Annotated in this window: 106 protein-coding genes and 3 pseudogenes (1 of these 109 cut by a window edge); 45 read left to right on the top strand and 64 right to left on the bottom strand. The window is 71.1% G+C overall.

Annotated features, from left to right (window positions below; genetic code table 11):
• Positions 1–445 carry the 5' portion of a cysteine dioxygenase family protein gene (locus ABZV00_RS18890; protein ID WP_355607797.1) on the bottom strand. 11 nt of this gene lie to the left of the window's left edge, so 445 of the gene's 456 nt are visible here — the first part of the coding sequence; its start codon is at positions 443–445; its stop codon lies off the left edge, out of view.
• A 110-nt stretch (positions 446–555) separates the two neighbouring features.
• Positions 556–933 carry a signal peptidase I gene (locus ABZV00_RS18885; protein WP_355607794.1) on the bottom strand — a complete coding sequence of 126 codons (378 nt, stop codon included), beginning with the start codon at positions 931–933 and terminating at the stop codon, positions 556–558.
• A 62-nt stretch (positions 934–995) separates the two neighbouring features.
• On the opposite strand from ABZV00_RS18885, the gene ABZV00_RS18880 reads away from it, so the two are divergent.
• Together ABZV00_RS18880 and ABZV00_RS18875 are read left to right on the top strand one after the other, a co-directional pair.
• Positions 996–1,388 carry an ankyrin repeat domain-containing protein gene (locus ABZV00_RS18880; protein ID WP_355607791.1) on the top strand — a complete coding sequence of 131 codons (393 nt, stop codon included), beginning with the start codon at positions 996–998 and terminating at the stop codon, positions 1,386–1,388.
• A gap of 32 nt (positions 1,389–1,420) precedes the next feature.
• Positions 1,421–2,377, top strand: coding sequence for a DUF3500 domain-containing protein (locus ABZV00_RS18875; protein ID WP_328417026.1), 957 nt, complete (start codon positions 1,421–1,423; stop codon positions 2,375–2,377).
• Positions 2,378–2,398: 21 nt separating this feature from the next.
• On the opposite strand, the gene ABZV00_RS18870 is transcribed toward ABZV00_RS18875, so the two are convergent.
• The 7 genes from ABZV00_RS18870 to ABZV00_RS18840 form a co-directional block, all read right to left on the bottom strand.
• The gene (locus ABZV00_RS18870) at positions 2,399–3,157 is read right to left on the bottom strand and encodes a class I SAM-dependent methyltransferase (protein WP_355607788.1); all 759 of its coding nucleotides are present in this window, start codon (positions 3,155–3,157) and stop codon (positions 2,399–2,401) included.
• A gap of 127 nt (positions 3,158–3,284) precedes the next feature.
• On the bottom strand, positions 3,285–3,776 hold the full coding sequence (locus tag ABZV00_RS18865; RefSeq protein WP_355607786.1) for a DUF2231 domain-containing protein: 492 nt from the start codon (positions 3,774–3,776) through the stop codon (positions 3,285–3,287).
• A 120-nt stretch (positions 3,777–3,896) separates the two neighbouring features.
• Positions 3,897–4,637 carry a GAF and ANTAR domain-containing protein gene (locus tag ABZV00_RS18860; RefSeq protein ID WP_355607783.1) on the bottom strand — a complete coding sequence of 247 codons (741 nt, stop codon included), beginning with the start codon at positions 4,635–4,637 and terminating at the stop codon, positions 3,897–3,899.
• 189 nt (positions 4,638–4,826) lie between these two features.
• Positions 4,827–7,118, bottom strand: coding sequence for an accessory Sec system translocase SecA2 (secA2, locus tag ABZV00_RS18855; RefSeq protein ID WP_355607780.1), 2,292 nt, complete (start codon positions 7,116–7,118; stop codon positions 4,827–4,829).
• A gap of 86 nt (positions 7,119–7,204) precedes the next feature.
• Positions 7,205–8,956 (bottom strand): ABC transporter ATP-binding protein, encoded by a 1,752-nt coding sequence (locus ABZV00_RS18850; protein ID WP_355607777.1) that lies wholly within the window; start codon positions 8,954–8,956, stop codon positions 7,205–7,207.
• A 52-nt stretch (positions 8,957–9,008) separates the two neighbouring features.
• Positions 9,009–10,097, bottom strand: a complete 1,089-nt coding sequence (locus ABZV00_RS18845; protein ID WP_355607775.1) for a zinc-binding alcohol dehydrogenase — start codon at positions 10,095–10,097, stop codon at positions 9,009–9,011.
• On the bottom strand, positions 10,090–11,100 hold the full coding sequence (locus ABZV00_RS18840; protein WP_355607772.1) for a Gfo/Idh/MocA family oxidoreductase: 1,011 nt from the start codon (positions 11,098–11,100) through the stop codon (positions 10,090–10,092). Before ABZV00_RS18840 ends, ABZV00_RS18845 begins: the two co-directional genes overlap by 8 nt.
• Positions 11,101–11,323: 223 nt before the next feature.
• Here ABZV00_RS18840 and ABZV00_RS18835 point away from each other — a divergent pair, with 223 nt between their 5' ends.
• The 5 genes from ABZV00_RS18835 to ctaD all read left to right on the top strand — a co-directional run bounded on the left by ABZV00_RS18835 (position 11,324) and on the right by ctaD (position 17,018).
• Positions 11,324–12,307: a glucosyl-3-phosphoglycerate synthase gene (locus tag ABZV00_RS18835; RefSeq protein ID WP_328426655.1), complete on the top strand. Its 984-nt coding sequence runs from the start codon at positions 11,324–11,326 to the stop codon at positions 12,305–12,307.
• A 49-nt stretch (positions 12,308–12,356) separates the two neighbouring features.
• A complete protein-coding gene (locus ABZV00_RS18830; protein WP_355607769.1) occupies positions 12,357–13,514 on the top strand; it encodes a glycosyltransferase in 1,158 nt (385 codons plus the stop codon).
• Between the two features lie 99 nt (positions 13,515–13,613).
• On the top strand, positions 13,614–14,060 hold the full coding sequence (locus tag ABZV00_RS18825) for a DUF4383 domain-containing protein (RefSeq protein WP_355607911.1): 447 nt from the start codon (positions 13,614–13,616) through the stop codon (positions 14,058–14,060).
• Positions 14,061–14,194: 134 nt separating this feature from the next.
• Positions 14,195–14,899: an ATP-binding protein gene (locus ABZV00_RS18820; RefSeq protein ID WP_355607767.1), complete on the top strand. Its 705-nt coding sequence runs from the start codon at positions 14,195–14,197 to the stop codon at positions 14,897–14,899.
• 124 nt (positions 14,900–15,023) lie between these two features.
• Entirely contained in the window at positions 15,024–17,018 is a 1,995-nt protein-coding gene (gene ctaD, locus ABZV00_RS18815) for a cytochrome c oxidase subunit I (protein WP_355607765.1), read from the top strand.
• Between the two features lie 86 nt (positions 17,019–17,104).
• Here ctaD and ABZV00_RS18810 read toward each other — a convergent pair whose 3' ends face one another.
• Together ABZV00_RS18810 and ABZV00_RS18805 are read right to left on the bottom strand one after the other, a co-directional pair.
• Positions 17,105–18,247: a SigB/SigF/SigG family RNA polymerase sigma factor gene (locus ABZV00_RS18810; protein ID WP_328417048.1), complete on the bottom strand. Its 1,143-nt coding sequence runs from the start codon at positions 18,245–18,247 to the stop codon at positions 17,105–17,107.
• Between the two features lie 222 nt (positions 18,248–18,469).
• Complete coding sequence (locus tag ABZV00_RS18805; RefSeq protein WP_355607762.1) at positions 18,470–19,882, bottom strand: hypothetical protein; 1,413 nt, start codon at positions 19,880–19,882, stop codon at positions 18,470–18,472.
• Between the two features lie 245 nt (positions 19,883–20,127).
• Between ABZV00_RS18805 and ABZV00_RS18800 the strand changes: the two genes are divergently transcribed.
• Positions 20,128–20,358 (top strand): CDGSH iron-sulfur domain-containing protein, encoded by a 231-nt coding sequence (locus ABZV00_RS18800; protein ID WP_355607760.1) that lies wholly within the window; start codon positions 20,128–20,130, stop codon positions 20,356–20,358.
• Between the two features lie 5 nt (positions 20,359–20,363).
• Here ABZV00_RS18800 and ABZV00_RS18795 read toward each other — a convergent pair whose 3' ends face one another.
• The 3 genes from ABZV00_RS18795 to ABZV00_RS18785 are packed head-to-tail and all read right to left on the bottom strand — an operon-like array spanning position 20,364 to position 24,377.
• Positions 20,364–21,455, bottom strand: a complete 1,092-nt coding sequence (locus tag ABZV00_RS18795; RefSeq protein WP_355607757.1) for an iron-containing redox enzyme family protein — start codon at positions 21,453–21,455, stop codon at positions 20,364–20,366.
• A 50-nt stretch (positions 21,456–21,505) separates the two neighbouring features.
• On the bottom strand, positions 21,506–23,260 hold the full coding sequence (locus ABZV00_RS18790) for a thiamine pyrophosphate-binding protein (RefSeq protein ID WP_355607754.1): 1,755 nt from the start codon (positions 23,258–23,260) through the stop codon (positions 21,506–21,508).
• Positions 23,253–24,377: a Vms1/Ankzf1 family peptidyl-tRNA hydrolase gene (locus ABZV00_RS18785; RefSeq protein WP_355607752.1), complete on the bottom strand. Its 1,125-nt coding sequence runs from the start codon at positions 24,375–24,377 to the stop codon at positions 23,253–23,255. The genes ABZV00_RS18790 and ABZV00_RS18785 overlap by 8 nt, the downstream gene beginning before the upstream one ends.
• 142 nt (positions 24,378–24,519) lie before the next feature.
• Between ABZV00_RS18785 and ABZV00_RS18780 the strand changes: the two genes are divergently transcribed.
• The 3 genes and pseudogenes from ABZV00_RS18780 (at position 24,520) to ABZV00_RS18770 (ending at position 25,976) form a co-directional block, all read left to right on the top strand.
• Positions 24,520–25,068, top strand: coding sequence for a hypothetical protein (locus ABZV00_RS18780; RefSeq protein WP_355607909.1), 549 nt, complete (start codon positions 24,520–24,522; stop codon positions 25,066–25,068).
• A gap of 48 nt (positions 25,069–25,116) precedes the next feature.
• Positions 25,117–25,365: pseudogene (locus ABZV00_RS18775) on the top strand (alpha/beta fold hydrolase); the annotation flags it as partial.
• A gap of 80 nt (positions 25,366–25,445) precedes the next feature.
• Positions 25,446–25,976: an alpha/beta hydrolase gene (locus ABZV00_RS18770; protein WP_355607749.1), complete on the top strand. Its 531-nt coding sequence runs from the start codon at positions 25,446–25,448 to the stop codon at positions 25,974–25,976.
• Between the two features lie 24 nt (positions 25,977–26,000).
• On the opposite strand, the gene ABZV00_RS18765 is transcribed toward ABZV00_RS18770, so the two are convergent.
• On the bottom strand, positions 26,001–26,339 hold the full coding sequence (locus ABZV00_RS18765; protein ID WP_328426663.1) for a DUF3817 domain-containing protein: 339 nt from the start codon (positions 26,337–26,339) through the stop codon (positions 26,001–26,003).
• Between the two features lie 182 nt (positions 26,340–26,521).
• Between ABZV00_RS18765 and ABZV00_RS18760 the strand changes: the two genes are divergently transcribed.
• Positions 26,522–28,000: a glutamate--cysteine ligase gene (locus tag ABZV00_RS18760; RefSeq protein ID WP_355607748.1), complete on the top strand. Its 1,479-nt coding sequence runs from the start codon at positions 26,522–26,524 to the stop codon at positions 27,998–28,000.
• Between the two features lie 24 nt (positions 28,001–28,024).
• Here the strand turns inward: ABZV00_RS18760 and ABZV00_RS18755 are convergent, their stop codons facing one another.
• Positions 28,025–28,597: a GNAT family protein gene (locus ABZV00_RS18755; protein WP_355607746.1), complete on the bottom strand. Its 573-nt coding sequence runs from the start codon at positions 28,595–28,597 to the stop codon at positions 28,025–28,027.
• Between the two features lie 139 nt (positions 28,598–28,736).
• Here ABZV00_RS18755 and ABZV00_RS18750 point away from each other — a divergent pair, with 139 nt between their 5' ends.
• A complete protein-coding gene (locus ABZV00_RS18750; protein ID WP_355607744.1) occupies positions 28,737–29,825 on the top strand; it encodes an LD-carboxypeptidase in 1,089 nt (362 codons plus the stop codon).
• Between the two features lie 26 nt (positions 29,826–29,851).
• Here the strand turns inward: ABZV00_RS18750 and ABZV00_RS18745 are convergent, their stop codons facing one another.
• Positions 29,852–30,355 carry a DUF6584 family protein gene (locus ABZV00_RS18745; protein ID WP_355607741.1) on the bottom strand — a complete coding sequence of 168 codons (504 nt, stop codon included), beginning with the start codon at positions 30,353–30,355 and terminating at the stop codon, positions 29,852–29,854.
• A 95-nt stretch (positions 30,356–30,450) separates the two neighbouring features.
• Here ABZV00_RS18745 and ABZV00_RS18740 point away from each other — a divergent pair, with 95 nt between their 5' ends.
• Entirely contained in the window at positions 30,451–32,262 is a 1,812-nt protein-coding gene (locus ABZV00_RS18740; protein WP_355607739.1) for a hypothetical protein, read from the top strand.
• Between the two features lie 64 nt (positions 32,263–32,326).
• Here ABZV00_RS18740 and ABZV00_RS18735 read toward each other — a convergent pair whose 3' ends face one another.
• From ABZV00_RS18735 to ABZV00_RS18720, 4 genes are all read right to left on the bottom strand, one after another.
• A complete protein-coding gene (locus tag ABZV00_RS18735) occupies positions 32,327–32,713 on the bottom strand; it encodes a DUF2267 domain-containing protein (protein ID WP_328417067.1) in 387 nt (128 codons plus the stop codon).
• A 130-nt stretch (positions 32,714–32,843) separates the two neighbouring features.
• The gene (locus tag ABZV00_RS18730) at positions 32,844–34,154 is read right to left on the bottom strand and encodes an alpha/beta fold hydrolase (RefSeq protein ID WP_355607737.1); all 1,311 of its coding nucleotides are present in this window, start codon (positions 34,152–34,154) and stop codon (positions 32,844–32,846) included.
• A 90-nt stretch (positions 34,155–34,244) separates the two neighbouring features.
• Positions 34,245–37,061 carry a M48 family metalloprotease gene (locus ABZV00_RS18725; RefSeq protein ID WP_355607734.1) on the bottom strand — a complete coding sequence of 939 codons (2,817 nt, stop codon included), beginning with the start codon at positions 37,059–37,061 and terminating at the stop codon, positions 34,245–34,247.
• 45 nt (positions 37,062–37,106) lie between these two features.
• A complete protein-coding gene (locus tag ABZV00_RS18720) occupies positions 37,107–37,574 on the bottom strand; it encodes a hypothetical protein (protein ID WP_355607731.1) in 468 nt (155 codons plus the stop codon).
• A gap of 332 nt (positions 37,575–37,906) precedes the next feature.
• Here ABZV00_RS18720 and ABZV00_RS18715 point away from each other — a divergent pair, with 332 nt between their 5' ends.
• From ABZV00_RS18715 to ABZV00_RS18680, 8 genes are all read left to right on the top strand, one after another.
• Positions 37,907–38,233 carry a trypco2 family protein gene (locus tag ABZV00_RS18715; RefSeq protein ID WP_355607728.1) on the top strand — a complete coding sequence of 109 codons (327 nt, stop codon included), beginning with the start codon at positions 37,907–37,909 and terminating at the stop codon, positions 38,231–38,233.
• A gap of 18 nt (positions 38,234–38,251) precedes the next feature.
• Positions 38,252–42,451, top strand: a complete 4,200-nt coding sequence (locus tag ABZV00_RS18710; RefSeq protein ID WP_355607725.1) for a serine protease — start codon at positions 38,252–38,254, stop codon at positions 42,449–42,451.
• Between the two features lie 144 nt (positions 42,452–42,595).
• On the top strand, positions 42,596–43,051 hold the full coding sequence (locus ABZV00_RS18705) for a hypothetical protein (RefSeq protein WP_355607722.1): 456 nt from the start codon (positions 42,596–42,598) through the stop codon (positions 43,049–43,051).
• Positions 43,052–43,055: 4 nt separating this feature from the next.
• Positions 43,056–43,403, top strand: a complete 348-nt coding sequence (locus ABZV00_RS18700; RefSeq protein ID WP_355607720.1) for a dihydrofolate reductase family protein — start codon at positions 43,056–43,058, stop codon at positions 43,401–43,403.
• A gap of 146 nt (positions 43,404–43,549) precedes the next feature.
• On the top strand, positions 43,550–43,990 hold the full coding sequence (locus ABZV00_RS18695; protein ID WP_355607717.1) for a GNAT family N-acetyltransferase: 441 nt from the start codon (positions 43,550–43,552) through the stop codon (positions 43,988–43,990).
• Between the two features lie 239 nt (positions 43,991–44,229).
• A complete protein-coding gene (locus ABZV00_RS18690; protein WP_355607715.1) occupies positions 44,230–45,303 on the top strand; it encodes a glycoside hydrolase family 43 protein in 1,074 nt (357 codons plus the stop codon).
• A 75-nt stretch (positions 45,304–45,378) separates the two neighbouring features.
• Entirely contained in the window at positions 45,379–45,876 is a 498-nt protein-coding gene (locus ABZV00_RS18685) for an N-acetyltransferase (RefSeq protein ID WP_355607713.1), read from the top strand.
• Between the two features lie 158 nt (positions 45,877–46,034).
• Complete coding sequence (locus ABZV00_RS18680; RefSeq protein ID WP_355607710.1) at positions 46,035–46,262, top strand: hypothetical protein; 228 nt, start codon at positions 46,035–46,037, stop codon at positions 46,260–46,262.
• A gap of 141 nt (positions 46,263–46,403) precedes the next feature.
• Here ABZV00_RS18680 and ABZV00_RS18675 read toward each other — a convergent pair whose 3' ends face one another.
• From ABZV00_RS18675 to ABZV00_RS18660, 4 genes are all read right to left on the bottom strand, one after another.
• Positions 46,404–47,342, bottom strand: coding sequence for a cyclase family protein (locus ABZV00_RS18675; RefSeq protein ID WP_355607709.1), 939 nt, complete (start codon positions 47,340–47,342; stop codon positions 46,404–46,406).
• Between the two features lie 150 nt (positions 47,343–47,492).
• Positions 47,493–47,765, bottom strand: a complete 273-nt coding sequence (locus ABZV00_RS18670; RefSeq protein ID WP_355607706.1) for a hypothetical protein — start codon at positions 47,763–47,765, stop codon at positions 47,493–47,495.
• Positions 47,766–47,843: 78 nt separating this feature from the next.
• The gene (locus ABZV00_RS18665; protein ID WP_355607907.1) at positions 47,844–48,047 is read right to left on the bottom strand and encodes a helix-hairpin-helix domain-containing protein; all 204 of its coding nucleotides are present in this window, start codon (positions 48,045–48,047) and stop codon (positions 47,844–47,846) included.
• A 141-nt stretch (positions 48,048–48,188) separates the two neighbouring features.
• Positions 48,189–48,614: a helix-turn-helix domain-containing protein gene (locus ABZV00_RS18660; RefSeq protein ID WP_328417088.1), complete on the bottom strand. Its 426-nt coding sequence runs from the start codon at positions 48,612–48,614 to the stop codon at positions 48,189–48,191.
• A 116-nt stretch (positions 48,615–48,730) separates the two neighbouring features.
• Here ABZV00_RS18660 and ABZV00_RS18655 point away from each other — a divergent pair, with 116 nt between their 5' ends.
• Together ABZV00_RS18655 and ABZV00_RS18650 are read left to right on the top strand one after the other, a co-directional pair.
• Entirely contained in the window at positions 48,731–49,450 is a 720-nt protein-coding gene (locus ABZV00_RS18655) for a DsbA family oxidoreductase (protein WP_355607703.1), read from the top strand.
• Positions 49,451–49,553: 103 nt separating this feature from the next.
• The gene (locus tag ABZV00_RS18650) at positions 49,554–50,159 is read left to right on the top strand and encodes an isochorismatase family protein (RefSeq protein WP_355607701.1); all 606 of its coding nucleotides are present in this window, start codon (positions 49,554–49,556) and stop codon (positions 50,157–50,159) included.
• Between the two features lie 58 nt (positions 50,160–50,217).
• Here ABZV00_RS18650 and ABZV00_RS18645 read toward each other — a convergent pair whose 3' ends face one another.
• Complete coding sequence (locus ABZV00_RS18645; protein ID WP_355607698.1) at positions 50,218–50,349, bottom strand: hypothetical protein; 132 nt, start codon at positions 50,347–50,349, stop codon at positions 50,218–50,220.
• Between the two features lie 367 nt (positions 50,350–50,716).
• Between ABZV00_RS18645 and ABZV00_RS18640 the strand changes: the two genes are divergently transcribed.
• Positions 50,717–52,969: a hypothetical protein gene (locus ABZV00_RS18640; RefSeq protein ID WP_355607696.1), complete on the top strand. Its 2,253-nt coding sequence runs from the start codon at positions 50,717–50,719 to the stop codon at positions 52,967–52,969.
• A gap of 81 nt (positions 52,970–53,050) precedes the next feature.
• On the opposite strand, the gene ABZV00_RS18635 is transcribed toward ABZV00_RS18640, so the two are convergent.
• From ABZV00_RS18635 to ABZV00_RS18620, 4 genes are all read right to left on the bottom strand, one after another.
• A complete protein-coding gene (locus tag ABZV00_RS18635; RefSeq protein ID WP_355607693.1) occupies positions 53,051–54,232 on the bottom strand; it encodes a TMEM175 family protein in 1,182 nt (393 codons plus the stop codon).
• A gap of 12 nt (positions 54,233–54,244) precedes the next feature.
• Positions 54,245–54,694, bottom strand: a complete 450-nt coding sequence (locus ABZV00_RS18630) for a transposase (protein WP_355607904.1) — start codon at positions 54,692–54,694, stop codon at positions 54,245–54,247.
• Between the two features lie 357 nt (positions 54,695–55,051).
• Entirely contained in the window at positions 55,052–55,879 is an 828-nt protein-coding gene (locus ABZV00_RS18625) for a DUF1963 domain-containing protein (RefSeq protein ID WP_355607691.1), read from the bottom strand.
• Positions 55,880–56,222: 343 nt separating this feature from the next.
• Complete coding sequence (locus ABZV00_RS18620) at positions 56,223–56,618, bottom strand: VOC family protein (RefSeq protein WP_355607689.1); 396 nt, start codon at positions 56,616–56,618, stop codon at positions 56,223–56,225.
• 524 nt (positions 56,619–57,142) lie between these two features.
• Between ABZV00_RS18620 and ABZV00_RS18615 the strand changes: the two genes are divergently transcribed.
• Positions 57,143–57,496, top strand: coding sequence for a nuclear transport factor 2 family protein (locus ABZV00_RS18615; RefSeq protein WP_355607686.1), 354 nt, complete (start codon positions 57,143–57,145; stop codon positions 57,494–57,496).
• An 8-nt stretch (positions 57,497–57,504) separates the two neighbouring features.
• On the opposite strand, the pseudogene ABZV00_RS18610 reads toward ABZV00_RS18615, so the two are convergent.
• Both ABZV00_RS18610 and ABZV00_RS18605 read right to left on the bottom strand, forming a co-directional pair.
• Positions 57,505–58,044 (bottom strand): annotated as a pseudogene (locus ABZV00_RS18610) (transposase family protein); the annotation flags it as partial.
• A gap of 44 nt (positions 58,045–58,088) precedes the next feature.
• Positions 58,089–58,976, bottom strand: coding sequence for a TetR/AcrR family transcriptional regulator C-terminal domain-containing protein (locus ABZV00_RS18605; RefSeq protein WP_355607683.1), 888 nt, complete (start codon positions 58,974–58,976; stop codon positions 58,089–58,091).
• A 130-nt stretch (positions 58,977–59,106) separates the two neighbouring features.
• Between ABZV00_RS18605 and ABZV00_RS18600 the strand changes: the two genes are divergently transcribed.
• Both ABZV00_RS18600 and ABZV00_RS18595 read left to right on the top strand, forming a co-directional pair.
• The gene (locus tag ABZV00_RS18600; protein ID WP_355607681.1) at positions 59,107–59,865 is read left to right on the top strand and encodes an ABC transporter ATP-binding protein; all 759 of its coding nucleotides are present in this window, start codon (positions 59,107–59,109) and stop codon (positions 59,863–59,865) included.
• Positions 59,862–61,178 (top strand): ABC transporter permease, encoded by a 1,317-nt coding sequence (locus tag ABZV00_RS18595; RefSeq protein WP_355607678.1) that lies wholly within the window; start codon positions 59,862–59,864, stop codon positions 61,176–61,178. The genes ABZV00_RS18600 and ABZV00_RS18595 overlap by 4 nt, the downstream gene beginning before the upstream one ends.
• A 369-nt stretch (positions 61,179–61,547) precedes the next feature.
• On the opposite strand, the gene treZ is transcribed toward ABZV00_RS18595, so the two are convergent.
• Genes treZ through glgX form a run of 3 tightly spaced genes read right to left on the bottom strand, consistent with a single transcriptional unit; the run spans position 61,548 to position 67,712 of the window.
• Positions 61,548–63,272 carry a malto-oligosyltrehalose trehalohydrolase gene (treZ, locus tag ABZV00_RS18590; RefSeq protein WP_355607675.1) on the bottom strand — a complete coding sequence of 575 codons (1,725 nt, stop codon included), beginning with the start codon at positions 63,270–63,272 and terminating at the stop codon, positions 61,548–61,550.
• Positions 63,272–65,593, bottom strand: a complete 2,322-nt coding sequence (treY, locus tag ABZV00_RS18585) for a malto-oligosyltrehalose synthase (protein WP_355607673.1) — start codon at positions 65,591–65,593, stop codon at positions 63,272–63,274. The genes treZ and treY overlap by 1 nt, the downstream gene beginning before the upstream one ends.
• A gap of 1 nt (position 65,594) precedes the next feature.
• Positions 65,595–67,712 (bottom strand): glycogen debranching protein GlgX, encoded by a 2,118-nt coding sequence (glgX, locus tag ABZV00_RS18580; RefSeq protein WP_355607670.1) that lies wholly within the window; start codon positions 67,710–67,712, stop codon positions 65,595–65,597.
• Positions 67,713–68,041: 329 nt separating this feature from the next.
• Here glgX and ABZV00_RS18575 point away from each other — a divergent pair, with 329 nt between their 5' ends.
• Positions 68,042–69,445, top strand: coding sequence for a glycosyltransferase family 4 protein (locus ABZV00_RS18575; protein WP_355607667.1), 1,404 nt, complete (start codon positions 68,042–68,044; stop codon positions 69,443–69,445).
• 211 nt (positions 69,446–69,656) lie between these two features.
• Positions 69,657–70,301 carry a maleylpyruvate isomerase N-terminal domain-containing protein gene (locus ABZV00_RS18570; RefSeq protein WP_355607665.1) on the top strand — a complete coding sequence of 215 codons (645 nt, stop codon included), beginning with the start codon at positions 69,657–69,659 and terminating at the stop codon, positions 70,299–70,301.
• A 635-nt stretch (positions 70,302–70,936) separates the two neighbouring features.
• Here ABZV00_RS18570 and ABZV00_RS18565 read toward each other — a convergent pair.
• From ABZV00_RS18565 to ABZV00_RS18525, 9 genes are all read right to left on the bottom strand, one after another.
• Complete coding sequence (locus ABZV00_RS18565) at positions 70,937–72,220, bottom strand: citrate synthase (RefSeq protein ID WP_328417136.1); 1,284 nt, start codon at positions 72,218–72,220, stop codon at positions 70,937–70,939.
• A 173-nt stretch (positions 72,221–72,393) separates the two neighbouring features.
• Entirely contained in the window at positions 72,394–74,454 is a 2,061-nt protein-coding gene (locus ABZV00_RS18560; protein ID WP_355607661.1) for a sulfatase-like hydrolase/transferase, read from the bottom strand.
• Positions 74,447–75,877, bottom strand: coding sequence for a methyltransferase domain-containing protein (locus ABZV00_RS18555; RefSeq protein ID WP_355607658.1), 1,431 nt, complete (start codon positions 75,875–75,877; stop codon positions 74,447–74,449). Before ABZV00_RS18555 ends, ABZV00_RS18560 begins: the two co-directional genes overlap by 8 nt.
• Before the next feature lie 17 nt (positions 75,878–75,894).
• A complete protein-coding gene (locus ABZV00_RS18550; protein ID WP_355607656.1) occupies positions 75,895–76,044 on the bottom strand; it encodes a hypothetical protein in 150 nt (49 codons plus the stop codon).
• Positions 76,045–76,310: 266 nt separating this feature from the next.
• Complete coding sequence (locus ABZV00_RS18545) at positions 76,311–77,540, bottom strand: bifunctional glycosyltransferase family 2/GtrA family protein (protein WP_355607654.1); 1,230 nt, start codon at positions 77,538–77,540, stop codon at positions 76,311–76,313.
• Positions 77,537–79,801, bottom strand: a complete 2,265-nt coding sequence (locus ABZV00_RS18540; protein ID WP_355607652.1) for a glycosyltransferase family 39 protein — start codon at positions 79,799–79,801, stop codon at positions 77,537–77,539. Before ABZV00_RS18540 ends, ABZV00_RS18545 begins: the two co-directional genes overlap by 4 nt.
• A 44-nt stretch (positions 79,802–79,845) precedes the next feature.
• Positions 79,846–81,297 (bottom strand): HAMP domain-containing sensor histidine kinase, encoded by a 1,452-nt coding sequence (locus tag ABZV00_RS18535; protein ID WP_355607901.1) that lies wholly within the window; start codon positions 81,295–81,297, stop codon positions 79,846–79,848.
• A 49-nt stretch (positions 81,298–81,346) separates the two neighbouring features.
• On the bottom strand, positions 81,347–82,093 hold the full coding sequence (locus ABZV00_RS18530) for a response regulator transcription factor (protein WP_328417148.1): 747 nt from the start codon (positions 82,091–82,093) through the stop codon (positions 81,347–81,349).
• 113 nt (positions 82,094–82,206) lie between these two features.
• Entirely contained in the window at positions 82,207–82,437 is a 231-nt protein-coding gene (locus ABZV00_RS18525; RefSeq protein ID WP_328417150.1) for a hypothetical protein, read from the bottom strand.
• A 199-nt stretch (positions 82,438–82,636) separates the two neighbouring features.
• Here ABZV00_RS18525 and ABZV00_RS18520 point away from each other — a divergent pair, with 199 nt between their 5' ends.
• The 3 genes from ABZV00_RS18520 to ABZV00_RS18510 all read left to right on the top strand — a co-directional run bounded on the left by ABZV00_RS18520 (position 82,637) and on the right by ABZV00_RS18510 (position 85,225).
• Positions 82,637–83,584: a serine/threonine-protein kinase gene (locus tag ABZV00_RS18520; protein ID WP_355607649.1), complete on the top strand. Its 948-nt coding sequence runs from the start codon at positions 82,637–82,639 to the stop codon at positions 83,582–83,584.
• 70 nt (positions 83,585–83,654) lie between these two features.
• A complete protein-coding gene (locus ABZV00_RS18515; RefSeq protein WP_328417154.1) occupies positions 83,655–84,080 on the top strand; it encodes an OsmC family protein in 426 nt (141 codons plus the stop codon).
• A 299-nt stretch (positions 84,081–84,379) separates the two neighbouring features.
• Positions 84,380–85,225 carry a hypothetical protein gene (locus ABZV00_RS18510; RefSeq protein ID WP_355607645.1) on the top strand — a complete coding sequence of 282 codons (846 nt, stop codon included), beginning with the start codon at positions 84,380–84,382 and terminating at the stop codon, positions 85,223–85,225.
• Positions 85,226–85,244: 19 nt separating this feature from the next.
• On the opposite strand, the gene ABZV00_RS18505 is transcribed toward ABZV00_RS18510, so the two are convergent.
• The 5 genes from ABZV00_RS18505 to ABZV00_RS18485 form a co-directional block, all read right to left on the bottom strand.
• Positions 85,245–85,784: an ATPase gene (locus ABZV00_RS18505; protein WP_355607642.1), complete on the bottom strand. Its 540-nt coding sequence runs from the start codon at positions 85,782–85,784 to the stop codon at positions 85,245–85,247.
• 112 nt (positions 85,785–85,896) lie between these two features.
• Positions 85,897–86,343, bottom strand: coding sequence for a response regulator (locus ABZV00_RS18500; RefSeq protein WP_328417160.1), 447 nt, complete (start codon positions 86,341–86,343; stop codon positions 85,897–85,899).
• A gap of 67 nt (positions 86,344–86,410) precedes the next feature.
• Positions 86,411–86,758 (bottom strand): STAS domain-containing protein, encoded by a 348-nt coding sequence (locus ABZV00_RS18495; protein WP_355607639.1) that lies wholly within the window; start codon positions 86,756–86,758, stop codon positions 86,411–86,413.
• Between the two features lie 117 nt (positions 86,759–86,875).
• Positions 86,876–87,916: a cobalamin-dependent protein gene (locus ABZV00_RS18490; RefSeq protein ID WP_355607637.1), complete on the bottom strand. Its 1,041-nt coding sequence runs from the start codon at positions 87,914–87,916 to the stop codon at positions 86,876–86,878.
• 14 nt (positions 87,917–87,930) lie between these two features.
• Positions 87,931–89,682 carry a PP2C family protein-serine/threonine phosphatase gene (locus tag ABZV00_RS18485; RefSeq protein ID WP_355607635.1) on the bottom strand — a complete coding sequence of 584 codons (1,752 nt, stop codon included), beginning with the start codon at positions 89,680–89,682 and terminating at the stop codon, positions 87,931–87,933.
• Positions 89,683–89,911: 229 nt separating this feature from the next.
• On the opposite strand from ABZV00_RS18485, the gene ABZV00_RS18480 reads away from it, so the two are divergent.
• Positions 89,912–90,250 (top strand): STAS domain-containing protein, encoded by a 339-nt coding sequence (locus ABZV00_RS18480; protein WP_355607632.1) that lies wholly within the window; start codon positions 89,912–89,914, stop codon positions 90,248–90,250.
• A gap of 76 nt (positions 90,251–90,326) precedes the next feature.
• On the opposite strand, the gene ABZV00_RS18475 is transcribed toward ABZV00_RS18480, so the two are convergent.
• Positions 90,327–90,641, bottom strand: coding sequence for a hypothetical protein (locus ABZV00_RS18475; RefSeq protein WP_328417170.1), 315 nt, complete (start codon positions 90,639–90,641; stop codon positions 90,327–90,329).
• A gap of 199 nt (positions 90,642–90,840) precedes the next feature.
• On the opposite strand from ABZV00_RS18475, the gene ABZV00_RS18470 reads away from it, so the two are divergent.
• The 3 genes from ABZV00_RS18470 (at position 90,841) to ABZV00_RS18460 (ending at position 93,999) form a co-directional block, all read left to right on the top strand.
• Positions 90,841–91,818, top strand: coding sequence for a DUF2267 domain-containing protein (locus tag ABZV00_RS18470; RefSeq protein WP_355607629.1), 978 nt, complete (start codon positions 90,841–90,843; stop codon positions 91,816–91,818).
• A 190-nt stretch (positions 91,819–92,008) separates the two neighbouring features.
• Entirely contained in the window at positions 92,009–92,803 is a 795-nt protein-coding gene (locus ABZV00_RS18465; RefSeq protein WP_355607626.1) for a fused MFS/spermidine synthase, read from the top strand.
• A gap of 95 nt (positions 92,804–92,898) precedes the next feature.
• Entirely contained in the window at positions 92,899–93,999 is a 1,101-nt protein-coding gene (locus tag ABZV00_RS18460; RefSeq protein WP_355607623.1) for an AI-2E family transporter, read from the top strand.
• Positions 94,000–94,019: 20 nt separating this feature from the next.
• Here ABZV00_RS18460 and ABZV00_RS18455 read toward each other — a convergent pair whose 3' ends face one another.
• A complete protein-coding gene (locus tag ABZV00_RS18455; protein ID WP_355607620.1) occupies positions 94,020–95,321 on the bottom strand; it encodes an NAD(P)/FAD-dependent oxidoreductase in 1,302 nt (433 codons plus the stop codon).
• Positions 95,322–95,415: 94 nt separating this feature from the next.
• Positions 95,416–97,572 carry a glycogen debranching N-terminal domain-containing protein gene (locus ABZV00_RS18450; RefSeq protein ID WP_355607617.1) on the bottom strand — a complete coding sequence of 719 codons (2,157 nt, stop codon included), beginning with the start codon at positions 97,570–97,572 and terminating at the stop codon, positions 95,416–95,418.
• 118 nt (positions 97,573–97,690) lie between these two features.
• Here ABZV00_RS18450 and ABZV00_RS18445 point away from each other — a divergent pair, with 118 nt between their 5' ends.
• Complete coding sequence (locus ABZV00_RS18445; protein WP_355607615.1) at positions 97,691–99,139, top strand: M20/M25/M40 family metallo-hydrolase; 1,449 nt, start codon at positions 97,691–97,693, stop codon at positions 99,137–99,139.
• A gap of 117 nt (positions 99,140–99,256) precedes the next feature.
• On the opposite strand, the gene ABZV00_RS18440 is transcribed toward ABZV00_RS18445, so the two are convergent.
• Together ABZV00_RS18440 and ABZV00_RS18435 are read right to left on the bottom strand one after the other, a co-directional pair.
• Positions 99,257–99,784 (bottom strand): GNAT family protein, encoded by a 528-nt coding sequence (locus ABZV00_RS18440; RefSeq protein WP_355607612.1) that lies wholly within the window; start codon positions 99,782–99,784, stop codon positions 99,257–99,259.
• 112 nt (positions 99,785–99,896) lie between these two features.
• Positions 99,897–100,619 carry a VOC family protein gene (locus tag ABZV00_RS18435; protein ID WP_355607609.1) on the bottom strand — a complete coding sequence of 241 codons (723 nt, stop codon included), beginning with the start codon at positions 100,617–100,619 and terminating at the stop codon, positions 99,897–99,899.
• A gap of 238 nt (positions 100,620–100,857) precedes the next feature.
• Here ABZV00_RS18435 and ABZV00_RS18430 point away from each other — a divergent pair, with 238 nt between their 5' ends.
• Genes ABZV00_RS18430 through ABZV00_RS18420 form a run of 3 tightly spaced genes read left to right on the top strand, consistent with a single transcriptional unit; the run spans position 100,858 to position 102,329 of the window.
• Positions 100,858–101,199, top strand: a complete 342-nt coding sequence (locus tag ABZV00_RS18430) for a metalloregulator ArsR/SmtB family transcription factor (protein ID WP_168509396.1) — start codon at positions 100,858–100,860, stop codon at positions 101,197–101,199.
• Positions 101,200–101,202: 3 nt separating this feature from the next.
• The gene (locus ABZV00_RS18425) at positions 101,203–101,709 is read left to right on the top strand and encodes an SRPBCC family protein (RefSeq protein ID WP_355607606.1); all 507 of its coding nucleotides are present in this window, start codon (positions 101,203–101,205) and stop codon (positions 101,707–101,709) included.
• Entirely contained in the window at positions 101,709–102,329 is a 621-nt protein-coding gene (locus tag ABZV00_RS18420; RefSeq protein ID WP_328417191.1) for a dihydrofolate reductase family protein, read from the top strand. The genes ABZV00_RS18425 and ABZV00_RS18420 overlap by 1 nt, the downstream gene beginning before the upstream one ends.
• 55 nt (positions 102,330–102,384) lie before the next feature.
• Here the strand turns inward: ABZV00_RS18420 and ABZV00_RS18415 are convergent, their stop codons facing one another.
• On the bottom strand, positions 102,385–102,576 hold the full coding sequence (locus ABZV00_RS18415; RefSeq protein WP_328417193.1) for a DUF1737 domain-containing protein: 192 nt from the start codon (positions 102,574–102,576) through the stop codon (positions 102,385–102,387).
• 60 nt (positions 102,577–102,636) lie between these two features.
• On the bottom strand, positions 102,637–103,014 hold the full coding sequence (locus ABZV00_RS18410; protein ID WP_355607603.1) for a VOC family protein: 378 nt from the start codon (positions 103,012–103,014) through the stop codon (positions 102,637–102,639).
• A gap of 162 nt (positions 103,015–103,176) precedes the next feature.
• Here ABZV00_RS18410 and ABZV00_RS18405 point away from each other — a divergent pair, with 162 nt between their 5' ends.
• The gene (locus ABZV00_RS18405; protein ID WP_355607600.1) at positions 103,177–103,767 is read left to right on the top strand and encodes a carboxymuconolactone decarboxylase family protein; all 591 of its coding nucleotides are present in this window, start codon (positions 103,177–103,179) and stop codon (positions 103,765–103,767) included.
• Positions 103,768–103,872: 105 nt separating this feature from the next.
• A complete protein-coding gene (locus tag ABZV00_RS18400; protein WP_355607598.1) occupies positions 103,873–104,517 on the top strand; it encodes a hypothetical protein in 645 nt (214 codons plus the stop codon).
• 32 nt (positions 104,518–104,549) lie between these two features.
• Here ABZV00_RS18400 and ABZV00_RS18395 read toward each other — a convergent pair whose 3' ends face one another.
• From ABZV00_RS18395 to ABZV00_RS18375, 5 genes are all read right to left on the bottom strand, one after another.
• Positions 104,550–104,843, bottom strand: coding sequence for a DUF6510 family protein (locus ABZV00_RS18395; RefSeq protein WP_328417201.1), 294 nt, complete (start codon positions 104,841–104,843; stop codon positions 104,550–104,552).
• A gap of 32 nt (positions 104,844–104,875) precedes the next feature.
• Positions 104,876–105,640 (bottom strand): ferredoxin reductase, encoded by a 765-nt coding sequence (locus tag ABZV00_RS18390; protein WP_355607898.1) that lies wholly within the window; start codon positions 105,638–105,640, stop codon positions 104,876–104,878.
• Between the two features lie 7 nt (positions 105,641–105,647).
• Positions 105,648–106,247 (bottom strand): sulfite oxidase-like oxidoreductase, encoded by a 600-nt coding sequence (locus ABZV00_RS18385; protein WP_328417203.1) that lies wholly within the window; start codon positions 106,245–106,247, stop codon positions 105,648–105,650.
• A 76-nt stretch (positions 106,248–106,323) separates the two neighbouring features.
• A complete protein-coding gene (locus ABZV00_RS18380; protein ID WP_355607594.1) occupies positions 106,324–107,346 on the bottom strand; it encodes a TerC/Alx family metal homeostasis membrane protein in 1,023 nt (340 codons plus the stop codon).
• A gap of 216 nt (positions 107,347–107,562) precedes the next feature.
• Positions 107,563–107,973: a DUF2267 domain-containing protein gene (locus ABZV00_RS18375; RefSeq protein WP_355607592.1), complete on the bottom strand. Its 411-nt coding sequence runs from the start codon at positions 107,971–107,973 to the stop codon at positions 107,563–107,565.
• 161 nt (positions 107,974–108,134) lie between these two features.
• On the opposite strand from ABZV00_RS18375, the gene ABZV00_RS18370 reads away from it, so the two are divergent.
• Positions 108,135–108,407, top strand: a complete 273-nt coding sequence (locus ABZV00_RS18370) for a DUF2795 domain-containing protein (protein ID WP_355607589.1) — start codon at positions 108,135–108,137, stop codon at positions 108,405–108,407.
• 42 nt (positions 108,408–108,449) lie between these two features.
• Positions 108,450–109,118, top strand: coding sequence for a DUF1345 domain-containing protein (locus ABZV00_RS18365; RefSeq protein WP_355607586.1), 669 nt, complete (start codon positions 108,450–108,452; stop codon positions 109,116–109,118).
• Positions 109,119–109,380: 262 nt separating this feature from the next.
• Here ABZV00_RS18365 and ABZV00_RS18360 read toward each other — a convergent pair whose 3' ends face one another.
• The 3 genes and pseudogenes from ABZV00_RS18360 to ABZV00_RS18350 form a co-directional block, all read right to left on the bottom strand.
• The gene (locus tag ABZV00_RS18360) at positions 109,381–110,052 is read right to left on the bottom strand and encodes a hypothetical protein (protein ID WP_355607583.1); all 672 of its coding nucleotides are present in this window, start codon (positions 110,050–110,052) and stop codon (positions 109,381–109,383) included.
• A gap of 102 nt (positions 110,053–110,154) precedes the next feature.
• Positions 110,155–111,126: a pirin family protein gene (locus tag ABZV00_RS18355; protein WP_355607580.1), complete on the bottom strand. Its 972-nt coding sequence runs from the start codon at positions 111,124–111,126 to the stop codon at positions 110,155–110,157.
• Positions 111,127–111,319: 193 nt separating this feature from the next.
• Positions 111,320–111,586, bottom strand: a pseudogene (locus ABZV00_RS18350) (hypothetical protein); the annotation flags it as partial.

Below are 111,586 nucleotides of genomic sequence, written 5' to 3'. Positions count from 1 at the left end.
GGCCGGCCTCGGCAACCTCGGCGACCCGCAGCCGCCCGTCGAGCAGGTGGTAGCGGGTCATCCGGACCAGCGCCGGCCGGTAGACGTGCACGCTGACCGCCGGCTCGGTGCCCCGGTTGGTCACCACGTGCACGTGCCGGGGGCCGAAGCGGCGACCGGTGCCGGCGGCCAGCAGGCGGGGATGCAACCGGCCACTGGCGACCGTCTCCTCGGTGAGCGCGCCAGCGACCACCCGGAACGCACCGGCGGAGCCGCCGTGATCGTGCAGGTCGGTGCCCTGCCCGGGCAGCCAGCTCAGCGCCCACACCTCGTGGTCGGCACCGCTGGCGAGCCGGGCGTACCACCGCTCGTCGGGGTCGAAGCACAGCGGCACCGGCCAGTAGGCCTGGTCGACCCAGCGGGCGGCGACGGTGAGCAGATCGGGCTCCGGGCGGTGGTGGCTCATGGTGGTCCTCGCGGGTCGTTCGGCGGGTGCCCCCGTACTCTAGCCGTCAAACCCTATAGGTTTAGTAGGTAATTCCGACTGGTGGGACGCCGGCCTCGACGCGGCGACGCTCAGCGCAGGACCGGCGGATCCACCCGGTAGCCGGGCAGCGACGGCCACCGCACGGTCAGCACCACCGAGGCCGACTCGGCGTACCAGGAGTGGTCCACCCCGCGGGCCCACACCACGTAGTCGCCCGGCGCGGCCAACCGCACCGTCCGGTCCGGCAACTCCACCCGGAACCGCCCGTCGATCAGCACGAGCAGGCTGGTCCGCCGCTCCCCCGTCGCCCACCGCGAGCGGGCCTCCCCGGGCGGGTGCACACCCCACTTCACCTCGACGTCGGTGCTGTGCCGGATCTCCCCCGGCAGCGCGAAGTGCCCGAGCAGCCAACCCGCGTTGCCGGCACCGTCGACACCGGCGTTGCCCACGTACACCGTCTCACCCAACGGACCTCCCCCAACGCGCCGGCCGAGCAACCTATCAGGGCCCGGGCGACTAACCTGGACCGGTGACCGACGACCTCGACGCCGAGACGCTGGCGTTCGCGCACCGGATGTTCGACCTGGCGCGGGCGGGCTCCACCGAGGAACTGGCGGCGCAGCTCGACGCCGGGTTGCCGGTCAACCTGACCAACGACAAGGGCGACACGCTGCTGATCCTCGCCGCGTACCACGCCCACCCGTCCACGGTGGCCGCCCTGCTGGCTCGCGGCGCGGACCACAGCCGGAGCAACGACCGGGGCCAGACCGCGCTGGCTGCTGCGGTCTTCCGCAGCAGCACCGAGGCGGTCAGCGCGCTGCTCGCCGCCGGCGCCGACCCGGCGCAGGGCAACCCGTCCGCCGCGGAGACCGCGCAGTTCTTCGACCTGCCGGAGATGACGGCGCTCCTGCGGGCCGGCTGACGCCAGCCCCGGCGGGCCGGTATACAGAGCCGATGGAAGATCCCCTGCCCGAGCAGATGCGCGCCGCCGCCACCGCGCTGCTGGCCGCGCTCGACCCGGCGGCCCGCGACCAGGCCGTGCGCCCGTTCGACGACGAGGCGGCCCGACGCTGGCTGGAGTACCGGCCCCGGCCCCGACCCGGCGCCTGCCTCGCCGAGCTGGACATCGCCGGGCGCAAGGCCGCGCACCGGCTGCTGGCCACCGCGCTCAGCCCATCGGCGTACGCGCAGGCGATGGCGATCGTCGCACTGGAGGAGGTGCTGGACCGGGCCGAGGGCTGGCATCGCGGGCGACACAGCGGCGACTACTGGATCGCCGTGTTCGGCGATCCCGCGCGCGACGACCGCTGGGCGTGGCGGCTGGAGGGGCACCACCTGTCGGTGAACATGACCGTGGTGGACGACCAGGTCTCCCCCGCGCCGATCTTCTTCGGCGCCAACCCGGCGGCGGTCCGGTACGCCGGCCGCCCCGTCTCCCGGCCGCTCGGCATCGAGGAGGACCTGGCCCGGGCCCTGCTCGACGCGCTGGGGCCGGCCGAGCGGGCCGCGGCGATCATCGCTGACGAGGCACCGGCGGACATCATCAGCGCCACCCGTGGCCGGGTCGACGCGCCGCTGGAGCCGCTCGGCGTGCCGGCAGGCCGGCTGGGGCCGACCGGCCGGGCGCTGCTCGACCAGGTGGTCGCGCTCTACCTGGACCGGTTGCCGCCGGAGCTGGCCATCCGGGAGGCGGGCCGACTCGACGGCGGCCAACTGCACTTCGCCTGGGCCGGCCCCACCCGCCCCGGGCAGCGGCACTACTACCGGGTCCAGGGCGACGACCTGCTGATCGAATACGACAACACCACCGAGGACGGCAACCACGCGCACACCGTGCTGCGTCGCCCCGCCAGCGACTTCGGCGCCGACGTCCTGGCCGCCCACCACCAGACCCACCCCCACCCGCACTGACGGGTGGAGCGCGGGCTGGCGTCAGGGACGGGTGGCCGCAATGAGGAAACGCTGGGCGTGGGCCACGAACGGGCCCTCGGTGGCGATCCGGTGGTGCAGGGCGAGCAACTGGGGGTGGTAGCGGTCCACAGTGAAGCCCGGCACCGTCCAGACGACCTTGCGCAGGAACCAGACCACCGCGCCGACGTCGTGGAAGACCGCCCGCAACGTGGCCCGGCGCAGGTCGACCACGCTCAGCCCGGCGGCCCGGGCGGCGGCCACGGCGTGCTCAGGGTGTCGCTGAGCCGGCGGCGGTAACGGGCCGAGGATCGCCTCGCTCAGCTCGCGCATGGTGCCCGCCCCGATCTGCTGGGACAGGAACGTCCCGCCCGGACGCAGCACCCGGGCGGTCTCCGCCCAGTCGGTGCGTACGGGGTGCCGGCTGACCACCAGATCGAAGGAGGCGTCGCGGAACGGCAGTGGCGCGTCCGGGGTGACCGCCACCACCGTCGCGCCGACCCGCCGCAGGGTGCCCCGGGCGACCTCGACGTTCGGCGGCCAGGCCTCGGTGGCCGTCAGCAGCCTCGGCGGCCGGGGGACCTCGGCGAGCACCTCGCCGCCGCCGGTGTCCACGTCCAGCGCCGCGTCGGCGTGCGCCATCCGGTCGGCTACCAGCCCGGCGTACCCCCAGGGCGGGCGTTCCTCGGTGGCCCGACCGGCCAGCCAGTCGAATCCCCAGCCGTCGACCGGCGCGGCGGCCGCCTCCGCGATCAGCTCGGCCACGTCACGCTCGTCGCTCATGGCGGACAGCCTGGCCGGCCGGTCACGCCGCCGGCAACCGGTTTGCCGGCAACGGCCGGCCGGAGTGCCGGCGACCGCACGGGGTGCCCGACTGGAGCCTCGGGCGGGTGACGCCGGGGCAGGTTGGTCAGGGGCGCGGGCGGGCGATCTCGACGGTGGAGCCGGCGAGCGTGTCCAGGCTGCCGGTCTCGGCCCGGCCGGCGTCGAACTGGCGCATCAGCCGGGCGCCGAGCCGTACGCCGACCCCGCCCACGGCCAGCGCGACCAGCTCGGTGACGAGGATCGCGACCGAGGCGCCACGCTGCGGGGCCTGTGCCCGGATCAGGCAGGTGACCAGGAACAGGCCGGCCATCGCCGCGTTCACCAGGTTGAAGGCGACGGCGGTGCGGCGGGTCCGGTCGACCGGCGCGTCCCACAGGTCGACCATGCCGGCCACCACGGTCAGCGCGGCGGCGAACAGCGCGGCGACACCGGTCCAGTAGCCGACCTCGCCGAGGAAGGCGGGCCCGCCGGCCACGTCGGTGAGATCGAAGACGGTCGCGCTGATGAAGAGCCCGAAGGGGAACGTCACCAGCATCGGTTGGATCGGGTGCCCCTGCACCCGCAGCCGGCTCTGCATCGGTCCTCCCCCTGGTCGGCACAGCTCACGTGACCAGGTTGCTACCCGAGCCCGGTCGCGACGAAACGACGCCGCCCGACTCGCCGCCCGCCGGAAGAACGGGCACCGTCACCGGCCCGGTCAGTTGTCGCGCTGGCGGGAGACCGTCCGGACCAGCCGCTCGGCCACCTCACGCAGCGGGATCGCCAACGAGGACGCGGCGGTGCGCAACACATCGAGGGCCTCGGCCGGCGTGCAGCCGCGCTGCGTCATGATCACGCCGACGGCCTGTTCCACCACCCCGTCCTGCAGCAGCGCGGCGTCCCACTCACCGGCGAGCGCGACCTGCCGGCTCCGGTCGCGGACCGCGGCCAGCAGCAGCCCGGCGTGCTCGGCGAGCAGCATCGCGGTCAACTGGTGCTGCGGGGTGAGCAGATCCGACGGTCCGGCGTACAGGTTGACGGCCCCGATCACCTGGTCGTCGATGTCCACCGGCGCGGAGATCACCCCGCGTACGCCGAGGTCGCGGGCCCGCGCCGTCCAGGCCGGCCAGCGTGGCTCACCGGCCAGGTCCACGGCGAGGATCATCTCCCGCCGCTGGATGGCGCTCATCGCCGGCGAGTCCGGCCCGTGCCGCAGGTCGTCCAGGCCGGCCAGCCGCTCGTCGGAGGCCGCCACCCCGGCCGGCTCGCCGGCACGCAGGACCGTGAAACCGCACCAGCGCACCCCGGCAACCGCGTCCCGGGTGACCCGGACCAGCGCCAGCAACGCCTCATCAAAATCGGTCAGGGCGATCAGGCCGGCGGTCAACTCCCGCAGCAACGCGGCAGTCTCCAGCACGCCGAGGCGCTCCGCCACCGGCTCCCGCATGTCCAGGTTCACCGGTCCGCAGCCCCCGTACGCCCCCGCGCGCTTCCAGCCGACGTCATCACCTGTGTCACCGTCTGCTCTCTCCCGACTTGACCGACCCGGGCTACTACCCTCGCAAACCAGGGTCGAAACGGCGTAAATCGGGGCCCTGCGACGCGCGGACGCGCGACAGGGGCCCCGACAGCCGCAGGCCCCGACGCGTCAGCGCGCGGCTCCGCTGAGCCGCCGGCCGATCGAGGCGATCAGCCGGTCGAGCTCGGAGCCGAACGGGTTGTCGTGCACCAGGTAGGTCCACGTCGCGGTCGGGCGGACCAGGGTGCCATCATCGGGCTGCCAGTCCTCGTCGAATTCGGTCTCGGTGAAGGTGGCGATGGTGCGGGCCTCGATCTCCGGGAACAGGTTGTTGAACGCCGGCACCGCGGCCCGGTGGAACTCGTCCAGCGGGTCGAGCCGGCCCAGCGCGCGCAGGTGCACGCCCTCGCGAACCTCGGACAGCTCGGCCAGGTGCTCGGCCCAGAGGCGATCCACGTGGTAGAGCGCGATGGCCCGGGCCGCCCGGGCGAGCAGATCCTCGTCCATCTCGCCGGCCTTCTCGGGCATCTTGTCCAGCAGCATCAGCGCGGCCACGTCACTGGTCAGCAGCCGCTCCCGGCGCTCGGCGAGGGCCTTGCGCTGCTGCTCGATCACGACGCTGTAGCGCCAGGTGTTGCGGTGGATCTCGTGGTTGACACCCTCGGCGACGCGCTGGGCGTGCTCCACCGCGTAGTCCACCTGCTCGTCGGTGACCAGGCCGTCGGCGTTCATCCGCGGCGACGCCGGCACCGCGTCGGCGGCGTGCCGGATGACCAGGTCGTCCTCCAGGCTGACGAAGAAGACCGACCCACCCGGGTCGCCCTGCCGGCCGGCCCGGCCGCGCAGCTGGTCGTCCACCCGGCGGCTGTCGTGCCGGCCGCTGCCGATCAGGTACAGCCCGCCCAGCTCGGCCACCCGCTCCCGGTCGGTCTGGTCGCTGCCGCCGAGCCGGATGTCCACGCCCCGGCCGGCCATCTGGGTGGAGACGGTCACCGCGCCGTACGCGCCGGCCTCGGCGATGATCGCCGCTTCCTCGTCGTCGTTCTTGGCGTTCAGCACCACGCAGGGCACCCCGGCCGCGTTCAGCCCGGCGGCCAGCCCCTCGGACTCCTTGACGTCCAGCGTGCCGACGAGCACCGGCCGCCCCTCGGCGTGGCAGCGCCGGATCTCGTCGATCAGCGCCTCGTCCTTCTCCGCCCGGGTCGCGTAGATCCGGTCCGGCTCGTCCTCGCGGACGCACGGGGTGTTCGGTGGGATCACCGCCACCTCAAGGCCGAAGAACTCCCGCAGCTGGTCACCGACCAGCACCGCGGTCGCGGTCATCCCACAGACCTTCGGGTAGAGCGCGATGAACGCCTGGATGGCGATGGTGCCCAGCACCTCGCCCTCGGCGGTGGCGTCCAGGCCCTCCTTGGCCTCCACGGCCGCCTGGAGCCCGTCCGGCCAGCGGCGGCGCTGGGCCACCCGGCCGCGCATCTCGTCGATCAGCTCGACCGAGCCCTCCCGGACGATGTAGTCCACGTCACGGTGCAGCAGGGCGTGCGCGTGCAGCGCCACGTTGACCGCGGAGAGCTGCGCGACGTGGTCCTCGTCGTACAGGTCGATGCCGAGCTTGGCCTCGACGGCGGCCAGGCCGGCGGCGGTGAACGCCACGCTGCGCCCGTCCTCGGCGACCGTGTAGTGCCGGCCCTTGCGCAGCCCGCGCATCAGCGCGGCGGCGGCGTGCACCGGGTCCTGCTCGCCCGGCACCGCGCCGGCGAGGACCATCGGAACCCGGGCCTCGTCGATCATGATCGAGTCGGCCTCGTCGACGATCGCGGTGGTCAGCGACGGCTGCACCCGGTCGGCCACGTCGGTGACCAACTGGTCGCGCAGGTAGTCGAAGCCCGCCTCGCTGACCGAGACGTAGGTGACGTCACAGGAGTACGCGTCGCGCCGCTCCTGCGGGGTGGACGCCTCGTTGACCCAGCCGACGGTCAGGCCGAGCGGGGTGTAGACCGGCTCCATCCACTGCGCGTCGCGGCGGGCCAGATAGTCGTTGACGGTGAGCACGTGCACCGGCCCGTTTCCGAGCCGAACGTGCCCGTACGCGGCGATCGCGGCGGTCAGGGTCTTGCCCTCACCGGTGGCCATTTCGGCGACCTTGCCGGAGAGCAGCGCCATCGCGCCGAGCAGCTGTACGTCGTACGGCCGCTGGTCGAGGCCACGGCGGGCGGCCTCCCGGCCGACGGCGCAGATCTCCTCGTAGCCGACCGCGTTGCCAGCGGCCTCGGTCAGCGCGGCGTCGTCCAGCGCGGCGAGGTCATCCTCGCGCGCCTCGATCGCCGGCAGCAGCTTCTCCAGCGGAGCAAGCTCCACGGTCGTGCCCGGGCGCTGGAGGAACCGCCGGAACTTGCTCTTGAACCGTTGCGACACACCCATGAGCGGCAACGGTACGCGATTCGAGCCGGCTCCTGCGGCCCGACCGGTCGGGCGGTCGCCGGCATGTCGAACCCGACGCCGCCGGGTCAGCCGACCAGCAGCTGGTGGGTGGCCAGCTCCCGGTAGAGCGGGTCGGTGGCGGTCAGCTCGGCATGGGTGCCCACGGCCACCACCCGGCCGCCGTCGAGGACGACGATCTGGTCGGCGTCGACCACGGTGGCGAGCCGGTGCGCCACGATCAACAGCGTCCGGCGGACGGCCACCGCGTCGATGGCGCGGCGCAGCGCCGCCTCGTTGCGCGCGTCGAGGTTGCTGGTCGGCTCGTCGAGCAGCAGCACCGGCGGGCCGGCCAGCAGCGCCCGGGCGATGGCCAGCCGCTGCCGCTCACCCCCGGAGAGCAGCACCCCGCCCTCCCCCACCTGGACGTCCAGGCCCTGCGGGGAACGGTGGGCCAGATGAGCCAGGTTGACCTTGTCGAGGACCTCGTGCAGCCGGTCGTCGGCGGCGTCCGGCGTGGTGATCAAGAGGTTCTCCCGCAGCGTGCCGGCCAGCACCGGGGCCTCCTGCTCGACGTAGCCGAGCCGGGCCCGCAGCGCGTCGCGCGGCAGCTCCCGCACGTCGCTGCCGTCCAGCCGGACCGCGCCGGCGCTCACCTCGTAGAAGCGCTCGACCAGGGCCAGCAGAGTCGACTTGCCGGCGCCGGAGGGGCCGACCAGGGCGGTGCGGGTGCCGGTCGGCACCGCGAAGCTCACCTCGTGCAGCACCGGCTCGCCGCCCGGGTAGCCGAACCCCACCCGGTCGAACTCGATCATCGGGGCGGGGCCGCGGGGTTTCGCCGTGGCACCCACGGCCACCGGCCGGTCCGCCGCTCCCTCCGCCGGCACCGCCAGGATCTCCTCGATCCGCTGCAACGCGCCCAGGCCGGTCTGCAACTGGGTGTACGCGTTCAGCACCTGGGCCAGCGGCAGGGCCAGGAAGAACAGGTACATGACGAAGGCGACCAGATCCCCGACGGTGATCGCGCCGGCGGCCACCCGGGCCCCGCCGATGCCGAGCACCAGCAGGAACGCGCCCTGCACGGTGACCGAGCCGATGGGCCCGACCACCGCCTGCACCCGGGCCACCCGCAGCCCCGCCCCGTACGCCGCCCGGGCGCTGCCGGTGACGGTCTCCGTCTCCCGGGCCTCGGCCCGGCTGGCGCGGATGGTCCGGGCCGCCGAGATGGCCCGCTCCACCGACGAGGTCATCTCGCCGATCCGCTCCTGGGCGGCACGGGCCAGCGCCCGGACCCGCCGGGCGAAGGTGGCCGCGAAGCCCAGCCCCAGTCCCACCCCGAGCAGGGTGACACCGAACAGCAGCGGATCGAGTAGCACCATGGCAATGCCCGCGCCGAGCACCATGACCGCCCCGGTGACCGTCTCGAAGAGCCCGGAGGTGACCACCGCCCGCAGCAGGGTGGTGTCCGAGCCCACCCGGGAGAGCAGGTCGCCGGTGCGCCGGCGGTCGTACTCGGCGATGGGCAGCCGCAGCAGGTGCCCGGCCAGTCGCCGCCTGGTGCCCAGCACCAGCCCTTCGGCCGTGCGTTGCAGGAGGTAGTTGCGCAGGCCGCCGATCGCCGCGCCGAGCAGCACCAGCACCACCAGCACCGCCACCAGCCGGGACACCCCCAGGCCGTCGCTCACCCGGTCGAGCACCGACCGGGTGAGCAGCGGCTGGGCCAGTGACGCCCCCGCCCCGGCCAGCGACAGCACGCCCACCACGGCGAGGGTGCCGCGGTGCTCACGCAGGTACGGCAGCAGGGCGGTCAGGCCGACGGGCCGACCCTCACGGGTGCTCATGGCCGGAACGGTAGTCCGCCCCGTCACCCGGCGAGCGCGCTCCGCCGGCAGGTCAGCCGGCCAGCACCACCTGAAGCTCCTGGCGACGCCGCTCCGCCAGGTCGGTGAGCAGGGTGGGCGCCTCGTCGAACGGCACCACCGCCGAGACCAGGTGCTTGCGGATCACGTCGCCGTACGCCCGGAGCAGGTCGATGGTCTCGGCGGAGAGTCGCTCCCGGTCCCAGGTCGGCGCGAGCCCACGCGGGACCCGGCCGATCTGCGCGCAGCGCAGCGACAGCCCGTTGTGGTGGAACTCCTCGCCGAGCCGGACGGCGTCCGCGCCGTGCTGGTAGAAGGCGAGGTCGATGACGGTGCCCTGCGGGCGCAGCAGCCGCAGCGCGAGTTGCAACGCCCACGCCTGCCCCCGGCACTGGAACACCACGTCGGCACCCCGGTCGCCGGCGGTGTGCCCCCACCGGGTCTTGAGCACCGTCGCCGGGTCGTCCGCGTCCGGGTCGAGGGTCTCCAGGCCGAGCGCCTCGGCGACCTGGCGGCGCTGCGGGGTGGGGTCGAGCACCACCACCGAGGCGGCGCCGTGCCGCCGGGCGAGCAGCGCGGTCAGCAGCGCCACCACACCGGCACCGACCACCGCGACCCGGCGGCCACGCACCCCGTCACCGAGCGAGCGGACGTCGGCGCCGTGCAGGTCGGCGGCGGCGTGCAGCAGGCCGTTGGCGCAGATCGGGCCCATGTGGGCGACGTAGATGCCGAGCAGCGGGTCCAGGTCGTCGGGGAGCGCGACGAACCGCTCGGCGACGGGGTCGGCCAGCCAGCCGGTGCGGTGCCCGTAGGTCATCGCGCCGACCGCGCCCACCGCGACTGCCGGGGTGGCGCTCTCCACCACCCGGCCGACCTGCATGTAGCCCAGCCGGGTCACCGGGTACGGGGTGCTCACGTCGCCCGGTTGGAAAAGCCCCAGATCGGCGTTCCACGTCACGTTCAGGTACGGGTTGGTGCCCTTGACGTAGCTCAGTTCGGTGCCGGCGGAGACACCGCTGAACAGCGTCTCGACCCGGAAGGTGCCGGGGCGCAGCGGTGCGGCGTCCTGCTCGACCAGCTCCACCCGGCCGGGGCCGGCGACCACCACGACCTTGTCACGCATCGACCGTCACCCCGCTGGAGAGCACCGCCGGCTCGACCGGGGCGGCGAGCCGGATGGTCCCGCCGGTGCGGGCCGAGTCGGCCACCGCGAGAGCCAGTCGCTGGGTGCCCAGCGCCTCGGCGTACGGGACGCGTACGTCGTCGCCGATGCCCCGCACCGCGTCGATGAAGGCCCGGTCGACCGCCACCCGGGCGGCCTCCGGGTCGGCCGGGACGTGTCGCTCGCCGTCGGCGTCGCGGATCAGCAGGCCGTCCTCGGTGAGCGACAGCGCCAGCCCGTCGGCGAGGATCTCCAGCCCGGCCCGGTGCTTCCAGCCCAGCACGCAGGCCGCACTGAGCGTGCCGACCGCACCGCTGGCGAACCGCAGCGTGGCGGTGGTCACCGAGTCGATGTCCGCGCCGTCCACCGGGGGCGGTGTGCCGTTGCCGTACGCGGTGACCTCGGTGACCTCGCCGGCCAGCGTCCGGATCAGGTCCAGCACGTGCGCGGCCTGCTCGACGACCGGGCCGCCGGAGCGGTCCCGTCGTGACCACCAGGCCACCGGTGGGACCTTGTCCAGCCAGGCGCCGCTGACCATCCGCACCGGACGGTCCGCGAGCAGCTCACGGGCCTGATCGAGAAAGCTCAGGTAGCGCCAGTGGTGCCCGACGGCGGTACGCAGCCCACGCCCGGCGACCAGGTCGGCGATCCGTTCGGCGGTGGCCAGGTCGACCGCGACGGGCTTCTCCACGAACATCGGCACCCCGGCGTCGATCACCGCCTCCTCGGCCGGGCCGTGCGCGAACGGCGGCACGCAGACGTACACCGCGTCCGGGCCGGCGGCCAGCAGCTCGGCGACGTCTGCGTAGGCCCGTCCGCCGTGCTGCGCGGCCAGCGCGGTGGCCGCCTCCGGGGCCACGTCGGTCACCCCGATCAGCTCGACGTCATCGAACCCGCCCAGCACGCGGGCGTGCCGCTGTGCCACTCCGCCGGCCCCCACGAGACCAACCCGGCATCTGCGCATTCCACAACCTTTCCGAGAACGTTTCTACTTCGATGGGAGCAGTCCCCCGGTGTGTGCGCAATCAAACGTTCATCCCCCGGGAACCCGACCGCGTCACCCTTGTGATCAAGCTGTTGCCCTGGGAACGGTTAGTGCGTGGTGGCGAGTGGGAACTACCACCCTCGGCTATTTCCACGCACGAACGGAGGGGGTGCCCGTGCGGGATACGACCGTGTCACCGGTAGTGGAGGCGTGGGCCACGTACCGAACCACGTCGGCGGCGGACTGGCCGGCGCGCCGGCTGCTGCGCGCCAAGGGAGAGAGCCGGGTCAGTGTGGTGCTGCCGGCGCGCAACGAGGAGTCCACAGTCGGCGCGATCGTGTCGACCATCCGGGAGCACCTGATGGATCGGGTCGCCCTGGTCGACGAGCTGATCGTGGTGGATTCGCGGTCGACCGACCGCACCGCGCAGGTGGCCCGGGCCGCCGGCGCGGAGGTGGTCAGTCAGGACGAGATGACCCGGGGGCTGCCCCGGCTCAGCGGCAAGGGCGACGCGCTCTGGGCCGGCCTGGCCGCCGCCGAGGGGGACGTGGTGGCGTTCATCGACGCCGACCTGCGGGAGTTCCGGCCGCACTTCGTGAGCGGCCTGCTCGGCCCGCTGCTGACCGACCCGTCAGTAGATTTCGTGAAGGGCTTCTACCACCGGCCGCTGGTGAGCGCCGTCAGCGTGGAGCAGGACGGCGGCGGCCGGGTGACCGAGCTGATGGCCCGACCGCTGCTCAACCTCTTCTGGCCCGAGCTGGCCGGCTTCGTGCAGCCGCTCGCCGGCGAGTACGCCGGCCGGCGCGAGGTGCTGGCCCAGGTGCCGTTCGTCTCCGGGTACGGGGTGGAGACGGCGATGCTGATCGACCTGCTCGACCTGGTCGGTCTGGACGCGTTGGCGCAGGTCGACCTGGGCGAGCGCAAGCACCGGCACCAGGACACGGCGGCGCTCGGGCGGATGTCCGCGCAGATCATGTTGACCGCCTGGTCCCGGTTGCAGCGGCGCGGCTGGGCGAGCCCGGGCATGTCACCGGAGGCACTGCTGACCCAGTTCCGCCGCGGCGGCTCGGACACGCTGCCGAACCTCGACCGGGAGATCGTGGTCAGCGACGTGTCCATCGAGGAGCGCCCGCCGCTGGCCGAGCTGCGCCACCGGTTGCCTAGCCGACGGGTGGCCGCGGCGTGAGCGCCCGGGCGTACCGGCCGGGCGCGCATGCACGGCAAGGCCGCATCCGATGAGCCTCACCGTGCTGATGAACGCCGGTCCGTGGCTGTCCGTGCCGCCGCCCGGCTACGGCGGCATCGAGAACGTCATCGCCACGCTGGTGCCGGAGCTGCGGCGACTCGGCGTACGGGTGGTGCTCGCCTCGGTGGAGACCAGCACCCTGCGGGTGGACGAGAAGATCTCGGTCTTTCCCGACGGGCAGTTCGCCGCGCTGCAACGGCCGTACAACCAGGTCTGCGGGATCGCCCAGGCGCACCTGGCCGGGGTGGTCCGCGAGCTGTACGCCCGCGACGACATCGACCTGGTGCACGACCACGTGGAGGCGGTCGGGCTGGCCACCCTCGCGGCGATGGGGCCGACCGGCCCGCCGACCCTGCACACCCTGCACTGGGACCTGGCCAAGCACCCCGCGCTCTACGGCACCCTGGACGGTGGCGACCGGGTCCGGGTCAACGGGGTCTCCGCGTCGCAGTTGGCCCGCGCCCCGCGCGCGCTGCGGGAACACTCGGTGGGGCACGTGCACCTGTCGACCCCGCTGGCCGTGGACGCCGACCGGCGACCCGCTCCGGAGAAGGGCGACCACCTGCTGATCCTCGGCCGCGTCAACCCGGGCAAGGGGCAGGACGTGGGTGCCCGGCTCGCCCACCGGATCGGTGTCCCGCTGGTGCTGGCCGGGCCGGTCGGCCCGTACCACCGGCCGGCCGAGCTGGCCGCGGCCGGCGACGAGGCCCGGCAGAACCCGGACGTACGGTTCTTCCTCGACGAGGTCGCGCCGCACGTCGACGGTGACCTGGTTCGCTGGGTCGGCACGGTGGCCGGTCAGGAACGCGACGACCTGCTCGCCAGCGCCCGCGCGTCGCTGTTCCCGCTGCGCTGGGAGGAGCCGGGCGGCACCGCGGTGGTCGAGTCGCTCGCGCTGGGCACGCCGGTGGTGGCGACCGCCCGGGGCTGCCTGCCGGAGCTGATCGAGCACGGCCGCACCGGGCTGCTCACCGGCGACGAGGAGGAACTGGGCGATCTGGTGCTCGCCGCCGAGTTGCTCGACGCCGACGAGTGCCGGCGGGTGGCCGCGCAGCGGTTCACCCCCGCCGTGATGGCCCAACGCTACGTCGAGCTCTACCAGCGGGTCCGCGAGCTGGCCGGCGCCCCGCGGCTGCAACCGGTCTGATCTTCGCCCGTTGCCGTCGACGTTTGCCGTCGACGGCAACGGGTAGCCGGCACCGCTCACGCCCGCCGCGGCAGCGAGGAGCCGGTGATGATCGGACCGATGGCGCACTCCCGGGCCCGCCCCAACCCGGCTGACGGCAAGCCGCCGGTACGCCGTGCGGCGGGCACGGTGGGGGTGCTGTTCCTGCTGATCGGCGTCCTCGGCTTCGTGCCGGGGATCACCAGCGGCACGCCTGACCTGGGGTTCGCCGGACACGGCTCGGGTGCGTACCTGTTCGGCGCGTTCCAGGTGTCGGTGCTGCACAACCTGGTGCACCTGCTGTTCGGGGTGGCCGGCCTGACCCTGGCCCGCACGGTCAGCGGCGCCCGGACGTTTCTCGTCGGCGGCGGCGCCATCTACCTGGTGCTCTGGCTCTACGGGCTGGCGGTGGACCACGACACCGGGGCGAACGTGCTGCCGGTCAACGACGCCGACAACTGGCTGCACCTCGGCCTCGGCGTCGGCATGATCGCACTGGGCGTGCTGACCGGACGGGCCCGTGGGTGACCCGCTCCCCGGCGACCGAGACCTGCCTCGCCCTACCGGTCGGTCCGGTTTGATCCGACACGGGGTCGGGTAGTTCGCAGATCCCGACCGACCAGCGAATTGAGGGCTCATTGTCCAGCCGGATCACCTGCGAGGTGCGTGACACGGCACCGGTGGCGGTCGTCCAGCTCGCCGGCTCGCTGGATGTGGGCACCATGCGGACGGTGCACGAGGCGCTGGACCGGGTGCTGGCCACCCAGCCGGACGCACTGGTGGTCGACCTCGCCGAGGTCACCGTCCAGGACCGGTTGGCGCTGTCCGTCTTCGCCGCGGCGGCCCGCCGGGCCGAGGAGTGGCCGGCGGTGCCGGTGGTGCTCTGCGCCCCACCGCCGACCGCCGCGCGCTGGCTGGCCGAGACGTCCGCGTGCCGGGTGGTTCCGGTGTCCCCCGACTGCGCGGAGGCGACCCGGATGGCGGGCGCCGCCAGCGCGCCCCGGCTGCGGATCCGTCTGGAGCCGGCGGCTGAGGCCTGCCGGCGCGCCCGGGAGATGGTCGCCGACGCGTGCGCGCGGTGGAACCTTCCCGACGCGGCCGGCCCGGCCGCGCTGGTCCTCAGCGAGCTGGTCGGCAACGTGGTCCGGCACGCCGGCACACCGATGCAGGTGACGGTGACCCTGCGCCGGCCATACCTGCATCTGGCCGTGGTGGACGGCAGCCAGGCGGCTGCCCGGCCGACAGCGGCGGACTCGCGCTCCGAGGGTGGGCGCGGGCTGATGCTGGTCCGGGAGTTGGCGCAGCGGTGGGGCAGCGTGCCGGCCGGCCAGGGCAAGGCCGTCTGGGCGATGCTGCCGGCGACCTGACAGTTCGAGGTGGTTCCGGCGGTACCGGCGATCTGACCGAAATTACCGCTCCCGCCTGGTTACATGGTGAGAGGGTCGGGTAGGCACGCCCGTCCTTTTCGTCATCACGACGGGGTGAGCAGCCATGCCGAAGCGGGTAACCACGGAACCCGGTCGCGATCGAGGTCCGGCAATCCTGGCACCGGCCCGGTTCGGGGGCTTCCCCGGACCACGGCGGCCACCGATCCCCGGAAACACTCTGATCAGGTTCCTCGCCACCACCGACCACAAGCAGATCGGCCTGCTGTACCTGCTGACCTCCTTCGCGTTCTTCGTGCTGGCCGGGCTGCAGGCGATGCTGATGCGCGCCGAGCTGGCCCGCCCGGGGATGCAGATCCTCTCCCCGGAGCAGTACAACCAGCTCTTCACCTCGCACGGCGCCGTGATGCTGCTGCTGTTCGCGACGCCGGCGGCCTTCGGGTTCGGCAACTTCATCGTGCCGATCCAGATCGGCGCGCCCGACGTGTCGTTCCCCCGGCTCAACGCACTGGCCTACTGGCTGTACCTGTTCGGCGGCCTGATGGTGATCGGCGGTTTCCTCACGCCGCAGGGCTCGGCGGACTTCGGCTGGACCGCGTACACCCCGCTCAGCGACGTCGAGCACAGCCCCGGCGTGGGCGCGAACATGTGGGTGATGGGCCTGGTCGTATCCGGGCTGGGCACCATCCTCGGCGCGGTCAACCTGATCACCACGATCCTGACCCTGCGCGCACCCGGAATGACCATGTTCCGGATGCCGATCTTCACCTGGAACATGTTGTTCACCAGCGTGCTGGTGATCCTGGTCTTCCCGCTCCTGGCCGCCGCACTGCTGGCGCTCTCGGCCGACCGGCTGCTCAACGCCCACGTCTACGACGCGGCCACCGGCGGCCCGATGCTCTGGCAACACCTGTTCTGGTTCTTCGGCCACCCTGAGGTGTACATCATCGCGCTGCCGTTCTTCGGCATCGTCACCGAGATCATCCCGGTCTTCTCCCGCAAGCCGCTCTTCGGCTACACCGGGATGGTGCTGGCCACCATCGCGATCACCGTGCTGTCCATGACGGTCTGGGCGCACCACATGTTCGCCACCGGCCAGGTGCTGCTGCCGTTCTTCAGCATCGTCAGCTATCTGATCGCGGTGCCCACCGGCGTGAAGTTCTTCAACTGGATCGGCACCATGTGGAAGGGCCAGATCACCTTCGAGACGCCCATGCTGTTCTCCATCGGCTTCCTGGTCACCTTCCTGCTCGGCGGGCTCACCGGAGTGCTGCTGGCCAGCCCGCCGGTGGACTGGCACACCCACGACACCTACTTCGTCGTGGCGCACTTCCACTACGTGGTCTTCGGCACCGTGGTCTTCGCCCTCTTCGCCGGCTACTACTTCTGGTGGCCGAAGATGACCGGGCGGCTGCTCGACGAGCGGCTGGGCAAGGCGCACTTCTGGACCATGTTCATCGGTTTCCACGGCACCTTCCTGGTGCACCACTGGCTGGGCACCAAGGGCATGCCCCGCCGGTACGCCGACTACCTGCCCACCGACGGATTCACCACGCTGAACACGATCTCCACCATCTTCTCGTTCATCCTCGGCGCGTCCACCCTGTTCTTCATCTACAACGCGTGGAAGTCCTGGCGGTACGGGGCGATGGTGACGGTGGACGACCCGTGGGGCTTCAGCAACTCGCTGGAGTGGGCCACCACCTGCCCACCGCCGCTGCGCAACTTCGACCGGATGCCCCGGATCCGCTCGGAGCGTCCCGCGTTCGACCTGAAGTACGGCCCGCTCGTCGCCGACCTGGGTCGGGACCTGCCGCAGCGCACCACGAAGCCGCCGCAGCACTTCGCCGACGAGCTGCACATGGAGCATCACGTGCCAGAGTCGCCCGCCGCCGAGGGCGCGCACGGCGCCCGCGATGCGACCGAGTACCAGCCGGCGCCGCAGTCCGGCGCCCGGCCGGTGGATGTGCCGGAGCCCGAGGGCGTGCGTCGGCCGAGCTTCGAGGAGAGCGACGCGCCGCAGGACCGCACCGACGAGCCGAAACCGCACGAGCGCTGGCGGCACCCGCACAGCGACGGCGGTGACACCGAGGAACGCTGATCCGGAAGGAGCACGCGACAGAGGGCCGACACCCACCGGGGTGTCGGCCCTCGCCATGCCGGTACGCGCGTGGTGCCCGGTTCCGGTCAGTCCCGGGCGGGTGCCAGGCCGGCGGCGGTGAGCGAACGGCGTACCGCGGGCTGGACCCGGGTCAGCCGCAGCGGCACCCCGGTCCGCTCCGCCGCGTCCCGCCCGGCCATCAGCGCCGCGATCCCGCCGGCGTCGAAGCCACCCGCACCGACCAGGTCGACGACCACCTCGCTCGGCTGGCCGGTGACCGCCTCCAACATCGCCCGGCGCAACTGGTCCGCGCCGTCCCGGTCCACCTCACCGCCGACCTCGACCACCACCCGGTCACCGTTCTGCTTCACCGAGATCCGGGTCTTGCCCGGGTCTGGCTCGGCGGCGCCGTTCTGCCAGGGCGGCGGCGCGTCGGCGAGCATCGCCTGTCGCAGCCAGGTCAGCGCCCGCGACAGCAGCCGGGAGACGTGCATCTGCGAGATGCCGAACCGGGCGGCGATCTCCGCCTGGGTCTGGTTGCCGTAGAAGCGCATGGCCAGGATCCGCCGCTCACGCCAGGGCAACCGGTGCAGCAGGCCGCTCACGGTCACCCGGTCATCGACCGATTCCAGCGCATTGTCCGACTCGCCGACCAGGTCACCGAACTCCGCGGAGCTCTCCCCGCCCACCGGCGCGTTGAGCGAGGCCGGGCTGTAGCCGGCCGCCGACTCCAGCGCGGCGAGGATCTCCTCCTCCGGCGTCTCCAGCCGGGCCGCCAACTCGGCCACCGACGGCGCCCGGGACAGCTCACTGGTCAGCGCGGCGGTGGCCTGCCCCACTTCGAGGATCAGGTCACGCAGCCGGCGGGGCACGTGCACGCCCCAGGTGCGGTCCCGGAAGTGCCGTTTGATCTCACCGACGATGGTGATCGCGGCGTACGCGGTGAAGGAGCCCCGTTCCGGGTCGTACCGGTCGACGGCGTTCACCAGCCCCAGACGGGCCACCTGCTCCAAATCCTCCAGCGGCTCCCCACGGCCCCGGTACCGGCGGGCCAGCCGGCCGGCGAACGGCAGCGCGAAGCGGACCAGGTCGTCCCGTGCCTCCTGCCGCCGCTCCGGTGGCAGCCCCTCGATCCGGGCCGCGTACGCCAGCGCTGCCGCATCGAGATCCTCCAGACCTCGATCGGTGGGTGGTGGTGTGGTCGTGGTCGTGCTCGTCTGTCCGAACATCCGCGCCTCCCTCAGGAAGGTCCCCCGCCCGGATCGGGAAACCGGTCGTGCGCGTGGTCGAGCCACGCACCGGGCCGGAAAGTGGGTCAGTGACTGGGATGCCAGCGGGCGACAACGCCTCTGCGCAGCGCAATCAGACCGTCGCAGCCAGCGATGTTCCCGCTCCGTAGGTACTCAATCACGGGACCCCGGGTTCGCGAGGAAGTTTCGGCGTGCTCCGCCTCAGGAGATCAGCAACCCCTGGTGGCCGCCGCTGTCGCGGAGCACGGCCAACGCCTCGGTGGCCTCCAGCGGGGGCGGCACGGGCAGGTCGTACGGCTGGGCACGCAGCACCTCGGTGGCCCGGCGGGTGGGCACCGAGGTGACCGGGTAGCCGCGGGCGGCGGTCCGGTCCAACGCCCGACGCCGCCGGCCGAACCCGGCCACCGCCAGCCACTGCGGCAGCCCGGCCAGGGCGGGCGAGCGCACGCCGGGCGGCTCCGGCAGCACGTCCACCGAGCTGAACACCTCGCTGCCGGCCAGCCACCACTCGGCCTCGTCCACGCTGCGCCGGGTGGCGTTCTCACACCAGTACGGCACCATCCCCGCCCGCACCACCTGAAACGGATCGAGCAACCGACCGCACTCCACCACCAATCGGTCACCGGTCTTGCCGGCGCCGCGCAGCCAACTCCGGTACAGGTCGGCCACCCCGGCGCTCAGCGCGCCCGGCCTCGGCACCAGCACCCGGTGCAGCGGGTGCTGCCGGCGGGCCGCCCAGTCCCGCGCGGCCAGCTCGAAGCCCGAGTCCACGCCGTGCTCGGCGTACCCCGACGGGGCGGACACCTCCGGCGGCTGCCACCGGGTGGCGTCCCCACCGACGGAGCGCAGCACCTGCCGCAGCGCGTGGCTGTCCGGGTGGAAGTCCACCGGGTCCAGCCCGCTGGCCGGGCAGCCGACCTGAAAGCTGTGCCCGGGGCCGTGCTCCAGCACCGGCCAGGTCCGCGCGTCGCGCACCAGCAGGACCGGGGCTCCGGGGGTCAGCCGGTCGGCCAGGAACTGCGCGTACGCCGCCGGTAGCGCCCGCCAGCGGGCCGCCAGCGACACGGTCGCCCCGGTCAGTGGGCCGCGGCTGGCCGGGCAGTGCACCTGGCGCAGATGCAGGTCGGCGTTGCCGGCGAGCAGCCGAGCGGCGAGTGCCGCGCCGTGCTCCAGAGCCGCCCCGGGTCGGTCCACCGCGCCGTCGGTCCAGTGCACGGACATCTCGAATCCGGCCGGCAACCACGGCACGCCGAGGGCCACCGCGAGGTGTGCCGCCGCGCCGTGCGGCGAGCCGAGCAGCACTCCGGGGTAGCGGCGACGGGGGTACTGGTCGACGAACCAGCGGGCCACCCGGGCGGAGTCCACCTCGTCGACCTGGGGCACGGTGAGCGCGACCCGACCGGCGGCCCGGCTGACCGCGGCGCGGCGGACCGGCTCCGGGGCACCGGGGAACCGCGACACCGGTCCGGCCTGCCCGAGGTCGGCGCAGTCCACCCCGCGCAGCGCCCGCGCGGTGGCGGCGACCAGCACCCGGGCGGCGCTGCCCACGGCCACTACCCGGTCACCGGACAGACCGGCGCCGTCGGCCACGAGCCCCTTGTGCACCTTGTGCACCGGCCCCACCTTGCCTCGTTCGCTCACCACGCGGCCCGGCTTCCCGTCCCGATGGGGTTCAAACGGGGCATCACCTACCCAGGGGCACGAATCCCACAGGTCCGACGGGTGCGCCGGCCATCACCGGCGTTCGGCGACGATCGCCCTCGCACGGCGGGAGCGGGTCGCCCGGGCGATCGGACCCCGGGTGGCCCGGACGACGACTTGGGGGTTTCGCCGGGGCCAGGTCGGGCACTTTCGGGCCCATGCACACCGAGCACACCAGCGAGCCCGCCGCCGCCACGATCACCCCGTACCAGGACGGGCCGCTACTGGTCCGCGGCGACTTTGCCCTGGTCACCCCGGACGGCGAGCGGATCGACGCCCGCCGGGGCACGGTGGCGCTGTGCCGGTGCGGCAAATCGGCGCTCAAGCCGTTCTGCGACGGCACCCACAAGGTGGTCAACTTCCGGGCGGGCACCGCCCGGGAGGGCTGACCGCGCTACGCCACTCCAGCCAGCGGTCCCCCGGTCGCGGACGGCAACGCGGTCGCGGGCACCGAGATGGTCCGTGGGGCGGGTGCCCGCAGCGAGCTGCGGCCGGCGGCCCAGTTGTCCAGCAGGTGCGCGGCGAACAACCGGTCGACCGCGAGCGCGGCGGCCGCGCCGAAGAGCACATCCCCGGCCAGCGCCGGCTCCACCCGGACGAGGCCACCGCAGAGGTCGTGCACGGCGATCTGCTCGTGCACCGCGTCGGCCTCCACGTGCTCGTCGTAGAAGCGGGTAGCCACCTCGTCCAGGCCGAGCCGGCGCAGCCCGTTGCCGTACCGGCGGTTCGGCAGCGACGAGGTCATCTCGAACGCCGCCAGGTGACCGAGGAGCGCGCCGCGCAGCCGTCGGTGCAGCCCGAACAGCGACATCAGGTTGTTGGTCGCCAGCGTCACGGCGGGAACCGCGTCCAGATGAGCACCGTAGCCGGTGTCCATGCCCAACCGGTCGAGCGTGCGCCGGAACAGCTCGGCGTGCATCCGGTTCAGCTGGCCGTTGCCATACTCGTCGGTCTGGATCTCCACGAGGGCGGCCTTGGCCGGGCCGCCGAGGCGGGGCAGCGCCCAGCTGTGCGGGTCCGCCTCCCGCAGGTGATAGACCGAGCGGTGGGCGACGAACTCGCGGAACTGGGTGAGGTCGGCGCGCCGTTGCAGGGTGGCGGCCAGCGGCGGGCCGTCGTCGGCGGCGACCAGCTCGGTCAGCCCGACCGTGACGCCGCCGGGCGGCAACGACGGTGCGCCGACCAGCCGGCGCAGCGCCGCCTCGAAGGGCCGCTCGACGCGTGCCCGCACGGCCAGCAGCGTCGGCTGCCACTCCCAGCCCTCGTCCACCCCACGCCAGCCCCGGTAGTGCAGCTCGTAGCAGAGGAACAACGTCAGTTGCAGGTCCTCGTCGGTGAGCGGGTCCGCCGGGTCCAGGTCAGCGCCGAGATCCATCGGAAGGTCGTGTGGCGGTCGCCGCAGGGCCTCGGTCACCGCACTGGAGAGCGGGCCGCGCGGCCGCGGAAGCGGCGCGGGACCGTAGCGGCGGTCGGTGGGCTGCGGCATTGGACCTCCAGGCGTCGTCGGGCGGGTACTGATGCCCCGACGGAACGCGCCTAAACGAGGCCCTCCGCGTTCACGGTGAGCTCCACCTGCTCACGGACCCTCCGGGCGGCGTCCCCGTTGGCGTACAGGCCGCGCAGGTCGGCGAAGGCCGGCTCCGGCGGCGCCAGCGACACCGCGGGGTCGACCACTGCCTCCAGTACGCACGGGCGGTCCGCGGCGAGCGCCTCGTCCCAGGCCGCGCCGACCAGTTCCGGGCGGTCCACCCGGACGCCGTGCAGTCCGAGCAGCCGCGCCCAGCCGGCGTACGGCACGTCGGGACGACGCTGGGCCGGGTCGGCTGACGGCTGCCGCCCGCCGCCCATGCCGGACTGGTCGCGGTTGTTGAGCACCAGCACCACCAGCCGCGGATCCCGCCACTCCTGCCAGTGGTGCGCCACGGTGATCAGCTCGGCGAGCCCGTTGAGCTGCATGGCACCGTCGCCGACCAGCGCGATGACCGGCTGGTCGGGGTCGGCGAGCTTGGCGGCCAACGCGTACGGCAGGGCGCACCCCATCGAGCCGAGGGTGCCGCACAGCTGCGCGTTCACCCCGGGCGGCAGGACCAGGTGCCGGGCGTACCAGTAGAGGACCGAACCGACGTCGACCGCCACGGCGCCGACGTGCGGGACCCGGGCGGACAGCTCCTGGAGTACGAGCTGCGGGTTGACCGGTTCGGCCGACGCGGCGGCCCGGTCGGCCGCGGTGGTTCGCCACCGGTCCACCGAGCTCTCCACCGTGGCGCGCCAATCCTCGTGGGGCCGCTCGGGTATCCGGTCCAGCAGCGCCCGCAGCGTCTCCGCGGCGTCGCCGACCAGCGGCACGTCGGCCGGGTACCGGCTGCCGATCCGCCGGCCGTCGATGTCGATCTGCACGGTGCGGGCCTGGTCGGGCATCGGGAAGTAGTCGGTCCACGGGTCGTTGGTGCCGACCATCAACAGCGTGTCGCAGCCGCCCATCAGCTCGGCGGCGGCCATGGTGCCGACCTCGCCGAGCACCCCGGTGTGGAAGGGCAGTCGCTCGTCGAGCACCGGCTTGCCCAGCAGCGAGGTGGCCACCCCGGCGCCGAGCCGGTCCGCCAACTCGATGATCTCCTCGGCCGCGCCCCGACCACCCTGGCCCACCAGGATCGCAATGCGCTGGCCGCCGCCGAGCAGTTGCGCGGCGGCGTCGAGGTCCACCTCGTGCGGCAGCACCCGGGCCAACGACTCGCCCGGGGTCGCCGAGATCACCCCGACCGCGTTCGGCTGCAGGTCGGACACCATGGCCTCCTGCAACTGCCGGGGCAGCACGACACAGGTCGGGCTGCGGGTCGCCGCCGCCGTGCGGAACGCCTGGTCCAGCAGCGCCGGTACGTGCTCGGGGCTGCGGCCGTACTGGACGAACTGGTTGCACACGTCGGCGAAGAGCCGACTCAACCCGATCTCCTGGTGCGCCCCGCCGAGCGGCCCGGAGATGTCCTCGCCGACGATCGCCACCACCGGCGTGCTGTCCAGCTTGGCGTCGTAGAGCCCGTTGAGCAGTTGCACCGCGCTGGGCCCCTGGGTGGCCAGGCAGACCCCGATGCCGCCGGTGAACTTGGCGTGCCCGGTGGCCATGAACGAGGCCGTCTCCTCGTGCCGGGCCGGGATGAACGCCGGATCGCCGCCGGTACGGTCGAGCGCCTCGACCAGCGGGGCGATCGCCGCACCCGGGAAGCCGAAGGCGCGCGGCACGCGCCAGGCCAGTAGCCGCTCCACCACCAGGTCGGCGACGCTGCGCTCAGCCATTGCCGCGCCCGGGCGTGCTGGCATCGACGTACCGCAGCACCGCGCCGACGCCGTCGGTGAGCTCGGGTGCCTCGTCCGCGCCCAGCACGGTCAGCGCCGCGTCGGTGCCGACCAACGCCCGGACCAGGGCCGCGTCGGCGCGTACCCGCTGCGGGTCGGCCACCGACATCGCGGACAGCTGCCCCGGGTCGACGGCGATCTCGGTCGGCTCCGGGCCGATCCACAGCTCACCGTTGGCCGACGGGTCGTCCACGATCAGCATGGTGTCGACCTGGTTGCGTTGCAGAGCCCCGACGACCGCGTCGAGCCCGGCACCCACGTCCTCCTGCACGCCGAACCGGTCCAGTGCCGCGGTGATCCGCTGGTCGGCGACCTCCGCGATGGTCTGCACGGTGAGGTCGTCCAGCAGGGTCTGGTCGGAGCCGCCGGCCCGCGAGCCGGCATCGGTGCGGACCACTACGTCCTGCCAACGCTCGGGCATCTGGGCGGCGATCACTCCGGTGGCCCGGACGTCGCCGGCGACCACCACCACGTCCGCGCCGACCTTGTCGGCCAGCTCCACGGTCGCCGCGGCGACGTCACCGGCGTTGTGGTGCCACGCCTCCATGGCCGCCCGTTGGTAGCGCGACTGGGACCAGCCACCGGGCTGGACCCGGCGCAGCGGGAAGGACTCCCGGCCGGTGATGTGCGCCCGTCGGGGCACCCCGCCGGCGCTGACGGCCATCGCGTCGGCGCCGGTGCGGTCGGCCAGCACCCGCACCCACGCCACCTGCTCGCCACGCTGTGCGAGCAGCGGCATCACATGTGGCAGTGGCGCGTAACTGGCCAGGTCGCGCACCGGTGGCGCGGAGAGGTACTCGGAGAGCACCACCCGGCCCCGGGTGGCGAAGACCGCGAGGCCGTAGTCGCCGACCATCGGGTCGTGCCCACGGACAACCCGGTCCAGCGCGGCGACGGTCGCCTCGTCGGCGCCCTGGTCGGTCAGTTGACGCGCCAGGGCACGCCAGCGCAGGGCCAGCGCCTCGTGGGCGTCCTCCGTGTCGGCGGAGGCGTCCAGGTACACCGAGCACCACGGCCCGGGTCGGTCGTAGAGCGGGCGCAGGAAGGACAGCTGCATGCTCGACCCCTTTCCAGCTCGACCCCCCGCTTACCCGGGTCGCCCGGGATGTCACCTCGCGGCCGTGAGCCCGTGACCAGGTTTCATTCACGTCGTTCAACCGAGGACATCGATACGATCAGTGAACGGAAGCGGACTCTCGGTGGTGGGAATGGACAGCGGACTCGATACCCGACGCATCGTGCACCCGACGGATCGGATCGTCACCGGGCGGTTGATCCGCCTGCTCGACGGCTACACCCGCGAGGTACGCATCGGCCAACCGGTGCTGGTCGCGGTGCTCGCCGCGGCCGCGTTCGCCCGGCTACCCGCCCTGCTGCTGCGCTCGCTCTTCTCCGCTGGTGGCGGCGGCACCCGGCGGCGCTGGAAGGAGCTGAAGCAGGGCCCGGAGTACCTGGTCACCCCGGTGCGGCTGCGCAACACCGCCGGCCAGCTCTGCGAGGTGGAGCTGCACGGCCACCTGCCGCAGAGCGCCCTGCACCCGGCGGACCACGTGCAGCTCACCCTCCGCCCGCAACGCGACCCGGAGCTACCGCCCCGGATCGAGCGGATCGTCAACCTCACCACCGGGCAGCTGCTCACCCCGCGTACCGCGACGCTCTGGTCGCACCTCGGCCCACCGCTGCTGTTGCAGGCGGTGCTGGGCGCGCTGCTGCTCGCCGGCGTGGCGGCCTGCTCCGCGCTGACCTGACCGGCCGGCCGGGTTTCCGGGCCCGGCCGGGCGGACACCGGCTTCGGCATGTTTCCTGGATTCACGCTTGAGGAGATCGACGTCGGCCCGGTACGCCTGCGGGTACGCCACGGCGGGTCCGGCTCGCCGGTCGTGCTGCTGCACGCCCATCCCCGTACCCACGCCACCTGGCACCGCGTGGCGCCGCTGCTCGCCGAGCGGCACACCGTGATCTGCCCGGACCTGCGCGGCTACGGCGGTTCGACGAAGCCGGCGGAGACCGCCGACCATTCCGGGTACGCCAAGCGGGCGATGGCGGGCGACGTGGTCGCGCTGCTCGACAAGCTCGGTCACCAGCGGGCCGCGGTGATCGGCCACCCCGTGGTGCGTACGCGGCGATGCGCACCGCGCTGGACCACCCGGACCGGGTCAGCCGGCTCGGCGTGCTCGACGGGATCCCGATCGGTGCCGCGCTGGACACCTGCGACGCCCGGTTCGCCTCCCGATGGTGGCACTGGTTCTTCCTGGGCCAGACCGACAAGCCGGCGGAACGGGTGATCAACGCGGACCCGGACGCCTGGTACGGCGGCTCCCCCGCCGAGATGGGCGAGGAGGCGTACGCGGACTACTCCCGGGCGATCCACGACCCGGCGACGGTGCACGCGATGTGCGAGGACTACCGCGCGGGCCTGGGGCCGGATCGGGCCGCCGACGACGCGGACCGGGCCGCCGGGCGGAAGATCGGCTGCCCGGTGCTGTTCGTGTGGGCCGAACGTGACGACATGGTGGACCTGCACGGAGACCCGGCGACGATCTGGCGGGAGTGGGCCGACGACGTACGGGCCGCCTCGATCGACTCGGGTCACCACATGGCCGAGGAGGCGCCGGAGGCCCTCGCTGCCGTACTCGCCGACTTCCTGGTCGACTGACCGCTCAGCGCGACCGGCGGCGGGTCAACCGACCGGGGCGGGCTCGCGCACCGGCTGACGGTCGGTGCCGAGCATTCCCCGGCGGCGGGCCCAGCGCTCGAAGACCAGGGTGGCGAACGGCGGCACCGCGCAGGCCAGCGCGACCACCGTGGCCGGCAGGCTCCACCGGTGCAGTCGGGCCACCACCAGCACCAGCAGGGCGTACGCGACGAACAGGCCGCCGTGGATCGGACCGAAGATCTTGACGCCCAGCTCGTTGTCCGGCGGGCCGTACTTGACCGCCATGCCGACCAGCAGGGCCAGCCAGGAGCACGCCTCGGCGATCGCCGCCGCGACGAAGAGCCCGGTCACCTTCTCGCGCATACCCACGCCACCACCTCTCGGGCGGCAATGCTATCGGTGCGGACCGGGCGCACCCGAGCAGACCGCCCGGACGCGACAGGGATCACCAAGCCCGCCGGTGGGTAGGAAAAGACCATCGGGTCTTCCCCCGCCCGCCGGGGACGTGCGAGGTTAGGGGGACCAGCGGTGACAGGGTGGTGACCATGGGCGAGGACGTCGGCGTACGGACCTTCAGTCGGGAGGACCGGGCCCGCTACCGCGAGAAGGTCCGCAACTGCCTGGACGTCTTCGCCGAGATGCTGCGCGAGTCGCGGTTCGACATCGACCGGCCACTGACCGGGCTGGAGATCGAGCTGAACCTGGTCGACCAGGAGTCGAATCCGGCGATGCGCAACGCCGACGTGCTGGCGGCCATCGCGGACCCGAGCTTCCAGACCGAGCTGGGCCAGTTCAACATCGAGATCAACGTGCCGCCGCGCCGGCTGACCGGCACCGGCACCGCCGAATTCGAGGAGAACGTCCGGGCCAGTCTCAACGCCGCCGAAGAGAAGGCCCGTGCGATCGGCGCGCACATGGTCATGATCGGCATCCTGCCGACGTTGCGCCCGGAGCACCTGACCGCCGAGACACTCTCGGCCAACCCCCGCTACAAGCTGCTCAACGAGCAGATCTTCGCCGCTCGGGGCGAGGACCTGCCGATCGCCATCAGCGGGGTGGAACGGTTGGCGGTCACCGCCGACACGATCACCCCGGAGGCGGCCTGCACCAGCACACAGTTCCACCTCCAGGTCAGCCCGGCCCAGTTCGCCGACTACTGGAACGCCGCCCAGGCGATCGCCGGCCTCCAGGTGGCGCTCGGCGCGAACTCACCGCTGTTCTTCGGCCGGGAGCTGTGGCGCGAGACCCGCATCCCGCTGTTCCAGCAGGCCACCGACACCCGGTCGGAGGAGATCAAGGCGCAGGGCGTACGGCCACGGGTCTGGTTCGGCGAACGCTGGATCACCAACGTGTTCGACCTCTTCGAGGAGAACGTGCGCTACTTCCCGGCGCTGCTGCCGGTCTGCGACCCGGAGGACCCGGCGCAGGCGTTGGCCGCCGGTGAGGTGCCCAAGCTCGCCGAGCTACGGCTGCACAACGGCACCGTCTACCGGTGGAACCGACCGGTGTACGACGTGTCGCGCGGCCGGCCGCACCTGCGGGTGGAGAACCGGGTGCTGCCCGCCGGGCCCACCGTGCTGGACACCATCGCCAACGGCGCCTTCTACTTCGGGCTGGTGCGCGCCCTGGCCGAGTCGGACCGGCCGCTGTGGTCGCAGATGTCGTTCAGCGCCGCCGAGGAAAACTTCACCAGCTGCGCCCGGTACGGCATCGACGCGCAGGTCTTCTGGCCCGGCCTCGGCTACCTGCCGGTGACCGAGCTGGTGCTGCGCCGGCTGCTGCCACTGGCGCACCACGGCCTGGACCAGTGGGGCTTGGATCCGGCCGAGCGCGACCGGCTGCTCGGCATCATCGAGCAGCGCTGCCTGACCGGCCGCAACGGCGCGAGTTGGCAGGTGGAGACGCTGCACCGGCTGGAGACCGCCGACCACCTGGACCGGCCGGCGGCGCTGCGCGAGGTGGTCCGGCACTACGTGACGCTGATGCACAGCAACCGGCCGGTGCACGAGTGGCCCATCCCCTGACCCGGCCCGGCCCCTGAGTCGCGGTCACTGCGCCGGGCGGTCCCACGGCGACGGGTCGTCGCGGAGTCTGCTGTAGAGGTACCCGTCGCGCCACCGGCCGGCCCGGAACTCGCAGGCCCGCACGACTCCTTCGAGCTGGAAGCCGGCCTTCTCCAGGGACCGCTGCTCGGCGACGTTCTCCGGGTGGGTGCCGGCCTGGACGCGCTGCGCCGGGGTGTGCTCGAACAGGTAGTCGCAGAGCAGTGCCTGTGCCCGCCAGCCGATGCCCCGGCCTCGCCACGCCGGCAGCAGGACGATCCCGATCTCCCAGTACGAGGCCCGGCCGCCGTAGCACCCCGAGAGGTAGCTGACGAAGCCGGCGGGGGCCCGCTCCGGCTCGACCTCGACGACGAGCCGTCCGTCGTCCGCGCCGAGCCAGCCGTCGACGGCGAACCGCCGGGCCGGCGCACCCGGGTCGCGGAAACCGGACCAGTCCAGCCCGACCAGACCCGGCTCGGTGCAGAACCGCCGGAACATCGCCAGGTCGGCCGCGGCGACCGGCCGCAGCCGAACGGTGAGATTGCCCGTCCGGGAAGCCGGAGTGTCACCACTCTCCATTGCCGACACGGTAGCCGCCCCACGCTGGCCCGGCCGACCCGCCGCGCGACGTTCCGTGCCCTCCTTTGTGGACCCCCAGGGTCATCGACGTTTGTCGTAGGCTGGTGCGGCTCGACATCGACCTGGTGACGATGAAGGGATGCCTGTGGACACTTCCGAGACAGACCACACCCCGGCCCCGAGGTCCACGAACGGAGCCCTGTCCCGCCGGCACATGCTGCGTGCCGGGGCGGCGGCTGCCGGCGGCGCGTTGATTGTCGGCACGTCCGAGGCAGCGCAGGCCGCGCCGGGTGGCCCGAAGCGGGCGTTGCGGGCTCCGGTGCTGGTGCCCGGCGACCGGGTCCGGGTCGTGTCACCCGGAGGCACTCCCAACCCCGCGAACATGGCCCGCGGCATCGAGATCCTGCGGAGCTGGGGTCTGGAGGTCGAGCTGGGCGAGCACGTCTTCGCCAAGTACGGCTACCTGGCCGGCACCGATGCGCAGCGGCTGGCCGACCTGAACGCCGCGCTCAACGACCGGGGGGTCCGTGCGGTCTTCGCCGCCCGTGGTGGCTACGGCACCCAGCGGATCGTCGATCGCATCGACGTGGCCGGCATCCGCCGCGATCCCCGGGTGGTCGTCGGGTTCAGTGACATCACCAGCATCCATGGCAAGCTCTGGCGCGACGCCGGGCTGGTCACCTTCTACGGTCCCATGGTCAACTGGAGCGACAGCCGCACCGGGCCGGAGTCGGCCGAGGCACTACGCCGGGCGGTGATGACCACCGCATCCGTCACCGTCACCAGGGATCCCGCCGAGACGGCCGCCCCCGTCCTGGTGCCGGGACGGGCGACGGGTCCCCTGCTCGGCGGCTGCCTGACGTTGATCTCCACATCGTTGGGTGCCGGCGACGCCCCGAAGTTCGACGACGCCATCCTGTTCTTCGAGGACGTGGACGAGGCGCCGTACAGCATCGACAGGATGCTGACCGAGCTACGCCGGGTGGGCGTGCTGCCCAGGGTCGCCGGGGTGGTCATCGGCCAGATCACCAACAGCGTCGGTGCACCCGACGAGTGGGACGCGGTGGCGATGTTGACGGACCGCCTCTCCGACCTTGGCGTGCCGGTCCTGGGCGGGCTCCGACTGGGTCATGGCAACGGGCAACTCACCATTCCGCTCGGTTCGCGGGCCACGATCGACGCGGAGGCGGGGACCCTGACGGTGGAGCCCGGAGTCCGTCCGCGCTAGGGGGGATGGAGGGCGTCCCGCCGCGCCTACAGTGCCCACCGGATCACGGTGACCAGCCCGAGGACGGTCAGAGTCAGGACGATCAGGCCGATCACCGTTGCCACCAGGCAGGGCAGGGCCTCGCTCCACGCGCCGGGGACCTGACGGGGTCCGGCCTCCGTCCAGGTGACCGGGCCCTGACCTTCCTGTCCGGCCTGCTCGACCAGCCGACCGAACCGTGCGCGTGCCACCGGCCCGAGCTTGTCGGTGGGGTCGGCGTTCACCTTCAGCACGAGCAGCCGCCGCCAGGCACCCGGGTGAGCCCTCTCGAATGCGCCGATCTCCTCCACGGCGGCGTCCTCGTCGAGGAACCCCCAACGCCCGGCCTCGACCACGTTGCCCACCTGCCGGTACAGCACGGCACGCTGCGCCCGCAGCTCCAGGTCGTCGGGGTACGCGGCGGTCAGGCTCGCCAGCCGCTGCATCGCTGGGTGGACGTGCCCGCGCCGCAGATCGGCCTCGACCTTCGCCAGCACGTGATCTTTCGCCATGGCGGTCATTCTCAGCGGTCACCGCCACAACCGAAAGCCCATATCCGCGTAGCGGCGCGGACCGCCGGGCGCACTTCTCGTTGATGATGGTTGCCATGACGTCAGTGGGCGCCCAGCGGGTGCGGGATGCGAACGGCGGACCGCAGAGTCCATTGGAGCAGCGGCTGATCGAGTCCGTCGCCCACGGCGCGGTGCTCGACCTGGCCGGTGACGGGCCGGTCGACGAGGCAGCGATGCGGTCCTGGGGCGATGACCGCACGATCTCGGCTTCGGTCATCCGTGAGCTGGTCCGCGGCCGGCTGGTCAGCGAGCCCGACCCACATGGCCTGCGGCTGCGCGGAGCCCGGATCGTCGGCCAGATCGATCTGGAGAACATCACCAGTGACCTGGCGCTGGAGCTGCGCGACTGCCTGCTGCCCAGCGGCGTGAACCTGCGCAACGCCCGCCTGTCAGCGGTCGCCCTGACCGGGTGCCGCATCGAGCAGGCGCCCGGTTCCGCGGACACGGCACTCGACGCCACCCGCTGTGCCGCGTGGGTGATGTCGCTCAGGAAGAGCACGGTCACCGCTGACGCTGTCGCCGGCACCGTTCGTCTCGCCGCCGCACGCGTCGGCACGTTGGACTGCCGTGGAGCGCGGTTGGAGAACAGGACCGGATCTGCCCTGGACGCCGACGGACTCCAGGTCGACCAGAGCGTGTTCCTGAACGACGGATTCGCCGCCACCAGCCCCAGCGTGCGAGGCACCATCCGGCTGCTCGGCGCCCACATCGGCGGCCAGCTCAACTGCGGTGGAGCACGGTTGGAGAACACCGCCGGCCCGGCACTCAACGCCGACAATCTCCGGGCCAACCAGGATGTGCTGCTGTCGAACGGCTTCATCGCCACCAGCGCCAGCGAGCAGGGCACCATCCGGCTGCTCGGCGCGCACATCGGCTCGTTGAGCGCGAGCGGTGCGCGGCTGACGAACACCGCCGGACCGGTCCTCGACGCCGACGGCCTCACCGTTGACCGGGACGTGGCCCTGGACAGTGGTTTCACCGCCACCAGCGCCAGCGAGTGGGGCGGCATCGGCCTGTCCGGCGCCCACATCGGCGGACTTCTGGCCTGCGGTGGGGCGCGCCTGGAGAACACGACCGGCCCCGCCCTCGACGTGAACGGCCTCCGGGTCGACCAGGACGTGCTCCTGGATGACGAATTCAGCGCCACCAGCGGCGGTGACGAGGTGGTGGTGCTGGTGCTGGCCGGAGCGAGGATTGGTGGGGCCCTTTGCCTCGACACCGATCGGGTGACGCGCACGGCACCGGGCCCGGGACCGCTGATCGAGTTGGACGGGCTCACCTACAGCGGGCTCCCGCGGCCCACGTCACTGCGGCGCTGGCTGCCACTGCTGCGCGAGGGCACCCCCCGTTACAGCGCCCAGCCCTACCAGCACCTCGCCGCCGCGTACCGCGCCGCCGGCCACGACCGCGACGCCCGCACCATCCTCATCGCCCAACGCCGCGACCAGATCCAGCGCGCCGGACTGACCGCCTCCGAGCGCGCCTGGGGTCGCCTCATTGGCATCACCCTCGGCTACGGCTACCAGCCCTGGCGGGCCCTGCTCCTGCTCCTCGCCACACTGGCGATCGCAGTGACCCTCAGCGTCCTCGGCGGCCACCACGGCGGCCTGGCGCAGAAGCCGGTGACCAGCGGAGCAGCCACCACCTGCACCACCATCGACCAGATCGGCGTCGGCCTCGACCTCGGCACCCCAGTGCTCAAGACCGGCGCCCGTGACCGCTGCCAACCCACCGACACCCCTGCCGGCCAGACCCTGACCATCGCCGGCTGGATCCTGCAGCTGCTCGCCTGGAGCTTCGCCACCCTCTTCATCGCCGGCTTCACGAGCGCGGTCCGCAAGACCTGAGCACACGCTGACCTACTCCGGTCACCTGTGCGCCGTCACTCGGGTTGGCATCCGCGGGCGGTACTCAACCGCGCGGGGTGGGAACACCGAAGAGATCGATGATGCCGGCGGGAAGCTGGGCGAGCAGATCGTGACGCTCGTCGTCATCGAGCGCCTCGGCGACGGTACGCAACACCGCCTGGGCGTGCTGACGCACCTGGTCCGCGTCCGCGCACTGCTCCCGATCCCCGACGTGTTTCAGGAAGTCGCCGATGTCCCACTGGCGGCCCCGTGGATTACGGGTGACCGACGGGTTCAGCCGCTCCGGTAGCTGTGCCGCGAGGTGGTCGGCCTCCCGTCCGGCGAGCCGTTCGCCGAGCACCGACAGGACGGCCTGTACGGACCGGACGGCCTCATTCTCGCCGAGGCCCCCGCGCCGCCGTACCGTGGCGATCAACTGCTCGTACTCCATGACCCGCTCCTTCCGTCTCCTCGACCGGCCGTCAGGCCTGCCAGCGGACGAACGGGGCGAGTTCCCAGGCTCCCTGGCCGCAAACGAGGTCACCCGCCGGCCCGGGCTTCAGCCGTCGGCCGGCGGGACCTCACATCTCGCCACGAACCAGGCGGATCAGCCGGTCGAGGACGCGGCCCTCGCTCACCCGTAGGCCGTCGTGTTCGTACTCGTTGGTGATCCAGGGGCGTAGACCGCGCACCGATCGCGCCGTGGCCAACGAGTCGTCGGTGTCGACATACATGTCGTCGTGGTAGACGGCGGCGACGACGGGCACCTCGTTGCGGGCCAACTGCTGCGGGTCGTACAGGTCCGGCCACTCCTCGCGCCGCGCCAGCAGCTCCGCCGTCTCGCGCAGCGGGGCCAGCGCCGGATCGCTGGCGAACATCCACGGGTAGATCATCTCGCCGGTCAGCAGCACCGGTCGGTCGTCCGCCAGCGCCCCGTCGGCGTCGAACTGCGGGAGCTCGGCCCGTACCGTCTCGGCCGCCCAACCGGTGGCACCCGGTGTCACCGACCGCTGGCCGTAGATCGACTCGTGCAGCAGCGCGTAGAGCGGGCGGCTCGCGTACGAGAGATGGCCCTGGACCTCGACGAGGAACGAGTCGGAGAGTTGACCGGCGGGCACTCCCGGCAGGAAAGCGTCTTCGAGCAGGTAGTGCAGGGTGTGCGTACCGTTGCCGGTGCCCAGCGTGGTGCCGATCGCCTGGAACGCCTCGGCGGTCAGCAACCCGCCGCCGGGCAGCCGCACCTCCCGCTCCCGGAGGTGCCGCACGACGGCGCGAACGGTCTCGACGTCCTCCGGGTAACGCGCGTAGTGCGCCTCGACCTTGCGCTGCACGCGCGGGTACGCGGACCGGTAGACCTCGTGCGCGCTGCTGCGCAGGCCGGGGAGGCCACCGGTCACGAAGGCTTCGCGGACGCCTTCCGGCGCGTACGACAGGTAGGTGAGGGTGCAGAAGCCGCCGTAGCTCTGGCCGAGCAGGCTCCACCGCCCATCCTCGCCGAGAAGTTGCCGGCGGATCAGCTCGCAGTCCCGGACGATCGAGTCGGCCCGGAAGTGCGCCAGATACCGGGCCTGCGCGGTCGCGTCGCCACGCAGCGGCAGCGTCTGCCGATTGGCGGGGGTCGAGCGGCCGGTGCCGCGCTGGTCCAGCAGCAGCACCCGGTAGTCGTCCAGCGCCCGATCCAGCCAGCTGTCACGGCCCACTGGCCGCGGTGACCGCCCGCCTGGGCCGCCCTGCAGGAAGAGCAGCCAGGGCAGCGACTCGTGCGCCTTGCCGGCGGCGACGATCTCGCGGGCGTACACCTCGATCTGCTCACCGGCCGGGTTCGCGTGGTCGAGCGGTACCCGGAAGCTGTGGTCGGTGATGGCGGTGCCTGGGTGGCGGTAGGTCGGCACGGTTCCCTTCCCGTAATCGCTGGCCACGGGCCGGTTGGCCGGGGTCCGCCCATCTTATGATCCGGTGGATCCGATGCCAGACGGTGGCCGCTATCCCACGGCTTTCCCGGTCGCCTTCGTGAATTCAAGCAGCCTGTCGGGAGCGTTCTCGGAGAGCTGTCGCACTGCGGTGGCGTACGCATTCGACCCGCCGCCTTTGATGACGCTGTCGAACTCCTTCGAGCAGGTCGCCGCGTTCGTCTCGGCGTGGTTGAGGAACTCCTCCCACAAGTCCTGAAGGGACGATTCCGGAACACGGAAGAACCGATCGGCCTCGTCGACGTGGGTGAGCAGGCTGTCGCAGGTGTCCGCTATCTTGTTGAGCCCGTCGGGAGTACGTTCCTCCTTAGGGGTTTTACGGTATTCGTCGAGGATGTCGTTGATCACGTCGAGATCGGTGGCGAACCGCCGGATCAGATCCAGGCCGCCTTGGTTTATCCACTCTCGCACCTGTTCCGCCACGAGTTCGCGGGGTCGCTCGCCGTCGGACTGAATCCATCCGTCGAGCAACTGGTAGTTGGTGTTCGACGCCAGGTTCAGGTAATGGAGGTCTCGCCATCCCGAGAGTGGCAGGGCGATGATGACGATGACCGCAAGGAAGCATGCCTGCACTGCCCGCCTGGGCCGCTTCGGAGGTCGGGTGCCCTCCGGCATGGTGACACCGCTCTTTCGGGTCGCGAAGCGGTCAGCAAGAGCGCCGAGCATCGCAGCGGCAAGGGCCGTCAGCGCGCATGCCGCCACCACGATGTTGAACACCATGGAGATTTCACCCCAGGCGAGATTGCCGCGCCAGGCACAGGTCGTCTCGAAGGTGTTCATCGGGCCGAGGCAGCCGTCGACGGAGGTGAGGAGCACAAAACCCGCCGCACCGATCCACAGTGCGATGTTGGTCGAGGCGAGCGTGTTGATCAGGCGCAGTTCCGTTCGGCGGGCATTCGCCGATACGGCGGCGATCACCCCTCCGCCGAACAACCCTGCGGCGCAGTAATAGTAGTAGTACGAGTATTCGATGTCCCCTGAAGAGACCGTGTCCCAGAGGCTGCTGCGGTTGAGCGCCAACTTGACTGCCGCCAAGCAGATCAGGCCGGCGACGCCTCCGATCACTGCCGGTTTCATCGAAGACGGTTGGGGCTCGATGCCACGGTCCACGAGAGGTCCGACGATCCGCGGAAGAATGGCGATCGTCCAGAGGATCGCGATTCCCGTGAACAGGAAGGGTCCTGCGGTCGCCATCAGCGCAGGGCTCAGGGCGAACAACATCGTGGTCGTGACCGAATCGGCCTCGCCTCCCTTCGCGACCACGATCTTCGACCACTCGTCATACAGGGCTTGCCTGTCCAAATTGATGTAGAGGCCGTAGAAGAATCCGGAGAAATACTTCCACGTCATGAGGAGGACCGCCAGCACGAGCCACGAGGGGACGAGGATGGCGGCCAGTCGGGCCCAAGCGGTGCCTTCGGGGCGGGTGGCGGTCCACTGCCTTTCGACTTGCGATACCCACCAGCCGAACAACACGCTCATACAGAGGAGTACGAGGAGGAATTCCGGGTGTGGGGGGATTCGCGTGAGCGAGAACGTACTGTCGACGAACGGGATTCCGAGGATCAGACCCGTCCCGAACCAGAGGCCGACGCCGACGCCCGACGGTGGGCGTTCACCGGAATCGGCCGACCGCGCCACCGCCTGCCACAGGTAGATGCCGATGATCGCGCCAGCCGGCGCGGAGCAGGCCAATGCCGCCGACACGATCGAGACCAACTGGGTGGTTCCGCCCTCGTTCAGTGCCACAATGAGCCGGTAGAAGATGAGCGTCGTCGCCAGGCCGGTGAGCGCCAGGGCGAGCGGGCGGATCCTCAGCAACGTCGAAGGATCGGAGGCCGATGCTCGTCGTACGCTCCATTCTGGATGGACGCGCCACAGGCCGAAAAACGCCTCACGTAGGCGCTCGCGCTTGGTGGGAGGCTCCGAGCCCTCGGTTACCAGCCAATTCGCCGGATCGGCCTCCCACTCAACGGATCGCAGGTCGGCTCGGATCTCCCGGCTGCGCAAGACCTCCGTCCTCGACAGGTAGATGAGGGCAGCCATCACGCCCGTGGAGGCGATGTTGGTTGCATGGATGCCAACGAGGTTATGGGCCCAAGGGAATTCCCGGGTGATCTCGATGATGCTGTGGATCCGGATCGCCACATAGGGGAGCAGGACGAACCAGAGGAAGACGCGCCACATCGATATCACCAGGTAGGTAATTGTTATGTCGCGGTTGCGGATATGCGCGAACTCGTGGAGGATAACCGCCCGGAAGGTCTCGGGTGCGGAACCATGGCGGTGGACCAGTCCCCCGTTGATTCTGAGGATCGGCCGTCGGTTGTCGCCGAACACCACCGCGCTCATCGACATCGCGGTCGGATCGGTCACGACCTTCGGCAGGCGGGAGAGGCCGGCCTCCCTCGACAGCGACAACAATCTCCGCTCCACCCGCTGATCGCTGTCCACTTGATCGAGCTCGACATAGCGGCTCGGCCGGGATTTCCACTTGGGCAGCGCCTTGAAGAGGCAGAAGGTGGCGAGCAGCAGGAGCAGGATCCACAAGACCCCGAGCCATATCGACGGTGCGGGGTATTTCTCCAGGCAGGCCTGGAGTGCCTCGTTGTTCCGGCTGAGATTGTCCTGGGCATTCGCGACGCTGTCGAGCTCGGTGTTCACCCCGGCTGCCCGGAAGCAGGCGCGACGATCGGTGTCGCCGCCGAGGATGTTGCGGGCCTCCAGGACCATCGCCCCGGTGCTGATCACCAGCAGGGCGACGAGTTGGAGAAATCGCAGTGTGGTGCTCGCGTCGACATGCGGCAGGAATTTTCGCGGGGAGTTCATAGGATCAGCCTCCGTCCAGGGTTCGCGGACGGATTCCGTTCACGACTATGCGGAACCCGGGAGGTCGTCCGGTCGGTCCATGGTCAGGCGCCGGTGGATGGCGTCGGCAATGGCGACCGCCTCATCCTCGGGCAGGCCTCGCTTCTTGGCTTCGCTCAACGCGGCTTGGTAGATGGTCTTTTGCTGTTCTGACGTGAAGTCGGGAATCGACGTCTTGACGGGCCGCCGCTTGAGCCGGGATCTGACCCATTCGCTGCTGCGTTCTGCCAACGAATCGGTCGCGCCCTTGGCGGCCTGTTCGAGCACGACCCAGACCACGGGAGTCGCCAGGAGCGCTATTTCGCCGAGCCCGAACCCGAGCGGCTCTCTCTTGGGGCCGAGATTGCGGAACTGTCTTGACACGGTCCGCTCGTCGAGCAAGCCCAGGCCCTTGACGACAGGCAGTTCAGCTGGAGCGAAATCCGCAATCACGTCGCGGACGACTTCATGAAGAGTGCCGAGAGTGTCAGGCATCGAGTGGATCCAATGCTAGGGGGCGGCGGATCCACAGTGATTCGCCCACTTGGCCCCTGGATTCTACTTTCTGGACCGGCCATACGCCACCATGGACCCGGATCGGCGTCCCTTTACCGACCTGTCGGCCATCTGGGCCGAACTGCGCCGACGCGGCACCGGGCACACCACCCGTGGACGAGCCGACCGGCAGGCCAAAAGACCGCCACGTCCAACCAGGCCACCGTCACCATCGCCGCGCTACTGCGATGGCCGTGAATCTCTGAAGACACGACCTGGCGCCTGACGGTTACCCTTTGGCTACAACCTGGCCACAGAGACGGAGATGCTTCGTGGACGACGGCACCGTACTGATGGACGAGTTCGGCGTATCCCTGTCAACCGCGATCGGGCTGCTCCGTTCGGAACTACAGGAGGCGCTGGCCGACGGCACCGACTCCCAGATCCGGTTCGCGGTCGACTCGATCGAGCTTGAGTTGGAGTTGGTGGTCGACGCCACGCGCGACGTGTCCGGCAAGCTGACGCTGTGGCGAGTGCTGTCGGCTGGCGGTGGACGCAAGCACACCGACACGGCTACGCATCGGATGACTCTCACCCTCACCCCTAGGGACACCTCGCTACCGATGTCCAAGGAGACCCTCATCGGCGACGACAGCTAAGCCCGCCGGAGGCCCACAATGCACCCGGTCTCGCCGCACATCTCTCGCCTCGCCCTGGTCAGAGGGGCGATGCGGGGTTCGGGCTGTCTCATCGGCCGCGATCTGGTCCTCACCGCTGGCCACGTCGTCGGCCCGTTGGGGGCGTCTTGTCGTGTACGTCTGCACGGGACCGAGGAACGCGACGGCGTCGTGATCTGGCGCGCGAACCATCTGGGCCTCGATGCCGCGCTCGTCCAGGTGCCACAGGCTGGCTGGCCCGAGGGCACCCCCGCCAGCAGGTACGGGGAACTCGTCGGCCCACATCCCGTCGAGTGCCTCACGGTGGGCTACCCGTTGGCGAGCGTGAACGCTGACGGCGAGAGCAAGCTCGATGAGAATCCGTGGCTGGTGGCGCCGGGCACCGGGATCGAGAGGGACCGGTACGCGCTCAACAGCATCCTCATCCCACCGCACAAGACAGTGGACACCCACTCCGGACCGCGGCCGGGCTGGGCAGGCCAGTCCGGTGCGGCACTACTCACCGGCGACGGCCGCTACGTGCTCGGTGTGGTCATCGCCGAGCCGGAGAACTACGGGCCGGGACGCCTTGAGGCGGTGCGCATCAGCTCGCTGGCGAAGGACGAGCTGTTCCGCACCTGGGTGGGCATCGCCCCCGACAGCATCGTCGGCCTCACCGCGAAGGGCCGAGCGGACCACGTGCGGTTGCCGCCGGGGATCGTCCCACACGCCGACGAGGTGGCCAGCCTGGACGGGCTCATGCGCAACCTGCGGGAGGAGTGCCTGCCTTTCGTAGCACCATTTGATGACACGACGCCCACCCACCCCGACCGCCTTCTTGAGCGGCTGAGCGAGTCGGCGGGACGATCCGGAGTGCTCCTGGTGGGGGCGGCCGGTGCGGGAAAGACGCGCACCTGTTTCGAGGTCGGCAAGCGGGCCGCGGAAGACGGGTGGACAGTCCTGCATGTCAAGGCCGGCGAGCCGCTGGTCACCAACGTGGACGTGGCCGACGCTCTGCAGCGCGTCGGCACGAAACGAACCCTGGTGATTCTGGACTACCTGAACGAATGCCGCGGTCTCGACCTACCTGGGCTACGTCAACAGGTGCTGCCGGAGGCCAGGCGCCAGCACATACACGTGGCGCTGCTGGCTTCCGCGCGTCCTGGTTGGCAGCTTCAGACCGAAGCCCAGCTCAGTCCGCTGTTCGACATCGTTCGGCTGGCACCGGACAGCGAGCACACGGCGAAGATCCGTAAACAGGTGGTGACCTCGCTGGCACCGACCGCGCTGCGCGTCCTGGACGACGAGCAGCGCCTTCTGGAACTGTGCGGCGACCGGCCGATCATCGCCATGCTCATCGCACTCGAGGCGGAGGCCCGCGCGAAGGCCCGCAGGCTCAAGCGAGCCCTCCCCAGCATCCGACCCGGTGAGTTGATCGACTGGTTGAACCGACGATTGCGCGAGGATGGCCTGATACCGCAATCGGCGAATCTCATCACCGATCAGGAGCCGAGCGTAGAGCTTCAGACGTGTGTCGCCATGGCGGTTGCTGGCCCGCAGGAACGAACAAGCCTGGTCGCCTGCGGGGGCCGCGTTGCCGGTGGCGACACCGAGCGGGCCGATCATCTGCTCGGCATCCTGTTGACGATGGGTTGGATGGTCACGAGTGGCGGCCAGTACATGACCGTCCACGACATCGTCACCGACCAGTTGATCGACAACAGCTTCCACCGGACCGGCAGCGGGAGTGTCCGCTCCTCAGTCGCGGACCGGATCCTGTCCGCAAGCCTGACCCGGGGGCGGACGATCGGCAGGTACGCCACCAACCTTGGCCGGTTGATGCGCGACCTGGCGTTGGAGGAACGGTCCGCCCCAATCAAGGAGTACTGCGGGCGCTGGCTCGAGAAGCACGGGCCGGAGGTCGCCAGGTTGCTCGCCGAACAACAGGACGAGGGCGCGTACGCGCTCGGCGCGGTGATGGACAACCCCGCCTGGTCGCCCGTCGCGTTCGGGAGGTGGGAAACCATCGTGGCGCCCTGGCTGTCAGTACACGCACGGACGTTTCCCGCTCGCCACCTGCTGTACAAAGGCCTCAGGGCGTCGGTCTCCGACAATCGCCTGGTACGCGAATCGATAGATTGGCTCGGCGTCCACCACAATCGGGCCGAGGCCACCTTCGTCCTGCGTCCGCTGCTCCAACATTCGCTGCCGGACGACCTGACCCGTACCACGGTCCGGCACGCCCTCGCGTGGCTCACCGTCCACGACACAAGTCTGAACGCGGGGTTCGTGCTGGGGGCGCTGCTGGAACGCGACCTACCCGAGGAGCACGCCGCCACCCTCGTCCGGCATGCCCTCACGTGGCTCACCCACCACGACACCACTCCGAACGCGGGGTTCGTGCTAGGGCCACTGCTGGAACGCGACCTAGCCGACGAGCACGCCGCCACCCTCGTCCAGCATGCCCTCACGTGGCTCACCCACCACGACACCACTCCGAACGCGCGGTTCGTGCTAGGGCCACTGCTGAAACGCGACCTAGCCGACGAGCACGCCGCCACCCTCGTCCAGCATGCCCTCACGTGGCTCACCCACCACGACACCACTCCGAACGCGGGGTTCGTGCTGCAGCCGCTGCTGGAACGCGACCTACCCGACAAGCACGCCGCCACCCTCGTCCAGCATGCCCTCACGTGGCTCACCCACCACGACACCACTCCGAACGCGCGGTTCGTCCTGCGACCGCTGCTGCAGCGTGACCTGCCCTCCGAGCACGTCGCCACCATCGTCCGGGACGCTTCCACCTGGCTCGCCGACCACGGCGCCACCCCCGAAGCCGGATTCCTGCTGCGGGCGCTGCTGCAGCGTGACCTGCCCACCGAGCACGTCGCCACCATCGTCCGGGTGGCTTTCACCTGGCTCGCCGACCACGGCGCCACCCCCGAAGCCGGGTTCGTGCTGCGGGCGTTGCTAGATCGTGACCTACCCGATCAGCACACCATCGCCGTCCGCCACGCCCTAACCTGGCTCGCTGATTACGCTGCCACCCCCGACGCCGGCTTCGTGCTGCGGCCGCTGCTGCAGCGTGGCCTGCCCACGGAGCAGGCCACGATCGTCGTCCGGCACGTCCTCACCTGGCTCACCGAGCACTCTGCCGCCTCCGACGCCGACTTCGTGCTAGGGCCATTGCTGGATCGTGACCTAACCAACGAGCAGGCCGCCACCGTCATCCAGCACGTCGTCACCTGGCTCACCAAGCACTCCGCCACCCTCAACGCGCAATTCGTGCTGCAACCGCTGCTGCAGCGTGACCTACCCGACGAGCACGCCGCCGCCGTCGTCCAGCACGTCCTCACGTGGCTCACCAAGCACTCCGCCACCCTCAACGCCGGCTTCGTGCTACGGCCGCTGCTGCAGCAGCGTGGTCTGCCGGACGAGCAGGCGGCCCTGGTCCTGCGGCACACCATCACGTGGCTTGACGACCATGCCACCCTCCTCGACGCCGGCTTCGTCCTGCAACCACTGCTGCAGCTTCCACTGCGCGACGAGCAGCCCGCCGCCGTCCGGCACGCCCTCACGTGGCTCACCAAGCACTCCGCCACCCCCAATGCCGACTTCGTACTACGGCCGCTGCTGCAGCAGCGTGGTCTGCCGGACGAGCAGGCGGCCCTGGTCCTGCGGCACACCATCACGTGGCTTGACGACCATGCCACCCTCCTCGACGCCGGCTTCGTCCTACGACCACTGCTGCAGCTTCCACTGCGCGACGAGCAGCCCGCCGCCGTCCGGCACGCCCTCACGTGGCTCACCAAGCACTCCGCCACCCCCAACGCCGGCTTCGTACTACGGCCGCTGCTGCAGCAACGGCGCCTGCCCACGGAGCAGGCCGCCACGGTCCTCCGGCAAGCCATCACGTGGCTCACCAACCATGCCACCCTTCCCAGCGCCGGCTTCGTCCTGCAACCACTGCTGCAGCATCCGCTGCCCGACGAGCATCCCGCCGCGGTCCGGCACGCCCTCACGTGGCTCGCCAAGCACACCGCCACCGTCCAGGCGCGGTTCGTGCTACGACCGCTACTGCAGTGTCACCTGTCCGACGAGCAGGCCGCCGCCGCTATCCGCCACGCCCGCACGTGGCTCACCCACAACGCCACTGCCCCTGGAGCCAGCGCCCTTCGCGTCCTGCTGAATCGCTGGTTGCCTCCCGAGGATCGTCTGTAGACGAGCAGTGTGGGGGCCCGAGTCCCTGTGCGTGCGGCAAGGCTGGACCGCTATACCTCTTACCGCAGTTCCTTATACAGGCCGGGTGTGCGATCCAGCTGAAGGTTGCGAGTTGTCGTACCACCTACCTTCGCGCCGGAAGACTTGGCGCAGTCGGCCTTCGTCTACGAATCCGACTTTTTGGTGGAGATGGTGAGCTGCGTGGTTCTCTTTCTCAAAGCCATACCGGCAGACGGCACGTACCGCGTCCAGGCCAAATCCGCATCCGGCATGGCCGGGGCATGGGCCCGTATGCTGCTGGCCATAACCGGGCCGGCGTATCGCTTGTGGTGCGTCCCTCATCAGACCGGAGCCGCCAGCCACGAGGAGACCACGCCCATGACCACACGCGACGAGGCGACCGAAATGCGACCCCTTCAGTATTCCATCAACGTCACGTTGGATGGGTGCTGCGATCATCTTGCGATTCCCCCGGACGAAGACCTGCATCGTCACCACACCGAGAACCTCAACCAGGCCGATGCACTTCTCTTTGGCCGGGTGATGTACGAAAGATGGAGGCAGCGTGGCGGCCGCCGGCGCCGGCGGGTCGAGACCTGATTGGATGGAACCCTTCGCCCAGACGATCGAAACGGCCAAGAAGTACGTCGTGTCGAGCACCCTGGAGCAGGTCGATTGGAACGCGGAGCTCGTGCGCGGGGATCTGGGCAAGGCCGTTCAGCAGCTCAAGCAGGAGTCGGGTAAGGGACTGTTCGTGTCAGGCGTGAAGCTCCCGCTGGCGTTGGCGGAGCTGGGATTTATCGATGAGTACGAGTTCGTGGTGCATCCCAGGCTTGCGGGCCACGGGCCGACATTGTTCGCGGGGATGTCGAAGCATGTCGACTTGAAGCTCGTGAGCCGGCTGGAGTTCGCCTCGGGGGCGGTGGCGATGCGGTACGAGCCGAGAAGGTAACCATCGGGCTCGTTAACCCGAGCTGGCCACACCGTGGAGCCCAGGTTCGTGGCTCTCGAATACTTGTTCCTCCGGTACTCCGCGCCACCGTTAGCGGCGAGGGGCCGTCCAGGATCCGACCGCGTCGCAGCAGTAGTTTTGCGATCATGACGGACTGGGAGCTTCGGCCGGCTTCGGTGGCGGACGTCGAGGCGGTGGCCGAGTTGCGGGCCGTGGTGCTTCGGGCGGATCTGGAGCGGCTCGCGCGGTACGACGAGCAGCGGGTGCGCCAGCGACTGCGGGACGGGTTCGCGCCGACGCACACCTGGGTGATCGAGGTAGGCGGCGCGTTCGCCGGCTGCGTGTCGCTGCGTCCAGCCGAGGACGCCCGGTGGCTGGAGCACTTCTACCTCGCCCCGCACCTGCAGGGCAGCGGCATCGGTGCCGCAGTGCTGCGCGGGCTGCTGGAGCAGTGCGACCGCGATGGCAGCCTGGTCCGGCTGAACGTGTTGCAGGGTAGTCCGGCCCGCCGGCTGTACGAGAGGCACGGATTCACGGTCGAGACCGAGGACCCGGTGGACGTGTTCATGGTGCGCGAACCATCGTGACCAACACCGTATGCGCCTTGTCCTGCATCGATGGACGTCGGTTGCTGTCCTTCTGAGCTGTACGACTATGTGGACCCATCGCGGCAGTGTCTACGTGGGTGGTGACGTTGTGGCAACGTCATCCCGGAAAGCGAGTTCAGGCAGTCCACTCCGGCCGCTGCCGAGGCCGGCCGACCGGGATCCGACATGACCGGGGCCGACCACTCCCCAACTCATCCAGAGGACAAGGAGTCCCGATCGTGAACGTCAGAAACCGGACCCGCCCGCGACTCCTCTCCATCCTGCTGGCCGCCGTGCTCGCCACCGGGCTGTCCGTTCCCGGCGCCGGACCGGCGGTCGCCGGGCAGACCAGTCTGCGGGCCGCCGACCCGAGTGTGATCCGCGTCGGCAGCACCTACATCTCCGTCCAGTCGCTCAACGGCGGGATCGCCGTGCGGCAGGCAGCGTCAACCGACGCGCTGGCCGCCGCACCCGCGCGGCAGGTATGGACGGACAGCCGCAACCTCGGTGAGGTCTGGGCCCCGGAGATCATCACCGATGGCGGCCGCTACTACATCTACTTCTCCGCCGGGCGCGGCACCGCACACCGGATGTACGCGATCAGCTCGGCGTCGCCGGCCAGCGGCTACACGGCTGAGCGGCAGCTCGCGCTGCCCGGTGGCAAGTGGGCCATCGACGGCAGCCTGTTCACCTTCAACGGGCAGCGGTGGTTCGTCTGGTCGGGGTGGGCCGGCGACACCAACGTCGAACAGAACATCTACCTCAGCCGAATGAGCGACCCGGTCACCCCGACTGGCAACCGGTACATCATCTCCCAACCGCGGGAGAGCTGGGAACGCGTCGTCGGCAACCCGTACATCAACGAGTCCCCCGAGGCGATCAAGGACCCGAACGGGCAACTGCACATCGTCTACTCCGCCAACGGCAGCTGGAGCGACCAGTACTGCCTCGCCGACCTGCGGCTGCGGGCCGGCGGCGACCCGACGTACGTGTGGGACTGGTACAAGTCGAACGGCTGCCTGTTCGGCTCGAACCGGGCCACGATGATGGCCGGCTGGGATCCCACGCTGTACGTGAACGGGCCCGGCCACCACAGCTTCGTCCTGCTCAACGGCGACATCGCCACGAGCCCACCCGCCGGGCCGAGGTTCCCGCTGATGTTCCACGCCGTGCCCAAGGGCACCCCGTACTCCTGGGAGAACCGGTACTGGTACACCGGCACCTTCTGCTGGTGGGGCAACACCACCTACCGCCGCAGCAACGTGCCCGGCCCGACGACCGACACCGGGTTCAGCATCAAGTTCTTCGAGTGACCCGCCGGCCGACAGGGCCTGTCCGGCCGTACCGGATGGATCATCCCGCGCCGACCGACTGTAGCCTCCGCCCTTATGAGCTGGCTTCCTGATGACTTCATTCACCCCGTGCACGTACCCGTGCCCAACACCGCGCTTCACCTGCGGCCGATCCGGGAGGCGGACACCGCGCTCGACTACCCCGCCGTGATGGGCTCCCGAGAGCGCTTGTGGGAGATATTCGGTCCGGCCTGGGCGTGGCCCCCGGCGACGATGACCTACGAAGAGGACCGTATCGACCTGCTGCGCCACGAGAAGGAAATAGCCGCACACGAGTCGTTCAACTACGCGCTGCTGGACGAGGAGGAGACGGCGCTCCTCGGCTGCGTCTACATCGACCCGCCCGAGCGCACCGGCTCCGACGGCGAGGTCTCCTGGTGGGTGGTGGACGACCTCGTCGGCAGCGAGGTGGAGAGCGCGCTCGACGCGCTGGTGCCGCAGTGGATCGCCGCCGACTGGCCCTTCCAGCAGCCCCGTTACCTGGGCCGCGACATCACCTGGCAGGACTGGCTCGCGCTGCCGCGCGCCTCGTGACACGTCCGAGGGTGCCAGGTGTCGGCGTCCGCGGTGTGAACCGCGGTATTCGGCTCCTATAGTGGGCGCGCATGACTTTCGGGACAACCCAGGCAGTCGACCTATTCCGCGCAGAGGCCGCGAGGCGGAGCATTCCTCCGGCCGAGGTGGGGCGGTGGATGAGCGGTGTCCTCCGCCCGTGCGGGCACCTGGGCCCGGACATCGACGGGCCGGTGGTGGGCCAGTGGGGCGGCAGCCCGACGCTTCCGGTCGACATGCCTCACCCCCCGGATGGCTCCTACGACCCCAACTCCGGGGAGTCCGACCGTGTCAACTGGGCGATTCGGCGAGGCGATCTGGCCGCACTGAAGTTCGACGGGGTAGAGATCTTCACCGACGGAATGTGACCCGATAACGAGGACGGTAGGACCCCGCGACGGCGGTGCAGATCGTGCACTCGCCGCGGCGTAGTGCGCGGGATATCGAGCATCTCGGGTCGGCGCATGACGACTGGCCGTTCATGGCATCGCACCCCTCGTGAACCGCGGTCAGAATGTGGCGATCGGGTTGACCGGGCTGCCGGAGGTACCGGCGAAGCGGACCGGCGCGACTGCGAGGTGGAAGTCCCACTGGCCAAGCTCGGCAGCCGTCGTCGCGCACACCTCCAGGTCGCAGTTGTCGAGCAGCCACAGACCCATCGCGACGAGACCCACGGCGTGAACCGGCATCAACACGTCTTCGTACCCCGACGGCTGAACGTCCTGGGGGGTGTCAGCGCCGATCAGCGCGACGCCGCGTTCATGTAGCCACGGCAGGCAGGACGCGTGCCAGCCGGCCTGCGTGAAACCGCTGGCCGCACCGGCCTCGTGCCGGACGCGGCCATAGCCGGTCCGCAGGAGTACCGCATCGCCGGATCGCACCCGTACACCCTGGCGACGCTCGGCCTCCTCGAGATCGTCGGGAAACACACCCTGCCCCGGTTCCAACCACGGCACATCGCGGGCCCTCGCAACGTCCAGCAGGACACCACGCGTGATGATCCCGTTCGCCGCCGCCGTGACGGCCGCCCACGCCGATCCCGTTGCGGCGTCGACCAACGAGTGCGAACGCCCGTTGTACATCGTGCCGTCCCAGAAGATGTGGCACGGCGAGTCGACGTGGGTGAGGGTGTTGCCGTGGAACGTGATGCCGAGCCGCTCGGACGAAAAGCCCCAGCGCCGGTCGGCGTGGAAGCCGGCCACCGGCATGTTCTCGGCACCCGGCATGTCGGCGGCGCACGGGCACGTCGTCGTCGACCGCTCCATGTCTTCCGGTACGGCAACCTCCCATGCGCACGACACGCTCCTGCCGTGGCGCACGGCCCGCGCCGCCGCCAGCCGGACGTCGTCGGTGATGTGGTTCAGAGTTCCGAGCTCGTCCTCGTCGCCCCACCGTCCCCAGTTCGACAGCGTGTTGAAGTACCCGAGCACGTCGTCCTGCGTGGGCATCGGTCGCCCTGCCGTCATCCCAGCATCGACTCCTCCGGTCACGCGGTTCGAGGCACCGCAGGCAGGGTATCCCGCCGCTGGATACCCGACGACCTTGCACCGCCGGCGCCGCGATCAGCCAAGGTGCGCACTAATTTGAGCCAACGGGCCTCAGTCCGTTGTCAGTCCTCGGGTTGCCAGCTCGCTGAGCGAAGGGTTGCCGCCGAGCGCCGCGCGAGCCACCGCCGGCTTGCGCAGCTCGAACACCTCCACCATGAACGTCGGCGATTCGGACCGTTGCTTGATCCCGTCGACCTCCTGCCGGTCAGGGTTGAACGGCAGCGTCCGCCACTGACTCGCGGCTTCCTCCCAGCCAGAGGAGATGGCCTTGGCCAGGCCGTCGAGCAGGCTCGCGTAGTCCAGCGGCTTGACCGGCCGACCCAACCCGTATCGCTCGCGCAGGGCGGGATTCCGTCCCCTACCCGCGACCGGACAGGCCGGTCGTGAGGTGACGTCGAATTTCTAACCCAGACTCAGGTTGTGCTGCTTGAGCGCACTCTGGATGATTTCGAGCGCTTTCGGCCCCATGCCGTGCAGCTTGGCCAGTTCGGCGCGCGGCACCCCTGCAAGGTCACGCAGGGCCGTGTAGCCAGCGTTGTCCAAGGCCCGCGTCGCTGGTGCACCGATCTTCGGCAGGGTGTCGAGGGAGGAATTCACGCTCTTCATCATGTCGCGTCCAGCCCGTGGCTGCACCGTTCTCGCCTGGCGCGTCACGATCAGCCGGACAAGCTCCGGGCGGCAAAGGGTCGTGTCAGACGTGGGGTGGCCATCCTCGTACCGACGCCAAAGCCATGTGACGTTGGAGCCTTACGTGACGTTGTCGTACTCCGTCTGGTGGCGGCGGATTTCGGCATGGTGGTCGGCGGACCAGGCCGCCAGGGCCAGGACGGTGGAGAGCAGTGACGTGCCCAGTTCGGTGAGGGCGTACTCGACGCGGGGCGGGACTTCGGGGTAGGAGGTCCGGGTGACGAGGCCGGTGCGCTGCAGGTGCTTCAAGGTCAGCGTGAGCATGCGCTGAGAGATGCCGGGGATCGCGTCGCCCAGGTTCGAGTAGCGGATGGGGCCGTCGGCGAGCGTACCGATGATCAAGACGCTCCACTTGTCGCCGACGAGGTCCAGGACCTCGCGGATGAAATCGGCGTCTTCGTCGTTCCAGTGCGCACAGGGCCCTGGCGCGGCCCGGACGTTCGCCCGGACGTTGGTTCGCCTCCGTCGAAGATCCCCTGCACTCATACCCGCTCCCCCTCCGTCAGCCAGTTGCTACGCACATGAATGTACCTTTTGTGGCTCTCCGATTCTAATGCATGATGTGGCTACGAACAGGTAGTAAGAAAACGAGGAGGAGTGCCATGAAGATCGAGTTCTGGTCAGACATCGTCTGCCCGTACTGCGGGCTGATGGATCACCGGCTCCACCAGGCCCTGGACCGGTTCCCGGATGGCGACCAGGTGCAGGTGATCCACCGGTCGTTCCAACTACACCCCGACCTGCCACGGGAGGGTGTCAGTCAACGGGAGTTGATCAAGATGGCCGGGGCCCCCGCGACGACCGTGGACCGGGTCCTGCGGCCGATCGAGCGGGCAGCCAAGGCGGAGGGCCTGACGCCCTACCGCGCGGTCGACCGCACGCTCGGTCCGACCGACCTGGCCCACGATGTGCTCGCCTACGCGACCGACCAGGGCCGCGGAGCCGAGATCTGGACGGCGATGTTCCGCGCGCACTTCGGGCAGGCCCGCAAGCTGTGGACCGCCGGGGAGGTTCTCGATTTCGCCGCCGAGGTGGGCCTCGACCGCGCCGGGTCCGCCGAGGCCCTGCGTAGCCGCCGCTACCGCGCCCGCGTGGCGGCCGACCAGCGCGAGGCACAGCGCCTCGGGGCCCGCGGCGCGCCGTTCCTCGTGTTCAATGGCCGCTTCGCCGTTCCCGGGGCGATCGGCGTCGATGACCTGCTCGCGGTCATCGCCAAGGCGTGGGCCGAGAGCCATCCCACGCCACAGCCGCTGCCGGTTGTCGCTGACGCCGAGGGCATGTGCGCCCCGGACGGGTGCGCGGTACCCGACCGCACCATCTGAGCCGCGGGCGACGGATTCCCCGCGCTACCAACCCGAGCCGACCGCTCGGGGCAACAGACACGGACCCACGAGGGTTCGCCATCCCGAATTGGAGTTACCAGCCATGTCAGATCTGAAGGCGCAGGACAGTGCTCTGATCCTGATCGACCACCAGGTCATCTCGATGGGGTTCATCAAGACCCAGTCGCCCGACGTCGCCAAGTTGAACAGCATCACCCTTGTGAAGGCCGCGAAGGTCCTCGACATCCCCAACGTCTGGACCAGCAGCACCGAGGACGACAACCAGGACTGGTGGATGCCCGGGCTGGAGGAGATCAACCCCGAGGCCTACGCGAACCGGATCAAGCGCACCGGCATCATCGACTCCTGGGACGACCCGAACTTCGTCCGGGCCGTCGAGGCCACCGGCCGCCGGACCCTGATCATGGCCGGCACCACCAACGACGGCTGCCTGATCTACACCGCCCTCAGCGCCAAGCGGGCCGGATACGAGGTCTACGCGGTGCTCGACGCCGGAGGATCAGTGTTCCAGGCATCCGAGGAGGCGGCGCGACTGCGCATGATGCAGGCCGGCGTCATCCTGACCACCACCGCCGCGGTCCTCGGCGAACTCGCCAAGGACTGGGCCACTCCGCACGGCCAGCAGATTCGTCAGATTCTGGCCGACAACTTCAAGACCGTACTCGGTGGATTTGGGTTGGCGAAGTAGGCGCAGCGCCCCAGCGGGCCCGGCGGCAGGCTGCGTGCAGCCCGCGCCGGGCCCGCTTTCATGGGCGGCGCAGAGCGATCAGCCGCCGATCATGCGGGTTGGGCACCACACCGGCCAGCGTCGTCAGTCGCGCCACGCCGGCCGGCGCCGGGTGACCCCGGGCGACGTCGGCGATCACGCTACGCGCCAACGGCCGGCACCGAACCTCAGCCGGCGCAACACTGTCCGCGTCGACCAGCGCTCACGCTGCGCCGCGCAGGTCACCAACCTGCAGGTACGCCCGCGCGGCATCGACCAGGTCCGGATGCCTGTCCACCGTCGGACCTCAGCCAAGATCGATGGCTGGTGGCGTACCGCTCACGATCGCCTGCCATATCGAGCCGCAGCGGATGTCACTTTAACCCGCCATACATATAGGCGTGCATGCATAGGCGGCTAAGTCCGGCGGGACCTCAGACAACGATGTCGGTGGATATTGTTGCGGAATCTTTGTTCGGGACGCATAGACGGAGGTGTCGGTGAGGCACAGAAGACGATGGCGCTCAAGACTTGCCGCTGTGGTTGCGGCACTGGTCGCCGCACAGGTGGCGCTCGTCGCCCCCCCGGCGTCGGCAGGGGAGAAACGCCTGTGGGAGGTGGAGGTCGCCAAGATCCCCACCGCCAAGTACACCCGCGACGCCAAGGTCTACATCACCGAGTCCCTCCAGGCCCTCCGGCCGTATGTGGACGGCGGGCTGGGAGACAGCCGGATCGCCCCGGTGCTGGCGGACATCGAGAGCCGGTATTTCGACGGCGCCCGGCTCAAGAGCGCCGCCGACGGTGCGACGGTGTTCGACAACCTCCAGCATCTGGAGTCGTTCCTCAAGAGCCGGCTCTCCGGTGCCAGCCCGCCCAACGGCGAGGCCGAGCAGGCACATGTGGTTGCGCTGGTGGAGACCCTGTCCGGGTTGCGCCTGCTGGCGGACGCCGCGATCCAGGACGCCGAGGCGACGATCGGGCCGTTCCGGGCCAGCCCGCCGCCCGCGCCCGCCCCAGCTGGGCTGGCCGAGGCTTTCGCGGACCTGGATGCGGCCAAGGCCAGCCTCGCCAAGGCCGACACGATGCTGGCCAAGGCCAATCCGGAGCCGGCGACGGTCCACGCGTCGAAAGCCTGGGACGACGGCTTCCGCGTGTTGACCCGGCTGGGCATCACCTACAACGGCGACCACGATGGCGACGGAGTCGTCGATGTGGTGGAGCTGCGGTTCGGGTCCAGCCCGCTGCTGGTCGACTCCGACGGTGACGGGTTGACCGACAAGTTCGAGATCACCGAGTTGGCTGGCTGGACCCGGCCCAACGCGGTCGACACTGATCAGGACGGGGTCGCCGACGGCGCGGAGGACGTCGACGGCGATGGGCTCACCAACCTCGACGAGCAGCGGCTCGGTACCTCGCCCACCGACCCGGACACCGACGGCGACGGTGCCACTGACGGTGCCGAGGTGGCCCAGGGCAGCAATCCGCTCGTGGCCGACCAGCCACGCGCTCCGCCGACCCCCGGCAACGTCCCGCCGATCGTCCCCACCCCCACTGACACCGACACCGACGGCGACGGCCTGCCGGACCTCGTGGAGGAGGACGGCCTCACCGATCCCGCCAACGTCGACACCGACGGCGACGGGCTCTCGGACTTCACCGAGGACGACCTCTCGATCAACCCCCGTGTTCAGGACACCGACGGGGATGGTCTACGCGACGACTACGAGGTCGCCAACGCCGAATCCCAGGGCCTCGACCCTGGCCGATTCGACGAGCAGATCAGCAAGTGGACGTACGTTTCCGACTTCCTGCTCGGCATGTTCGCCGGAGACTTCGCCGAGAAGGACTCGATGGCGTGGCTCGCCGGCAACCTGTGTAGCGGCGGACTGAGCGTCATCCCGGTCGTCGGCTGGATCCTCGGCGGGCTCGCCGACATCCGCGACACGATCGCCGCGCTCATCCACGGCGAGTGGGTCAGCGCGGGTCTCAGCATCCTCGGCGTCGTCCCCTACGTCGGTGACGCGGTCGCGATCCCCGCCAAGGTCGCGAAGTTCGTCCTCAAGTACACCCACCGCCTCACGCCGGCGGCCCGGTTCGTCGCCAAATACGACAAGATCCCCGACACCGTCAAGGAGCTCACCTACGAGCTCATCATGCCGGAGGTCTGGGCAGCCCTCGTCGAACCGGAGGGTCTGGCAGCCGCCGCCGCCGGCAGAGTCAGCAAGAGCAACTTCAATCGGCTGCTCAGTGGTGAGCGCACCGACCTCCAGAAGATCCACTTCGCGCTCAAGGCGGTGGGCAGCAACGGACAGAATCTGCACGTCCCCGGCCCCAACGTCAGATGGGCCACGGGCCGTAACGACGGTCAGAACATCTTCGTCGACGAACTCATGGGATACCGTCAGGACACCACTCGGGGCCGGCCCCAGCTCTGGCTGCGGCAGGCCGGCGAGCCAGGGCAGTTCGAGCCCAGCGGCCGGTCGACCGACTATGGCGAGTACACCCCTGAGGGCTGGGTCATCCACGAGGTCAAGACCGGCGTCCCGACCGAACACGACCGCCACAACCTCATTCAGTGCGATGAGGACAAGTGGTACTCCGACCCGGCCAACCAGGACAAGATCCTGGAGGACAACAAGATTAACCCGCAGTTCCGAAACACAAAGATCAAGGGAGCCCAGTGGCACTTCATGCCACATGGTGGGTATAACTCGCTCGGCCCATCCGATCTTGTGTTGGATTGTCTGAAGAAGAACAACATCCCCTTCACCATCCACTTCCCACTGAGCTAGCCGGGTTCCGTCGGGGGCCGGGCCGCCGGCCCGGCCCCCGACGCGTTCACCACGAAGGACCATGAACCCATGACATCTGAACTACCCGCGTACGCGGCGCCGGGCATCGAGTCCGAGGACCCCACCGGCGACCCGGGCTACTTCTTCTACCGCGTCGACCGACTCGCCGACTTCCCCCCGGTCGCCGCGGCCATCGGCCGCACCCCGAGCCTCCTGCCGGCGATCTGCTCGGACGACAGCCAGATGCGGGAGGCTTTCGCCCAGAGCCGCGCCGCGCTCTGCCGGCAACTCTGGGTCGGTACTGACGACGGGCTGCACTGGGAGTTGAGCTTCGGCGACGGCGTGAAGTTCATCGTCGACACTGGGGACGAGCCCGTGGATCTCCTCCGGGACGCTCTCGTGGCGCAGCCCCGCGTCAGCTCCGCCGAACACTATTGCGACGAGAACTTCAAGGTCGAAACGACCCAGGTGCTGCGGGCCGACGAGATAGCCGCCTACTTCATCGACACGGTCGTCACCGCCCACCGCGAGTTCGCCCGCCGCCAGGGCATCGACCTGCCGTACTGAGGCCACCACGCGCGCTGAGCGCCACGATCGGATCATCGGGTTCGGTTTAGCCGCGCCGGTCGGTGGCCTTGTTGTCCTCGCCGTACTCGCCGCGGATGGGAAGGTAATAGGCGGGAGGAAGCCGGCGATGATGGCGACGCCCGCGATCGGCACGAACGCGCCGACGACGATGCCGGAGCCGATCCAGACCAGCGCGAGCGCGAATCGGCGGCCGATGGCCCGGACGCCGAAGGGACCGAGGCGGGGGTCCAGCAGTTTGGCGCTGCGGATATGGGCCCAAATGATGTTGAACAGGGCTGCCGCCGTCCACAGTGTGGTGCCGTAGACGACGACCGCCGTACGCAGGCCCTGCTCCGCGCGCAATGCTCCGGCGAGTAGCGACGTGGAGAACGGCAGGAACGCGATGACCATCAAGAGCAACGTGTTGAGGAACAAGACCTCACGGTCGGCGTGGCGGACGCGGTCGAACATGACGTGATGATTGACCCACACCTGCCCGATGAGCAGGAAGCTCAGCGCGTACGCCAGGTACGACGACCACAACGCCCCGAGGCCCCGCAGGAGATGCCCGAAGTCCTCCGGCGGTTGGATCTCCAGCACGAGAAGCGTCACGGCGATGGCGAAGACAGCGTCGCTGAAAGCCACCAGCCGGCCCGGATGACGCACGAGCTGCGGAGTGTCGCTTTTGGAAAGCATGCTCTAAGTATGCTATTTATCCGGTTCTGCCACGCTCGCCCGCAGCCCGCTCGTGGGCCAGTGCCTCGTCATGCAGCCTTGAAGGGGTAATCCAGGTGGCGGATCTTGAATCCGACTGCGAATGCGGTCTTGGGTTGGGCTCGTTGGTTGCGCCACCGGATGTAGGCGCCGATCGCGCTGTCCTGATCGGCGTGGCCGCGGTGGTCGGTGCCGTTGAGGGCGAAGTAGCGGACGGCGGCGAACTCGGCCTCGATCCGGTTTCAGCCAGGACGCGTACGTCGGCAGGAACACCAGCTCGACCTGATGGGCAGCGCACCACGCTTTGACCTCGGGATGCTTGTGCGGGGAGAAGTTGTCGCAGATCAGGTACAGGTGCTCGCCCGGCCAGCGGGCCCGCAAGGTCTTAGGGAAGCTGAGGAACTCGCGCCACCGTTTGCGGTCACGGATATGCCGTTCGACCATCGACACCTGCCGGACGAACACCTCCGGGCGCCTCTACCCACGCCACCACCTCCCAGACCAACAACGATGGGAGACAGCCTGCCGACACATCCTCAGAACCAGCGGATTACACGGCCAACGTTCAAAGACGAGGCACTAGGAGGTTCGGGGCCATGCCCTCGGAAGACTCTCGAACGCGTGGCAGGAGGAGCGGAGACCCTATCGCTGGCAACCGGTCCACTCGTTCGGCGGTTGGGGCCTGGCCGTTACCGCGCCCAAGCGCCCCTGCGCAGTGTGGCTGCTGAAAATCGCGACTGGTCCGGGCCATCCTCGTGTGCTCGGAGCCGGGTGCGTCGAGGCACCCGGCCTGTCGCGCGCTCAGGGATTCCAGTCCACGACGGCGTACACGCCGTCGAAGCGCCGCGCGGCCAGTTCGTCGCGCTGGATCCCCCAGTAAAGGGCGGCACCGCCTGGCCTCATCTCCGAGCTGCACAAGAACTCGGCCAGCAGCACCCAGTCCTCGACGCGCGGTGAGGGGCTGCCGGAGCCCCCCCAGTAGCCCAACTGCTCCGCCTTTCCTGCGTACTCCGCGACGACTCCGAGAGGACCGTCGTTTCCCTGGAAGTCGCAGGCCGAGGCGTGCCCACCAATCTGCACGCCGCCCCACTTGCTGCTGATGGGGGCCTTACTACTCCAATAATCGATCAGTTTGGGGTTGAGATGCGCCGGGGTGTGTGAGGGCAGGGAGACGTCGATCGTCAGGTGTATGTCGCCCTGTGGGTAGCTCTGGCAAACCTGGAGAAATTCCTCGTCCTCGTCCTCGTCAAGTTCTTCGTCCTCCGGCGGTTCCTCGACGGCTACGCCAGCCGGGACGTATAAGGCCGAGCCCTGCGAGTAGTAATCGCCGCCTTCGGGATAGCCGAAGAGCAGCAGTTGGCCGTCGGGCGGTAGTGGAAGATCCGTCGCCTGCCTGGGCAGGGCCGCGCAGTCGATGGTGGCGACGAGGGGAAGTCCGGAAACCTGGGTGCCTCGGGGAACCATCGCGGTGCCGCCGAACCGGCCGACGACCGGCCCGTCTCCGCCGGGCGTCAGTGTCCCGCAGGGAATGGCGGTGGCGATCCATCGTTCGACATCGTCGGCCGGGAAGCCTTGTTGGAGTGCGTCGGCGCGGATCTGATCTAACTGCTGAGGGATGGTCAAAATCACGTGGGCAGCCTAGTACGGCGGCCGCCCTTTGAGATGGCGCTGGTCGGGAGGGGTGGACGCAAGGCGGGCACCGCATGATCGTCTGTACCTTGTGGACATAAGGCCGGCTGCCCCTGGGCGGACATCAGCACCACGATCGTCCGGCGCAACTTCACCGGGTCCTTCGCGGTCCGGGTGATCCGCTGCAACCGTTGACCCTCGGCCATCGACACCTGCCGGACGAACACCTCCGGGCGTCTGCCCACCGGCCCCCACCTCCCACAGCGTCATACGTTGGGAGACAGCCTGCCCGAGGGCTTCTCAGAACCGACGGATTACACGATCAACGTTCAAAGACGGGGCACTAGTTCTGCGGCGCCAGGGTGCGCAGGACGCAGAACTCGTTGCCCTCGGGGTCTGCCATGACCACCCAGTTTCGGTCTGCGCCCTGGCCCACATCCGTCTTGGTGGCGCCGAGGCCGAGCAATCTGGTTGCCTCATCCTCGGTGCTGCCGTCGATCGGGCTGACGTCGAGGTGAAGCCGGTTCTTCACGGTCTTGCCCTCGGGCACCTGGATGAACAGCAGGGTGGGCGACATCTGTTGGGCCCGAACATCCTCGGCGGTCGGCACCCAGGAGCCGATCTCGACCTTGCCCTCGCTCCGGTCGATCACCTTGAAGTCCAAGACCTCGCACCAGAAGGCCGCGAGCCTCTCCGGATCGTGGCAGTCAACGGCCAACTCGGTAAACCTACTTGTCATGACTCTCCCTGATAGCGCGAACGGCGCTCAGAGTATGCCGCCCGTCCGACAGCTCTGAGATCCTCCTGACTAGGCACATCAGACGGGCTTGACCCGGCATCACATACGCGAGAAGCCCCCGGCAGCAACAGCCGTCAACGGGTCAGGCCGACGAGCGTCGCCAGTCGCGCCGCTGGGCGGCGGCGGGTGACCCCGGGCAACCTCGGCGACCACGAGTACGCGCCAACGGCCGGCACCGAACCTCGGCCAGCGCGACGCTGTCCGCGTCGACGAGGGCGCGTGCGGCACCGCGAGAACCAGATCGCAGCCTCCGTCACAGCAGGGAACACCATGAGCACTTTCCAACTGGTTCGCGCAGCACGGATGGTTCCCCGTTTCGGAGCAAGGTAGTGGACCCTCTCAGGTGGCCGACCGGGTCATGCCGAAGTTCGGTTGTGCCGCGAACGCCGTACTGGGCTGACATTGCCGTTCTGCCGCGAGCGAACCCGCTTGTCTTGTTGCGGGGCGCTGTAGAGGATCGGTGGATGGATCTCCATACTGCGGAACGGCAGCTCCAAGCCGCTCAGCGCGCCGCCGACCTCGAGTCCCTCGACGCGCTTCTGCACCCCCAGGTCGTGGGTGCTGGACCGGATGGCACGATTTTTACGAAGGAAGATGACCTGGAGAGCTACCGCTCGGGGGCCCTGCGAATCACTAACCTGGTGGAGGAGTCGCTCGACGTCCAGGAAGACGGTGAGACCGGGGTGACCCGCACGGTCGCTGCGGTGGATGCCGTTCAGGGCGGTGCCGTTATGTCCGCGCGGTTGCGCTACACCCGGCTGTGGGTGCGTGAGGACGGCAACTGGCGGGTGTTGGCCGCCACCTTCGTCCCGGTCTAGTGAGCGCTTCAACTGCCGTAGGTCGGGTTCTCGATGTGGTGTAGGGCCAGGATGGCTTGCACGATCGCGGTGGCGCGGCGTGGGCAGCAGCGCAGTTTGCTCAGCAGACGCCAGGTTTTGAGGGTGGCGATGGCGCGTTCGCCGAGCGCGCGGATGCGGGCATGGGCCCGGTTCACCGCTTTCTCCCGGCGCGAGAGTCGTTGCCGTCGACGGTGCCGTTTGAACGGGGTACGGATGCTGCCGCCGGCGCCTTGGTAGCCGCGGTCGGCGAAGGTCATCACTTGTTCGCTGGTCAGCGTGTTGACGATGTCGTGGGTGCGGGCGGCGGTCAGGTCGTGGACCGCGCCGGGCAGGGCCGGTGAGGCCCAGACCAGGCGCCCGGCCGGGTCGGCGATGACCTGCAGGTTGACGCCGTGCCGCTTGTGTTTTCCGGAGTAGTACGGCTTCTGATCGGCGACGCGGTCGATCGGGATCAGGGTCCCGTCGAGGATCGAGTAGGCCAGCCGGCGGATCCGGGCCATGGCGGCGGTTAGGTCGTCTGCTGCGGCAGCCTGGCTCATGGGTCGGGAAACGGACAACAGCAGCATCCGACCTAGTCCAATAGCGGCGCGAGCCCGTCGAGCAGTCGCTGCAGGCCGAACTCCAGCAGAATATCCAAGTCGAACTCGAGGTGGTCGGCGGCGATGGCGCGGGCCATCATAGGCAGTTGCCGGCTGGCCAGCACGGTCGCGAGGCGGTTCTGCTGCGCCCGCATCCACTCCTTGTCGGTCAGGCCGCTCTCCTGTTCGGCCTGCGCCTCGTCCTCCAGGTTCACCGCTGTGCCGCGTACGTAGTTTGCGACCATCACCGCCGCCCGAAACTGCGTGTTCGGGTCCAAGCCGTACGCGTCCAGGGCCCGCATCGTCCATTCCGTGTGGGCCATCGCGTGCGGGGCCAGCAGCGGCCGGGTGAACGAGACCGCCTGGGCCAGCCACGTGTGCCGCCGGTACATCGACCATTGCAGCCGGGCGAGAGCTTCGACGCAGGCCCGCCAGCCGTCCGTTTCCGGTGACAGCGCCGGTGGCGGGTTGGCGGCCATAACCTTGTCCGTCATCAGCAGCACCAGCTCCTCCTTGTCTTGCACGTGTCGGTAGAGCGACATCGTCGGGACGCCGAGCTCGCCGGCGAGGCGGCGCATGGACAGGCCGGTCAGCCCTTCGGCGTCGGCGATGGTGATGGCCGTGCTGACCACGAGGTCGCGGTCCGGCCCCGACCCGACGGGCCGGGATCGACGGGTCACGACCGTCCCGACGCCGGGCGTCGCTCGCACGAGGCCCTGCTCGCGCAGGGTGGCGAGAACCTTCGTTGCGGTCGCCATCGCGACCCCGTACTGCGCCGTGATCTGCCGGGTCGACGCGACCTTGGCGCCGGGCGCGAGTTCGCCGGAGGCGATCCGGGCCGCGATCTCCGCAGCGATCCGCCGGAACTGCGGTACGTCCATCACTTACCTCCACGTGTACTAGTGCACTCCACTCTAGTGCACTACCTCAGAATCCGGGGGTTAGCACTACTGCCTCGGTCCATAGTGCATTTGTACGGTGTACGGAGCAGCCACGGGAGAGGCATGGATCATGACTGACGCAGTCCGACTCGAATCGCTTTACAAGACCTACGATGACACCGTCACCGCGCTCGACGGCGTCACGGCCACCTTCGCCACCGGCACCTTCACCGCGGTGATGGGGCCGTCCGGTTCCGGCAAGAGCACCCTGTTGCAGTGCGCTGCCGGCCTCGACCGGCCCACCGCCGGCCGGGTGTTCATCGACGGCGCCGAACTGACGGCCACGAAGGACACCGCGATGACGAAGTTCCGCCGCCGCCGGGTCGGTTTCGTCTTCCAGGACTACAACCTGCTGCCGGCGTTGACCGTCGAGCAGAACGTCGTCCTGCCGCTGCGGCTGGCCGGCCGTCGCGCCGACCGCGAGCGCTGCCGCGCCGTGCTGGAGCAACTGGGCCTCGGCGAGCGCCTGCACGACCGGCCGGAGCAGCTCTCCGGCGGGCAGCGCCAGCGGGTCGCCGTGGCCCGGGCCCTGGTCACCGAGCCGGCCGTGATCTTCGCCGACGAGCCGACCGGCGCGCTGGACATGCGCAGCGCCCGTGAGGTTCTCACCCTGCTGCGCGCGGTGGTGCACGAGCGCGGCCGTACGGTGGTGATGGTGACCCACGACCCGGTCGCGGCCGCGTACGCGGACTTGGTGGTCTTCCTCGCCGACGGCCGCCTGGCCGGCGCACTGAGTGCGCCCACCGCGGATGCCGTCGCCGAGCGTCTGGCCCACCTGGGCGACATGGTCGCCGAGCACACGCCCGGCCGGATCGGGGCCGTGGCATGATCGCCGTCGCGCTGCGCAACCTGCGGCACCGCCCCGGTGGTTTTGTGGCCACCTTCCTGTCCGCGTTCCTGGGCGCGACGCTGCTGATGGCGTTCGCGTCGCTGCTCGATACCGCCGCGACCGCGGACGCGGCAAGCGGTGAATCCCTGAGCACCACGGCCGGTGTCGGCGGCGGCTGGTGCCTGATCATCGTTGGCTTCGCGGTCACCTCGACCCTGAGTCTCGCGGTGCGTCAGCGTGCCGAGCAGGTGACGCTGCTGCGCCGGATCGGCGCGACCGGGCCGCAGCTGCGCCGCATGATCGTGGGAGAGGCTGCGGCGGTCGCCCTGGTGGCGTCGGTGGTGGCCGTGCCGGCGGGGCTGTACCTCGGCCGTGTGCTGCTCACGCTGATGCAGAACACCGGCCAGGTCGGGGAGTCGGTGGGGTACGTTTTCGGGCCGATCGCGCTCGGTGCGGGCTTCGGCGTCACGCTGCTCGGCTCGATCGTCGCAGGCGTCGCAGCTGCTCGGCGTACGTCGCGGCCACCCGGTACCAAGGCGGCGCGGCCGCGAGTCCGACGGATCGGCGGGGTGGTTTTCCTGCTGGTCGGCGCGAACTGTTCGGTGCTGACCGCGACGCTGATGGACGGCAAGGGCATCGACGCGATGTCGACGGCGGGCCAGGCGGGCATCTGGGCGGCGATCGGGCTGGCCCTGTTCGCCCCAGAGCTGCTGCGGCTGGTCACGGCGGTGCTGGGCACACCCGTACGGGCGCTCGGCGGCGTCGCCGGGGAGTTGGCAGTCCTCGGGGTGCGCCAGCGCACCCGGCAGCTGGCGGGCGCGGTGATGCCGGTGGTGCTGTTCACCGGCATCGCGACCGGCACGGTTTACATGCAGGACATTGAGGACAAGGCGTCGGCGGGCGCCGTCCAGCCGGACTACGCACAGGACATCCAGACGCTGAACTACGTGGTCGTCGGTATGATCACGGTCTTCGTGGCAATCATGCTGGTCAACACCCTGATCGCGGCAACGATGCACCGGCGGCGCGAGTTCGCCCAGCAGCGGCTGGCCGGCTCGACGCGGGGCCAGCTGATCGCGATGGTCACCCTGGAGGGCCTGTTGGTGACGGTCACGGGAGTGCTGTCAGGCTCGACGGCGGCGCTCTTCACGATCCTGCCGTTCGGCGCGGCCCGAGCGGACCGCATTTGGCCGGACGCCACACCCATCGCGTACACGATCATTGTCACAGTGGCCGTAGCGCTCACGGGCGCGGCAGTCCTCGGCACGACGAGGCGTGCGCTGAGCGGCCCGGCAGTCGCCGCCATCCATTGACCACAGTGCTCGTCCCCCGCCAACTGAACGGCGGGGGACGGCGTGCATCTACCAAGAGCCGGCGGTCCGGCGGGTGGCTGCCGTCTAGCCGACCCACTGGCCCGCCCTTGGTCACCGCCTTCGGGAGCCGGGTCCGGCATACCAACGGCTGCGGCCGTCAGACTGGCTGACTGTATCGCTCGCTGCGTCGGCAGAGGTCCGGCTAGAGATACGACTGACTCTCGGCTTCATCCTCAAGCGCAGAGATTGATCGAGGCGCTGTCGTTGGCAAGTTCGCATGCCATCCCGATACCGGGTGGAATTCCGTCGCCAAACTCAAGCCGCAGTTGCCCCCAGTCGGGTCCGAGTACCTGCCATGTACTGACCTCTTCAAAGCGCCACGATCGCCGCCGTCTCAGCCGGCAACTGGATCCGGTCCCGCATTACCGTGACCCCCTCCCCCGTAGCCAGCAGCACCCGCCGCGCCACCCCCGGCAGCGAGATCCCCTGCCCCCGCCCAGCCAGGTTCGCCACGACAAGCGTCTCCCCCCGCCGCATCAGCAAAAACTGATCCCCATGCTGCACGGAAACCGCGTGCAACCGAGGGTCAGACAGGTCCGGCAGCGACCGACGCAGAGCGATTAACCGCTGGTAGAACGACAACATCTCCCGATGCTCAGGCTTGTCCAGCTCCGCCCAGTCCAACCGCGACCGCACAAACGTCTGCGGATCCTGCGGATCAGGCACATCCCCCTCAGCCCAACCGTGCGAGGCAAACTCCCGCCGCCGCCCCAGAGCCACCGCGGTAGCCAGCTCCGGCTCCGGATGCGACGTGAAGAACTGCCACGGCGTAGACGCCGCCCACTCCTCCCCCATGAACAGCATCGGCGTGAACGGCGCGGTCAGCAGCAGCACAGCCCCCACGCGGAGCATGGCAGGCGACAACGAAGCCGAGATCCGGTCACCAGCAGCCCGGTTGCCGATCTGGTCGTGGTTCTGCAGGTAAGCCACCAACCGGTGCCCCGGCACGCGCGGGTCCAGAGGCCGCCCGTGGTGCCGGTTACGGAAGCTGGACCAGGTCCCAGCGTGGAAGAACCCGCCGGTCAGCACGTCCGACAGCGTCTCCAGCGACCCGAAGTCCCCGTAGTAGCCCTGCCGCTCCCCCGTCAGCAGCGTGTGCAACGCGTGGTGCGCGTCGTCGTTCCACTGCGCGTGCAGCCCAAAGCCGCCCGCCTCGCGAGGGGTGATCAGCCGTGGATCGTTGAGGTCGGATTCGGCGATCAGTGACAGCGGCCGGCCCAGGTGGGTGGAGAGCGCTTCGACCTCGATGGCCAGCTCTTCGAGCAGCGGCACCGCCCGGGTGTCGGGCAGGGCGTGTACGGCGTCCAGGCGCAGGCCGTCGACGTGGTAGTCGCGCAGCCACATGAGCACGCTGTCGATGATGTAGCGGCGTACCTCGTCGGAGTGCGGGCCGTCCAGGTTGACCGAGCGGCCCCAACTGTTGCTCTGCTCGGCGAGGTAGGGCCCGAACCGCGGCGCGTAGGCCCCGGAGGGCCCGAAATGGTTGTAGACGACGTCGAGGATCACCCCCAGCCCCTTGGCGTGGGCGGCGTCGACGAGGCGTTTCAGGCCGTCCGGGCCGCCGTAGGGCTGGTGCGGGGCGTACCAGCAGACGCCGTCGTACCCCCAGTTGTGTTCGCCGTTGAAGGCGTTGACCGGGAGCAGTTCGATCAGGTCGACGCCGAGCGAGACGAGGTGGTCGAGGCGGTCGATGGCCGCGTCGAAGGTGCCCTCCGGGGTGAAGGTGCCGACGTGCAGCTCGTAGAGGATGCTGCCGGGCAGTTGCCGCCCGGTCCAGGAGCTGTCGGTCCACTCGAAGGCGGCGTGGTCGTAGCGTCGGCTCGGCCCGTGCACTCCCGCAGGCTGCCACGGCGACCGGGGGTCGGGCAGCGGGGTTTCGTCGTCGTTCAGCAGAAAGGAGTAGTCGAGGCCGGCGTCGGGTACCTCGACCCGCCACCAGCCGTCGGCGGCGGCGCGCATCTCGTGGTCGGCGGCGCCGGCCAGGCGCAGCCGAACCCGGGTGGCGTCTGGCGCCCACACGGTGAATTCGGTCATCACGCAGCCTCCGCGGATTCGGTGGGAGGAGCCAGCAGTGCGACGGGATAGTCGGCCAGCAGATCGGCCAGGGAGGTCTCTCCGCCACTGTAGACCCGGCCGGTGAACAGGTCCTTCACCTCGTTAACGGGAAGCGACAGGAATGTGTCGCACCAGCCGCCGGCCCGCGCCAGGCCCAGCGGCAGGCGGGTCGCCACGGCGATCGCGCCACCCCGGTCGAAGGCCACCACGTGCCGCCCCGCCGGCCCGTGCGCCGGCACCGGCCGGTAGCCGGTGAACAGCTCCGGGTGCGCCCGGCGCAGCCGCAGGGTCCGCGACACCACCAGCAGCTTCGCCGCGCCGTCGGTGTCGATCGGCGGCTGCCAGCCGCCGTCCAGACGCGCCAGCATCTCTCGGCGTACGTCGAAGTCGACCGGGCGGCGGTTGTCCGGGTCGACCAGCGAGTTGTCCCACAGCTCGGTGCCCTGGTACGTGTCCGGCACCCCGGGCATGGCGAGCTGCACCAGCTTCTGCCCCAGGGAGTTGCACCAGCCGGCCGGGGTGATCGCCGCCGCGAGTTCGGTCAGCTCGTCGTGCAGGCTCGGGTCGTCGTACATCGCGTCGACCACACCGTGCAGCGCCCGCTCGAAGACCGGGTCGGGGTCGGCCCAACTGGTCGACGTCGCCGCCTCCCGGGCGGCCTTCTCCACGTACGCGTGCAGTCGCTCCCGTTCGATTGGCCAGGCGCCGACGGCGGTCTGCCAGAGCAGGTGGGCGAAGGCCGGGTCGGGCAGCGGCGCGCACGCCATCCACGCGGTGACCTGCTCGCCCCAGCGGCCCGGCAGCTCGCTGAGCACGGCCATCCGGGCGCGGACGTCCTCGCTGCGCTTGGTGTCGTGGGTGGAGACGGTGGTCATGCTGGCCGGCCAGCGGACCTGTCGGGCGGTGGCGAAGCGGTGGAACTCTGCCGGCGGCACCCCGAAGTGGGCGGGGGTGCCGCCGACCTCGTTGAGCGCCACGAATCGGGTCCACCGGTAGAACGCGGTGTCCTCCACGCCCTTGGCCATCACCGCGCCGGACAACTGGGGGAAGCGCTGCGCCAGCTCGTCGTCGGGGTCGCGCAGCCGGCGGGTGACCGCGTCCAGGGCGGCGGTCAGGTCGGGGCGGCGCCGGCCGGCGTCGGAGCGGGCGGCGGCGAGGTGCCGGGCGCCGTGCGGCGGGTAGCCGCGGTAGACCGGGAACGCGGCGGCCAGCTCGGCGAGCGCGGCCCGCGCCTGCTCGCTCGGTACCTCGGGGGCGAGCGCGACCAACCGGGTCAGCTCGGCGGCGAGCAGCCGGGTGGCGGCGGCCAGCTTGGTGTCGTGGGTGAGGTTCTCCCACGAGGTGTGTCGGCCGGCGAGGCGGGTGTCCAGCACCGTGAAGTCGCCCTCGGCGTCGGGGTCGACGAAGAGCCCGTTGACCGCGGCGAGAGCGTCGTAGCCGGTGGTGCCGTCCACCGGCCAGTCCGGCAGCTCCTCGCCGTACTCCAGGATCTTCTCCACGATCAGCGAGGCTTCCGGCGCGGCCTCCCGCAGCCGGGTCAGGTAGCCGCCCGGGTCGCGCAGGCCGTCCGGGTGGTCGACGCGGATGCCGTCGACCTCCCCGTCGGCGGCCCAGCGCAGGATCAGCTCGTGGGTGGCGGCGAACACCGCTGGGTCCTCCACCCGCAGCCCGGCCAGGCCGGAAACGGCGAAGAACCGACGGTACGTCAGCTCGGCGTCGCCGCGCCGCCAGGAGACCAGCTCGTAGTGCTGCCGGTCGTGCACCTCCCGCGCGCTGCCGTCGCCGGTGCCGTCGGCGACCGGGAACCGGTGCTCGTGGTAGCGCAGTTCTGAGTCGACGAGCTTGAGGTCGTCCAGGGCGGCCGGGTCGTCGGCCAGCACCGGCAGCAGCAGACGGCCCCGGTCCCAGTCGATGTCGAACCAGTCGGCGTACGCCGAGGCGCGACCCCGACGCAGCACGTCCCACCAGGCGGGGTTGGCCGGTGGTACGGCCACCCCGGCGTGGTTGGGCACGATGTCGACGACCAGGCCGAGCTTCTTGTCGCGCAGCGCGCGCAGCAGCCGCTGCCGACCGGCTTCACCGCCCAGCTCCGGGTTGACGGCCCGGGGGTCGACCACGTCGTAGCCGTGCGCGGAGCCGGGGGTGGCCGTCAGCAGCGGGGCGCTGTAGAGGTGGCTGACGCCGAGGTCGGCGAGGTAGTCGACGATCCCGGCGGTGGCGTCCAGGTCGAAGCCGGGACGGATCTGCACTCGGTAGGTGGCTGTCGTCTTCCTCTGCTCGGGGTGAGGGGGCACCGCCATCTCAGATCGTCCTCTCCAGCACCACCAGGGAACGGTCCGGCACCCGGATGGTGCCGCCCGCGCTGATCACCGTGACGTCGTCCGGTTCGGGTTCGGCGGTGCTGATGACCCGTTCCCACTTCTGGCCGTACTCGCTGCCGGGCAGGGTGAAGTCCAGCGGTGCGTCATGGGCGTTGAAGCAGAGCAGGAACGAGGCGTCGTGGTGGCGCTGGCCGTACTGGCCACGCTCCCGGATGCCCTCGCCGTTGACGAAGAGCGCAACCGAGCGGCCGAAGTCGTTGCCCCAGTCCTCGCCGGTCATCTCCCGCCCGTCCGGGGTGTACCAGGCCAGGTCGGGCAGCGGCCCGTCGACCTCGCGCCCGCCGACCGGCAGGCCGGTGAAGAACCGGCGGCGGCGGAACACCTGGTGCCGGGCCCGGAACGCGGTCAGCGTCCGGACGAACTCCAGCAGCTGGGAGTCGGCGTTGTCCCAGTCGACCCAGGCCAGCTCGCTGTCCTGGCAGTAGGCGTTGTTGTTGCCCCGCTGGGTGCGGCCCAGCTCGTCGCCGTGGCCGATCATCGGTACGCCCTGGGAGAGCATCAGGGTGGCCAGGAAGTTGCGCCGCTGCTTGGCGCGCAGGGCGAGCACCGCCTCGTCGTCGGTGTCACCCTCGACGCCGGAGTTCCACGACCTGTTGTGGCTCTCGCCGTCCCGGTTGTCCTCGCCGTTGGCCTCGTTGTGCTTGTCGTTGTACGACACCAGGTCGTTGAGCGTGAACCCGTCGTGGCAGGTGACGAAGTTGATGCTGTGGAACGGCCGGCGCCCGTCGTCCTGGTAGAGGTCGGCGGAGCCGGAGATTCGGGACGCGAACTCGGCCAGGGTGGCCGGTTCACCGCGCCAGAAGTCCCGCACGGTGTCGCGGTACTTGCCGTTCCACTCGGTCCACACCGGCGGGAAGTTGCCCACCTGGTAGCCGCCGGGGCCGACGTCCCACGGCTCGGCGATCAGCTTGACCTGGCTGACCACCGGGTCCTGCTGGACCACCTCGAAGAAGGTGGAGAGCCGGTCGACCTCGTAGAACTCGCGGGCGAGGGTGGCTGCCAGGTCGAAGCGGAAGCCGTCGACGTGCATCTCCTGCACCCAGTAGCGCAGCGAATCCATGATCAGTTGAAGGGAGTGCGGGCTGCGCACGTTGAGGCTGTTGCCGGTGCCGGTGTAGTCGACGAAGTACCGGCGGTCCTCCTCGCTGAGCCGGTAGTAGCTGGGGGCGTCCACGCCCTTGAAGCTCAGCGTCGGCCCGAGGTGGTTGCCCTCCGCGGTGTGGTTGTAGACCACGTCGAGGATGACCTCGATGCCGGCCGCGTGCAGCGCCTTGACCATGCCGCGGAACTCCTGCACCTGCTGGCCGAGCCGGCCCAGCGCGGAGTAGCCGTGGTGCGGGGCGAAGAAGCCGATGGTGTTGTAACCCCAGTAGTTGCGCAGCCCGAGGTCGACCAGCCGGTGGTCGTGGATGAACTGGTGCACCGGCATCAACTCGATGGCGGTCACGCCGAGCCGGGTCAGGTACTCGATCATCGGCGGGGAGGCGATGCCGGCGTACGTGCCGCGCAACTCCTCCGGGATGTCCGGGTGGCGCATGGTCAGCCCGCGTACGTGCGCCTCGTAGATCACGGAGTGGTGGTACGGGGTGCGCGGCGGCCTGTCGTTGCCCCAGTCGAAGTACGGGTTGACCACCACCGACTTCGGCATGAACGGCGCCGAGTCGGTCTCGGACATCCGCTCCGGGTGCTCCAGGTCGTAGTCGTAGACCGCCGGGTCCCACGTCACGTCACCGTCGACCGCCTTGGCGTACGGGTCGAGCAGCAGCTTGTGCGGGTTGCAGCGCAGCCCGTTCGCCGGGTCGTACCGCCCGTGCACCCGGTAGCCGTATCGCTGCCCCGGCTCGATGCCCGGCAGGTACGCGTGCCAGACGTAGGCGTCCACCTCACGCAGCTCGACCCGCCGCTCGGCGCCGGTGTCCCACTCGTCGAACAGGCACAGCTCGACCCGCTCGGCCACCTCGGAGAAGATGGCGAAGTTGGTGCCCATCCCGTTGTAGGTGGCGCCCAGGGGGTACCGCTCGCCCGGCCAGACCTGCATGTCGCTCCTTCAGACCGTGGTCATGTGCGCGCCCGCGCCACGAGCGCACCGGCGTGGGCCGCAGTGCGCACGCCGGTAATGCCCGGCACTCCCACGCGCCAATCCATCCTTTCAGGGGATGCCCGGAATCCACCTGTCTGGTGCGCGCCAAGCCCTCAGGTGTCTTCCGTCACCTTGTCCCCTCTCAAGGTGCGTTACCGCGCTCGATGGCCTTTGCTTGTTCGTGGACGCGTCCGCGCGTACCTCACTCGGCCCTCGGCCACCCCACCACCTCCCGCTTCGCCGCCACTGACGCCGGCGCGTACCACCATGCATGGACGGAGATTGATGTGACGACCCTGCGGGTCGGCGAGCAGCTCGCTAACACCTCGGACCGGATCCACCGGCCCACCCTGACCTCCCGCCCCCAACTCCCGGCACAGGCCGGGCCGGGGGTCCCGCCACAGACCCGTCGCATCCTGATGCTCTCGTGGGAGTACCCGCCGGTGCTCGTCGGCGGCCTCGGCCGACACGTCCACGCGCTGTCGGTGGCCCTGGCCGCCGCCGGCCACGAGGTCACCGTCGTCACCCGCCACGCCGAGGGCGCGCCGCTCGAGGAGTACGCCGACGGCGTCCGCATCCTGCGTGCTTCCGAAGACCCCGTCACCTTCCCCCTGGCCACCGGCTCCCTCCTTGCCTGGACCATGGCGTTCAACCACACCCTCACCCGTACCGCGCTGCGCGCCACCGAGGCCGGTTCGTACGACGTCATCCACGCCCACGACTGGCTCGTCGCCCACACCGCGATGACGTTGCGCGACCACCTGGACATCCCGCTGGTGAGCACCATTCACGCCACCGAGGCCGGTCGGCACCAGGGCTGGCTGCCGGAGGAGATGAACCGCACCATCCACGGCGTCGAACACTGGCTCAGCACCGAGTCCGGCCGCGTGATCGTCTGCTCCGGGTACATGCGCGACGAGGTGAACGCGCTGTTCGGGGTGCCGGCCGACCGGGTCGACGTGGTGGCCAACGGTGTGGAGCCGCACCGCTGGAAGGTGCCGGCACGCGAGGTGACCGCCGCCCGAACCCGGTTCGCTGGGGACGGCCCGCTGGTCACCTTCGCCGGCCGGCTGGTCTACGAGAAGGGCGTACAGCACCTGATCGCCGGCCTGCCACGCCTGCGTGAGCGGCACCCAGGGCTGCGCGTGGTGATCGCCGGCGACGGCCCGTACCGCGCGGAGCTGGAGTCTGAGGTGCACCGCCGCGGCCTGGGCGGCATGGTCGCCATGCCGGGCTTCCTCGGTGGCACCGACCTGCCGGCGCTGATGGCCGCCTCCGACTGCTTCGCGGTGCCGAGCATCTACGAGCCGTTCGGCATGGTCGCCCTGGAGGGCGCCGCCGCTGGCGCGCCGCTGGCGGTCGCCGCCACCGGTGGCCTCGCGGAGATCGTCGAGCCGGGGGTGACCGGGATGACCTTCCAACCGCACGACCCCGACGGGCTCGCCGACGCCGTCGACGCGCTGCTGTCGGACCGCGACCGTGCCCGTGCCCTGGCCCGCCGCGCCCGCCGGATGGTGCACGACCAGTACGGCTGGTCCGCCATCGCCCAACGCACCGCCGCCAGCTACACCGGCGCCATCGCCAACGACGCCGCCTTCACCGCCCAGCGCGCCGAGCAACGCATGTCCCAGGGCCGCGCCCTACCTGCCCTCCCCACCGGCAACCTGCTCGCCGCCGCCGGCCTGCGCTGACCGCCGGCCCTTGCCGCCGCTGTCATCGCCGCTGTTGCCACCATCGCGCTGATCGTCGTCCCGGTCGCTACCCGCGGCCCGGTGCTGCTCGCTGATCGACTCCGTTTCGCCGACATCGGGGTATCCCAGCACCGGGATGCCCCGATGTCGGCGCTCCAGCGCGGGGCGTTCGAGGTCAGTACCGGACTGCCGGGCCTGTCAGAATGCGCGCATGCCTCGTCTTGTCGACGCCCTGGACTCCGCCTTCCCGGTTGCCGCCTCGATCGCGCTGGACCTGATCCGACGCTCCGAGGTGTCCGACCAGTGGTCGAGCCCGAGCGCACTGCCACACCTGTCCGTGGGAGCTCTGGCGTGCCACCTGGGACGTCAGGCGGTCCGGGCGGCGGAACTGCTGCCGACCTCGACCGACCTGCCGCTCCTCGAGTCAGCCGACGACCACTACGAGCGGGCCGCCTGGGTGACCGCGGGGCCTCCGGACGAGGACTCGGTGGCCGCAAGCCTGGACGAAGCCGAAGCGACGCGGGGACCAGCGGACCTGCACGCCCGCTCCGTCCTCGCGCTGGAGGAGGTGGGTGACCTGCTCGCACGAGGGGCCGCCCGCGACGTCGTGCCGATCCCGTGGCAGGGCTGGTCCCTGCGGCGCAGCGACTTCTTGCTCACGCGCCAGCTGGAGATCGTGGTCCACGCCGACGACCTCGCGGTGAGCGTCGGCGTGCCCACGCCGGCCTTTCCGGCGGATGTCTTCGATCCCGTGCGCGACCTGTTGGTGCGCTTGGCCGTGCGCCGTCACGGCCAGTCCGCGGTGATCAGCGCGCTGAGCCGCAGCGAGCGAGGGCAGGACATCTCCGCCTTCTGACACCCAACACCTCAACGGCCGCCACGAAAGCCGGCATGGTCCCCGCAGCCCGCGCGACCCACGCCTCACGGGGTTGCGCCGGGAGCTTTCCCGGCCCCGGCCTCACAGGCCTCATAGGCCCACAGACAGGCCCACAGGCAGGCCCCATAGGCCCTGTAGGCCCTGTCGAGCTGCCCCAGAAATGGGGCGGGGTGAAGCATCCGGAGGCCCGAACGGAATGCGGATCGGCCGGAAATCCCACGAAGGACCGGCACAGACTCTTGATCGACCCGGTGTGGCGGTCGGACCGCGCCCGCCCGCCCCATATTTGGGGCAGCTCGACAGGGGCGGACCGGGGCAGGGCGGCTGGCGGGGGCGGATGTGGCTCAGGGCTGCCGCCGGGACGGGCGGATGCGCTCGACGCTGCCGGCCGGGACGGCTGCGTCCAAGGCTGCCGGCCGGAACGGCTGCGTTCGGGGCTGGCGGCGGGCGGCGGCAGGCGGCGGCAGGCGGCTGGCGGGCGGCGGCAGGCGGCGGGCGGGCGGCGGCGGGCGGCGGCGGGCGGCGGCGGGCGGCAGGCGGGCGGCGGGCGGCTGGAAAGGCGGCAGGCCGCCGACCCGGTGGGTCGACGGCCTGACGGTGGTGCGTCGTGGAGGTCAGCGCTCGGCGAAGGGGACGTAGTCCCGCTCGGCGGAGCCGACGTAGATCTGCCGCGGACGGCCGATCTTGGTCTCCGGGTCGTTGATCATCTCGCGCCACTGGGCGATCCAGCCGGGGAGCCGGCCGAGGGCGAAGAGCACGGTGAACATCTTCGTCGGGAAGCCCATGGCCTTGTAGATCAGGCCGGTGTAGAAGTCCACGTTCGGGTAGAGCCGGCGGGAGACGAAGAAGTCGTCGGCGAGCGCGATCTCCTCCAGCTCCATGGCGATGTCCAGCAGCGGGTCCGGCTTGGCCATCCGGCCCAGCACGTCCTGCGCGGCCTTCTTGACGATCGCCGCCCGCGGGTCGTAGTTCTTGTAGACCCGGTGGCCGAAGCCCATCAGCTTGACGCCGTCCTCCTTGTCCTTGACCTTGCGGACGAAGGACCGGACGTCGTCATCGCCGGCGTGGATCTGCTGGAGCATCTCCAGCACGGCCTGGTTGGCACCGCCGTGCAGCGGGCCGAACAGCGCGTTCACGCCGGCGGAGACCGAGGCGAACAGGTTGGCGTTGCTGGAGCCGACCAGCCGGACGGTCGAGGTGGAGCAGTTCTGCTCGTGGTCGGCGTGCAGGACGAAGAGCATGTCCAGCACCTTCGACATCACCGGGTCGACCTCGTACGGCTCCGCCGGCACGCCGAAGGTCATCCGCAGCAGGTTGTCGACGTACCCCAGCGAGTTGTCCGGGTACAGCAGCGGCTGCCCGATGGACTTCTTGTAGGCGTACGAGGCGATGGTGGGCACCTTCGCCATCAGCCGGACAGTGGAGATCTCCACATGCTCGGAGTCGAACGGGTCCAGGCTGTCCTGGTAGAAGGTCGAGAGGGCGCTCACGGCCGAGGAGAGCACGGCCATCGGGTGGGCGTCCCGGGGGAAGCCGTCGAAGAAGCGGCGCATCTCCTCGTGCAGCAGCGAGTGCCTCCGAATCCACTCGGTGAACTCGGCCAGCTGCTGCTCGGTCGGCAGCTCACCGTAGATGAGCAGGTAGGAGACCTCCAGGAAGGAGGACTTCTCGGCCAGCTGCTCGATCGGGTATCCCCGGTAACGCAGGATCCCCGCGTCGCCGTCGATGTAGGTGATCGCGGATGAGGCAGCCGCGGTGTTCACGAAACCGGGGTCGTACGTGGTCATTCCGGTTTCTTTCAGCAGCTTGCTAACCCCGACACCGGCGGGGCCCTCGACCGCGGGATGCACCGGCATCGACAGCTGCCCACCGGGGTGATCGAGCTTGACTTCCGTCATGTGGTTCCTCGCTTCGCCGGCAGATCTACGTTGAATTGCCTTCGCTTCTACCGTAATTGCGGCTTGGGGGACACTGCCCGCCGTGGTTCGCCGGTGAGGTATGCGTCACCCGATTCCCGACCGGGCAGCCGGGAAACCCTCCGTCCCGCCGTGCGGGACCTGGCGGAGCAGCTTCACGACAGGGCAAGGCGTCGGAGCGTACCGTCCGTCGCGATCTGGTAGACGTCGAGCTGGTTGGTGCCGGCCCGGAACAGCTGGTCGTCGGTGAGCAGCGCGGCGAATCGGCGTCCGCCGGGATCGGTGGGCACCACCGGTACGACCGCGCCGATCCGGCCGTTGACGGCCACCGCCAGCAGGGTGCCGTCCGGGATCCGGTCCGGCACGTCGCCCCAGACCAGCGCCGGGAGGGTGCCGGTGTCCGGGTCCGTGGCCCGGAACGCGGCGAGGTCGGCCACCGTGGCGCTGCCGCCGGCCGGGCCGGCGCGGACCTCGGTGCCCACCAGCGGGTGCGGTGCCGGCAGCGGCGGCGGGGCGGGCACCCCGCCGGGGAAGGTGACCGGTTCGCCGGGGCGGTCGTAGAAGTGCTTCGTTCCGTCGGTGCGCGGGGCCTGCCGGGCGGAGCGTCCGTCGACCCGCCAGGGCAGCCGGATACCGGCCTGGTCGGCCACGGTCGGCAGCAGGTCGACGTGCTCCCAGTTGCGGTCGTCCACCCGGCCGGCCTGCTGCCCGGGCTCCTTGACGAACATCGGCACCCACGCCACCTCGCCGGCGGCGGCCTTGATCGCGTCCATGCCCCGGCCCTGGGCGCCCGCGCGGAAGCTCACCCCGTGGTCGGCGGTGACCACGACGAGGGCCTGGTCGTAGAGGCCGCTGGCGCGCAGCGTACGCAGCGTCTCGCCGATCAGCCGGTCGGTGTAGCCGAGCTGGGCGAGGTGGCGCTGCCGGGCCAGCTCGACCCAGCCGGCGCCATCGTTGGGCAGGTCCTCGGGGGCGTCGTAACGCACCCCGGACGGCAGGTACGCCCACGGCGAGTGCGGCATCAGCAGGTGCAGGAAGTGCAGGGCGGGCCGGGGCTCCGGCTTCAGCCCGGCCAGGAAGCTGGTGAACCGGGCCGGCTGGTTGTCGTCCAGGCTGTCCCAGCGGAACTTCGGGTCGGCCGGCACCGGCTCGGCGGCGTCCAGGCCGGCCTCGGCCCGGGTCTGCTCCCGGTAGGAGTCCTCCGGGTCGACGCGGGTGGGTGTCGGCCCGGCGACCTGGCCGAGCAGCTTGCCGGTCTCCCGGACCAGTACGCCGAGCCCCTGTTCCGGGCTGACCGGCTGCTCGCATCGGCTGGGCGGGCAGAGCCGGGTAATGCTCTCCTGGGCGTGGATGTCGTAGAGGCCGCCGAAGGCGGTGAAGAGGTTGTCCGGGTACTGCGAGTAGTGCGGCGCGACCGACCGCGCCGGGTAACGGCCGGTGAGCATCGCCGGCAGCGCGTTGGGGGTCCAGCCGCTGACGCCGGTGGCGTTGCGGTACCACGTCGACGCCCCGGCGAGCTCGGCGAAGTGCGGGAACCGGGCCGCGTCGATCCGACCGTCCGCGCCGAGCAGGCTGACCAGTGGCAGCTCGTCGAGGATCAGCATGACCACCGGAGGGTGCCCGCCCGGGCCCTGGGCAGTGCCGGCCGCGCCGCCGTCGCCGCGCGGCAGCACCACCGCCGAGGTGGGTGAAACGAGCAGGAAGAGCGCCACGAAGGCCACCGGGCCGGCGGCGGCCAGTCGCAGCACCCGGCCCAGTGCCCGCCACCGCCGGTGCGCGGCCGCGCCGGCCACGCCGGCCAGCCCGGCGACCAGCAGCAGGGGTACGCCCCGCAGCGGCGTCGCGTGCCGGCCCACCTGCACGGCCAGCGCGGTGAGCAGCAGGCCGACCAGCCCGGTGTGGGTGAGCGCGCGGACGGTCCGGCCGGCCACCCGGCTGAGCGCGCCGAGCACCGCCACCGGCACGGTGGGTGCCACCGCCACCAGGGCCGTCAGCAGCAGGATCTGGCCCGGGTCGGCGCGGTGGAAGAGGAAGAAGTCGGGGCTGCGGCCGAGTACGTCCAGCAGTGGCTGGGTGACCACCAACCCGACCAGTGCCACCACCTCCAGCAGCCGGCCCAGCTCACCGCGCCAACCGCGGTCCCACCGCCCGGTGACCGGTTCCGCGGCCGGAGTGCCCGGCTGTGCTGGCGGGGGTGCGGGTGCTGGTTCAGCCACCCATCACCGTCCGGTAGAGCGTGCGGGTGCCCGAGGGCAACTCCAACCGGTCGGTGATCCGGCCCCGGGCCGCGAGCAGCCTCTCGAAGGCGTCCCGCCGGTAGTTCGGAAAGAGGCCGTCGGGCTTGTTGGCCAGCAGCCGGAGGGCCATCGGGTCCTCCGGGTGGACGAACTCCACCACCATCGCACCACCCGGCGCGGTCAGCCCCACCAGCCAGTCGACCACCTCCGGCAGCGGCACGTTGCGCCCGATCGCCAGGTGGTGCACCACGGCCAGGGCGAGCACCGCGTCGGCGGACGCCCGCTCGGCGAAGCCGGCGCGCTCGGCACCTCGCCAGCCTCCTCCGGGTGACGGGTCGGCCAGGTCCAGCACCAGCGGCAGGATCCGCCGCTGCCCCTCGGCCCGCAGCGCCCGGTACAGGTCGTCGACAACGGCCGGGTCCTGCTCGACGGCGACGACGTAGTCGGCGTGCTCGGCCGCGATCCGGGCGTACCGGCCGTCGTTGGCGCCCAGGTCGAGCACCAGGCGGGGGCGGACGCCGGCGGTCAGCGCGGCGGCCACGAACTGTTCCTTGGCCGCCCGGTCCCGCGCCGAGTAGCCGCAGGTGCGCTGGTAGTCGGCCCAGTGGCTGGCCGGCGGGCGCCGGTCCAGCCGGCGGACCAGTTTCTCGATGCCGCGCACGGTGGCCAGCAGCAGCTCCCGGGAGTAGCCGGCGGCCCGCAGTTGGGCTCGTACGTCGCTGGTGCTGGCCTCGGCGTGCCGCTGCTGCATCGCGCCGTGCAGGTGCAGGTGGGTCAGTACGCCCGGACGCAGCCGACGTGCCCCGCCGAAGAGCGGACGGAGCTGGTCGGCCTCGATGCCGTCGACCCGGGCGCGCAGCAACGGCTGGAAGTCGACCCCCAGGTGGGCGGTGAGCAGCAGCGGGTAGAGCACGGTCTGGCAGAACTGCCGGTACCCGGCCCACGGCTCGCCGTCACGCACCGGCTCGAAGGACCCAATGTCGATGAAGACCGGGTCGGCGCCACGCCACTGCAGGTTGTAGGCCGAGCCGTCCTTGGTGGTGAAGCCGTCGGCGAGTGCGTCGCGCAGGATCTCCAGGTGCAGCAGCGCGGCGTCGCGCAGCATGGTGAAGGACCACTCGTACGGGTGGGAGACGAACGGGATGCGTTCGTGGCGCAGCACCGCCGCCCACGGTGCCCCGACCGCTGCGGGCACCAACGCCGACGGTGCGTCCTCGGTGGGGCAGACCTTGCCCGCGGCCACCAGCGTGGGGAAGAACGCGCTGGCCGTCAGCGCCCGCCAGTGCTCGGCGGCCTGCGCGTCCAGCCCGCGCAGCACGTCGTCTCCGAGGTGGAAGACGCGGTTGGCCGGGTCGCGGAAGGAGGCCGGCTCGGGCCGTACCCCGGGGGGTGAGGTCGTCATCGCCGGGACGGGCCGGCTCACTGGTGGTCGGTGGGCTGGCGACGGAACCGGTCGACCAGCCGCCGCCAGTAGAGCTTGGCGGCGACCGCGGCGCCGGCCACCCCGCCCACGACCGCCTGCACGATCAGGCTGCCGGATCCCGCGTCCAGGTAGGCCAGATGGATCACCGACCGCTCCTTCCCCTCGCCCGTCTCGACACCGGCGTCCCGGGCATACAGCGGTGAGGCTTTTGACCCAGAAAGCCGGACTTGTCTGTCACCGTACGCCGATCGCCGACGCCGTATCGGCCACATCGGCGGACTCCCAGGCGGGCCACAGGGATGCGTCCGGCGGTGACCTACCCCGCGCCGGACGAGGACCCCGACGGGCGTCACACGCGACGCGTCGTCGAGGTCCTCGCGGAGGTGCTGGGCACGGTCCGCAGCTGACGGGGTCAGTTCTGCCGGTGGTGCATGCCGAGGCGCAGCAGCACGAAGCGCAGCACGGTGGCGGCCAGGTTCGCGGCCACCAGCACGGCCAGCTCCACCAGCCGGGTGGGTGCGCCGTCGACCGCGTGCAGCACAGCCAACGAACCGCTGGTCAGCACCAGACCGAGCGCGAAGGCCAGCAACCCCTGCACGTGGTGCCGGCCGGCGTGCCGGCGCCCGCTGATGCCGAACGTCAGCCGCCGGTTCGCGGCCGTGTTCGCCACCGCCGTCACCAGCAGCGCCAGCAGGTTCGCCGGCTGCGCGCCGAGCGCACCGCGGGTGGCCACGAAGAGCAGCAGGTACGCCAGGGTGCTGGCCACCCCGACCGCGGCGAACCGGACCAACTGCCGAGGCAGACCGACCGGCACCTGTGCCGGCGACGCGGCCAGCGGCCCCCGGCCCACCTGCGCGCGCAGCTCGGTCAACGGCAGCGCGCCGGTCAACAGCGCCCGGCCCAGCCGACCCATCCCGCGCAGGTCGGCCAGCGCGGTGGCGACGATGTCGACGCGGCTGTCCGGGTCGTCGACCCAGTCCACCGGCACCTCGTGGATCCGCAGCCCGGCCCGCTGGGCCAGCACCAGCAGCTCGGTGTCGAAGAACCAGCCGGTGTCCTGGACCAGGGGAAGCAGCCCGCCAGCCACGTCCGCGCGGATCGCCTTGAACCCGCACTGGGCGTCGGAGAACCGGGCCGCCAGCGCCCCGCGCAGCAGCAGGTTGTAGGCCCGCGAGATGACCTCCCGCTTGGTCCCGCGCACCACCCGGGAGGTACGCGCCAGCCGGGTGCCGATCGCCAGGTCGGAGTGGCCGGAGATGAGCGGCGCGACCAGCGGCAGCAGCGCCGCCAGGTCGGTGGAGAGGTCCACGTCCATGTACGCCAGCACCGGCGCGGACGAGGCGGACCATGCGGCGGACAGTGCCCGCCCCCGCCCCTTGGCGTCCAGGTGCAGCACCTCGACGCCGGGCAGCTCACCGGCGAGGGCCTCGGCCACCCCCAGGGTGCCGTCCACGCTGGCGTTGTCGGCGATGGTGATCTGGAACGGGTACGGGAAGTGCTCGCTCAGGTGCGCGTGCAGCCGCCGTACGCACGGCGCGAGATCGGTCTCCTCGTTGTAGACCGGGATCACCACGTCCAGCACCGCGCCGATGGTGGTCGGCCCGACCTGTACGGCGGCCCGGGGTCCGCCGAGCGCGGTCATGCCGCGTCCTTCTCGGTGCTCAGGTCGTAGACGGTGACGCCGTCCACGGTCTGGGCCGTGAAGGTCTCGGTGACCCAGGCGGCGATCTCCTGCGAGGCGGAGCTGCCACCGTTGGCCCGGAAACCTCCGTCGCCCACGAAGTAGTGGATCTCGCCGTCGGCGACGTAGCGCTGGAACTGCGCGAGGGTCGGCGACGGGTCGCTGCCGTTGAACCCGCCGATCGCCATCACCGGGTCGCCGGTGGCCAGCTGGTAGCCGGAGGCGTTGTTGGAGCCGACGGTGGCCGCCCCCCACGTGTAGTTGTCGCTGTCGCGCTCCAGCAGCTCGCGCAGCTCGGCGCTGGGCTCGCGGGTGTCGAGCAGCCCGCCCATTCCGCCGCCGGTCGAGCGACCCTGCCCGCCGCCCGGCGAGCCGGGCGCCTGCGCGCCGTTTCGGCCGCCACCGGGGAAGCCCTGGGCCTGACCGCCGTTCTGACCACCGCCAGGGAAGCCCTGAGCCTGACCGCCATTCTGGCCATCACCGGGGAAGCCCGGTGCCTGACCGCCGTTCTGGCCGCCACCGGGGAGAGCGGGAATCTGGCCGCCACCCGGCAGTTCCATGCCGCCGGGCGGTCGCCCGCCGGGGAAGCCGCCGCGGCCGAAGCCGCCCGCCACGTTCGGGCCGGCGCTCGGGATCGATCCCGTGTGCGGCGTGGAGGCGGTCTGCACCGCGTACGCCACCGGCCCCGCGAGGGCCGCCGCCGCACCCAGGCCCAGCACCACCGGCACCAGCCGACGGGGCAGCCGGTTGACCAGCAGGATCAGTGCCGCCCCGGCCAGGCCGGCGATCAGCACGGTGGTCCGCAGCCACGGGTACCAGTCGGGGCTGCGTCCGAGCAGCACCCACGCCCACCAGACGGTCACCGCCAGCGTGCCGGCGAGCGTCGCCGTGGCGGCCAGCGGACGCCACCGCTGCCAACGGGTGCCCTCCGGGTAGGCAAGGGTCCCGTCAGGCGTTTCCTGCGTACCGGCGGGCAGCGGGCGGCGCTGCCGCCAGAGCAGCGTCACGCCGATGCCGACCAGCGCGCCGACCGCCGGAGCGAGCGCCACGGTGTAGTAGGCGTGGAAGATCCCGGACATGAAGCTGAAGATCAGACCGGTGACCAGCAACCAGCCGCCCCAGAGCAGCAGCCCGGCCCGGGTGCGGTCGGTACGTGCCGCCCGGCCGGCCACCAGCAGGCCGGCAACCAGCAGGATCAGCGCGGCTGGCAGCAGCCAGGAGATCTGACCGCCGATCTCGCCGTCGAACATCCGCAGCAGGCCGGTCTGCCCACCGAACGGACCGCCCCCACCGCCACCCGGGCGGCCCCCGCCGCCGCCGACGCTGCCCACCTCGTCGCCGGTGATCCGGCCGAGGCCGTTGTAGCCGAGGGTGAGCTCCAGGATGCTGTTCCCCTGCGACCCGCCGATGTACGGCCGTGCACTGGCGGGGACCAGCTCGACGATCGCCACCCACCAACCTGCGGAGACCACCACCGCCAGGCCGGCCAGCAGCAACTGTCGGACCCGCCGCCACAACCCGGTCGGCGCCGCCAGCAGATAGACCCCGGCGAAGACCGGCACCACCAGGAACGCCTGGAGCATCTTGGTCAGGAAGCCGAAGCCGACCAGTACGCCGACCAGCATGATCCATCGGGTACTGGCCGACTCCACCGCCCGGACCGTGGCGTACGCCCCGGCGACCAGCAGCAGGACGAGCAGCGCGTCGGGATTGTTGAACCGGAACATCAGTGTCGCCACCGGGGTGACCGCGAGCACCGCGCCGGCGATCAGGCCGGCCGCCGGCCCGTACCAGCGCTTGACGGTCGCGTAGAGCACGCCGACCGAGGCGACCCCGCAGAGCGCCTGCGGAATGAGCATCGCCCAGCTGTTCAGCCCGAAGATGCGTACGGACAGGGCCATCAGCCACAGCGACGCGGGCGTCTTGTCCACGGTGATCGAGTTGGCCGCGTCCGACGAGCCGTAGAAGAGGGCCTTCCAGCTCACCGAGCCGGCCTGCACGGCCGCCGCGTAGAACGAGTTGGCCCAGCCGGAGGCGCCCAGCCCCCAGATGTAGAGCAGGCCGGTGGCCAGCAGCAGGACCACCAGCGCGGGCCGGGTCCAGGCCGGGGATCGGCGCGCTGCCGGCGGTGGGTGCTCCTGGTCCGGGCGCGTTGCCGGCGGTGGCGGACCCACCACGCCGGGATCGGCGGGTGCTGTCAGCAGGCTCTCGGTTCTGTCCATGCGGCAAGCCTCGGCGGCTGGCCTGGCCCGCCGCCGTGCGCCGACTATGCGTCAGCTGTGGGATTCGGCAACCGGACGGTGAACACCGTCCGGCCGGGGCGGCTGTCCACCGCGACCGTGCCGTGGTGGGCCTCCACGACCGCCGCCACGATCGCCAGACCGAGGCCGGTGCTGCCGTGCGCCCGGGACCGGGAGCTGTCGCCGCGCGCGAACCGCTCGAACATCTCCGGTTGCAGCTCCGCCGGCACTCCGGGCCCGTCGTCGGCGACGGTGAGCACGGCGGCGTCTCCCTCGACGGCCAGCGTGGTGGTCACCACGGTTCCCGGCGGGGTGTGCACCCGGGCATTGGCGAGCAGGTTCGCCACCACCTGGTGCAGCCGGGCGGCGTCGCCGGGAACCCGGATCGCCACCTCGGGCAGGTCGAGCTGCCAGCGGTGTTCGGGGCCCGCCACGTGCGCGTCGCTGACCGCGTCGACCACCAGGGCGGTGAGGTCGACCTGTTCGACCGCGAGTGGGCGGCCGGTGTCCAGCCGGGCCAGCAGCAGCAGGTCGTCGACGAGTCTGGTCATCCGGGTGCTCTCTGACTCCACCCGGCGCAGCGCGTGCGCCACGTCGGTGGGGACCTCGTCGCGACCGCGTCGGGCCACCTCGGCGTACCCGCGGATCGCGGCCAGCGGGGTGCGCAGCTCGTGGCTGGCATCGGCGACGAACTGGCGTACCCGCGTCTCGCTGGCCTGCCGGGCGGCGAGCGCGTCGGCGACGTGGCCCAGCATCCGGTTCAACGCGGCGCCGACCTGGCCGACCTCGGTACGCGGATCGGTGTCCGCGGCCGGGACCCGGACGGCGAGCGCCACCTCGCCGCGGTCCAACGGCAGCTCGGTGACCCGGGTGGCGGTGGCGGCCACCCGGTTCAGCGGTCGCAGCGTGGCCCGGACGATCAGCGCGCCGGCACCCCCGGCGATGACCAGCCCGACGGCCGCCACCCCGGCCTGCGCGGCGATCATCCACCAGACGGTCTCCCGCACCCCGGCCAGCGGCAGCGCGACGACCCGCACCGTGCCGTCGCGGAACTGCCGGGCCACGGCCCGGTAGTCGCCGCGCGCACCGAGGTCGACGGTGCGCGGCTGGGCGCCGACCGGCAGGGCAGCCAGCGCGGCGACCTCCTCGACCGGGACGGCCTCCTCGTCGGGAAAGGGATCCTCGCTGGACGGGCTGCGGGTCAGGGTGGAGGCGGCCGTCACCCGATCGCCGGTGATGTCGGCGACCACGGTGCCGGGCGGTGAGCCGGGCGGAATGCTCGGCCCGGTGCCCGGCCAGGCCGGCCGGCCCGGGCGGTCGCCGCGCATGACGGTCGCGGGATCCAGTTGGGCGTCCAGGCGGTCGATCAGGAAGTGCCGCAGCGCCACCGTGGTGAGCCCGCCGATGGCGACGCTGACCAGCGCGAAGAGGGCGACCAGGGCGAGCACCAGACGGGTACGCAGGGACCGGCCGGCCAGCCATCGGCGGGCGGCGCGTAGCGGCCGGCGGTGCGGCCGGCCGGCGGGGTCACTCGGCGGGTTTGAGGACATAACCCGCGCCACGCAATGTGTGGATCATCGGCGCCCGGCCGGCGTCGATCTTCTTGCGCAGGTACGAGATGTACAGCTCCACCACGTTGGCCTGGCCGCCGAAGTCGTAGTTCCACACCCGGTCGAGGATCTGCGCCTTGCTGAGCACCCGGCGCGGGTTGCGCATCAGGTACCGCAGCAGCTCGAACTCGGTCGCGGTGAGGGTGATGAGCTGGCCGTCCCGGCGCACCTCGTGACTGTCCTCGTCGAGGCTGAGGTCGCCGACGGTCAGCACCGCCTCCTGCCGGGCGGCGATCGCGAAGCCGGAGCGGCGCAGCAGCGCGCGCAGCCGGGCGATCACTTCTTCGAGACTGAACGGTTTGGTGACGTAGTCGTCGCCGCCGACGGTCAGCCCGGCGATGCGCTCCTCGACCGCGTCCCGGGCGGTCAGGAAGAGCACCGGCACGGTGGGGGCGTGCTCGCGCAGCCGTCGCAGCACCTGGAAGCCGTCCAGGTCGGGCAGCATCACGTCGAGCACCACCGCGTCCGGCTGGAACTGCCGCGCGGCGCTCAGGGCGGCCATGCCGCTGCCGGCGCTGCGTACCTGCCAGCCCTCGTAGCGCAACGCCATCGACAACAGGTCGGTGAGCGTCGGTTCGTCGTCGACCACCAGCACCCGGACCGGTTCGCCGTCGGGACGGCGCAACTCGATCCGGTCCGGTGCGGCCTGCCCGTCCATGACCATGTCCCCCATCCTGGACACGACGTCTGTGCCACGCCCCTGCGTCGGCTGTGCGCCAGCTGTGCGGCCGGGCCGACGGTGGATGGGCGGCATGACTCGTCAGCCCCACCCGGAGGTCACTCGGACACCCCGAACGCGTCGGTCCGCACGAATCGCATGCTCCAGCCGCCCGCGCCGTCCGGCTGGTCGCGTTCGTAGAGGTGGTCGGGGCCGGCCTGGGTCGGCCCGGTGCCATCCGGATGCCGCATGATCCAGCGCGGTGGAGGGGCGCCGTCCGGCCCGGCCGGCAACAGCCGGACCAGGCCGTTGGCGGGCCCGCCGACGAAGCGTACGGTGACCTCGCTCATCGCGGCGTCCCCTCGGTGACCATGCCGGCACGTTCGGTGACACCGGCCCTGGCTCGCAAGCTACCGCACCCACCACCGCGCCGCAGCGGGTGCGCGGGCTCGACCCGTGAGCGATTCTCGTGGCGGTTTGCCCAGCTCGGAGGCGGGGTACCGCGACCGGAGGCAACCGCCGCTGGCGGGTAAGAGCGAGGAGCGATCGATGCGCACGTTGGACGGGCGGTATCAGCTCGAACAACGCATCGGCGTTGGCGGGATGTCCGAGGTGTGGCAGGCACACGACCAGGTGTTGGATCGGCCGGTGGCGGTGAAGCTGATCTCGCCCGGCTGGGACGGCCAGTCCGGCCCGGTGGAGCGGATCCGCGCGGAGGCCCGCTCGGCGGCCCGTCTGGTGCACCCGAACGTGGCGAGCGTGCACGACTTCGGCACCTCCTCGACGCTGCCCGGTCGCCGGGTGCCGTACATCGTGATGGAGCTGGCCGAGGGGGAAACTCTGGCCGCGCACCTACGGGCCGGGCCGCTGGACTGGCGGATCTCGGTGCGGGTCTGCGCGGAGGTCAGCGCGGCGCTCGCCGCCGCCCACGCGGAGGGCATCGTGCACCGCGACATCAAGCCGGCCAACGTCATGCTCACCCCCTCCGGTGTGAAGGTGCTCGACTTCGGCATCGCCACCCCGGCCGGCGCGCCGGAGCCGTTGCCGGACGGGCTGCTGATGGGCACCCCGGCGTACCTGGCGCCGGAGCAGCTCGACGGAGCGCCGGCCACCCCGGCGGCCGACATGTACGCCCTCGGCGTCCTGCTCTACTACTGCCTCAGCGGCCGGCTGCCGTACCGGGCGGACACCCTCACCGAGTTGCTGGGCACCCGCCGCCGCCTGCCGCCGGACCCGCTGCCTGAGATCGACGGGCTCCCCCCGGAGGTGGCCGAGCTGTGCCGTTCCTGCCTGGCCGAGGCCCCGGCGGAGCGCCCGACCAGCCTGGTGGCCGCGCTGGTGCTGGCCGAGGCCGTGGACGCCCGGGTGTACGTGCCGATGGGAGTTCCCACCGCGCGCCACCCGGCCGCGACGTCGCCCTGGACCGAGCAGGCCGCGATGGAGGCCACCGAGGCGGTGTCGGCGCTCGACGGGCCGAACCGGGCCGGCGAGAGCTGACCGTGGGGCGCGCGGCGTTTCGCCAGGCGGCGGCCGGGTAGCCGGGCGGGTGAGCGACGGGAGGAACGCGATGCCGGACCCGAGTCCCTGGCTTCAAGAGGCCACCGCGACCGCCGAGGGCGGCCACGTACGCACCGACGACGGCGGGCTCTCGACCGCGCTGGCCTCGCCACTGGCAGCGCACTGCACCGGATTGAGGCCAGAGCAGTTGCTGGCCGCCGCCTTCGCCTCCTGCCTGCACCACGCTGCGGTGGAAGCGGCCGGGGAGATCACCGATGAGGCGCACACGGTCCAGGTGCGGGCCGAGGCGAAGCTGGGGCGCGACGACGACGGCCGGTACCGGGCCGACGTGCACGCCTCGATCTCGTCCGCCGGCCTGAGTCGTCAGCAACTGGCCGACCTGGTCGAGTACGCCGACCGGCTCTGGCCGTTCTCCAGCGGCGACAACAGCCGGCACCGGCTCACCGTCACCCCGGCGGAGAACGGCCGGCACTGATCCGGTCGCCGACGCCGGCCCGCCCCTCCACCGAACGGGCACGCCGGGACCTCCACCGTTCGGGGAGCAGGCACGCACCGTAAGGGTGACCCGCGACGGTTGGTCAAAACCGACGCCGACCGCCGCCGCCGCGACCGGCTTGGCCAGGCGAATCGGAAATACCCGGCTGGCCCGATCAGCGAGGTTGAGACGGCTAGCCAGCTTGCCATCCCTTATGGCATGCAAGATCCGGGCAAATTGTGGCGCATGCCACTGTTCGGGCCGATGGCATCGGCCGACCAGGTCTCTAGCCTCGGCGGGTGCATGCCGACGACCCCTCCGACCAGAAGCTGACCAAGGCGCTCCCGACCACCCGGCCGGGCGACGCCGCATCAACCGAACGGACGATCGGCCGTCACCGGCTCCCCGATCCACCCCGCCGCGCCCTGCTGGGCTCGACCTCGGTCCGGGTGGCCCTGGCCACCGGTGTCACCTGCTGCCTCGGCTTGGCCGCGGTCGCCACCGCCCGCGGCGCCGAGGACACCACCCGCCCCGTGGAGCCGCTGGCCGAGGCGGTGGCCGAACGCGCCGCCATCGCCGACGAACGGGCCTCCCGGTCGCTGGACCGTGACGCCGCCCCCATGCGGGTCAGCCCCAGCCCGACGGCGAAGCCCACTGCCTCCCCCACCGTGCGCAAGGCGGCCAAGAAGCCGGTCAAGCCGCGCCGACCCCGACCGGTCGCCGGACTCGACCAGACGCAGATGGACAACGCCAAGATCATTGTCGACACGGGCCTGGAGCTGAAGATGCCGCGCCGCGCCCTGGTCGTGGCGCTGGCCACCGCCATGCAGGAGAGCAACCTCTACAACCTGGCCAGCGACGTGCTGCCCGAGTCGGCGGACTACCCGCACCAGGGCAGCGGCTCCGACCACGACTCGGTCGGGCTGTTCCAGCAGCGACCGAGCAGCGGCTGGGGCACGGTGGCCGAGCTGATGCGCCCGTCGTACGCCGCAAGGGCGTTCTACACGGCGCTCAACGAGATCCCGGGCTGGCAGGACATGAGCCTCACCGCCGCCGCCCAGGCCGTGCAGATCTCCGGCTTCCCCGACGCGTACGCCCAGCACGAGGAGCGCGCGAGCACCGTCGCGGCGGCGCTCACCGCCTGAGCCGGGGCCGCATCGGGTGTCAGCGACTGCGGGCGCCGTCCCCGGTCGGCGGCTCCGCTCCCGCGTCCACGCCGCCGGCGGCCACCCGGGTCGCCGGCACGCCCGTACCGGCCGCCGCGGTCGGCGTGTCGGCGGGTACCGGCTCGACGGTCAACCCGCTGAGGATCTCGTCGACTTGCGCCTCGCGTCGCCGGCGGGCGTACAGCGCCGCCTCGAAGTCGCGCCGGGCCTGCATGGCCTCCGCGTACGCCCGCTCGCGCACCTGCCGAGCCTCGTCGCGGGCCTCGTCCAGCTCGAACCGGGCCTGGGCCAGGATCTCCGCCGCCTCCCGCTGCACCGCGTCTCCGGCGTGCCGGGCGACCGCGGCGTCGCCCAGGTCCAGCCGCTGGAGCAGCCCGCTGAGCCAGGTGGCCTCCTCGCGGATCTCGTCCCACTCCCGAGCCTCCCCGGCGGCGCCCTCCGCCCGCGCCGCCAGCCGGGACAACCGGATTCCCAGCTCATCCAGGCAGGAATCGACCTGCCTCTGGTCATAGCCGATCTCAACGACGGAGAACCTCATACTGTCGCCCCCCAGGCAGCTGCTGTTACTTCCCCACCTGGATCCTCGGCCGCTACGGGAGCGACCGAGGGTGTTCGGGAAAAATATTCAGCATCCGCGCTCGCGGAACGCGTCAGGCGCGCTTGGGTAGCACGACCACCCGGCCGAAGAACTCGTCGATCCGGCGCACCACGTCGTTGAAGTCGTCCAGGCCGATCGGCTTGGTGACGTACGCGTTGGCCTGCAGGGTGTAGCTGCCGACGATGTCGGTGTCCGCGTTGGAGGTGGTCAGCACCACGATCGGGATGGTCCGCAGGTCCTCGTCCTGCTTCACCGCACCGAGAACCTGCCGCCCGTCCATCCGCGGCATGTTCAGGTCCAGCAGGATGACGTCCGGCCGGCGGGCCTCCGCGTGCCGACCTTCGGCGCGGAGGAACTCCATCGCCTCCTCGCCGTCGTTGACCACGTCGATGACCTTCTCGACGTCCGAGTCCGCCAGCGCTTCCTCGATCATCAGCACGTCGCCCGGGTCGTCGTCGACCACCAGGATGCGTACCGGCTGCGGGCTCTCTGCGCCCATCACTACCTGCCTCGAGTCGACGGACGCGGGACCGACGGTCACCGCGCTGGCGGGGAAATCTAGCCCATCAGGAGGCGCTCTGGGACGCCGGGTCGGCCGTGTCGGGACGGTAACGCAACACCTCAGCCAGACCGGTAACCCGCAACACCCGCTCGACCCGGCCGGTCGCGCCGGTGAGCCGCAACCAGCCCCCCTCGGCCGCGGCCCGGTTGTCCCCCCGGACGAACACGGCCATCCCGGTGGAGTCGCAGAACGCGAGGTCGGTGAGGTCGAGCAGCACCCGGTGCTCGCCGGCGTCGGAGAGCCGGTCGATCGCGGCGGCCAACTCGGCGGCGGTGCTCAGGTCCAGTTCACCGGCGAGCCGTAGGCAGACGACATCATCCTCGCGCCCGGCGTGCCTGACGCTGAACGTCACCGTTCTCCCCCTCGCTCCACCGCTGAGTGGACGTTTGCAGTGCGGCAAGTATACGCAAAGGGCGTGCCGTCGGCCGAACGGCGCGGTGATCGATTGGGGATGCCGCCCGGCGGACGGTCAGCGGGCTGCGGCAGCGGCCAGGGCGGCCCGGCCCAGGGCCAGCGCGTGCACCGCCCGGGGGAAGTCGCGCAGCGCGGCGGCGTAGTGCGCCAGAGGCAGGTCCACCGCGGCGACGGGCACCCCCCGACTGGTCAGGATCCCCACCAACCACTCGACGAACTCGGTGAACAGCGAGGCGTCGTCGACGTAGAGCGCAGCGGCCAGGAAGTCCACGACGTGGCCCAGGTCGCTCACGGTCGAGTCGAGCTGGGCGGCCATGTAGGCCCGGGCCGCAGGGACCCGTTCCCGCAGATCGGCTAGCGCGCTGTCGATCAGCTCACCCCGGCGCCGGACCAGGCCGGCGTACTCGTCGTCGGTCAGGTGGGACAACTGCGCCGGCGGCACCCGACGCAGCGCCCGCTCGTCGGCGATCAACTCGGCCGCCGACGGCGCGTCCGGCGCCCAGGCCGCGCCGAGCCGGCGCGCCCAGCGGCCGTCCACGCCGAACCCGCGCCCGCCAACCACCACCGGTACGTCGGAGCGGCGGCACGCCTCGATCATCCGGTGCGCGTGCGGCAGCCGCATCGGCAGCGCGCAGGCCAGCGCGACCGCGTGCGCGTCGTGCCGGTGCAGGTACGACACCAGGTGCGCCGCGGGCACGCTGGCACCCAGGAAGGTCACCTGCCAGCCGCGCAGCCGCAGCACCTCGGCAACCAGCCGGGGTGGCAACGCGTGCCACTCACCGTCCATGCAGGCCACCACGACCCGCCCGCCGGCCGGACGCGGCTTGGCGTGCACGGCCACCGCCGCCACCACCCGCTCACTGATGTGGGTGGCCGCGTGTTCCTGGGCGACGCTCCACTCGTTGCGCGCCCACCGCTCGCCCACCTCCGCCTGGGCCGGCGCGACCAGGTCGAGCAGCACCCGCTCGGCCGGTACACCCGCATCGAGCAGGCCGAGCGCCACGTCGATCGCGGCGTACTCGTCGGCGTCGGCGAGGCAGTCCAGGTAGCTGGGGTAGGCGCCGATCGGCTCGGCGGCGGCGGTCGGGGCGGTCACACTCAGGTCTCCCTCTACTGGTCCGTGCCGGCGGGTGCGGGCACCGAGTGCAGGTGCCGCGACGGCCGCCTGTTCGGGCCGACCGCACGCACCGCCAGCACCGCGATGTCGTCGTGGTCGCCGTGCGCCAACCAGTCGCAGGTGACCTGCTCGACCCGCTCGGCCAGGGCGGGGGCCGGCATCCGCTCGCAACCGGCCAGCGCGGTGAGCAGCCGTTCCGGGCCGAACTGCTCGTCGCCACGACGACCCCCACGGGCCTCGGTCACCCCGTCGCTGTAGAGCAGGCAGGTCTCGCCCGGGGCCAGTTGGACGGTCACCTCGCCGACGCGCGGGTCGGGCACCACGCCGATCAGCATGCCGGTCAACGGCACCGACTCCACCTCGCCGGAGGCGCGCAGCACCAGCGGCGGCAGGTGCCCGCCGCCGGCCATGGTGAGGGTGAGTCCGCCGTCGCGCTGTGGGCGGGCCACGCCCAGCACCATGGTGGCGAAACGGCCCTGGCCGTGCGCCAGGGTCGTCTCCAGCAGCGCGTCGTTGAGCAGCCGCAGCAACCGCCCGGGATGCGACTCCACCCGGTGCAGCGCCTGCAGACACTGGCGCAGCTGACCGGTGAAGACGGCCGCCTCGACGCCCTTGCCCGACACGTCGCCGAGGAAGAACACCGAACCGCCGTCGGGGAGCTGGTGCGAGCCGTAGAAGTCGCCGCCGATCCGCAACCCCGCCTGTGCCGGCCGGTAGGCGGTGCCCCACTGCACGCCGACGGCCTCGGCCGGCTCCACTGGCAGCAGGCTGGCCTGCAGGGTGTCGGCGACCTCCGCCTGGTCGCGGTAGAGCAGCGCGGTGCTCAACGCCGCGCCGGCCCGGGCTGCGAAGGCGCGGACCAGCTCCATGTCGTCCTCGTCGTACCAGCGGGTGGCGCGGCGGGCGACCAGGAGCATCCCGACCGGGACGTCCCGGCCCGGCAGCGGAACGACCCGGGCGGCGCTCTCGGCGTCGGTCAGGCCGGGGAGCCAGCCAGCGTCGACGGCCTGCTCCACCAGCCAGTCCAGCGCGTGCGGCTCGACCCCGGTCAGCCCTTCGGCGATAGCCACCGGCAGGTCGCCGCCGGCCAGCACGCCGCTGTCCACCAGCGGTGCCTCGTCGTCGGCCCGGGAGGCCCGCCACCAGCGGGCCCGTCCCAGGCGTGGGGCGAGCACCAGCACGGCCACCTCGGCCAGGGTCGGCACGGCGAGCCGGACGACCGCTGCGGCGGCCCGGTCGGGGTGCAGCGGGTTGCCCAGCTTGTCGCCCACCACGGCCAGGAAGGCTGAGCGGGCCCGCTCGGCGAGCAGCGCGTCGGCGCGGCTGACGCTCTCGGTGACGTCCTCGACGTACCAGCAGCAGCGGCCGCCGGAGAGCGGCACCCGGCGGGCGGTGAGCCGGCGCCCGCGATGGGTGAAGCCGCCCGGCCTCCCGTCGCTCAGCCCGGGGACGCCGGCCACGGCGAGCAGCTCGCTGGGCACGACCTCGGGCAGCAGCCGCTCGGCCGCCGGGCTGACGTGTCGCACCACGCCGTCGGCGTCGCAGACCACCAGGCCCTCGCGGAATTGCTCGACGACCTCGGACCAGTAGTCGGGCGCGGCCAGACCCGGGTCGGGGGCCAGCGGTGGCAGGGCGGTCACGGGCCGGGACGATGCGTCGGCGGACCACGCCGGGGCCGCTGTGGTGCTCGGCGTGGAGAGCCGTCCGTCGCCCGGGTCCCAGTCCCTGACGTCGGCGGTAGTCACCAGCTGAGCCTCACTCCTTGTCGTCCACCCGACCCGACCCGGAACGGGCGCCTGTGGTCGGCACTCTCCCGCCACCCTACGCCGGCACACCCCTGGCGGCACTGCACGGCAGCTGGCGGCCCGCGCCGCGGGCCTGACCGACCCGGCCGTGGATCGTTACGCTCGCCTCGTATCACCGGCCTGATGGCCCCCGGTTTGCGTTCGGCCCGTCGACTGGGAACATGAAGCGATGTCCCCCCAGCTGTTGACCATCGAGATGACCCGGCTCGACGCCGGAGGCGTCCGGCTGCGGCTGAGCGGCGAGCTCGACTACGACACCGCGCCCGAGTTGGTCGCGGCTGCGGCCGAGCTGCACGGCGACGGCCACCAGCAGTTGACGATCGACCTGACCGGGGTGAGCCTCTGCGACTCCTCCGGGCTCAGCGCCCTGCTGATGGTGCACCGCGCCGCCGGCGCGATCCGGCTGATCGGGGTCAGCCGGCAGCTCCAGGCAATGCTGGACCGCACCGGGCTGGCCCAACTGCTGGCAGTGGAGCCCGTCGGCGACAACGTGCGCGCCATCGGCTGATCGGCGCCCACCGGGCCGCCCCGGGCAGGGGGTGGCCCCCGACCCTGGGACCTGGGGTCGGGGGCCGGAGGAATGTCTAGGGTGCGGTCATCGGCTGAAGCCGGGGTCCGCTGTCACGAAGCTCGCCGGTCGGCGCGGGGTCGACGTCCGCGGGTTCCCCCGAATCGGGCGTCTGGTACAGATAACGGACGAAGTCCCCACCCACCTCGTTGTCGTCCGCGCCCGGCCATTGGCCGATGCAGTCCATCCCGACCACTTCCCGACCCGTTCCGTCGGCTTCCTCCAGCAGCGCCCACAGGCTCACCGGGTAGCACCGGGTGGCGTCGGGCGTGAGCTGCCAGCGGGCGTACCAGCCGGGTCGGGCGGGGACGATCTCGACGATCCGTTTCATGACGACCTTCCTTCCGCGTACCTCGGAAGAACTCCGGTCCTGAGCCGATCCTGCTGGTCGCACGGGTGAGCGGCCCTCACCCGCGCCGGATGAAGCCCACCGAGTCCCGGCCGACCCACCCGGCGGCGTCCGTTTCGCCTTCCCGGACGACGGGAAGGCGACGGGCGCACGCACGATCCCCAGCGAAAGGGGCGTCACCATGCGCAAGCAGATGGAGGGCGACAACCAGCGGCGCCGGGCGCTCGCCCGGCAGGCCCGCGAACAGGGCCGCCAGCCCAGCGAGTTCGGCGCCAGCCTGAGCGCCTCCAAGCAGCTCACCAGCCTGGACCAGGGCAAGCGGACCGGCCCAGCACCGGCCGGACGGCACAAGCCGGACACCACGCGCGGTGGGCCGGCCCCGCCGGCAGTCGGAGCCGCCGAGAATCCCCGGCCGCAACCGTCCGCCGGGGCCGGCGCGACCGGGGTGAACAGCATGGGCTACCACGACCTGGTCGACGAGGTCCGGCGCCGGGCCGGGGTCGACTTCAAGACGGCCAAGGTGGGCACCGAGGCGACCGTCCTGGTCCTGGCCTTCGCCCTGGACGCGGCGGAGCGGCAGCTGCTGCTCACCGCGGTGCCGAACTCGCTGCACGACGTTCTGCCCGTCGACGGCATCGAGCGGCACCGGGACCTGCCTGGCTTCCTGGCCGAGGTGGGCCGGATCAGCGGCCGTACGCCGGAGCAGGCCCGATACCAGGCGGAGGCGACGCTCGCCGCGCTCGCCGACCACGACGGCGACCTGGTCGAGTCGTTGCACGTGCCCGACGGCCTGCGGGAACTGTTGAACCCGCCGGAGGCCGGCGGCGGCATCGTCGGCGCCTCCACCACCACACCCACCCTGGACGCGGAGCAGCTGCGGGCGGCCCTGGACGACCTGCCGTACTGGGCCGGCGACAACGTCGCCCTGTACCGGGTGGTCGCGCTGCCGCCGGACAACCTGGACCGGGTGCTCGCGAGGCTCGACCAGCTGCGCCAGGAGACCGGCCGTGGCCCGAGCATCGGGCGCCCCGGAGACACGGCCGCCGTGCTGACCGTGCGGACCAACCAGGCCAACGGGGTGACCGCGCTGGACGTGGACCTCGCCCGCCAGATCGACGACGCGATCGACGAGGTGGGGGCCGGGATGGCCAGCGGCTGACCGGCCGCACCGGCGCACGCGGGCCGGCGGACGCGGGGCACCCCCCGCTCCGCCGGCCCGCAGCCGTGCCCGGCCGCGTCGACCCGGCCCGGCCCCGCGGCGGCACCACCGTCACGGACCGGACGTCGCCCGGTCCCGGCTGGCCGGGCCACGATCGGCGCGCACCGGCGGCTCGGCTAGCGTGCCGGTCATGAACCGCGCCGCCGACCGGCTGGAGCTGGTCGCCGACCCGGTCCGCCGAACCGGGCGGACGCTGCTGTCCGCCGGCGTCGAGCAGTCGTACGTGGACGTCGAGGATCCTCGACACCTGCACTTCGAGTACGTCCGCCGGATCGCCTCGGCGGTGGAGCTGGCGGCACCGGCGGGCACCCCGCTGAGCGTTCTGCACCTGGGCGGGGGCGCGTTGACGTTGCCCCGCTGGCTGGCCGCCACCCGGCCCGGCTCCCGGCAGCGTGTCGTCGAGCGGGACCGGGCGGTGGTCGAGCTGGTCGCCCGGGAGCTGCCGCCGTTGCCGCCCGAGGTGGAGGTGGAGGTCGCCGACGCCCGGGACGCGGTCGCGGCCACCCCGTCGGGCCGGTACGACCTGGTAGTCGCCGACATCTACCGGGCGGCCCAGATGCCCCGGCACGTACGGACCGTGGAGTTCGCCGCCGAGGTGGCCCGGACCCTGCGTCCGGACGGGCTCTACCTGGTCAACGTCACGGACCTACCGCCCCTGCTCGGCACCCGTGCACAGGTGGCCACGCTGCGGGCGGTCTTCGGCGACGTGTGCGTGCTGGGCGACCGGCGAATGCTGCGTGGCCGGCGCTACGGCAACCTGGTGCTCGCCGCGACGCCCCGGCCCAGCGGGCTGCCGGTCGGCCGGCTGGCGGTGGCCGCCCTGCGCGACCCGGTGCCCGGCAGCCTGCTGCACGACGCCGCGCTCGATGCCTTCGTCGCCGGCGCCCACCCGGTCACCGACGCCGACCAGCCGGGCCAGCCATGATCGGTTGATGTAGGGAGGTCCTCGCACTCACGCACCGCCGGGTGATGAGCGCGGGAGCTGGGTTTCCGGAGGTGAGCGCGGGGAAGGTGCGGCGGGTGAGCGACGCCGACACCCGGTTGACCGCCCGCCGGACGCTGATCGTGATCGGTCTGGTGCTGGCGACCGCGTTCGCGTTGGCCTTCGTGTACGCGACCCGCCGAGTGCTGGTCTGGGCCGTCGTGGCCGCCTTCTTCGCCGTCGCGCTCAAGCCGCTGGTGGACCGGCTGCAACGTCGCTTCGTGCGCCGGCGGGCGCTGGCCACGCTGCTGGTGTTCCTCGCCGCGTTCGTGACGCTGTCGATCCTGATCGCCGTCATCCTGGTGCCGCTGCTGGACGAGCTGGAGCGGTTCGCCGAACGGGCGCCGGAGCTGCTGCGCGACGCGCGCGCCGGTCGCGGCCCGCTGGGGAGTCTGCTGGAGCGCACCGGTGCCCTGCGGTACGTCTCCGGGCACTCCGATCAGCTACGGGACTTCGGCGACCGGCTGCGTCAACCCGCGGTCGGCGTGCTGCGCGGCGTCGTGGAGACGGTCGCCGGGCTGGTCACGGTCATCGTGCTGGCGTACCTCATGGTGTTGGAGGCGCCGCGGATCACCCGTGGCGTGCTGGTGGCGGCCGGGGACGGGCAGGCCGAGCGGCTACGTCGGGTGGGCCGGGAGGTCTCCCGCAGTGTTACCGGCTACCTCACCGGCAACCTGCTGATCAGCGTGATCTGCGGGTTGTTGACCTTCGTGGTGCTGACCCTCACCGGGGTGCCGTTCGCCGCCGTGATCGGCCTGCTGGTGGCGGTGGCCGACCTGATACCGCTGGTCGGCGCGACACTCGGCGCGGTGATCGCGGCGGGGGCCGGCTTCGTGCACTCCCCCAACGCCGGGATCGTGGTGCTGGTCTTCTTCGTGGTTTACCAGCAGGTGGAGAATCACCTGCTCCAGCCGCTCATCCTGTCCCGCGCGGTCCGGCTCAACCCGCTGACCGTGCTGGTCAGCGTGCTGCTCGCGGCGGAGCTGGCCGGCCTGCTCGGCGCGCTGCTGGCCATCCCGGCCGCCGGCATCGTCCAGACTCTGCTGCGCGAGTACGGCCCGAGCCGCCTGCGCGCCACCCCGCCGGCCACAGCCACCGACCAGCGACGCCGACCGGCCGGTCCCGCCCGCGAGGGCTGACCGGCCGGATCGGGCGGTGCTCAGCGGGACCGGGCCGCGACCTCGGGTGAGGTGCTCTCCAGCGGAACCGCGTTCGCCGGGACGAGGCCGAGCTGGACCGCCGGCCGGGTCAGCGCCGCGTCCAACGCCCAGTCGGCGCCGACCCGGCTCCGGTTGCCCGGCATCGCCATCAGGTGGTACGTACGGGTGACCGCCTTGGCGGGCAGTCCGGCCAGCGGCACGTGCAACGGGTTCGCCGCCGCATCCTTACCGCCCAGGTCGACCACCCAGCCCAGGTCGTGGTGCTTGTACGGCTTGCGCTGCCCGAACCCGTACGACGCGGCGATGTTGTGCGCCGCGAGCTTGCCCTGCCGTTGGGCGTGCTGGGCGGTCATCGTGCAGACCTGGCCGGGGCGGGTCAGGTCGGGCACGGCGGCGGCATCGCCGCAGGCGTACACCTCGGGGTAGCCGGGGACGGTGAGGAACTCGTCGACCACCAGGCGGCCCTTCTCGGTACGCAGGCCCAACTCGTTGACGAACGGGTCGGGGCGTACCCCCACGCACCACACGAGGGTGCAGGTGGGCACGTACTCGCCGTCGGTGAGCTTCACCCCGTCGGCCGTCGCCTCGGCCACCGAGGTGCCCATCCGCACGTCCACCCCACGCCGGTCGAGCACCTTGTGCGCGGTCTGCGACATCCGTTTGTCCAGCTCCGGCAGCACCCGGGGCGCGACGTCGAGCAGCATCCAGCGCGGGCGGACGGTGAGCCGGGGCCGTTGGGCCTGCAACGCGTCGGTGAACAACTGCCCGTGCGCGGCGACCTCGGTGCCGGTGTAACCGGCGCCGACCACCACGAAGGTGGATCGGGCCCGCTGCTCGGCCGGGTCCTCGGCCTGCTCGGCCAGCTCGATCTGGCGGACCACGTGGTCGTGCAGGTAGACCGCCTCGGGCAGGCCGCGGAAGCCGTGCGCGTACTCGGTCACCCCGGGGATGGGCAGCAACTTGTTGACGCTGCCCACGGCGAGCACCAACCGGTCGTACGCCAGCCGGTTCTTGTCGCCCTCCGGCTGGGTGAAGCCGACCCAGCGGTTCTGCAGGTCGACGTGATCCGCCTCGCCGATCACCACCCGTACGCCCTTCAGCGTCCCGGTCAGCGGCACCGCGATCCGCTTGGGCTCGACCACCCCGGCCGCCACCTCGGGCAGCAGTGGCAGGTAGAGGAAGTAGTCGGTGGAGTTCAGCACCACGATCTCGGCCCGGTCCCGGGCGAGCCGGCTCAACGTCTTCGCCGCGTGGTAACCGGCGAACCCGGCCCCCACGATCACCACACGAGGTTTCGTCATTGCGGGCCGTTTCCCGTCGAAGGCCAGGACAAACGTCGAACCACCGGGACGGCGGGCGCGGTGGGCGAACGGCGGGCGCTGGCGGGAGGGAACTTCAGCTCGGCTGGAGCCGGACGTGACCGCTGGTCCGCACCGCCTCCACCGCCCACAGTCGGCCGAAGGCGCGGACCCGCTCGGCGGTGATCCGGCCCAGCTCTTCCGGAATGTCCGGATCGAGCATCAGCCGTCCCTCGACCGGGTTGACGCCGAGCATGGCGCGGACCAGGGCCAGCGGGGTGCCGGCCGCCCACGCCTGCGGGCTGCACGCGGTCGGGTACGGCACGGCGAACAGCAGCCGCTCCCGCGGGTACCCACTGAGCGCCTCGGGCAGCCGGTGGCCGAACTGCTTGGCCGCGTCCAACATCGCCAGGCTGATCCGGTTCGCCTCCGCCCGGTAGCCGTACCGCGCCAGGCCGAGCACGGCGATGGAGTTGTCGTGCGGCCAGACCGTGCCGAGGTGGTAGCCGAGGGCGTTGTAGAGGCGCTCCTCCCGGGACAGCGTGCGGATGCCCCAGCCGGAGAACATGTCCGGCGACATAAGCTGGCGCACCACCGCGTCGGCCCGCTCCGGCGGCACGATCCCGCTCCACAGCAGGTGACCCATGTTGGAGGTCTTCGCGTCGACCGGGTTCTTGTCGCCGTCCAGCGCGACCGCGTAGTAACCGCCCCGCTCCTCGATCCAGAAGTCCCGGTTGAACCGCTCGTACAGGGTGCCCGCCTCGTCACGCAACCGCCGCGCCAGGACGGGACTGTCCAACGGCCCGTCCAACAGCTCGGCCAGCCGCAACTTCGCGTCGTAGGTGTAGCCCTGCAGGTCGCAGGTGGCCAGCGGGAGCACCGGGATCCGGCCGTCGGCGAAGCAGATGCCGTCCGGAGAATCCCGCCAGCACTGGTTGCCCAGCCCTTCCCGGGAGCGGGTGGCGTACTCGACGTATCCGTCGCCGTCCCGGTCGCCGTAATCGTCGATCCAGCGCAGCGCGGCGAGCGCGTTGTCCCGCAGGTGACGCACGGTCTCGTGGTCGTGGGTCCACCGCCAGTACTCGGAGAGCAGGATCAGCCAGAGCTGGGTGGCGTCGGCGGTGCCGTAGTTGGGCGCGTACGGCTTGGCCCCGGTGCGGGTCAGCTCGCCGCTGCGCACCTCGTGCATGATCTTGCCGGGCTCCTCGTCGGTGAAGTCGTCGCACGCGTCGCCCTGGAGCCGGGCCAACGCGAGCAACGCCCCCTTAGCCAGCGACGGCCCGGCGACCAGCGTCTGGTACGCGGTGATCAGCGTGTCCCGGCCGAAGACGGTGAGGAACCAGGGCAACCCCGCACCGGGCAGCAGGATCCGCTGGCCCTTGACCTCCAGGTCGAGCCGCAGAGCGGCGATGTCGTCGCGGGACCTGGCAACCGTGCGTTCCAGGGCCTCGTTGTCGCTGCTCAACACCGCCCGGTCGCTGGTCCACCGGCGCCGCGGGTCGTCGGCCCGGCGGTGGATCACGTCGGCGATGTCGCCCCGGACCGCCTCGACCACCCCGAACCCGGACGGCAACGGCACGTGCAGGTCGACCTTCCACTCCTGGCGCGGTTGCAGGTCCAGCTCCCAGACCAGGTCGTCGCCCTCGATCCGGTCGGCCGGCACCGAGCAGCAGACCCGGGTCTGCGCGGAGAAGTCTCCGTGGTGGTAGGAGAAGCACAGCTCGGACCCGTCGGCTGCGTGGTTGCGGGCGATCTCCGCGGACCGGTCCCGGACCACCGACTTGACCTCGAACAGGTCGGCGAAGTCGACGGCGACGGCCAGCCGCAGCTCCACCCGGACCGGCTCCGGCCGGAACGACGCCAGTTCCAGCCGCTCGTAAAAGCCGTCGCCAACGTAGCGCAGCCGCCGGAGGCTCAGACTGTCCGGGGGCAGCCCGGGCAGTTCCGGGTGGGTCAGCACGTACTGCGCCGAGTAGTGGTCGATGGTCGCGGCGCGCAGCACCAGCAGTTCGCCGCCGTTGAGGGTGACCGTCCAGCCGCTGAGCAGCCGGGTGTCCAGATGCACGAGCCCACCGATGCTGCCTGGTGGCACGTCACCGGACGGGTTGGAGTACATGAACGTGGGCCCGCTGAGCACGGCGAGCGCGTCGTGGCCCAACTCGGGCGGCATGGCCCGCTGGTCACCGCCCTCCCCGGGCGCCTCCGCGAGCAGGCCCGGGTTCGGGTTCGTGGGGGTGGCGCGCACGACAGCCATACCACCCACCGTAGGAACGCCGGGTGCCACGAGTCATCACCCGGTTCGGGTGAAAGCCATGGAACATCCACGTCCGGCGATGTAGACAGACACTGCCATCGATGGAGAAGATGCCGGAATGGGATCTGACGACACCGGCGACCGACCCACGAGGTCCACCCGCCGCACCTTCCTGTCCGCCTCGGCCGCCGCCACCGCGGCGACCGCCGCCACCGTGGCGATGCCCGCGCTCGCCGCGCCGGCCGCCGCCACCGCCCCGCCCGCCGGCCCCGGCCGCCCGACCCGCCCCCAGCGGCCCGACCGTGAGCTGCGCGAACTGCTGCGCCAGGTCGACCCCCGGCGGATCGAGGCGATCGTGCGCCGGCTCGCCGCGTTCGGCACCCGGCACACCCTCTCCAGCCAGGACGACCCGCAGCGGGGCATCGGCGCCGCCCGGGACTGGATCTTCGCCCGGATGCAGGAGTACGCGGCCACCTCCGGCGGCCGGATGAGCGTCGAACTTCAGTCGTACGTCCAACAGCCGGCCTCGCGGATCCCCACCGCGACCCGGATCACCAACGTGGTCGCCACCCTGCGCGGCCAGAGCTCCCCGAACCGCACCTACGTGGTGACCGGCCACTACGACTCTCGGGTCACCGACGTGATGGACGCGGTCAGCGACTCACCCGGCGCCGACGACGACGCCTCCGGGGTGGCCGTGGTCATGGAACTCGCCCGGTTGATGGCCACCCGGCCCACCGCGGCCACCATCGTCTTCGCCGCGGTCGCCGCCGAGGAGCAGGGGCTGTACGGCTCGGCGTACCTGGCCCAACAGCTCAAGGCGGCCGGCGCGGATGTGCATGGCATGTTCAGCGACGACATCGTCGGCAGCAGCACGGCCGACGACGGCACCCGCGACCCGTACGCGGTGCGGCTGTTCGCCGAGGGAGTGCCGACGGCGGAGACCCCGGCGGAGGCGAGCACCCGGCAGTCCGTCGGCGGCGAGAACGACTCACCGTCGCGGCAGCTCGCCCGGTTCGTCCAGGACGTGGCGGACAACGACGCCACCGGCATGCGGGTGCGGGTGATCTACCGGCGGGATCGCTACCTGCGGGGCAGCGACCACATCTCGTTCCTGCGGGAGGGCTGGCCGGCGGCGCGGTTCACCGAGCCGAACGAGGACTTCGCCCACCAGCACCAGGACGTCCGGGTGCAGGACGGGCAACAGTTCGGTGACCTCCCCGAGTTCTGCGACTTCGGGTACATCGCCCGGGTGGCCCGGGTCAACGGCGCGGCGCTCTGGTCGCTGGCCCAGGCGCCCGGCACGCCCAAGGCCGCGATCATCGTGACCACCGATCTGACCAACAACACGACGCTGCGCTGGCAGCGCGGCGACGAGCCGGACCTGGCCGGCTACGAGGTGCTGTGGCGGGAGACCACGGCCGCCGAGTGGCAGCGGGTGATCCCGGTCGGCGACGTCACCCAGGTCAGCATCGACCTGTCCAAGGACAACGTCTTCTTCGGCATCCGCGCGGTGGGCCGCGACGGCCTGCGCAGCCCGGTCGCGTTCCCCCGACCGGGTAGCTGAGCGGCGGGCGGCCGGGACGGTCCCGTTCGACCGCCCCGGTCGTCCCCTTGACGCCTCGCGACCAGCGAATTGGCGGCGCGACCTCCAGGCCGGCCGTCGAGCGGGACCGGCGGCCGTTCAGGTCGCCGTCGGCGCCGTGATCGCCCACCGCTCGTGGTCGCGCCACGCGCCGTCGATGAACAGGTAGTCCGGAGAGAAGCCCTCCAACCGGAAGCCCAGCTTCTGTGCGACCCGCCGGGACGGGTCGTTGCCGGGCTGGATGTTCGCCTCCAGCCGGTGCAGCCCGAGCGCGCCGAACGCGTGGTCGATGACCAGGGCGATGCCCGCCGAGGCGTGCCCGGTGCCGCTGTACGGCTGGAACGCCGCGTACCCCAGGTAGCCCCCGCGCAGCGCCCCCAGCACGATCCCGCTGATGTTCACGTAGCCGGCGATCTCGCCGCTGGCCCGGTCACAGACCAGGTAGCCGGAGCTGTCCCGGCGCCGGATCCGACTCAGGTACCGGTCGTACTCCTCCGGGCTCTCCGGCGCGGCCAGCCACGGGTGGTGCAGCTCCCGGCTGCGCCGGGCAGCGGCGACGAACTCGTCGGAGTCGGTGGGTCGGGGTCGGCGGATCGCGGCGGGACCACCGGTACGCAGGTATCTCACGGCCGACCACTCTGACCGACCAACCCGCACCCTGTCCAACCGCACACGCCCGTGCCGCCCGTGCCCATGCCCGCCGCAAGATCGTGCTCGATGGCCGGGTGCGGCAACCTCGCTACCGGGGCGTCAACAGACCGAACTCGCCACCGTCGGGGTCGGCCATCGCCAGCCGGCTGGCGCCACCTTGGTCGGCGTCGATCCGCCTCGCCCCGAGAGAGAGCAGACGTTCGACCTCCACCTGCCGATCGCCGTCGAGAGGTGGAGCGAGGTCGTAGCGCACCCGATCCCGGCCTCCGTTCGGCATGAACGGTGGTCCACCCCACGTGATCTTCGGGCCGCCGCGCGGCGACTGGATCGCGGTCTCCTGGTCCTGATCCCAGACCAGCGGCCACCCCAGCGCCTCGCTCCAGAAGTACCCGACCTCCTGCGAACCGTCGCAGGACAGCGCACCGATGAACCCGCAGTCGGCCAGGAACTTGTTGCCCGGCTCGATGACGCAGAACTCGTTGCCCTCCGGGTCGGCGAGCACCACATGCTCCTCCTCCGGGAGCTGGCCGACGTCGATGTGCCGTCCGCCGAGTTCCAGTGCCCTGGCCACCGTCTGCTGCTGCTCCTCCAGAGAGCCGCTCGTCAGCTCGAAGTGCATTCGGTTCTGGACGACCTTCGGCTCCTGGCTTGGAACAAAGCGGATCCGGAAATCGGTGTCAGCACTAGGCAGGAGCATGACGCCGTCGTGCGGATCATCGACCATCTCCCGACCCAGGACCCCGGACCAGAACTGCGCGAGACGCAGAGGTTGGCTCGCATCGAAGCTGACCGCGAACAGTTGAGAAGTCATCGCTCTGCTCATCTCCGATCCACTGACTGACCGATGTCGAGAGGGAGCCCTGTCAGCCCTTGGAGCGGAAGCCTAGGGGTGAGCCGGGTCGCCCGCACCCGAGTATTCGGCGGTAGCCAGGGCATCCGCGCTGAGCGTGTTTCCGCAGCCGCTGGCAAGGGTCACGATCGTCATCTGACAAGACCCGCCTGATTCCTCCTGGCTTGACGCATGCCGATATGGGTATACGATGGCGTCCATGGCACGAGCAGCGACGACGTCGGACGTCTTCAACGCGATCGCCGAGCCGCAGCGCCGGGAGATCCTGTTGCTGCTGCGGGCGGGTGAGCGGCCGGTGACCGAGTTGGCCCAGGAGCTGGGGATGACCCAGCCGGGGGCGTCCAAGCACCTGCGGGTGCTCCGGGAGGTCGGGCTGGTGCGGGACCGCAAGGCGGGCAAGCAGCGCCTGTACGGCCTTGACGCCCGCGGGCTGCGACCGGTCCACGAGTGGACCGGCGGGTTCGAGCGGTTCTGGAACGAGAGCTTCGACCGGTTGGACGCGTACGTGCAGGACCTGAAGCAGGCAAGGCAGGAGGAGTAGCTGATGAGCGAGATGGGACGAGGAGCGCCGGCGCAGCCCGCGACGGCTGACCGGGAGATCGTGATCTCCCGGGTCATCGACGCCCCACGGGAGCTGGTGTTCGAGGCGTTCACCGAGGTGCGGCACCTGTCGCGGTGGTGGGGTCCGGAGGGGTTCACCACGACCACGCGGTCCTTCGAGTTCCGCGAGGGCGGGGTCTGGGACTTCGTGATGCACGGGCCGGACGGGACGGACTACCAGGAGTGGATCTCCTGGACCGAGATCGTCCCGCCGGAGGGGATCGCGCTGCTGCACGGTGAGTCCCGCGGCGACCCGAACGCCTTCGAGTCGGTCCTGACGTTCGCGCCCGACGGGACGGCGACCCGGATCGAGATGCGCACGGTGTTCCCCACCAAGGAGCTGCGCGACGAGGCGGTCGAGAAGTACCACGCGATCGAGGGCGGCCAGCAGACCCTGAGCAACCTGGCTGCCTACGTCACCGAGAACGTTCGGAAGGGAGCTGAGGGCTGATGGCCGGGAAGGTGTTCTTCAGCGTGTCGATGTCGCTGGACGGTTTCATCGCGCCCGAGTCCCTCGGGGACTTGATGGGGCAGCAGTGGATGGAACTGCAGGCGTGGATCTTCCCGCAGCGGTTCCTCCGGGAGAACCTGAAGCTTGGCGAGGGCGGCGAGGAAGGGCGCGACAACGACATCGTGCGGGAGACGTTCGAGCGCACCGGCGCGAGCGTGATGGGCAAGCGCATGTTCGACGCCGGCGAGCAGGCGTGGCCGGAGGAGGCGCCGTTCCACACGCCGGTTTTCGTCGTGACGCACGAGAAGCGTGACCCCTGGGAGCGGCCGGGTGGGACCACCTTCCACTTCGTCAACGATGGCATCGAGCCCGCGCTCGACCAGGCCCGCGAGGCCGCCGGCGACCGCGACGTCCGCATCGCCGGCGGCGCCGAGACGATCCTGGAGTACGTGAACGCCGGCCTGATCGACGAGTTCTCGATCGCGCTGTCGCCCGTGCTGTTCGGCTCCGGAATCCGCCTGTTCGAGGGCGTGGACGCGGCCCGCGTGGCCCTGGAGCCGGTCCGCGCGGAGCCCTCCCCGAGGGTGACGCACCTGACCTACGCCGTCCGGGAGCGGTAACTGTCTCGACCTCAGCGCTCCCCCGCCGAGGTCAGCAGCGCGGTGAGATCCTCGACTATTCCTCGCCGACGGAGCGCGACAGCACCAACGCTTGAGCGGCGATGACCCGTTCACCGTTGAAGGTCAGCGCTGGAGACCCGTACAGCTGATAGCCCTGGTCGAGAAGGCCGCTGACCCGGGCGCAGAATTCAGCATCATCGGGTCCGGTGATGAGGCGGTAGCCGAGCGGCCCAGAGAGATCTGACACCGACGCATTGTGCCCGACCGGCCGTGCCCGAGCCCAGTCGCGGCTATCGCTCCGTGAGCGTCAGACGTCGGCTTCGAGGGCGAAGGTATTGCCGTCCGGGTCCTGGAACCACGCGATACGTCCACCGCCGGCCCGAGCGGTGATCCCCTTGGCATCGTGCTCGAACTGGTCGTAGCGGGTGAACTCGACGCCGGACGCGACAAGCTCGTCAACGATCTGGTCGAGGTCGTCGACGTACCACGTCGCCAGCGTCGCCGGGGTCTTCCCCGCGGTGACCGACTGGTACACATTCAGCGCCGGCCCGCCACCAGAACCATAGATGCGGCTGCCGTCGGCGATGGCGGCGCTGGGACCGGACCGCAGCACGGGCAGGCCCAGTTTGCCTTCGTAGAACGCGATCGCCTGCTGTATGTCGGACACGGCGATCGACGTTCTCACGTGATAGCTGCTCAATGGCATGAACCACTGTCTCACGTGGGCAGCGGGCCGGTTGAGCGATCCAAGCGGCGGCGGCCTCCACCGGACTGACCTCGCGTGTGCTGTCACAGCTCCACCCCGGCCGGTGTCTCCATGCCGAGACCCATTCGACGAGGAGGAGACATGACCAGCAACACCCGGATTCCCCAGGCCGAGATCACCGGCCTCTACGGCGCCGTCCTGAAAAGATTCAGCAGGAAGAAGTTCGGCGAGGTGCCGGAGGCGCTCGGCGTGCTGTGGCACCACCCGCAGGTGCTCAAGTTCGGCTTCAGCCTCAGCCAGAAGGCCGCAAAGTGGAACGAGTGCGACAAGGATCTGAAGTCCTACGCCCACATGGCGGTGGCTTCCCTGATCGGCTGCTCGTTCTGCCTCGACCTGGGGTACTTCATGGCGCACAACGAAGGGCTCGACGCGGCCAAGGCCCGCGAGGTGCCGCGCTGGCGGGAGTCCGACGTCTTCACGCCACGGGAGCGCGACGTCCTGGAGTACGCCGAGGCGATGTCGCAGACCCCACCGGCCGTCACCGACGAACTCTCCGCTCGGCTGCTCAAGCAGCTCGGGGTGCCGGCGTTGGTCGAACTCACCGCCTGGATCGCGCTGGCGAACCAGGCCGCGCGTACGAACGTCGCCCTCGGCATCGAGGCCGCGGGTTTCGCGACCTCGTGCGGCCTGGCACCCCTGACACAGCCGGGCGGCGCCGCGTCGCGGGCATGACCGACGGTCCGTCGACTTCGCCCCGCGGACGCACGTTCGCGGTCGCCTGACACCGGGTGCCGTCGGTGGCCGGGTCGGATCCGTTGCGGATGCGAGGATCGACCGGTGGATGACGAATTGTTGGCCGCGATGGCGCGGGTTCAGGACGCGTTCGTCCGGTACCCGCGCCGGGGGGTGCTGGACGGCTGCCCGCATTGCCGGGGCTCGGTGCTCGTCGACGATCACGACTTGTTCGCACTGACCATCAGCCTCGGCAATACGGTCGGCAGCCGCGACGACGTGAAGAGTCTGCTGCCGGTGCTGCTGGAGCGTCTGGTCATGTCAGGGGAGCTCGACCCGCACATCGTTTTCGGCAAGTTCTCCCACGAGGAGTGGCGTACCTGGCCACAGGTCGAGCAGGAAGCCGTCGACGGGTACCTCGACGCGGTGTGGCGGTCGGTGCTGGCAGGCCACCCGTCCAGGTTCGAGTCGTTTCTCGACGCGGTGACCTTCCTCGATGCGACCCTTCTCATCGGCGAGAGCATCGACCGATTCCTTCACATCTGGGACGTCACGCTCACCGCATCGGCAGACCGTCACCTCGCCGAGACGGTGAACGGACTCAACTTCGCGGCCCAGAAGCCGAGCGCTCTTGGCGACTGGCTACGTCGCGACACGACCCGCGACCGGCTGCACCGTGCGTTCGAGCGTGACCACGATTCGGCCTGGGCGGATGATCTCGCGCGGGCTTACGATCTCCTCCGCGTCTGAAGGGGCCACGCTCGGTGATGGCCCGCCTCGCGTTAGAGCGGGCCGGGGAACGTCTGCTCCATCGGCATCGGCACCTGGAGGAAGGTGGTGCCGCGCAGGTCCAGCCACGCCCGGTCGGGCCCGCGGACCAGCCGCAACATCACCTCCTCGCAGGACGGGCAGCGTGCGACCAGGCCCGGGGCGTGCGAGAAGACGTGCAGGCTGGCCATCGAGCCGGTCATCCCGCAGTTATCGCAGCGACCCGTCGCGGTGCTCAGGTCGACGGCGAACAGCTCGCGCAGCGGGCCGTCGAGCATGTTGCCGTCCAGGTACGACATCTCGGTCATCGGGTCTCCTCGGCGTTGGGTGGGCGACGGGCTCAGCCGGTGGGGCCGAAGCGTTCGGTCTTCACCCGCCGCGACGGGTGGCCCAGCCCCACCAGCAGGTCGGCCACGGCCTCCACGAACCCGGTCGGACCGCACACGTAGGTGAGCGGTTCCAGGTCCGGCGGCCAGCCGTGGGTGTTCACGTCGGCCAGGCCGATCCGGTGCGGCTCGCCGCGCCAGCCCTCGGGCGCCTCGCGGGTGTACACGTACGCCACGTCCAGCCCGAAGTCGTCGCGGACCCGGCGGCGCAACTCGTCGGCGTAGATCACGTCGTCTGGCGTCCGCACCGAGTAGACCAGCCGGAACGGCACCCGGCTGCCGGTCTCCCGGCGCGCCCGGATCATCGCCATCAGCGGCACGATGCCGGAACCGCCGGCGACCAACTGCACCGGCGCGGTCTCCTCCGGCCGCCAGATGAACCAGCCGCCGAGCGGTCCGCGCACCTCCACCGGGTCGCCGGGACCAAAGACGTCGATCAGGTACGGCGACACCTCGCCGTCGTGCACCCGCTGCACGGTCACCTCGATGCGCGGGCCGCCGGGACCGTCCACCACCGGCCCGGCGATCGAGTACGACCGGGCCGCCTGGTAGCCGTCCGGCGCGGTCAGCCGCACGTCGACGTGCTGCCCGGGCAGGTGCCCCGACCACTCCGGCACCTCCAGCACCAGGGTCTGCGCGCTCGGCGTCTCGACCCGGCGCTCCACCAGCCGGCCCACCTGCCAACGGATCGGCGCGCGCGCCGGGGTGCCGGTCGCCACGGCGCGCTCAGTCACCTTGGTACCTCTGTTCGCGCCACGGGTCGCCGTAGTCGTGGTACCCGGCGGTTTCCCAGAACCCCGGCTCGTCCATCGTCTTGAGCCGGATGCCGCGCACCCACTTGGCGGACTTCCAGAAGTACAGGTGCGGCACCAGCAGCCGCGCCGGCCCACCGTGCTCGGCGGGCAGCGGCGCTCCGTCGAAGGTGTGCGCCACCCACGCCCGGCCGCCGCGCAGGTCGTCCAGCGGCAGGTTGGTGCTGTACCCGCCGTAGGAGTGCGCGAGTGCGAAGTGCGCGCCGGTGTCGACGCCGTCCAGCAGCACGTCCAGCGAGACGCCCTGCCAAGTGGTGCCGAGCTTGGACCAGTGGGTGACGCAGTGGATGTCGACCATCGGCGTCTCCTGCGGCAGCGCCATCAGCTCCTGCCACGACCACCGGTACTCAGTGCCGTTCTCCGCGGCGATGACGAACTCCCAGGTGTCCAGCGACACCCGGGGCGTCGGGCCGGCCGACAGCACCGGGAAGTCCTCGGTCAGGTACTGCCCAGGAGGCAGGGCCGGCTCCTGTGAGCGGGGCCGGCCCTGGAAGCCCGGTGACACGATTCCCATTGCACAGTCGTACCACCCGCGTCGGCCGGGGCGGGAGCTTTCCCGCGTACCCCCTCATCGCCCCGGCGCGGCGTGGTCAGTGCCGCTCCGCAACCACCTCGCGGTCCTCGGGCTGTCCACCCCGAGTGGCGCGCAGGCTGGTCATCGTGACCACCACCAACACACCGATGATCACAACGAGCGAGGCCAGGGTGGGGATCTGCGGAACGCTGTCCCAGATGCCGTGCGCCCAGTGCAGACCCAGCTTGAGACCGATGAACGCCAGGATGATGGCCAGGCCGTAGCTGAGGTGCACCAGCCGGCTGAGAGCCGCGTGCAGGACGAAGTAGAGGGCACGCAGGCCGAGCAGGGCGAACGCGTTGGTGGCGAAGACGAGGTACGGGTCCTCGGTGATGCCGTAGACCGCGGGCACCGAGTCGACGGCGAAGACCACGTCGGTGGCGAGCACCGCGACCACCACCAGGGCGAACGGGGTGAGCGCCCGCTTCGCGCCCTGCCGGACGGTCATCCGGGTGCCGTGGTATTCGTCGACCACCGGCATGAACCTGCGGAGCAGCTTCACCGCGCGCATGTTGTTGATGTCGACTTCCTGCTGATGCCCGGAGAGGGCATCGCGGAGCAGCTTCACCGCGGTGGCGATGAGGATGATCGCGAAGAGCAGGAAGGCGAAGTCGAGGGTCTGCAACGCGGCCGCGCCGAGCGCGATGAAGACGGCCCGCAGCACCAGCGCACCGGCGATGCCGTAGAGGAGCACCCGCTGGGCGAGCACAGCCGGCACCGCGAACGCGGCCAGCAGCAGCATGAAGACGAAGAGGTTGTCGACGGAGAGCGACTTCTCCACCAGGTAGCCGGTCAGGTACTGCACGCCCAGCTCGGAGCTGTAGCGGGCCCAGATCCAACCACCGAACGCCAGCGGCAGGGCTATGTAGAACGCCGACCAGCCAATTGCCTCCCGCATGGAGACCTCGTGCGGGCGGCGGGTCACCAGGAAGTCCAGCACCAGCAGCAGGAGCACGCCGGCGATGGTCACCACCCACAGAGTGGGCGTGCCGATCGTCGTCAGCTCACTCGCGGCAGACAGATACGACACTTCGGTCATGGGGCCTCCTCGAACACCGTGTCATGTTCGAGGTCTCCTTCACCCACCGACAGGTGGACAACCACCCGAGGCGCGCCGGGCGCGCCGTACTGACCGGAATGGTTCGTGGGAAGTACTCCCCTCGCACGACAAGGTTAGGCCAGGCTCAATCGCCATGCCAAACCGAACATAGGTGGTTGCCCTGGCCAACTGCTGTGCACTCCCGGAGAGCCACCGTCAGCCGCGACGCAGGGTCGCGCCCGGGGCCATGGCCTGCTCGACCAGGTCCCGGTAGTCGCGCGGCAGCTGGGTCGCCACGTCGTCGAACTCCCCACCGCTGATCGCCTCGCGCAGGGTCGTGAAGACCGCCCGGACCGCGTCGCGGGCGGCGGGGTCGTCCACACCGGCGCGCAGCGCGACCCGAGCGGCGAACTCGGCCGCCCCGAACCGGTCCGCCTGCTCGGTGCGCGGGCTCGGTTTCAGCACCAACTGCAACGGCTTGGGCAGTTGGACAGCCAGGTCCAGCACCTCGCCACCGGTCAGCCGCTCCGCGAGCGTCTCCAGCACGGCCCGGGTCAGCTCGACCGACCGCTCGGACGGTGCCCTGGTCCGCTGGGAAACCTGGTCGATGAAGGTGTCGTAGTTCATCGCGTACTCCCTCGGGTCGGGCTCGCGTCGGCGCCTGCGGGTACCCGCGGCGACGAGGCGGAAACGGCACCGATTCCTCCGCCGGACCGGGCGTGACCCGGCAGCGGGCGGGTAACCGCCGCCGGTCGTGACCACATCAATGCCCCGAGGGAGCTCCTGCCATGGCGAGCTACACCGAGGTCCTGCAGTACCTGTCGAGCCTGGACTACCCGGCCGAGAAGGCCGACGTGGTCCGCGAGGCCGAGCGGGAAGGGGCCCCGCCGGACGTGCTGAAGGCGCTGCGCGCCCTGCCGCCGGTGGACTACGCCAACGGCACCGAGGTGGCCCGGTCGGCCGGCATCGAGGCTGCCCCCGAGGTGGGCCCCGCCCAGCGGGCCGCGCAGGCCCGGGACAACAAGCCCAACCGGGTCTCGCAGCACCTGCGCGGCATCTGACCCGGCGGTGGCGGCCCCAACTCTGCCGCGCGGGCGGCGCGGATGACCAACACGGGTCCGCTGTCCCGACCGCCGGACGGGCACACCCCGGCCGCGTTTCAGCTCGTCCTGGTGGGGGCGGTCGGCGCCGTCGCCGGTGGTGTCTTCGCCGTTCTGGTGTCGCCACTGCTCGCCCCGCTGGTCGGCTGGGACGCGGCGGCGCTGAGCTGGCTGGGACTGGTCTGGCGCAGGCTCTGGCCGCTGGACGCCACCCGGACCTCCCGAGTCGCCTCGTACGCGGACTCCAACCGGGCCACCCGTGACGTGGTGCTGCTGATCGCCTGCACGGCGAGCCTGCTGGCGGTGGGGCTGGTGCTGGCCAGCGCGCACTCCGCGCCACCCGGGCCGGTCCGCGAACTGTACGGCGGGATGGGCGTGCTCAGCGTGCTGCTCTCCTGGCTGGTGGTGCACACCGTGTTCGCCGCCCGGTACGCCCGGATCTACTACACCGGCCCGGACGGCGGGGTGAACTTCAATCAGTCCGAGCCGCCCCGGTACTCCGACTTCGCGTACATGGCGTTCACCATCGGGACGACGTTCCAGGTCTCCGACACCAACCTGACCAGCAACGAGATGCGCCGCACGGCGCTACGGCACTCGCTGCTGGCGTACCTGTTCGGCGCGTTCATCATCGCCGTGACGGTGAACCTGCTGGCCGGTCTGGCCAAGTGAAAGTGAGTGCCCGCCCGACCTGACCCCGGATGCGACACGGGCGGTGGGGTGGAGCGCCGGGACAGGCGGGCGCCCCGGGGCCACGAACCGCGACCGGGGGCGCCACGCAAACCTGCCCAGGCGGTGAACCGCTCCCGAACCGGGTGCGATCACCAGGCGGTGGATGCCCACTCGAACCGAGCGGCCAGCACTGCCGGGTCCAACCATACGACAGAACATCCTCCGTACGGTCAGATTTTGGCTAACTGTGGGCCAGCGCACGTCATGGCCGTCCGGTTACCTCCGCGTACCGGTGCTCCAGGTCGACCCGGGCAAGTGCCCCCACCAGCCAGGCCAGCCGCTCCGACTCCCCACCGCCGGCCAACCCGGCCAGGTCGTCCGCGGACCGGCCCAGCCCGAGCCGGCGGGCCGCGGTCAACGCCCGCCGATCGGCCACCGGGGCCACCTCCCGCCACAGCGCCTGCGCCTCGCGCAGGAACAGGTCAACCACCTGGTCGTCCACCCCCGGCAGCTCGTCGAGCAGCGCCCGCTCCCGCGCCGGGTCGTGGTGCGCCATCGCGCGCAACCGCCGCAGGTCGCCGCGGTACCGCTCGACGACCGTGCGAGCCAGGTCGCCCAGCACATCGGCCAGCGCGTCCACGTCGCCGCGCTGGCCGCTGTCGCGCAGCACCCGCACCCGGTCCTGGTGCAGGGAACGGGCCAGCCGGGCGGCGCTGTCCCACCCCTCGTCGCGCAGTGCCCGCGCGCCGTCCAACGCCCGGCGGAAGTCGCCTCGGCGGGCCAGCAGCACCGAGAGGTAGAGCACCTGGAACAGGCTCGCCGGGTTGTTGGTGACCCGGAAGCCGTACTGCTCGGCGAAGCCCCGTCCGCTGCCGGCGAGCCGGCGGGCCAAGCGCTTCCGGTCCTCCATGGGAGTGATCAAACTGGTCGCCATGTCGGCGACTACCCGCGCCGCCGTCGGTCACACGCCGGCTGCAGGACCCACACCTGGCCGCCCACCGGCGGCCGGCGCTGCCGGCCCGGCCGGAGCGTGGCGTCAGCCGTGCAGGCCACCCGTGCGGTCGCGGGCCTTCAGCCGGGTGGTGGGCAGGGCGGGCGCCGGCAACGGCGGCGCGGGATCATCGGCGACCACGCCGAAGCGGCGCCCGGCCATCCAGTCCTCCCGGGCAGCCACGACCTCCTCGTGCGAGCGGCCGACGAAGTTCCACCACATCACCAGCGGCTCGTCGAACGGCGTCCCGCCCAGCAACAGCAACCGAGCCCCGGCCCCGCCCCGCACGGTCAACTCGCGGCGGCCCGAACCCAGGTACAGCAACGCCCCCGGTTCGAACCCGACCCCGCCCGCCTCGGCAGAACCGTTCATCGCCAGCAGGGCGTACTCGAAGTCGGGCCGCAACGGCAGGGTGGTCGGCGCCGGCCCGCTCAGCTCCAGTTGCACACCGACCAGTGGCGTGTGCACCACCGCCGGGGACCGCTCACCGGCGAACTCACCGACCAGCAGGGTGACGTCCAGCTCGCCCTCGCGCCAGCGCGGCAGGTCGGCGTGGTGGGCGAAGTCCGCCGCGCCGGCCCGCGCCGGGTCCGGCAACGCCACCCAGAGCTGTACGCCGTGCATCACCGGCGGATGCGTGGCCGGCGACCGCTCGGAGTGGGCGATCCCGTGCCCGGAGGTCATCACGTTCAGCTGACCGGGCCGGATCGGCTGGACGTTGCCGAGGCTGTCCCGGTGCAGAATCTCGCCGTCCAGCAGCCAGGTCACCGTCTGCAGGCCGGTGTGCGGGTGCGGCGGCACCTCCATGCCGGGCCGCTCCGCCACGTCGTCCGGGCCGAAGTGGTCCACGAAGCACCACGCGCCGACCATCCGCCGCGGGCGCTGCGGCAGCAGTCGCCGGACGGTCGTGTACCGGCCCAGCGGCACGTCATGGCCGGGAAGCAGCACGCTGCCGGGATCGACGGCGGCCACGCCGGGCGGGCGGGTCTCCGCCAGCATTGATTCAGTACGCTCCACCGCCCGACTGTACGCTCGCGCCCACCCGCGCCAACGGCGCTTCCCACCCGCGGTCGCAGTGCGGTCGCAGTGCTTCTCACCCACTCCCTTTCGGCGCGCGCGGTCGCCGACCAGAGATGGCGAAACGCCGCTGGCCGGCACCCCCGGGGGGGTGCCGGCCAGCGGTTCGTTCATGCGGTGATGCTGGGGTGGGTCAGCTGTTCCAGTTCTGGCCGACCAGGTCGGTGGCCTGCTTCTCCCACTGGGCGTAGGCGTCCGGGTAGGCCGACACCTGCACGGTCTGCGCGGCGTCGGTCAGCGGCATGTCCTGCCACCCGTCGACCTGCTTCAAACCCTTGAGGAACGCGGTGGTCGAGTACTCAGGATCGGTGATCTGCTCCGGCGTACCCCAACCCGAGCTCGGCCGCTGCTGGAACAGGCCCAGCGAGTCGTGGTCGTTCATGTCGCCGAGGTGGCCGAG

The organism is Micromonospora sp. NPDC005173 (genome assembly GCF_040608515.1).
Taxonomy (GTDB): Bacteria; Actinomycetota; Actinomycetes; order Mycobacteriales; family Micromonosporaceae; genus Micromonospora.
Note: the sequence above shows the minus strand (reverse complement) of the source record. Positions and strands in the feature narration are given on the sequence as shown.

What these genes read in the sequence shown, in the direction of transcription:
- ABZV00_RS18875 (WP_328417026.1), top strand. Translation starts at nt 1,421, where the DNA reads ATGGAAGATCCCCTGCCCGAGCAGATGCGCGCCGCCGCCACCGCGCTG.
- ABZV00_RS18870 (WP_355607788.1), bottom strand. Translation starts at nt 3,157, where the DNA reads ATGAGCGACGAGCGTGACGTGGCCGAGCTGATCGCGGAGGCGGCCGCC.
- ABZV00_RS18865 (WP_355607786.1), bottom strand. Translation starts at nt 3,776, where the DNA reads ATGCAGAGCCGGCTGCGGGTGCAGGGGCACCCGATCCAACCGATGCTG.
- secA2 (WP_355607780.1), bottom strand. Translation starts at nt 7,118, where the DNA reads ATGGGTGTGTCGCAACGGTTCAAGAGCAAGTTCCGGCGGTTCCTCCAG.
- ABZV00_RS18850 (WP_355607777.1), bottom strand. Translation starts at nt 8,956, where the DNA reads ATGAGCACCCGTGAGGGTCGGCCCGTCGGCCTGACCGCCCTGCTGCCG.
- ABZV00_RS18845 (WP_355607775.1), bottom strand. Translation starts at nt 10,097, where the DNA reads ATGCGTGACAAGGTCGTGGTGGTCGCCGGCCCCGGCCGGGTGGAGCTG.
- ABZV00_RS18840 (WP_355607772.1), bottom strand. Translation starts at nt 11,100, where the DNA reads ATGCGCAGATGCCGGGTTGGTCTCGTGGGGGCCGGCGGAGTGGCACAG.
- ABZV00_RS18830 (WP_355607769.1), top strand. Translation starts at nt 12,357, where the DNA reads ATGAGCCTCACCGTGCTGATGAACGCCGGTCCGTGGCTGTCCGTGCCG.
- ABZV00_RS18825 (WP_355607911.1), top strand. Translation starts at nt 13,614, where the DNA reads ATGGCGCACTCCCGGGCCCGCCCCAACCCGGCTGACGGCAAGCCGCCG.
- ctaD (WP_355607765.1), top strand. Translation starts at nt 15,024, where the DNA reads ATGCCGAAGCGGGTAACCACGGAACCCGGTCGCGATCGAGGTCCGGCA.
- ABZV00_RS18810 (WP_328417048.1), bottom strand. Translation starts at nt 18,247, where the DNA reads ATGTTCGGACAGACGAGCACGACCACGACCACACCACCACCCACCGAT.
- ABZV00_RS18800 (WP_355607760.1), top strand. Translation starts at nt 20,128, where the DNA reads ATGCACACCGAGCACACCAGCGAGCCCGCCGCCGCCACGATCACCCCG.
- ABZV00_RS18795 (WP_355607757.1), bottom strand. Translation starts at nt 21,455, where the DNA reads ATGCCGCAGCCCACCGACCGCCGCTACGGTCCCGCGCCGCTTCCGCGG.
- ABZV00_RS18790 (WP_355607754.1), bottom strand. Translation starts at nt 23,260, where the DNA reads ATGGCTGAGCGCAGCGTCGCCGACCTGGTGGTGGAGCGGCTACTGGCC.
- ABZV00_RS18785 (WP_355607752.1), bottom strand. Translation starts at nt 24,377, where the DNA reads ATGCAGCTGTCCTTCCTGCGCCCGCTCTACGACCGACCCGGGCCGTGG.
- ABZV00_RS18770 (WP_355607749.1), top strand. Translation starts at nt 25,446, where the DNA reads ATGCGCACCGCGCTGGACCACCCGGACCGGGTCAGCCGGCTCGGCGTG.
- ABZV00_RS18765 (WP_328426663.1), bottom strand. Translation starts at nt 26,339, where the DNA reads ATGCGCGAGAAGGTGACCGGGCTCTTCGTCGCGGCGGCGATCGCCGAG.
- ABZV00_RS18760 (WP_355607748.1), top strand. Translation starts at nt 26,522, where the DNA reads ATGGGCGAGGACGTCGGCGTACGGACCTTCAGTCGGGAGGACCGGGCC.
- ABZV00_RS18755 (WP_355607746.1), bottom strand. Translation starts at nt 28,597, where the DNA reads ATGGAGAGTGGTGACACTCCGGCTTCCCGGACGGGCAATCTCACCGTT.
- ABZV00_RS18750 (WP_355607744.1), top strand. Translation starts at nt 28,737, where the DNA reads ATGCCTGTGGACACTTCCGAGACAGACCACACCCCGGCCCCGAGGTCC.
- ABZV00_RS18745 (WP_355607741.1), bottom strand. Translation starts at nt 30,355, where the DNA reads ATGGCGAAAGATCACGTGCTGGCGAAGGTCGAGGCCGATCTGCGGCGC.
- ABZV00_RS18740 (WP_355607739.1), top strand. Translation starts at nt 30,451, where the DNA reads ATGACGTCAGTGGGCGCCCAGCGGGTGCGGGATGCGAACGGCGGACCG.
- ABZV00_RS18735 (WP_328417067.1), bottom strand. Translation starts at nt 32,713, where the DNA reads ATGGAGTACGAGCAGTTGATCGCCACGGTACGGCGGCGCGGGGGCCTC.
- ABZV00_RS18725 (WP_355607734.1), bottom strand. Translation starts at nt 37,061, where the DNA reads ATGAACTCCCCGCGAAAATTCCTGCCGCATGTCGACGCGAGCACCACA.
- ABZV00_RS18720 (WP_355607731.1), bottom strand. Translation starts at nt 37,574, where the DNA reads ATGCCTGACACTCTCGGCACTCTTCATGAAGTCGTCCGCGACGTGATT.
- ABZV00_RS18710 (WP_355607725.1), top strand. Translation starts at nt 38,252, where the DNA reads ATGCACCCGGTCTCGCCGCACATCTCTCGCCTCGCCCTGGTCAGAGGG.
- ABZV00_RS18700 (WP_355607720.1), top strand. Translation starts at nt 43,056, where the DNA reads ATGGAACCCTTCGCCCAGACGATCGAAACGGCCAAGAAGTACGTCGTG.
- ABZV00_RS18695 (WP_355607717.1), top strand. Translation starts at nt 43,550, where the DNA reads ATGACGGACTGGGAGCTTCGGCCGGCTTCGGTGGCGGACGTCGAGGCG.
- ABZV00_RS18685 (WP_355607713.1), top strand. Translation starts at nt 45,379, where the DNA reads ATGAGCTGGCTTCCTGATGACTTCATTCACCCCGTGCACGTACCCGTG.
- ABZV00_RS18680 (WP_355607710.1), top strand. Translation starts at nt 46,035, where the DNA reads ATGAGCGGTGTCCTCCGCCCGTGCGGGCACCTGGGCCCGGACATCGAC.
- ABZV00_RS18675 (WP_355607709.1), bottom strand. Translation starts at nt 47,342, where the DNA reads ATGCCCACGCAGGACGACGTGCTCGGGTACTTCAACACGCTGTCGAAC.
- ABZV00_RS18665 (WP_355607907.1), bottom strand. Translation starts at nt 48,047, where the DNA reads ATGAAGAGCGTGAATTCCTCCCTCGACACCCTGCCGAAGATCGGTGCA.
- ABZV00_RS18660 (WP_328417088.1), bottom strand. Translation starts at nt 48,614, where the DNA reads ATGAGTGCAGGGGATCTTCGACGGAGGCGAACCAACGTCCGGGCGAAC.
- ABZV00_RS18655 (WP_355607703.1), top strand. Translation starts at nt 48,731, where the DNA reads ATGAAGATCGAGTTCTGGTCAGACATCGTCTGCCCGTACTGCGGGCTG.
- ABZV00_RS18650 (WP_355607701.1), top strand. Translation starts at nt 49,554, where the DNA reads ATGTCAGATCTGAAGGCGCAGGACAGTGCTCTGATCCTGATCGACCAC.
- ABZV00_RS18635 (WP_355607693.1), bottom strand. Translation starts at nt 54,232, where the DNA reads ATGCTTTCCAAAAGCGACACTCCGCAGCTCGTGCGTCATCCGGGCCGG.
- ABZV00_RS18630 (WP_355607904.1), bottom strand. Translation starts at nt 54,694, where the DNA reads ATGGTCGAACGGCATATCCGTGACCGCAAACGGTGGCGCGAGTTCCTC.
- ABZV00_RS18620 (WP_355607689.1), bottom strand. Translation starts at nt 56,618, where the DNA reads ATGACAAGTAGGTTTACCGAGTTGGCCGTTGACTGCCACGATCCGGAG.
- ABZV00_RS18615 (WP_355607686.1), top strand. Translation starts at nt 57,143, where the DNA reads ATGGATCTCCATACTGCGGAACGGCAGCTCCAAGCCGCTCAGCGCGCC.
- ABZV00_RS18605 (WP_355607683.1), bottom strand. Translation starts at nt 58,976, where the DNA reads ATGGACGTACCGCAGTTCCGGCGGATCGCTGCGGAGATCGCGGCCCGG.
- ABZV00_RS18600 (WP_355607681.1), top strand. Translation starts at nt 59,107, where the DNA reads ATGACTGACGCAGTCCGACTCGAATCGCTTTACAAGACCTACGATGAC.
- ABZV00_RS18595 (WP_355607678.1), top strand. Translation starts at nt 59,862, where the DNA reads ATGATCGCCGTCGCGCTGCGCAACCTGCGGCACCGCCCCGGTGGTTTT.
- treZ (WP_355607675.1), bottom strand. Translation starts at nt 63,272, where the DNA reads ATGACCGAATTCACCGTGTGGGCGCCAGACGCCACCCGGGTTCGGCTG.
- treY (WP_355607673.1), bottom strand. Translation starts at nt 65,593, where the DNA reads ATGGCGGTGCCCCCTCACCCCGAGCAGAGGAAGACGACAGCCACCTAC.
- glgX (WP_355607670.1), bottom strand. Translation starts at nt 67,712, where the DNA reads ATGCAGGTCTGGCCGGGCGAGCGGTACCCCCTGGGCGCCACCTACAAC.
- ABZV00_RS18570 (WP_355607665.1), top strand. Translation starts at nt 69,657, where the DNA reads ATGCCTCGTCTTGTCGACGCCCTGGACTCCGCCTTCCCGGTTGCCGCC.
- ABZV00_RS18565 (WP_328417136.1), bottom strand. Translation starts at nt 72,220, where the DNA reads ATGACGGAAGTCAAGCTCGATCACCCCGGTGGGCAGCTGTCGATGCCG.
- ABZV00_RS18555 (WP_355607658.1), bottom strand. Translation starts at nt 75,877, where the DNA reads ATGACGACCTCACCCCCCGGGGTACGGCCCGAGCCGGCCTCCTTCCGC.
- ABZV00_RS18545 (WP_355607654.1), bottom strand. Translation starts at nt 77,540, where the DNA reads ATGACCGCGCTCGGCGGACCCCGGGCCGCCGTACAGGTCGGGCCGACC.
- ABZV00_RS18540 (WP_355607652.1), bottom strand. Translation starts at nt 79,801, where the DNA reads ATGGACAGAACCGAGAGCCTGCTGACAGCACCCGCCGATCCCGGCGTG.
- ABZV00_RS18530 (WP_328417148.1), bottom strand. Translation starts at nt 82,093, where the DNA reads ATGGTCATGGACGGGCAGGCCGCACCGGACCGGATCGAGTTGCGCCGT.
- ABZV00_RS18525 (WP_328417150.1), bottom strand. Translation starts at nt 82,437, where the DNA reads ATGAGCGAGGTCACCGTACGCTTCGTCGGCGGGCCCGCCAACGGCCTG.
- ABZV00_RS18520 (WP_355607649.1), top strand. Translation starts at nt 82,637, where the DNA reads ATGCGCACGTTGGACGGGCGGTATCAGCTCGAACAACGCATCGGCGTT.
- ABZV00_RS18515 (WP_328417154.1), top strand. Translation starts at nt 83,655, where the DNA reads ATGCCGGACCCGAGTCCCTGGCTTCAAGAGGCCACCGCGACCGCCGAG.
- ABZV00_RS18505 (WP_355607642.1), bottom strand. Translation starts at nt 85,784, where the DNA reads ATGAGGTTCTCCGTCGTTGAGATCGGCTATGACCAGAGGCAGGTCGAT.
- ABZV00_RS18500 (WP_328417160.1), bottom strand. Translation starts at nt 86,343, where the DNA reads ATGGGCGCAGAGAGCCCGCAGCCGGTACGCATCCTGGTGGTCGACGAC.
- ABZV00_RS18480 (WP_355607632.1), top strand. Translation starts at nt 89,912, where the DNA reads ATGTCCCCCCAGCTGTTGACCATCGAGATGACCCGGCTCGACGCCGGA.
- ABZV00_RS18475 (WP_328417170.1), bottom strand. Translation starts at nt 90,641, where the DNA reads ATGAAACGGATCGTCGAGATCGTCCCCGCCCGACCCGGCTGGTACGCC.
- ABZV00_RS18470 (WP_355607629.1), top strand. Translation starts at nt 90,841, where the DNA reads ATGCGCAAGCAGATGGAGGGCGACAACCAGCGGCGCCGGGCGCTCGCC.
- ABZV00_RS18465 (WP_355607626.1), top strand. Translation starts at nt 92,009, where the DNA reads ATGAACCGCGCCGCCGACCGGCTGGAGCTGGTCGCCGACCCGGTCCGC.
- ABZV00_RS18455 (WP_355607620.1), bottom strand. Translation starts at nt 95,321, where the DNA reads ATGACGAAACCTCGTGTGGTGATCGTGGGGGCCGGGTTCGCCGGTTAC.
- ABZV00_RS18450 (WP_355607617.1), bottom strand. Translation starts at nt 97,572, where the DNA reads ATGGCTGTCGTGCGCGCCACCCCCACGAACCCGAACCCGGGCCTGCTC.
- ABZV00_RS18445 (WP_355607615.1), top strand. Translation starts at nt 97,691, where the DNA reads ATGGGATCTGACGACACCGGCGACCGACCCACGAGGTCCACCCGCCGC.
- ABZV00_RS18435 (WP_355607609.1), bottom strand. Translation starts at nt 100,619, where the DNA reads ATGACTTCTCAACTGTTCGCGGTCAGCTTCGATGCGAGCCAACCTCTG.
- ABZV00_RS18430 (WP_168509396.1), top strand. Translation starts at nt 100,858, where the DNA reads ATGGCACGAGCAGCGACGACGTCGGACGTCTTCAACGCGATCGCCGAG.
- ABZV00_RS18425 (WP_355607606.1), top strand. Translation starts at nt 101,203, where the DNA reads ATGAGCGAGATGGGACGAGGAGCGCCGGCGCAGCCCGCGACGGCTGAC.
- ABZV00_RS18420 (WP_328417191.1), top strand. Translation starts at nt 101,709, where the DNA reads ATGGCCGGGAAGGTGTTCTTCAGCGTGTCGATGTCGCTGGACGGTTTC.
- ABZV00_RS18405 (WP_355607600.1), top strand. Translation starts at nt 103,177, where the DNA reads ATGACCAGCAACACCCGGATTCCCCAGGCCGAGATCACCGGCCTCTAC.
- ABZV00_RS18395 (WP_328417201.1), bottom strand. Translation starts at nt 104,843, where the DNA reads ATGACCGAGATGTCGTACCTGGACGGCAACATGCTCGACGGCCCGCTG.
- ABZV00_RS18385 (WP_328417203.1), bottom strand. Translation starts at nt 106,247, where the DNA reads ATGGGAATCGTGTCACCGGGCTTCCAGGGCCGGCCCCGCTCACAGGAG.
- ABZV00_RS18380 (WP_355607594.1), bottom strand. Translation starts at nt 107,346, where the DNA reads ATGACCGAAGTGTCGTATCTGTCTGCCGCGAGTGAGCTGACGACGATC.
- ABZV00_RS18375 (WP_355607592.1), bottom strand. Translation starts at nt 107,973, where the DNA reads ATGAACTACGACACCTTCATCGACCAGGTTTCCCAGCGGACCAGGGCA.
- ABZV00_RS18370 (WP_355607589.1), top strand. Translation starts at nt 108,135, where the DNA reads ATGGCGAGCTACACCGAGGTCCTGCAGTACCTGTCGAGCCTGGACTAC.
- ABZV00_RS18365 (WP_355607586.1), top strand. Translation starts at nt 108,450, where the DNA reads ATGACCAACACGGGTCCGCTGTCCCGACCGCCGGACGGGCACACCCCG.
- ABZV00_RS18360 (WP_355607583.1), bottom strand. Translation starts at nt 110,052, where the DNA reads ATGGCGACCAGTTTGATCACTCCCATGGAGGACCGGAAGCGCTTGGCC.